110 protein-coding genes, 1 rRNA gene and 3 pseudogenes (1 of these 114 running past the window's edge) are annotated in these 115,343 nt (G+C 42.0%); 65 read left to right on the plus strand and 49 right to left on the minus strand.

Annotation, left to right across the window (positions count from 1 at the left end):
* The 5 genes and pseudogenes from rrf to FTU22_RS01520 all read left to right on the plus strand — a co-directional run.
* Positions 1-105, plus strand: a 5S ribosomal RNA gene (gene rrf, locus FTU22_RS01500); the annotation flags it as partial.
* A gap of 211 nt (positions 106-316) precedes the next feature.
* Positions 317-868, plus strand: a pseudogene (locus tag FTU22_RS01505) (DUF4256 domain-containing protein).
* 405 nt (positions 869-1,273) lie between these two features.
* Positions 1,274-2,623, plus strand: a complete 1,350-nt coding sequence (locus FTU22_RS01510; RefSeq protein ID WP_180092598.1) for an MFS transporter — start codon at positions 1,274-1,276, stop codon at positions 2,621-2,623.
* Between the two features lie 147 nt (positions 2,624-2,770).
* On the plus strand, positions 2,771-3,259 hold the full coding sequence (locus tag FTU22_RS01515) for a hypothetical protein (protein WP_180092601.1): 489 nt from the start codon (positions 2,771-2,773) through the stop codon (positions 3,257-3,259).
* A 342-nt stretch (positions 3,260-3,601) separates the two neighbouring features.
* Complete coding sequence (locus tag FTU22_RS01520; protein ID WP_180092604.1) at positions 3,602-3,913, plus strand: ankyrin repeat domain-containing protein; 312 nt, start codon at positions 3,602-3,604, stop codon at positions 3,911-3,913.
* Between the two features lie 68 nt (positions 3,914-3,981).
* On the opposite strand, the gene FTU22_RS01525 is transcribed toward FTU22_RS01520, so the two are convergent.
* On the minus strand, positions 3,982-4,569 hold the full coding sequence (locus FTU22_RS01525; protein WP_180092607.1) for a type 1 glutamine amidotransferase domain-containing protein: 588 nt from the start codon (positions 4,567-4,569) through the stop codon (positions 3,982-3,984).
* A gap of 443 nt (positions 4,570-5,012) precedes the next feature.
* Between FTU22_RS01525 and FTU22_RS01530 the strand changes: the two genes are divergently transcribed.
* On the plus strand, positions 5,013-6,188 hold the full coding sequence (locus tag FTU22_RS01530; protein ID WP_180092610.1) for a PQQ-dependent sugar dehydrogenase: 1,176 nt from the start codon (positions 5,013-5,015) through the stop codon (positions 6,186-6,188).
* 92 nt (positions 6,189-6,280) lie between these two features.
* Here FTU22_RS01530 and FTU22_RS01535 read toward each other — a convergent pair whose 3' ends face one another.
* Positions 6,281-7,321, minus strand: a complete 1,041-nt coding sequence (locus FTU22_RS01535; RefSeq protein WP_180092613.1) for a TauD/TfdA family dioxygenase — start codon at positions 7,319-7,321, stop codon at positions 6,281-6,283.
* Positions 7,322-7,792: 471 nt separating this feature from the next.
* Here FTU22_RS01535 and FTU22_RS01540 point away from each other — a divergent pair.
* From FTU22_RS01540 to FTU22_RS01550, 3 genes and pseudogenes are all read left to right on the plus strand, one after another.
* A pseudogene (locus FTU22_RS01540) lies at positions 7,793-8,189 on the plus strand (tautomerase family protein).
* Between the two features lie 489 nt (positions 8,190-8,678).
* The gene (locus tag FTU22_RS01545; protein ID WP_180092616.1) at positions 8,679-9,968 is read left to right on the plus strand and encodes a glutamate carboxypeptidase; all 1,290 of its coding nucleotides are present in this window, start codon (positions 8,679-8,681) and stop codon (positions 9,966-9,968) included.
* Between the two features lie 537 nt (positions 9,969-10,505).
* Positions 10,506-11,798 (plus strand): glutamate carboxypeptidase, encoded by a 1,293-nt coding sequence (locus FTU22_RS01550; protein WP_180092619.1) that lies wholly within the window; start codon positions 10,506-10,508, stop codon positions 11,796-11,798.
* A 299-nt stretch (positions 11,799-12,097) separates the two neighbouring features.
* Here the strand turns inward: FTU22_RS01550 and FTU22_RS01555 are convergent, their stop codons facing one another.
* The 5 genes from FTU22_RS01555 to ribF all read right to left on the minus strand — a co-directional run bounded on the left by FTU22_RS01555 (position 12,098) and on the right by ribF (position 17,704).
* Positions 12,098-12,640: an NADPH-dependent FMN reductase gene (locus tag FTU22_RS01555; protein ID WP_078193285.1), complete on the minus strand. Its 543-nt coding sequence runs from the start codon at positions 12,638-12,640 to the stop codon at positions 12,098-12,100.
* A 145-nt stretch (positions 12,641-12,785) separates the two neighbouring features.
* Positions 12,786-13,268, minus strand: coding sequence for a peptidylprolyl isomerase (locus tag FTU22_RS01560; RefSeq protein WP_078190656.1), 483 nt, complete (start codon positions 13,266-13,268; stop codon positions 12,786-12,788).
* Entirely contained in the window at positions 13,261-13,800 is a 540-nt protein-coding gene (lspA, locus tag FTU22_RS01565; protein ID WP_078190655.1) for a signal peptidase II, read from the minus strand. The genes FTU22_RS01560 and lspA overlap by 8 nt, the downstream gene beginning before the upstream one ends.
* Positions 13,793-16,639, minus strand: a complete 2,847-nt coding sequence (gene ileS / locus FTU22_RS01570; RefSeq protein ID WP_180092621.1) for an isoleucine--tRNA ligase — start codon at positions 16,637-16,639, stop codon at positions 13,793-13,795. Before ileS ends, lspA begins: the two co-directional genes overlap by 8 nt.
* Positions 16,640-16,702: 63 nt before the next feature.
* Positions 16,703-17,704 (minus strand): riboflavin biosynthesis protein RibF, encoded by a 1,002-nt coding sequence (ribF, locus tag FTU22_RS01575; protein ID WP_168379800.1) that lies wholly within the window; start codon positions 17,702-17,704, stop codon positions 16,703-16,705.
* 208 nt (positions 17,705-17,912) lie between these two features.
* Here ribF and FTU22_RS01580 point away from each other — a divergent pair.
* From FTU22_RS01580 to FTU22_RS01590, 3 genes and pseudogenes are all read left to right on the plus strand, one after another.
* Positions 17,913-19,052: pseudogene (locus tag FTU22_RS01580) on the plus strand (TDT family transporter).
* Between the two features lie 260 nt (positions 19,053-19,312).
* Positions 19,313-20,389: an aromatic ring-hydroxylating dioxygenase subunit alpha gene (locus FTU22_RS01585; RefSeq protein WP_180092623.1), complete on the plus strand. Its 1,077-nt coding sequence runs from the start codon at positions 19,313-19,315 to the stop codon at positions 20,387-20,389.
* Between the two features lie 117 nt (positions 20,390-20,506).
* On the plus strand, positions 20,507-21,073 hold the full coding sequence (locus FTU22_RS01590) for a 5'-nucleosidase (protein WP_111886021.1): 567 nt from the start codon (positions 20,507-20,509) through the stop codon (positions 21,071-21,073).
* 69 nt (positions 21,074-21,142) lie between these two features.
* Here the strand turns inward: FTU22_RS01590 and FTU22_RS01595 are convergent, their stop codons facing one another.
* The 14 genes from FTU22_RS01595 to ubiG all read right to left on the minus strand — a co-directional run bounded on the left by FTU22_RS01595 (position 21,143) and on the right by ubiG (position 33,295).
* Positions 21,143-21,763, minus strand: a complete 621-nt coding sequence (locus FTU22_RS01595) for a TetR family transcriptional regulator C-terminal domain-containing protein (RefSeq protein WP_180088650.1) — start codon at positions 21,761-21,763, stop codon at positions 21,143-21,145.
* A 346-nt stretch (positions 21,764-22,109) separates the two neighbouring features.
* Positions 22,110-22,916 (minus strand): ABC transporter ATP-binding protein, encoded by an 807-nt coding sequence (locus tag FTU22_RS01600; RefSeq protein ID WP_180088652.1) that lies wholly within the window; start codon positions 22,914-22,916, stop codon positions 22,110-22,112.
* 10 nt (positions 22,917-22,926) lie between these two features.
* The gene (gene ssuC, locus FTU22_RS01605; protein WP_078190647.1) at positions 22,927-23,742 is read right to left on the minus strand and encodes an aliphatic sulfonate ABC transporter permease SsuC; all 816 of its coding nucleotides are present in this window, start codon (positions 23,740-23,742) and stop codon (positions 22,927-22,929) included.
* Positions 23,742-24,917, minus strand: a complete 1,176-nt coding sequence (gene ssuD, locus FTU22_RS01610) for an FMNH2-dependent alkanesulfonate monooxygenase (RefSeq protein WP_180051181.1) — start codon at positions 24,915-24,917, stop codon at positions 23,742-23,744. Before ssuD ends, ssuC begins: the two co-directional genes overlap by 1 nt.
* 33 nt (positions 24,918-24,950) lie before the next feature.
* Positions 24,951-25,940: an aliphatic sulfonate ABC transporter substrate-binding protein gene (locus FTU22_RS01615; RefSeq protein ID WP_180092626.1), complete on the minus strand. Its 990-nt coding sequence runs from the start codon at positions 25,938-25,940 to the stop codon at positions 24,951-24,953.
* 26 nt (positions 25,941-25,966) lie between these two features.
* Positions 25,967-26,929, minus strand: a complete 963-nt coding sequence (locus FTU22_RS01620) for a sulfonate ABC transporter substrate-binding protein (RefSeq protein ID WP_180092629.1) — start codon at positions 26,927-26,929, stop codon at positions 25,967-25,969.
* 337 nt (positions 26,930-27,266) lie between these two features.
* Positions 27,267-28,619 (minus strand): amino-acid N-acetyltransferase, encoded by a 1,353-nt coding sequence (gene argA, locus FTU22_RS01625; protein WP_180092631.1) that lies wholly within the window; start codon positions 28,617-28,619, stop codon positions 27,267-27,269.
* Positions 28,620-28,750: 131 nt separating this feature from the next.
* Positions 28,751-29,161, minus strand: coding sequence for an RcnB family protein (locus tag FTU22_RS01630; protein WP_180092634.1), 411 nt, complete (start codon positions 29,159-29,161; stop codon positions 28,751-28,753).
* A 241-nt stretch (positions 29,162-29,402) separates the two neighbouring features.
* Positions 29,403-29,813 (minus strand): RcnB family protein, encoded by a 411-nt coding sequence (locus FTU22_RS01635; RefSeq protein WP_078193274.1) that lies wholly within the window; start codon positions 29,811-29,813, stop codon positions 29,403-29,405.
* Between the two features lie 311 nt (positions 29,814-30,124).
* The gene (locus FTU22_RS01640) at positions 30,125-30,280 is read right to left on the minus strand and encodes a hypothetical protein (protein ID WP_180073336.1); all 156 of its coding nucleotides are present in this window, start codon (positions 30,278-30,280) and stop codon (positions 30,125-30,127) included.
* Between the two features lie 232 nt (positions 30,281-30,512).
* On the minus strand, positions 30,513-30,932 hold the full coding sequence (locus tag FTU22_RS01645; protein WP_111885093.1) for a hypothetical protein: 420 nt from the start codon (positions 30,930-30,932) through the stop codon (positions 30,513-30,515).
* Between the two features lie 168 nt (positions 30,933-31,100).
* Positions 31,101-31,850 carry a YciK family oxidoreductase gene (locus tag FTU22_RS01650; RefSeq protein WP_180022987.1) on the minus strand — a complete coding sequence of 250 codons (750 nt, stop codon included), beginning with the start codon at positions 31,848-31,850 and terminating at the stop codon, positions 31,101-31,103.
* Positions 31,851-31,886: 36 nt separating this feature from the next.
* Entirely contained in the window at positions 31,887-32,585 is a 699-nt protein-coding gene (locus FTU22_RS01655) for an HAD family hydrolase (protein ID WP_180092637.1), read from the minus strand.
* Positions 32,585-33,295 (minus strand): bifunctional 2-polyprenyl-6-hydroxyphenol methylase/3-demethylubiquinol 3-O-methyltransferase UbiG, encoded by a 711-nt coding sequence (ubiG, locus tag FTU22_RS01660; protein WP_078190637.1) that lies wholly within the window; start codon positions 33,293-33,295, stop codon positions 32,585-32,587. The genes FTU22_RS01655 and ubiG overlap by 1 nt, the downstream gene beginning before the upstream one ends.
* 182 nt (positions 33,296-33,477) lie before the next feature.
* Between ubiG and FTU22_RS01665 the strand changes: the two genes are divergently transcribed.
* Positions 33,478-34,095, plus strand: coding sequence for a thiol:disulfide interchange protein DsbA/DsbL (locus FTU22_RS01665; RefSeq protein ID WP_111885097.1), 618 nt, complete (start codon positions 33,478-33,480; stop codon positions 34,093-34,095).
* A gap of 60 nt (positions 34,096-34,155) precedes the next feature.
* On the opposite strand, the gene FTU22_RS01670 is transcribed toward FTU22_RS01665, so the two are convergent.
* Complete coding sequence (locus tag FTU22_RS01670) at positions 34,156-34,833, minus strand: TetR family transcriptional regulator (RefSeq protein WP_180022311.1); 678 nt, start codon at positions 34,831-34,833, stop codon at positions 34,156-34,158.
* A 176-nt stretch (positions 34,834-35,009) separates the two neighbouring features.
* Between FTU22_RS01670 and rph the strand changes: the two genes are divergently transcribed.
* Positions 35,010-35,726, plus strand: coding sequence for a ribonuclease PH (rph, locus tag FTU22_RS01675; RefSeq protein ID WP_078193269.1), 717 nt, complete (start codon positions 35,010-35,012; stop codon positions 35,724-35,726).
* A 158-nt stretch (positions 35,727-35,884) separates the two neighbouring features.
* Positions 35,885-36,067 carry a hypothetical protein gene (locus tag FTU22_RS01680; RefSeq protein WP_180092640.1) on the plus strand — a complete coding sequence of 61 codons (183 nt, stop codon included), beginning with the start codon at positions 35,885-35,887 and terminating at the stop codon, positions 36,065-36,067.
* A 99-nt stretch (positions 36,068-36,166) separates the two neighbouring features.
* Here FTU22_RS01680 and nadC read toward each other — a convergent pair whose 3' ends face one another.
* Positions 36,167-37,012: a carboxylating nicotinate-nucleotide diphosphorylase gene (gene nadC, locus FTU22_RS01685; RefSeq protein ID WP_180092643.1), complete on the minus strand. Its 846-nt coding sequence runs from the start codon at positions 37,010-37,012 to the stop codon at positions 36,167-36,169.
* Positions 37,013-37,196: 184 nt separating this feature from the next.
* On the opposite strand from nadC, the gene ampD reads away from it, so the two are divergent.
* Positions 37,197-37,769 (plus strand): 1,6-anhydro-N-acetylmuramyl-L-alanine amidase AmpD, encoded by a 573-nt coding sequence (gene ampD, locus FTU22_RS01690; RefSeq protein WP_180092646.1) that lies wholly within the window; start codon positions 37,197-37,199, stop codon positions 37,767-37,769.
* An 86-nt stretch (positions 37,770-37,855) separates the two neighbouring features.
* Positions 37,856-39,397, plus strand: coding sequence for a murein biosynthesis integral membrane protein MurJ (gene murJ / locus FTU22_RS01695; protein WP_180092649.1), 1,542 nt, complete (start codon positions 37,856-37,858; stop codon positions 39,395-39,397).
* 163 nt (positions 39,398-39,560) lie between these two features.
* On the opposite strand, the gene FTU22_RS01700 is transcribed toward murJ, so the two are convergent.
* Positions 39,561-39,719 carry a DUF1328 domain-containing protein gene (locus tag FTU22_RS01700; RefSeq protein ID WP_005006601.1) on the minus strand — a complete coding sequence of 53 codons (159 nt, stop codon included), beginning with the start codon at positions 39,717-39,719 and terminating at the stop codon, positions 39,561-39,563.
* 167 nt (positions 39,720-39,886) lie between these two features.
* Here FTU22_RS01700 and FTU22_RS01705 point away from each other — a divergent pair, with 167 nt between their 5' ends.
* Complete coding sequence (locus FTU22_RS01705; protein ID WP_180036044.1) at positions 39,887-40,339, plus strand: YcgN family cysteine cluster protein; 453 nt, start codon at positions 39,887-39,889, stop codon at positions 40,337-40,339.
* A gap of 27 nt (positions 40,340-40,366) precedes the next feature.
* Here FTU22_RS01705 and FTU22_RS01710 read toward each other — a convergent pair whose 3' ends face one another.
* Together FTU22_RS01710 and FTU22_RS01715 are read right to left on the minus strand one after the other, a co-directional pair.
* Complete coding sequence (locus FTU22_RS01710; RefSeq protein WP_078193265.1) at positions 40,367-40,843, minus strand: DUF523 domain-containing protein; 477 nt, start codon at positions 40,841-40,843, stop codon at positions 40,367-40,369.
* 20 nt (positions 40,844-40,863) lie between these two features.
* The gene (locus FTU22_RS01715) at positions 40,864-42,660 is read right to left on the minus strand and encodes an EAL domain-containing protein (protein ID WP_180092652.1); all 1,797 of its coding nucleotides are present in this window, start codon (positions 42,658-42,660) and stop codon (positions 40,864-40,866) included.
* A 252-nt stretch (positions 42,661-42,912) separates the two neighbouring features.
* On the opposite strand from FTU22_RS01715, the gene FTU22_RS01720 reads away from it, so the two are divergent.
* Positions 42,913-44,187 (plus strand): replication-associated recombination protein A, encoded by a 1,275-nt coding sequence (locus FTU22_RS01720; RefSeq protein WP_180008611.1) that lies wholly within the window; start codon positions 42,913-42,915, stop codon positions 44,185-44,187.
* A gap of 334 nt (positions 44,188-44,521) precedes the next feature.
* Here FTU22_RS01720 and purC read toward each other — a convergent pair whose 3' ends face one another.
* Genes purC through dapA form a run of 3 tightly spaced genes read right to left on the minus strand, consistent with a single transcriptional unit; the run spans position 44,522 to position 46,798 of the window.
* Entirely contained in the window at positions 44,522-45,241 is a 720-nt protein-coding gene (gene purC, locus FTU22_RS01725; RefSeq protein ID WP_078190626.1) for a phosphoribosylaminoimidazolesuccinocarboxamide synthase, read from the minus strand.
* A gap of 36 nt (positions 45,242-45,277) precedes the next feature.
* Complete coding sequence (locus FTU22_RS01730; protein WP_078193263.1) at positions 45,278-45,883, minus strand: lipoprotein-34 precursor (NlpB); 606 nt, start codon at positions 45,881-45,883, stop codon at positions 45,278-45,280.
* Positions 45,884-45,898: 15 nt separating this feature from the next.
* A complete protein-coding gene (gene dapA, locus FTU22_RS01735) occupies positions 45,899-46,798 on the minus strand; it encodes a 4-hydroxy-tetrahydrodipicolinate synthase (RefSeq protein WP_180092655.1) in 900 nt (299 codons plus the stop codon).
* 723 nt (positions 46,799-47,521) lie between these two features.
* Here dapA and mhpT point away from each other — a divergent pair.
* From mhpT to ppk1, 5 genes are all read left to right on the plus strand, one after another.
* Positions 47,522-48,733 carry a 3-(3-hydroxy-phenyl)propionate transporter MhpT gene (gene mhpT, locus FTU22_RS01740; RefSeq protein ID WP_078193261.1) on the plus strand — a complete coding sequence of 404 codons (1,212 nt, stop codon included), beginning with the start codon at positions 47,522-47,524 and terminating at the stop codon, positions 48,731-48,733.
* Between the two features lie 151 nt (positions 48,734-48,884).
* Positions 48,885-49,274 carry a hypothetical protein gene (locus FTU22_RS01745; protein WP_180092659.1) on the plus strand — a complete coding sequence of 130 codons (390 nt, stop codon included), beginning with the start codon at positions 48,885-48,887 and terminating at the stop codon, positions 49,272-49,274.
* Positions 49,275-49,344: 70 nt separating this feature from the next.
* Positions 49,345-49,995, plus strand: coding sequence for a bifunctional nicotinamidase/pyrazinamidase (pncA, locus tag FTU22_RS01750; protein WP_180092924.1), 651 nt, complete (start codon positions 49,345-49,347; stop codon positions 49,993-49,995).
* Between the two features lie 73 nt (positions 49,996-50,068).
* Positions 50,069-51,037 carry a bile acid:sodium symporter family protein gene (locus FTU22_RS01755; protein ID WP_180092662.1) on the plus strand — a complete coding sequence of 323 codons (969 nt, stop codon included), beginning with the start codon at positions 50,069-50,071 and terminating at the stop codon, positions 51,035-51,037.
* A 203-nt stretch (positions 51,038-51,240) separates the two neighbouring features.
* Positions 51,241-53,304 carry a polyphosphate kinase 1 gene (gene ppk1, locus FTU22_RS01760; RefSeq protein WP_180092665.1) on the plus strand — a complete coding sequence of 688 codons (2,064 nt, stop codon included), beginning with the start codon at positions 51,241-51,243 and terminating at the stop codon, positions 53,302-53,304.
* Between the two features lie 48 nt (positions 53,305-53,352).
* On the opposite strand, the gene FTU22_RS01765 is transcribed toward ppk1, so the two are convergent.
* Positions 53,353-54,609 (minus strand): hypothetical protein, encoded by a 1,257-nt coding sequence (locus FTU22_RS01765; RefSeq protein WP_078190618.1) that lies wholly within the window; start codon positions 54,607-54,609, stop codon positions 53,353-53,355.
* A gap of 77 nt (positions 54,610-54,686) precedes the next feature.
* Here FTU22_RS01765 and serB point away from each other — a divergent pair, with 77 nt between their 5' ends.
* The 3 genes from serB to FTU22_RS01780 all read left to right on the plus strand — a co-directional run bounded on the left by serB (position 54,687) and on the right by FTU22_RS01780 (position 57,290).
* Entirely contained in the window at positions 54,687-55,907 is a 1,221-nt protein-coding gene (gene serB / locus FTU22_RS01770; RefSeq protein ID WP_078193257.1) for a phosphoserine phosphatase SerB, read from the plus strand.
* Between the two features lie 414 nt (positions 55,908-56,321).
* Positions 56,322-56,654: an AciT family ciprofloxacin tolerance protein gene (aciT, locus tag FTU22_RS01775; protein WP_078190616.1), complete on the plus strand. Its 333-nt coding sequence runs from the start codon at positions 56,322-56,324 to the stop codon at positions 56,652-56,654.
* A gap of 156 nt (positions 56,655-56,810) precedes the next feature.
* Positions 56,811-57,290: an SCP2 sterol-binding domain-containing protein gene (locus FTU22_RS01780; protein WP_078190615.1), complete on the plus strand. Its 480-nt coding sequence runs from the start codon at positions 56,811-56,813 to the stop codon at positions 57,288-57,290.
* An 82-nt stretch (positions 57,291-57,372) separates the two neighbouring features.
* Here FTU22_RS01780 and dtd read toward each other — a convergent pair whose 3' ends face one another.
* Positions 57,373-57,813 (minus strand): D-aminoacyl-tRNA deacylase, encoded by a 441-nt coding sequence (dtd, locus tag FTU22_RS01785; RefSeq protein ID WP_180036027.1) that lies wholly within the window; start codon positions 57,811-57,813, stop codon positions 57,373-57,375.
* Between the two features lie 229 nt (positions 57,814-58,042).
* Here dtd and FTU22_RS01790 point away from each other — a divergent pair, with 229 nt between their 5' ends.
* The 5 genes from FTU22_RS01790 to asd all read left to right on the plus strand — a co-directional run bounded on the left by FTU22_RS01790 (position 58,043) and on the right by asd (position 63,453).
* Positions 58,043-59,566: a catalase gene (locus FTU22_RS01790; RefSeq protein ID WP_180092668.1), complete on the plus strand. Its 1,524-nt coding sequence runs from the start codon at positions 58,043-58,045 to the stop codon at positions 59,564-59,566.
* A 181-nt stretch (positions 59,567-59,747) separates the two neighbouring features.
* Complete coding sequence (locus FTU22_RS01795) at positions 59,748-60,248, plus strand: ankyrin repeat domain-containing protein (RefSeq protein ID WP_180092670.1); 501 nt, start codon at positions 59,748-59,750, stop codon at positions 60,246-60,248.
* A 146-nt stretch (positions 60,249-60,394) separates the two neighbouring features.
* A complete protein-coding gene (gene pncB / locus FTU22_RS01800; RefSeq protein ID WP_111885113.1) occupies positions 60,395-61,603 on the plus strand; it encodes a nicotinate phosphoribosyltransferase in 1,209 nt (402 codons plus the stop codon).
* Between the two features lie 153 nt (positions 61,604-61,756).
* Positions 61,757-62,605: a sulfurtransferase gene (locus FTU22_RS01805; protein ID WP_180008663.1), complete on the plus strand. Its 849-nt coding sequence runs from the start codon at positions 61,757-61,759 to the stop codon at positions 62,603-62,605.
* A complete protein-coding gene (gene asd, locus FTU22_RS01810; RefSeq protein WP_180092672.1) occupies positions 62,602-63,453 on the plus strand; it encodes an archaetidylserine decarboxylase in 852 nt (283 codons plus the stop codon). The genes FTU22_RS01805 and asd overlap by 4 nt, the downstream gene beginning before the upstream one ends.
* A gap of 145 nt (positions 63,454-63,598) precedes the next feature.
* Here asd and FTU22_RS01815 read toward each other — a convergent pair whose 3' ends face one another.
* Together FTU22_RS01815 and argS are read right to left on the minus strand one after the other, a co-directional pair.
* Positions 63,599-64,198 (minus strand): SPOR domain-containing protein, encoded by a 600-nt coding sequence (locus FTU22_RS01815; RefSeq protein WP_180041413.1) that lies wholly within the window; start codon positions 64,196-64,198, stop codon positions 63,599-63,601.
* A 245-nt stretch (positions 64,199-64,443) separates the two neighbouring features.
* Positions 64,444-66,234, minus strand: a complete 1,791-nt coding sequence (gene argS / locus FTU22_RS01820) for an arginine--tRNA ligase (RefSeq protein ID WP_180092675.1) — start codon at positions 66,232-66,234, stop codon at positions 64,444-64,446.
* Positions 66,235-66,411: 177 nt separating this feature from the next.
* Here argS and FTU22_RS01825 point away from each other — a divergent pair, with 177 nt between their 5' ends.
* Positions 66,412-66,699 (plus strand): DUF2798 domain-containing protein, encoded by a 288-nt coding sequence (locus FTU22_RS01825; RefSeq protein ID WP_372491143.1) that lies wholly within the window; start codon positions 66,412-66,414, stop codon positions 66,697-66,699.
* 59 nt (positions 66,700-66,758) lie between these two features.
* On the opposite strand, the gene FTU22_RS01830 is transcribed toward FTU22_RS01825, so the two are convergent.
* The 4 genes from FTU22_RS01830 to FTU22_RS01845 all read right to left on the minus strand — a co-directional run bounded on the left by FTU22_RS01830 (position 66,759) and on the right by FTU22_RS01845 (position 69,952).
* A complete protein-coding gene (locus FTU22_RS01830; RefSeq protein ID WP_180073348.1) occupies positions 66,759-67,352 on the minus strand; it encodes a hypothetical protein in 594 nt (197 codons plus the stop codon).
* Between the two features lie 106 nt (positions 67,353-67,458).
* A complete protein-coding gene (locus FTU22_RS01835) occupies positions 67,459-68,769 on the minus strand; it encodes a DUF445 domain-containing protein (RefSeq protein ID WP_180092927.1) in 1,311 nt (436 codons plus the stop codon).
* Positions 68,770-68,795: 26 nt separating this feature from the next.
* Positions 68,796-69,353, minus strand: a complete 558-nt coding sequence (locus FTU22_RS01840) for a hypothetical protein (RefSeq protein ID WP_180092677.1) — start codon at positions 69,351-69,353, stop codon at positions 68,796-68,798.
* A 59-nt stretch (positions 69,354-69,412) separates the two neighbouring features.
* Positions 69,413-69,952 carry a DUF924 family protein gene (locus FTU22_RS01845; protein ID WP_078190604.1) on the minus strand — a complete coding sequence of 180 codons (540 nt, stop codon included), beginning with the start codon at positions 69,950-69,952 and terminating at the stop codon, positions 69,413-69,415.
* A gap of 210 nt (positions 69,953-70,162) precedes the next feature.
* Here FTU22_RS01845 and gshA point away from each other — a divergent pair, with 210 nt between their 5' ends.
* Both gshA and FTU22_RS01855 read left to right on the plus strand, forming a co-directional pair.
* Positions 70,163-71,740: a glutamate--cysteine ligase gene (gshA, locus tag FTU22_RS01850; protein WP_180092679.1), complete on the plus strand. Its 1,578-nt coding sequence runs from the start codon at positions 70,163-70,165 to the stop codon at positions 71,738-71,740.
* 21 nt (positions 71,741-71,761) lie between these two features.
* Positions 71,762-72,289: a disulfide bond formation protein B gene (locus FTU22_RS01855; protein ID WP_180073350.1), complete on the plus strand. Its 528-nt coding sequence runs from the start codon at positions 71,762-71,764 to the stop codon at positions 72,287-72,289.
* 65 nt (positions 72,290-72,354) lie between these two features.
* On the opposite strand, the gene FTU22_RS01860 is transcribed toward FTU22_RS01855, so the two are convergent.
* Positions 72,355-73,686: an alpha/beta hydrolase gene (locus FTU22_RS01860; protein WP_078193243.1), complete on the minus strand. Its 1,332-nt coding sequence runs from the start codon at positions 73,684-73,686 to the stop codon at positions 72,355-72,357.
* A gap of 243 nt (positions 73,687-73,929) precedes the next feature.
* Here FTU22_RS01860 and FTU22_RS01865 point away from each other — a divergent pair, with 243 nt between their 5' ends.
* From FTU22_RS01865 to urtE, 7 genes are all read left to right on the plus strand, one after another.
* On the plus strand, positions 73,930-74,529 hold the full coding sequence (locus FTU22_RS01865; RefSeq protein ID WP_180092930.1) for a YqiA/YcfP family alpha/beta fold hydrolase: 600 nt from the start codon (positions 73,930-73,932) through the stop codon (positions 74,527-74,529).
* Positions 74,530-74,715: 186 nt separating this feature from the next.
* Complete coding sequence (gene parE / locus FTU22_RS01870; protein WP_180084453.1) at positions 74,716-76,596, plus strand: DNA topoisomerase IV subunit B; 1,881 nt, start codon at positions 74,716-74,718, stop codon at positions 76,594-76,596.
* Between the two features lie 375 nt (positions 76,597-76,971).
* Positions 76,972-78,258 (plus strand): urea ABC transporter substrate-binding protein, encoded by a 1,287-nt coding sequence (gene urtA, locus FTU22_RS01875; protein WP_180092682.1) that lies wholly within the window; start codon positions 76,972-76,974, stop codon positions 78,256-78,258.
* A gap of 95 nt (positions 78,259-78,353) precedes the next feature.
* Positions 78,354-79,988: an urea ABC transporter permease subunit UrtB gene (urtB, locus tag FTU22_RS01880; RefSeq protein ID WP_180092685.1), complete on the plus strand. Its 1,635-nt coding sequence runs from the start codon at positions 78,354-78,356 to the stop codon at positions 79,986-79,988.
* Positions 79,989-79,992: 4 nt separating this feature from the next.
* Positions 79,993-81,066 (plus strand): urea ABC transporter permease subunit UrtC, encoded by a 1,074-nt coding sequence (gene urtC / locus FTU22_RS01885; RefSeq protein WP_180092688.1) that lies wholly within the window; start codon positions 79,993-79,995, stop codon positions 81,064-81,066.
* Positions 81,063-81,884 (plus strand): urea ABC transporter ATP-binding protein UrtD, encoded by an 822-nt coding sequence (urtD, locus tag FTU22_RS01890; RefSeq protein WP_111885123.1) that lies wholly within the window; start codon positions 81,063-81,065, stop codon positions 81,882-81,884. The genes urtC and urtD overlap by 4 nt, the downstream gene beginning before the upstream one ends.
* A gap of 10 nt (positions 81,885-81,894) precedes the next feature.
* Entirely contained in the window at positions 81,895-82,593 is a 699-nt protein-coding gene (gene urtE / locus FTU22_RS01895; RefSeq protein WP_180092691.1) for an urea ABC transporter ATP-binding subunit UrtE, read from the plus strand.
* 20 nt (positions 82,594-82,613) lie between these two features.
* Here the strand turns inward: urtE and FTU22_RS01900 are convergent, their stop codons facing one another.
* On the minus strand, positions 82,614-82,823 hold the full coding sequence (locus FTU22_RS01900) for a hypothetical protein (RefSeq protein WP_180092694.1): 210 nt from the start codon (positions 82,821-82,823) through the stop codon (positions 82,614-82,616).
* A gap of 1 nt (position 82,824) precedes the next feature.
* Entirely contained in the window at positions 82,825-83,379 is a 555-nt protein-coding gene (locus FTU22_RS01905; RefSeq protein WP_257225864.1) for a hypothetical protein, read from the minus strand.
* 348 nt (positions 83,380-83,727) lie between these two features.
* Here FTU22_RS01905 and FTU22_RS01910 point away from each other — a divergent pair, with 348 nt between their 5' ends.
* Complete coding sequence (locus tag FTU22_RS01910; RefSeq protein WP_180092696.1) at positions 83,728-84,210, plus strand: DUF1877 family protein; 483 nt, start codon at positions 83,728-83,730, stop codon at positions 84,208-84,210.
* Positions 84,211-84,227: 17 nt separating this feature from the next.
* On the opposite strand, the gene FTU22_RS01915 is transcribed toward FTU22_RS01910, so the two are convergent.
* Both FTU22_RS01915 and FTU22_RS01920 read right to left on the minus strand, forming a co-directional pair.
* Positions 84,228-84,728 (minus strand): GNAT family N-acetyltransferase, encoded by a 501-nt coding sequence (locus FTU22_RS01915; RefSeq protein WP_111885126.1) that lies wholly within the window; start codon positions 84,726-84,728, stop codon positions 84,228-84,230.
* A gap of 100 nt (positions 84,729-84,828) precedes the next feature.
* Positions 84,829-85,566: an outer membrane protein OmpK gene (locus tag FTU22_RS01920; protein WP_078190594.1), complete on the minus strand. Its 738-nt coding sequence runs from the start codon at positions 85,564-85,566 to the stop codon at positions 84,829-84,831.
* Between the two features lie 496 nt (positions 85,567-86,062).
* Between FTU22_RS01920 and FTU22_RS01925 the strand changes: the two genes are divergently transcribed.
* The 5 genes from FTU22_RS01925 to FTU22_RS01945 all read left to right on the plus strand — a co-directional run bounded on the left by FTU22_RS01925 (position 86,063) and on the right by FTU22_RS01945 (position 90,406).
* Positions 86,063-86,428: an HPF/RaiA family ribosome-associated protein gene (locus FTU22_RS01925; RefSeq protein WP_078190593.1), complete on the plus strand. Its 366-nt coding sequence runs from the start codon at positions 86,063-86,065 to the stop codon at positions 86,426-86,428.
* A 128-nt stretch (positions 86,429-86,556) separates the two neighbouring features.
* On the plus strand, positions 86,557-87,099 hold the full coding sequence (locus tag FTU22_RS01930) for an ankyrin repeat domain-containing protein (RefSeq protein ID WP_078193233.1): 543 nt from the start codon (positions 86,557-86,559) through the stop codon (positions 87,097-87,099).
* A 14-nt stretch (positions 87,100-87,113) separates the two neighbouring features.
* Positions 87,114-87,884: a transporter gene (locus FTU22_RS01935; RefSeq protein WP_180092699.1), complete on the plus strand. Its 771-nt coding sequence runs from the start codon at positions 87,114-87,116 to the stop codon at positions 87,882-87,884.
* A gap of 54 nt (positions 87,885-87,938) precedes the next feature.
* The gene (gene dsbD, locus FTU22_RS01940) at positions 87,939-89,735 is read left to right on the plus strand and encodes a protein-disulfide reductase DsbD (protein WP_180092702.1); all 1,797 of its coding nucleotides are present in this window, start codon (positions 87,939-87,941) and stop codon (positions 89,733-89,735) included.
* 2 nt (positions 89,736-89,737) lie between these two features.
* Positions 89,738-90,406, plus strand: a complete 669-nt coding sequence (locus FTU22_RS01945; RefSeq protein ID WP_180092705.1) for a glutathione S-transferase family protein — start codon at positions 89,738-89,740, stop codon at positions 90,404-90,406.
* Between the two features lie 34 nt (positions 90,407-90,440).
* Here FTU22_RS01945 and FTU22_RS01950 read toward each other — a convergent pair whose 3' ends face one another.
* Complete coding sequence (locus tag FTU22_RS01950) at positions 90,441-91,607, minus strand: GGDEF domain-containing protein (RefSeq protein ID WP_373886233.1); 1,167 nt, start codon at positions 91,605-91,607, stop codon at positions 90,441-90,443.
* 282 nt (positions 91,608-91,889) lie between these two features.
* Between FTU22_RS01950 and FTU22_RS01955 the strand changes: the two genes are divergently transcribed.
* On the plus strand, positions 91,890-92,459 hold the full coding sequence (locus tag FTU22_RS01955; protein WP_180092709.1) for an FMN-dependent NADH-azoreductase: 570 nt from the start codon (positions 91,890-91,892) through the stop codon (positions 92,457-92,459).
* An 88-nt stretch (positions 92,460-92,547) separates the two neighbouring features.
* On the opposite strand, the gene FTU22_RS01960 is transcribed toward FTU22_RS01955, so the two are convergent.
* Complete coding sequence (locus FTU22_RS01960) at positions 92,548-93,459, minus strand: alpha/beta hydrolase (RefSeq protein ID WP_078193228.1); 912 nt, start codon at positions 93,457-93,459, stop codon at positions 92,548-92,550.
* Between the two features lie 155 nt (positions 93,460-93,614).
* Here FTU22_RS01960 and FTU22_RS01965 point away from each other — a divergent pair, with 155 nt between their 5' ends.
* Positions 93,615-94,052, plus strand: coding sequence for a DUF2147 domain-containing protein (locus FTU22_RS01965; RefSeq protein WP_078193227.1), 438 nt, complete (start codon positions 93,615-93,617; stop codon positions 94,050-94,052).
* A 104-nt stretch (positions 94,053-94,156) separates the two neighbouring features.
* Here the strand turns inward: FTU22_RS01965 and FTU22_RS01970 are convergent, their stop codons facing one another.
* Positions 94,157-94,504 (minus strand): Spx/MgsR family RNA polymerase-binding regulatory protein, encoded by a 348-nt coding sequence (locus FTU22_RS01970; protein ID WP_180092711.1) that lies wholly within the window; start codon positions 94,502-94,504, stop codon positions 94,157-94,159.
* Between the two features lie 629 nt (positions 94,505-95,133).
* Complete coding sequence (locus tag FTU22_RS01975; RefSeq protein WP_180092713.1) at positions 95,134-95,952, minus strand: exodeoxyribonuclease III; 819 nt, start codon at positions 95,950-95,952, stop codon at positions 95,134-95,136.
* 40 nt (positions 95,953-95,992) lie between these two features.
* On the opposite strand from FTU22_RS01975, the gene pyrE reads away from it, so the two are divergent.
* From pyrE to FTU22_RS01995, 4 genes are all read left to right on the plus strand, one after another.
* Complete coding sequence (gene pyrE / locus FTU22_RS01980) at positions 95,993-96,643, plus strand: orotate phosphoribosyltransferase (RefSeq protein ID WP_180041430.1); 651 nt, start codon at positions 95,993-95,995, stop codon at positions 96,641-96,643.
* A gap of 275 nt (positions 96,644-96,918) precedes the next feature.
* Positions 96,919-97,650 carry a Hint domain-containing protein gene (locus tag FTU22_RS01985; protein ID WP_180092715.1) on the plus strand — a complete coding sequence of 244 codons (732 nt, stop codon included), beginning with the start codon at positions 96,919-96,921 and terminating at the stop codon, positions 97,648-97,650.
* A gap of 339 nt (positions 97,651-97,989) precedes the next feature.
* The gene (locus FTU22_RS01990) at positions 97,990-98,712 is read left to right on the plus strand and encodes a hypothetical protein (RefSeq protein ID WP_180084441.1); all 723 of its coding nucleotides are present in this window, start codon (positions 97,990-97,992) and stop codon (positions 98,710-98,712) included.
* Positions 98,713-98,797: 85 nt separating this feature from the next.
* Positions 98,798-99,262: an SMI1/KNR4 family protein gene (locus FTU22_RS01995; protein WP_076753373.1), complete on the plus strand. Its 465-nt coding sequence runs from the start codon at positions 98,798-98,800 to the stop codon at positions 99,260-99,262.
* Between the two features lie 41 nt (positions 99,263-99,303).
* Here the strand turns inward: FTU22_RS01995 and FTU22_RS02000 are convergent, their stop codons facing one another.
* Both FTU22_RS02000 and FTU22_RS02005 read right to left on the minus strand, forming a co-directional pair.
* A complete protein-coding gene (locus FTU22_RS02000) occupies positions 99,304-99,501 on the minus strand; it encodes a DUF3565 domain-containing protein (protein WP_180024624.1) in 198 nt (65 codons plus the stop codon).
* Positions 99,502-99,626: 125 nt separating this feature from the next.
* Positions 99,627-100,529 (minus strand): sensor domain-containing diguanylate cyclase, encoded by a 903-nt coding sequence (locus FTU22_RS02005; protein WP_180024623.1) that lies wholly within the window; start codon positions 100,527-100,529, stop codon positions 99,627-99,629.
* 327 nt (positions 100,530-100,856) lie between these two features.
* Between FTU22_RS02005 and gshB the strand changes: the two genes are divergently transcribed.
* From gshB to lpxC, 8 genes are all read left to right on the plus strand, one after another.
* Positions 100,857-101,801, plus strand: coding sequence for a glutathione synthase (gshB, locus tag FTU22_RS02010; protein WP_078190578.1), 945 nt, complete (start codon positions 100,857-100,859; stop codon positions 101,799-101,801).
* A 302-nt stretch (positions 101,802-102,103) separates the two neighbouring features.
* Entirely contained in the window at positions 102,104-103,201 is a 1,098-nt protein-coding gene (murG, locus tag FTU22_RS02015; protein ID WP_180092716.1) for an undecaprenyldiphospho-muramoylpentapeptide beta-N-acetylglucosaminyltransferase, read from the plus strand.
* Positions 103,202-103,215: 14 nt separating this feature from the next.
* On the plus strand, positions 103,216-104,664 hold the full coding sequence (gene murC, locus FTU22_RS02020; protein WP_078190576.1) for a UDP-N-acetylmuramate--L-alanine ligase: 1,449 nt from the start codon (positions 103,216-103,218) through the stop codon (positions 104,662-104,664).
* A gap of 59 nt (positions 104,665-104,723) precedes the next feature.
* Entirely contained in the window at positions 104,724-105,653 is a 930-nt protein-coding gene (locus FTU22_RS02025; RefSeq protein WP_078193219.1) for a D-alanine--D-alanine ligase, read from the plus strand.
* A gap of 3 nt (positions 105,654-105,656) precedes the next feature.
* Complete coding sequence (locus tag FTU22_RS02030; RefSeq protein WP_180092718.1) at positions 105,657-106,511, plus strand: cell division protein FtsQ/DivIB; 855 nt, start codon at positions 105,657-105,659, stop codon at positions 106,509-106,511.
* A 68-nt stretch (positions 106,512-106,579) separates the two neighbouring features.
* A complete protein-coding gene (ftsA, locus tag FTU22_RS02035; RefSeq protein WP_111884462.1) occupies positions 106,580-107,842 on the plus strand; it encodes a cell division protein FtsA in 1,263 nt (420 codons plus the stop codon).
* Between the two features lie 159 nt (positions 107,843-108,001).
* A complete protein-coding gene (gene ftsZ, locus FTU22_RS02040) occupies positions 108,002-109,183 on the plus strand; it encodes a cell division protein FtsZ (protein ID WP_180092720.1) in 1,182 nt (393 codons plus the stop codon).
* A 125-nt stretch (positions 109,184-109,308) separates the two neighbouring features.
* Entirely contained in the window at positions 109,309-110,211 is a 903-nt protein-coding gene (gene lpxC / locus FTU22_RS02045; protein ID WP_078193215.1) for a UDP-3-O-acyl-N-acetylglucosamine deacetylase, read from the plus strand.
* 97 nt (positions 110,212-110,308) lie between these two features.
* Here the strand turns inward: lpxC and FTU22_RS02050 are convergent, their stop codons facing one another.
* The gene (locus FTU22_RS02050; RefSeq protein ID WP_180092722.1) at positions 110,309-110,749 is read right to left on the minus strand and encodes a DciA family protein; all 441 of its coding nucleotides are present in this window, start codon (positions 110,747-110,749) and stop codon (positions 110,309-110,311) included.
* 106 nt (positions 110,750-110,855) lie between these two features.
* Here FTU22_RS02050 and FTU22_RS02055 point away from each other — a divergent pair, with 106 nt between their 5' ends.
* From FTU22_RS02055 to FTU22_RS02065, 3 genes are all read left to right on the plus strand, one after another.
* A complete protein-coding gene (locus tag FTU22_RS02055) occupies positions 110,856-111,551 on the plus strand; it encodes a M23 family metallopeptidase (RefSeq protein WP_078193213.1) in 696 nt (231 codons plus the stop codon).
* Positions 111,552-111,832: 281 nt separating this feature from the next.
* Positions 111,833-114,535 (plus strand): pyruvate dehydrogenase (acetyl-transferring), homodimeric type, encoded by a 2,703-nt coding sequence (gene aceE, locus FTU22_RS02060; RefSeq protein WP_180024620.1) that lies wholly within the window; start codon positions 111,833-111,835, stop codon positions 114,533-114,535.
* Between the two features lie 2 nt (positions 114,536-114,537).
* Positions 114,538-115,343, plus strand: the 5' end (the start) of a protein-coding gene (locus tag FTU22_RS02065) for a 2-oxo acid dehydrogenase subunit E2 (protein WP_180092724.1). 1,180 nt of this gene lie beyond the right edge of the window; only the first 806 of its 1,986 coding nucleotides appear in the window; its start codon is at positions 114,538-114,540; the stop codon falls past the right edge of the window.

The following is a 115,343-nucleotide window of genomic DNA, read 5'->3' on the forward strand; positions in this document are numbered from 1 at the left end:
ATAGCAAGAGTGAACCACCTGATCCCTTCCCGAACTCAGAAGTGAAACCTCTTAGCGCTGATGGTAGTGTGGGGTTACCCATGTGAGAGTAAGTCATCGCCAGCTCATTATTCGAAACACCCCCTGATATGTCAGGGGGTGTTTTTTTATGTGCGGAGAAAAGGGGGGAAAGAAGAAAAGCAAAAGCACAAAATAGGAAAACGAGAGATATTTAAAAAGAAGAAAGCTAAACAGCGCAAAAAATTTACATCAAGGTGAGCTTATATTCTTTATAGTGAAGTAGGGTCTCAATGTATAAAAAGAATAGGATGTACATATGCTCCAAAATCTCGATGAAGTCTCTATTTTAGAGATATTGCAGCAACGCTTTGAGGCAAATATGCAGCGTCATCCAGGATTGCTTTGGGATGATGTTAAAAAGCAATTGATTGCATAGCCCTCAAAACTAAAAATTTTAATCGAAATGGAAAAAACAGGCGGTGAGCCAGATATTGTGATACTGAATCGGCAATCTAATGACCTAATATTTTATGATTGCAGCTTAGAGTCACCAAAGCTTAGACGAAGCTTGTGTTATGACCGTGATGCCTTGGAGAACCGGAAGGATCATCCTCCCCAAAATAACGTAATAGATATGGTGCGAGACATCGGTGCTGAGCTACTGACAGAAGAGGAATATCGAGCGATACAGCAAGTTTTTCATTTCGATTTAAAGACTTCGAGCTGGATTTTGACGCCAGTTGATATTCGGCAAAAGGGCGGGGCACTGTTTTGTGATCGACGTTATGATCATGTATTTAGCTATCATAATAGCGCGCAGTCATATTATGCGTCTCGTGGATTTCGCTGTAAGCTAGTGATTGCTTAATCTCAGTGCTATCAAGGTATTTAAAACAATCAAGAGCGTTAAAGTGAGCTTTTCTATATATGGTTACGTTCGTTTTTTAGACATTTAAAATTTTTCTAAACTAAAGATACAAATAAATGATGGTGTGTCGTTCTGAAGTTGAATGAAAGAATAGAAGAATTAAACCTAAAGACAAGGACATTATGATTTAAAAAAAGAAGTTAAATAATCATATACTGATAATGTTTAATAATTAAACTAAAGCATGAAAAATAACACAATTAACATGTACTTATAAGTGATTCGATTTATTAAACATACGTCTAATATCCCTAGAAAACACTGTTCCGTATATTCCGTGGCTGTTGAATTTTACTTAAAAATTCAATGAATGTTATGGACAAGTACTCATGGGAGATGAGAACGATGACAACGGAAAAAATAGACATAAATTCTGTAGTCGATAAGGCTAAATTTACCCCGTTCCACTTCAATGTAGTGGCTTGGTGCTTATTGATTATTTTATTTGATGGCTACGATTTAGCGATTAATGGCGTGGTTTTACCTTTACTCATGCAAGACTGGGGCTTAAGTGCAATGCAAGCGGGGATGCTTGCTAGTACTGCGCTCGCAGGGATGATGTTTGGTGCCATGTTCTTTGGTTCTTTAGCAGATAAGATTGGCCGTAAAAAAGTCATCATGATCTGTATCGTTTTATTTAGTGGTTTGACCTTTGCTGGTGGTTTTGCGTCGAATCCAACAGAATTTGGTATTTTGCGTTTCTTGGCTGGTTTAGGGATTGGCGGTGTAATGCCTAACCTTGTGGCTTTAACGTCTGAATACGCACCGCAGAAGATGCGTAGCACACTGGTAACGACGATGTTTAGTGGTTATGCAGTCGGTGGTGTGATGGCGGCACTTTTAGGTTCATGGTTCACCCCTGACTTTGGTTGGCAAATCATGTTCTTTATTGCGGGTATTCCACTTTTCCTTTTACCGGTCATTTGGAAATTCTTACCTGAATCATTGGCATTTATGGTGAAAGAAAACAAACAGGAAAAAGCCCGCAGTATCGTGAAGCGCTTAGCGCCTGAAGTGAAAGTAACCGAAAATACAGTGTTCACTTTACCACAGGAAAATGTACCAGAAGCAGCAAACGTGGTGAGCTTGTTCCGCCGTGGTCGTGCCGTAAATACATTGCTGTTTTGGGTGGCGTTCTTTACGTGCCTATTGACTATGTATGCGCTAAGCAGCTGGTTACCAAAACTGATGATGGCAGCCGGTTATTCTATGGATAACAGCTTAATGTTCATGATGGTCATGAACGTGGGCGCAGTTGTGGGTATTGTTGGCGGTGGTATTTTGGCTGACCGTTTCCATTTAAAACCTGTGTTGATGGTTTTGGGTATGATGGGCGCGATTGTGATGAGCTTGATGGGCTTCCAATCGAATCAGTTCTTGCTATACATTTTGGTATTCTTGGCAGGTGCTGCATCTATTGGTTCGCAAATGCTGCTATACAGCTATGTGGCGCAGTATTACCCACTTGCTGTACGTTCGACGGGTATTGGTTGGTCTTCTGCGATTGGTCGTATGGGCGCGATTGTAGGGCCAATTTTGATTGGTGGTTTGCTCGGTATGAACTTACCTGCGCATTTCAACTTTATGGCGGTAGGTTTACCTGTACTGATTACTGCAATAGCGGTTGCATTGATCATGCATGAAAATGACAGTGATAAAATTGATGTTAAAGATGCATCTACAGCCAATGCTTAAGTCGTGATTCTTTAAATAGAAAAGCCTCCGTAAGGGGGCTTTTTTTGAGTTATTTAAAATGCTAATAAAATAATTATTTTATATTTTCTAATATTCTATATTTATAAGTTTTTAAAAAAGATATAAAAACTTAACTATGACTATTTTATGGGGGGAGAGATGGTGTTTATTGAGCAAATTAAAGAAGTAATGAAGGAATCGCGAAAAGAAATGCATGTTGATCAAATAGCAGAAGCAATCGTAGCGAAATATCCTCATACTCAGCAGCATCTAGATGTTTTATCTAAGAAAATCTCTTCGATACTTTCAAAGGATATTGACAAATATAAAACAAAATCAGAGTTCACAAAACCAAAAAATTCTAAAGGTGCTCCAAGACGGGGAATTTACAGATTAAAAATCAAAAAAGTTGTACCTGATATTGTTCCACCGCCACCTACAGTTAATGCACTGTATACGGGCAAGGCTGGTGAATTTGCAGTGATGGCTGAATTATTATTTTTGGATTTAATACATCATATATGGCTGTTGATGATGGTATTGATCTTGTCGCAGCAAAAGATAATAAATACTTTCATATACAGGTTAAAACAGCCAATATATCTGAATCAAATAATCAGTATAGATTCACGATAAATCAGAGATCTTATGATTCAAATGATGCATCATCTACTTTCTATATTTTTGTATTACGATCATGTAATGGTCCATCTTATGTAAATAATTATATTATTCTTCCAAATAGTGATATCAGTCGATTACTGGAATCTGGAACTATTACACAAGCGGCTAAATTATCCATTCGTATTGAACGCGATAAAAATGGAAAATATTTATTAAATTCAAAGGAAGCTGTGAATTACGCTTTAAATAGATTTGATAAAATTCGTTAAAATAAACTGATTTATATGACCAATTCTGCCATGGTTATTAATTGACAAGCGATATTTATAGAAATTACAAATAGGTATTATGATCATGCAATTTAATTCCATCTCCCCAATCCCTGAAGATGATGAAGAACTGCATCTGCCTGAACTGGTGTACTGGGCATCTTTAGGTGAACTCGCAGAAGTCGAAAAATCTTTGGCAAAAGGCACAGACGTAAACACTGCCGATGAAGAAGGCTACAGCGCACTGCATGCAGCCGCAGAAAACGGCTATTTAGACGTCGTAAAGCTTTTGGTAGAGAAAGGTGCAAATGTACAGCATAAGACCCAATACACAGCATTAGAGCTTGCAGAAATGGCAGGCAATGATGATGTGGTAGCTTACTTAAAAAATTTGTAAGCCATACATCTTATAAAGTAGATTCATAAAATACCCGCATGCAATATGCGGGTATTTTCATTTTAGAATTATTGTTGCTGTTGCTGTTGCTGTTGCTGTTGCTGTTGCTGTTGCTGTTGCTCAAGCTCCTGCTGAATCGTTTGATTAAACGCAGGCAAGTCATCTGGACAACGAGAAGTAATGAGCACCCAACCACTCGTATTACAGCGGTGCACCTGCTCATCGACCCAATGTGCACCCGCATTTTCCAAATCCAAACGAATACTTTTATAAGACGTCAGAGTTTTATCACGAATTCGTTCAGCATTAATGAGCGCCCAAGGACCATGACAAATTGCAGCAATAGGTTTTTGATGGTCAGCAAAGTTTTGAATAAGTCGCAGTGCATCTTCATCGATCCGTAGATGATCTGCATTGACAGTTCCGCCTGGAATTACTAAGACATCATAGTCTTCAGCATTTACGCTGCTCAATTGGGCATTGGGTTGAACTTCAGCTTCGACCTTTTTGTCGGCTTTTACTGTTTGGACAACCGCATGTTTAATAGCGGCATGAATGGCTTCAATTCCCTTTTCATTTAAATAATTTAATGGTTGGATCAGCTCGTCATGTTCAACACCGACATTTGACGTTATCACTAAAGCTTTTAAAGTCATGATTGACTCCTTGCAATGAGGATTGTCTACCACGCTAACAAGCTGACGGATTTGGGTATGTAATAATTTCGCAGGAAACTGTAAGAAGTTTTGACAGAGATGTTATGCGAAAGTTCTAGATTAGAGCGAACTTTTAAAAATCAGCTAGAAAAAGAAAACCCCAACATCCTGTTGGGGTTTTCTTCGTATTTCGTATTTTAGATACAACTCCATGTCATATCTCACGTCCTGATGCAGAAACTATTCTTATTGTTTTGGTGTTTCGGAAACTTCCTGTTTCCTGATAACTGTAGATTAGGCCTGTTTGAATAAATTGAATAGCAGCAATTTTCTGCATGCCATGTAAGCCAAAACGTACAAAATTATTCTGTTACCTTTCCAAAGAAAAATCATCTGATTAATTGATTAGAATCAAATGATTATAAAAGGGAAGGGAACAGTAAATGAAACAATGTATACAATATTTTCGAACGCCTAGCCTCATCGTCGGTATCTTGATGACAGCCGTATGCCATGCGGAAAACACCACAACTACAGCACAAGATCAAACACCAAGCCAAGCTCAAAAATCGGCACAAATCCAGCAAGAACAACGCTTTAATATACAAAAAATCGCTCAATTTAATGAACCTTGGGCGTTTCAACAACTCCCAGATGGACGCTTATTGCTAACTCAAAGAAAAGGTCAACTGATCATCTTTAACCCGCAAAATCAGCAGAAAATACAGGTGAAAAACCTTCCCAAAGTTGCCTATGGCGGACAAGGCGGATTAGGTGATATTGCACTTGATCCGCAGTTTGAAAAAAATCATCAGATATACTTGAGCTATGCAGAAGCGGGACAGGGCGGTTATGGCGCTGTCATCGAAAAAGCCACATTAAACCTCAATGAAGCTGCGCCAAGTTTAAAACAGCGGAAAATCATTTGGAGGCAAATTCCAAAAGTAGAAGGTCAAGGCCATTATTCACACCGTATGCAGTTTGGTGCAGATGGAAAATTATGGGTGAGTTCGGGCGAACGTCAGAAGTTTGATCCTGCACAAGATCTGCAGTCAAATTTGGGTAAAGTACTGCGCTTAAATAGTGATGGAACACCTGCTGCGGATAATCCATTTCAGACCCAAGGCGAAGTTGCAAAGCAAGTGTGGAGCTTCGGGCACCGTAACCCTTTAGGCATGGCATTTGATGCAAAACAGCAGCTTTGGGTGGCTGAGATGGGCCCGAAAGGCGGTGATGAGTTAAATCTCGTGCAGCGTGCGAAAAACTATGGCTATCCGCATGTGTCGAATGGCGATCATTATGATGATCAACCGATTCCTGATCATCATACACGGCCTGAATTTGAAGCGCCGCTCATCAGTTGGACACCTGTGATTTCACCATCCAGTCTGATGTTTTATCAGGGCGATCGTTTCCCACAGTGGAAAAATAAGGCCCTGATTGGTGGCTTATCTTCACAAGCGATTGTAATTGTTGATACAGAGCTTAAACCTGTCCAAGAAACACAACGAATTGCCATGCCACAGCGTATCCGTGGACTCATTGAAGCCAAAGATGGCAGTATTTGGGGCATTGAAGATGGAGAAAAGGCATGGTTATTCAAAATTGAGCCGAAATAGCGACTAAAAAATAAACAAAAAATTCAAAAAATAAAAAAAAGCCCCTACGGGGCTTCTCACATACAGGCCTACACGAATTTTAAATACGTCAGCTAAGCCGCATAGTGCTCATCGGCATTAAATGCATTGGCTTGAATTTGAATCAATTTACGATTTCCCTGTTCTCCATTCATCCGCCAATGCGCAATTTTAATATTATCCACAATAGCAACATCGCCTTTATGCCATTGTAAAAGCAGAGCATCTTTATACATCGCATCAAAAAATTGCTGCTTTTCGGCATCGTTCCATTCAATTTGTTGACCTTCTAGCGTGTAAATTTCCCATGTCAGTTGCATGCCGTCCGCCGTTGAATCGATTTCAATCTCCCCTCGATTTTCAAAGCAATTTTTCGCGGCCTGATGGGTAAATGGATTGGTATTATTGGCAAAAGCCCACGGCTGAATCACATGCTTTTTTGTATCGGGGTGATGAATCACCAGTGGCGAACGCTGCAAGGTTAGTTTGGCTTTTTTATCTTGTCGAATCTCTAAACTAAACGGGCTCTTTTTCAGCAATAATCGGTCAAATAGTCCCACCTCACGTGCCGAAACATAAGAAAAATGGTTCCATGCGCCGAGATATTTTTCTTGTAGATATTTCGGAAAATTCTCCCAAATTTGCTCTAAGTTATTGAACCCAGTTTCTGCCAAATACGTCGAAGGTTCCTGACAGAATAAGGCGATATAACGCGAGCGTTCTGAGCGCACGCCACCTTCAACATGCGGGCCTTGTACCGAGTTTTCGACTGGACCCAATTGCACTGTGTTGCGGTCGATATAACGACGGTAGTCACCTGCGCCGAGCAATTTCTCGCTGTATTTTCGCATCCATGATGCAACCCAGCTGGGCATATTGGGGTTAAATGCATTCCATGGGGTAAACTGGAAATATTGTTCAATCAGTTGGTTAAATTGTTCGGGTTGCTCGATGTTAAAACCACGAAACAGTAAGATGCCATTTTCATGGATTTGTTGTAAAAGCTCTTGTCGATGCGCGCCAATATATTGTGCAAGATCTTGCGGGCTATTGTGTTCTGGAGCGGCATGAAAAATTCGGGTAAAACTATTCAGTTGTTGCTGTTGCAATTGCATAGGTCATTCTCTAATTTTTTAATTCAATTTTTATTGTTGTCGCCTAATCCCTAAGCGCTGACAGTTCGAGCTGCTGAACTCGCAGCTGTTATTCTGTCTAAATTCTCTGCCGATTATAAGTACAGTTTTACTGTTGCGATGTAAGTATTGTTGATAAATTGCGATTTTTCGACGAATAGAGCGCGATCGTTGAATGAATGACGACATGAAAAAAGCCCTCGACATCCTATCGAGGGCTTTTTAGATTCATTCTAAAGATATGACTCCTGTCATACCGATCAGCGTTCCTGCTGCATGTGCATTATTTATTTTTATTGCAAGACATCCTGTCTCTGTATGTTCTTACTATAGGCGCGTTGCTGTTGAGGCTACAGGCGTAAATACTGCAAGTGCTGTAGGTAAATGCCTACAGCAGAACGTCGCTAAATCCTGCTAGTGTAGTGATCTAAATAACAACAATGAGTTTCGCGCATGCCTGCAACACAAATCGATATACGGATGCAATACAGCATAGAACAAGAGCAACAGCTGATAAATGCTGTCTTTGACGCCATACAACAGAGTTTTCAATTGCCTCGATATGAACGCAATATACGTTTGCAAGTGCATGCGCCACATCGGTTTCAGGTGTTTGATCATTTGACGCAGCCTGAGCGCTTTACGCATATCACCATTGATTGTTTTGCGGGACGAACCTTAGCAACCAAGCGTAAGTTATATCAATTACTGGTGCAAAATTTGGTGGAATTTGGTATTCCAGCAGACCATATCATCATTACCTTACGTGAAAGCCCTCTAGAAAATTGGGGGGATTCGAGGTGGTCAAGCCGCCTGTGATGTTGATTTAGGTTTTCAGGTGGATGTTTAGTCTGTGCAAATACATGGATTGTTGCTTTCATGAAGCCTAAACGAAAAAGCCCCGACATCCTGTCGGGGCTTTTTCGGATTCATTCTAGCGGTATAACTCCTGTCCTACCGTTAAGCTTCCTGCTCATTGTCTTATCATTGTTGTTTTATGTTCAGTGACATCCTGTCGCTGTATGACCTTAATATAAAAGTAATCCAATAACGTGAATAGTGTCTATTATCCGCATCTGATGTAAGCCAAAACGTACAACACCTAAATTATCATTTTGTTCGTCGCGTCAATGTATTGCACAGCATTAAGGCTATCGACCGATAGAACTATTGACCCAAATCGATCTAAACCTGTTTTAAAACAGCGGGAAGCTGGTTTTGATGAGATTAAAATCTTCATCAGCGGTGTTACATATTTTTGCGATTAATTTGTTGAATGGTGAACTAATTTATCAGACATTAAAAATTCATAATGAAAAATATACAGGGAATAAGATCGATGCTAAGAACACTTACACAACAACGGACGACATCAAAACTTCAGCTCGCATTAGGCTGCGTCATTGCGCTTAGTGCTTCAGCAAGTTGGGCAGCATCTCCACAAGAGATTAAGCAAATTGCGGAAAGTCAAAAGCAAAGTTATTTAGAGACCTTGAAAACCTTGGTCAATATTGAATCCGGCAGTAAAGATATTGAGGGTTTGAATCAAATTGCTAAGGTGGTCGCAGAGCAATTAAAAGCCACAGGGGCTGAGGTGAACGTGATTCAGCCCAAAGACATCATGAAACTCGATGGTGCGCCAGATCAGACAGGGCCGATTGTAAAAGCGGTACTGAAAGGCAAAGGTAAAACGAACATTATGTTGTTGGCACATAATGATACGGTGTATCAAAAGGGCCAATTACAAGGTCAACCGTTTCGTATAGATGGTAATAAAGCCTATGGTTTAGGTATTTTGGACGACAAGCAAGGTGTTGCTGCAGTGATTCATGTCTTGGATATGCTGAAACAGCTGAAGTACCAAGATTACGGCACCATTACGGTGTTAATTAATTCAGATGAAGAAATCAGTTCACCCGGTTCGCGCCAATTGATTATGGATACAGCTCAAAATCAGGACGTTGTCCTCTCCTTTGAAACCGGTGGTTTAGAGGGAAGTTTGATGTTAGCCACTAGTGGGATTGGTGCGGCTTATTTAGATATTAAAGGGCGGGGTTCGCATGCGGGGGTAAAACCTGAAGCAGGGGTCAATGCCTTGACAGAACTGGCTTTTCAGATTCAACAATTAGAAAATCTATCCAATCCGAAAACGGGTTTAAAGCTGAATTGGACTGTTGCGACGGCTGGAAAAACCCGAAATGTGATTCCTGACCATGCGACAGCGCAGGCAGATGCTCGTTCCTTAAAACCACAAGATTTTGCTGAGTTGGAAAAAACCTTGAAGCAAAAAGTCAAAACCAAAAAATTGGCGGAAAGTCAGGTCGAGGTCAAATTTGAAGTCCGTCGACCACCTTTAGAAGCCAGTCCACAAGCCAAAAAATTGGCCGCGACAGCCCAGCAGATTTACACAAACGAATTAAAGCTGCCGATGAAAGTTGAAACGACCGCTTGGGGTGGTGGTACTGATGCCGCTTTTGCTGGGGTTAGTTCGAGAGCCGCGATCATTGAGGGACTAGGCATGTCAGGTGATGGATTACATTCAGATAAAGCTGAATATATTTTGACAGATTCTATCGTACCGCGTTTGTACTTGGTGACGCGTTTAATTGTGGAGAGTTCTAAAAAGTAATCGTATCCGATTGGGTGAGATCTAATGAGCCATTGCCCTGAGTTTGGTTGTGGCTCATGTTAGAGCTATTCTTATGTAGCATTTGAAATGAAAAAAGCCCCGACATCCTGTCGGGGCTTTTTCGGATTCATTCTAGCGGTATAACTCCTGTCCTACCGTTAAGCTTCCTGCTCATTGTCTTATCATAGTTGTTTTATGTTCAGTGACATCCTGTCGCTGTATGACCTTAATATAAAAGTAATCCAATAACGTGAATAGTGTCTATTATCCGCATCTGATGTAAGCCAAAACGTACAACACCTAAATTATCATTTTGTCCGTCGCGTCAATGTATTGCACAGCATTAAGGCTATCGACCGATAAAACTATTGACCCAAATCGATCTAAACCTGTTTTAAAACAGCGGGAAGCTGGTTTTGATGAGATTAAAATCTTCATCAGCGGTGTTACATATTTTTGCGATTAATTGGTTGAATGGTGAACTAATTTATCAGACATTAAAAATTCATAATGAAAAATATACAGGGAATAAGATCGATGCTAAGAACACTTACACAACAACGGACGACATCAAAACTTCAGCTCGCATTAGGCTGCGTCATTGCGCTTAGTGCTTCAGCAAGTTGGGCAGCATCTCCACAAGAGATTATGCAAATTGCGGAAAGTCAAAAGCAAAGTTATTTAGAGACCTTGAAAACCTTGGTCAATATTGAATCCGGCAGTAAGGATCTTGAAGGCCTGAATCAAATGGCCAAAGTGGTGGCAGATCAGTTGAAGAATGTCGGTGCTGAAGTGAGTGTGATCGAAAGTACAGATATTTATCGCATGGACGATACACCTGAGAAAATGGGACCAATAGTTAAAGGGGTATTGAAAGGTCAAGGTAAAAGTAAAATCATGATGATCGCGCATATGGATACGGTTTATGAACGGGGAATGCTTAAAAACCAACCGTTTAAAATTGACGGTAATCAGGTCTATGGCTTAGGTATCATTGATGATAAACAAGGGGTAGCTGCAATTTTGCATGTTTTGAATACCCTTAAAAAATTGAATTATAAAGACTATGGCACGATCACTGTTTTGATGAATTCAGATGAGGAAATCAGCTCACCTGCCTCACGTAAGTTGATTACAGAAACAGCACAAGATCAGGATGTGGTGTTGTCTTTTGAAGGGGGCGGTAAAGATGGTAACTTACGTCTGGCAACCAGTGGCATTGGCGCAGCCTATTTAGAAATTAAAGGAAAATCTTCACATGCCGGTGTGAAACCTGAGGCAGGGGTGAATGCACTCACTGAGCTCTCTCACCAAATCGCACAAATGCAAAATCTATCTGATCCTAACACTGGGTTAAAGCTGAATTGGACTGTGGCGGAAGCGGGTAAAACACGCAATGTCATTCCAGAACATGCTGCTGCACAGGCGGATGTCAGAGCACTACGTGTCCAAGACTTTGAGGCCGTGGAAAAAACGTTAAATGAGAAAATCAAAAATAAAAAGTTATCAGATAGCCAAGTCAGTGTGAAATTTGAAGTCCGCCGTCCACCGTTGGCTGTAAATGATGCCTCTAAAAAGTTGGCTGAAAAAGCGCAAGATATCTATAAAAATGAGTTAAACATTCCATTGACTGTTTCTTTGACTCCAACAGGAGGCGGTACTGATGCTGCTTTTGCTGGAGTAAAGTCGAAAGCTGCTGTAATTGAGGGAATGGGATTATCAGGAGATGGGGCTCACTCAAGCAATGCAGAATATATTTTAAAAGACAGTATTATTCCGCGTTTGTATTTGGCAACACGATTAATTGTGGATGTGTCGAAAGCAAGATAATATTCTATATCGCAATGATTAGAAGGAGCCTACCTAGGTGGGCTTCATTATGATTAAGCATACAGAACGAAATGAAAAAGCCCCAACGTCCTGTTGGGGCTTTTTCGTATATTGCTAAGATTCAACTCCTGTCAAATCAATCGCTTCCTGCATGTTCCATTCTTTTTATTCTAGAAACTTCCTGTCTCTGTATGGTTTAACTTTATCGTGGATGATGCATGGCGTATAGCTGCCATCTGCTGAAAATAATCTAAGCCTGAACCTACAAAAGGCGGCATCTATCACGCGAACGGCAAGAATTAAGCACTCACATATTGCAGTAATTTTTTGAAAATCGCTTTAACTGCTTTGTTGTCAAAATCATTCGGTTCGAATTTATCTGTTTGATTGCGCGTGAAAATATCACGAATTTCGACCACAGCATTACTGTCAATTAAGCCCAATTGGGTTGCCACTTGGCGAATTTGATCAATCGAACGTGAACCATTGGTGCCACCATAGCTAACGTATGCCGCAGGTTTTCCGGCCCATTCTTTACCGAGGTAATCCAATGCATTTTTGAGCGCAGGGCTGTAGCCGTGGTTGTATTCAGGGCTAATGAAAATAAATGCGTCACCTTGTGCGATTTTATCTGCCCATGCTTGTTGTTTGGGTTGGTCATAAATCCCAGTTAATGGTGGATGTGCGCCTGCAAAAATAGGCAGATCCCATTCTTTTAAATCGACAATTTCAGTTTCTACGGTACTGTAGTCATAGCTTTCGATTTCTGAAAGTAGCCAGTTCGCAATCTTAATTGCCGTACGGCCTTCGCGGACACTGCCGACAATAATATGAAGTTTCATCGTATTTCCCGTCTTGTTTTAAAGTCTTGCATTAAATTAATATGAAAACGGTCCGTTGCATATACAGAAAATGTATCGAGTCGATTGATAGTTATAAAAATAGTGATAAAAAAAGCTCCCGAAGGAGCTTTTTATTTGCTGAAACTTAGATCAGTTTCACGCCTTGTTGACCGGCAGGGGTCACTTTGAAAATTTCAACTTCAAAGGTGATATTTTTACCAGCTAGAGGGTGGTTGAAATCCACTTCGGTAATGTCTTCACCGACGGTTTTGATTACTCCATATAGACTTTGTTTGGCTTTATCTTCAAACTCAATCATATGGCCTTCAACAGGACGTTGCTCAAATTTGACGGTATCAAATTTTTGTACGTTTTCTGGGTTCCATGGACCAAAAGCATCTTCTGGAGGAAGGCTTACGGTACGGCGGTCACCTGCACGTAAACCGAATAAAGCTTTCTCAAAACCCGGTAATAAGCTGCCATCACCCATGACAAGGCTGACAGGTTCAGCACGGCTACGGGTATTGTCAATTTCTACGCCATTTTCAATAGCAACAGAAAAGTGAAGGTCTACTTTAGAGCCTTCTTCAATACGAGTTTCCTCGTTAGGATTGATAAAATCAGTCATTTTGCGCTTCCGCACGTTGAATTCGGTGTTTTTCTAAGAAAAACGTATCGATAAGAAGCAGAATCGTGCCTAAAGTAATGGCACTGTCTGCAATATTAAATGCAGGAAAGTGGCTGTTGTTGTAATACACGTGAATGAAATCCACCACATAGCCTAAAGATACACGGTCAATTAAGTTGCCGATTGCGCCGCCTAAAATCAGGGCAATGGCAATCGGAAGGACTTTCACGTTTTTTGGCATACGCATGAGCCAAAATACAAAAATGACAGACACAAGTCCTGCGAGTGAAGTAAAGAAATAACGTTGCCATCCACCGGCATCGGACAAGAAACTAAAGGCAGCGCCATAGTTATGTAGCAATGTCCAATTTAAAAAGGGCATGACAGGTACAGGATCTGCGTAGTTCAGATGTGTACTTGCAATCCATTTGGTCCATTGATCCAAAATAATGGCAACAATGGATAAGCCCACCCATACTAAATTGTGTGGGTAGAATTGAAAGAAGCCCTTTTTTTCTTGTGGATTAGGCATATTTTCTCTCTTCGCCTTGACCTGTAGGAAGGTTAATAATACAACGAGAACAAAGACCTGGATGTTCGTGATGTGTATTCACATCTGGCAGTACATGCCAGCAGCGTGCACATTTTTCACCGTCAGCAGCAGAGACTTTGACATTTAAACCGTCAATGTCAGAGGCTTCACCTTGTGCTGCGTCAAACTCATTGACAATCACTTGAGAAGTGATGAGAACAAAACGCAGCTCTTCACCGAATTTGTCTAAAACAGCTTTCAGCTCAGCATTGGCCCAAAGTTCAACTTTTGCAGACAAGTTTGAACCCACAGTTTTTGCAGTACGTGCAGCTTCAATAAACTTGTTCACTGCAGATTTAACGGTGATCAAGGTTTGCCATTCAGCTTCAGTCACCAGATTTGCAGTAGAGGCTACAGGAATGTCATACCACTCCGCAGTAAATACATATTTCTCAGATTGCTCTGGAATCAGCGGCCAAGCTTCTTGTGCGGTAAAGCTCAAGATTGGAGACATCCAACGAACAAATGCTTGAACCAAGTGATACAACGCAGTTTGTGCAGAATGACGCGCCGCAGAGTCGGCTTTGGTGGTGTACTGACGGTCTTTGATGATGTCGAGGTAGAAACCACCCAAGTCATTAATACAGAAGTTGGTCAATGCGCTGGTCACGATATGGAAGTTCATATCTTCATAGGCTTGCTGAATGGTTTTCTGTACTTCCGCAGCACGTTGCAAGATGTATTGATCCAGTGCGATCAATTGATCGACAGGCAAAGCATCAGTCGATGGTTTGAAGCCATTCAAGTTCGCCAACAAGAAACGCAACGTATTACGGATACGGCGGTAACCATCTGATGCACGGCTAAAGATTTCTTTACCTGCAGTCATTTCATAACGGTAGTCTGCAGACGCAATCCAGAAACGTAGGCCATCTGCACCCATGTCTTTAATGATGTCTTGCGGAGTGATCACGTTACCGATCGACTTCGACATTTTGCGGCCTTTTTCGTCCACAACGAAGCCGTGAGTCAATAAGCCTTTGTACGGTGCGCGGTTATTAATCGCCATAGATGTTAACAATGAAGATTGGAACCAGCCACGATGTTGGTCAGAACCTTCAAGGTACAAGTCAGCAGGGTCTTGCAATTCTTCACGTTCACGAAGTACTGCAAAGTGTGTTGTTCCAGAGTCGAACCATACGTCTAAAGTGTCACGTACAGCATTGTACTGCTCTGCATCTGCACCGATAAACTCAGACGCATCACGGTTATACCAACCATCAATACCTTCTTGTTCAATCAGCTTCGCGACTTCTTCGATTAGCTCAGGGGTACGCGGGTGAAGTTCGTTGGTATCTTTATGCACGAAGAATGGAATTGGCACGCCCCATGTACGTTGACGTGAGATACACCAATCTGGACGACCTTCAATCATCGATTGGATACGGTTTTTACCCCAATCCGGTACGAAGCTGATGTCATTTTCAATCGCGTTCAATGCACCTTGGCGTAAACCTTTTGCATCCATGCTGATGAACCATTGCGGTGTTGCACGGAAGATAATCGGTGTTTTATGGCGCCAGCAATGTGGGTAGCTATGTTTGATCACCACATGTGCCCAAAGTTTGCCTGCTTCGGTTAAAGCAGCAATGATTTTTGGATTGGCTTTGTAGATGTGTTCGCCTGCAAAAATTGGCGCAGTCGGTAAATATACACCGTTGCCGCCAACTGGATTGTCGACTTTCAGGTTGTACTGTAAGCCAACTTTATAATCGTCCACACCATGGCCTGGCGCGGTATGCACAGCACCTGTACCACTGCCGTCTGTGACATGCTCACCCAAAATCACTGGCACTTGGCGTTCAGCAATTAACGGATGTTGTAGTACTAGATTTTCAAGTTTTGCACCAGCAAATTCAGCAATCACTTCTACTGCGTTAAAACCATAACGCTGAGTTGCAGATTCAACTAATGATTTTGCAAGGATGAAGTTTTGCGCTGCTTTGTCTTCGCCAGTTGCTTTCACCAATTGGTATTCAAGCTCAGCGTGTAGAGCAACCGCTTGGTTGGCAGGCATGGTCCAAGGCGTAGTTGTCCAGATCACGATATCTGTAGAATCGCTAACTGTAACACCTAGGCGTGCAGATAAATCAGCTAAATCAACAACGCTAAAACCAACGTCAATCGCATCTGATTTTTTGTCTTCGTATTCCACTTCAGCTTCAGCTAAGGCAGAACCACAGTCCAAACACCAGTTCACAGGTTTAAGACCCGGCTCAATATGGCCTGCTTTGGCAATCTCACCGAGCGAACGAACGATGTCGGCTTCTTGTTTGAAGTTCATGGTGAGGTAAGGGTTGTCCCAATCACCAAACACACCCATACGCACGAAGTCTTTTTTCTGTAATTCAACTTGGGTGTAGGCATATTCACGGCAGGCTTTACGGAAAGTTGAGGCATCTACTTTCACGCCGACTTTACCGACTTTTTCTTCAACTTTCAGTTCGATTGGAAGACCGTGACAGTCCCAACCTGGTACATACGGTGCGTCAAAACCGTCCATTACACGGCTTTTGATGATGATGTCTTTCAGGACTTTATTCACCGCATGGCCTAAGTGAATTTGGCCATTTGCGTATGGAGGGCCGTCATGAAGCACATATTTTTTCTTGCCAATACGCGATGCACGAATCTGCTGATAAATGTTGTCGGCATACCACTCTTCTAACCATTTCGCTTCACGTACTGCGAGATTTGCTTTCATCGCAAATTCAGTACCTGGGAGGTTTAGCGTGGCTTTATAATCCACTGCATTTTCAGGAGTTTGCTTATCGCTCATGCAAGTTGTCTTCCAAATTTATCAGCCCGTTGACTGACGCGTTTTACAATAAATAATCGGGGTTTAAAAGGGGAAATGAGGGTGCTGACCTCGAAACTCAAGGAGCTTTTCGACGTCGTCATCAATTCCGGCTTTCAGTGCTTCAAGCGAAGGGTAGTCCTTTTCGCCATGTAAAAAGTTCAAGAACGTCACCCGCATTAACAGGCCATACAGATTAGCAGAAACATCAGGAAAATGTACTTCTAATCGCCATTCAGGATGTTCCTGTTTAATCGCGGGACGCGTACCAACATGCCCTGCACCAAACAGGGCAGAGGGTGCATAACCTGCAACCCCTAATTTGTCAGCATTTTCGTTTTTTACTTTATCTGTTAAAGATTCGGTTTCACAAATGACATCGACTGCATAAATGCCATTTAAACAAGGTTTATGACGGTTTAAACGCACATTAATGGTAGGAAAATTAATCGTGCGACCGATTTGATCGCCGTACTGCACACGACCGGTGATGCTATAAGGACGACCTAAAAGTTTTGCGGCATGGGCAAGGTCACCTGCTTGTAATGTCTGACGAACCAGTGTTGAACTGACACGTTCACCATCGACTTCGACATTTTGCAGGGCTGTGACTTGGAAGCCGTATTGGCGTAAAAATTCGCTATTGCCTTGGCGGTTTTTGCCAAAGTGATGATCTTCGCCCAAAACTAAACTTTGTGTATTGAGTTTATTTTTTAAAATATCGGCAAATTCTTCGGCGCTGAGATTACGAAAGGCATTGTCAAATTTCGCCACCACAATATAGTCGACGCCCAGTTCAGTTAAATATTCGACTTTTTCACGTAGTGAACTGATTCGAGGCGGTGCATCATAAGCTTTAAAGAATTCAAGCGGTTGTGGCTCAAAAATCATCACAGCTGTTTTTAAGTTTTGTTGCTGTGCTATGTCTTTGAGCTGGCTGACCATCGCTTGATGACCCAAATGTACACCATCAAAATTGCCAATGGTCACGGCAGTTTTGGGGAGTTCTAAGTGGGGCGCTAAAGCATTCAGACGGAGCAGCTTCATGGGCGAATCAATTGTTGAAAATGTTTGAGGGCTATATATTGCCATAATCTTCTGCGTTCGTCTTGTTGTTGTGTTTTTACTCAAGTTTTTTTATGCAGAGATGAATTTACTATCAATAAAATAAATTATAAAAATAAATATTAATCAATTTTTCTTGTTTAATGGTGTGCTTAAACTATAGACATTCCATTTTGATGAGCATCATGCGATGAAAATGCCATTTTATCAACTCCAGCATAAACAAGACTTGATTCGTCATTTCACCCCAAACTGGTTTACGGTGGTGATGGGCACAGGTGTGGTGGCCCTCATTTTACCATCTATAGCGGTGGCGCCGCAGTGGATGTGGTCCTTCGGAGCAGCGCTGTGGCAGATCAGCATCGTGTTGTTCATATTGTTTAGTGGGATGTATCTCAGCCGATGGATATTGTACCCACAAGCAGATTTTCCAGCATCCAGTGATGAGTTTATTTCTTGGGGCGATCCCCATGGCACTGGCAACCCTGATCAATGGCGCATTGAAATTTGGCACCACGCTATACACAGAGTTTTTGGGCATGAGCATCATCACATGGGCTGAATATTTATGGTATGTCGATGTGTTGATGTCAATAGCGATTGCATGGTGTGTTCCATTTCTGATGTTTAGTCGTCAGCAACATGCGCTGCAAGGCATGACCGCAGTATGGTTATTGCCGATAGTGGCTTGCGAGGTGGTTGCCAGTTCAGGCGGTTTATTGTTGGCGCATTTACCTGCACAGGCCCATTCTGTCCATATTTTGCTGGGGAGTTATCTGCTTTGGGGGATCTCAGTATTTCCTGCATTTGCCATCTTAAGCATCTTGTTGCTGCGTCTGGCTTTACATCAATTGCCAAGTAAGGAAATGGCGATCAGCAGTTGGTTGGCCTTAGGACCGATTGGGACAGGGGCTTTAGCGCTGTTACTTTTGGGAGAGCAAGCCCCGCGTATTTTGACAGTAGTAAATTTGGTTGATTTAGGACAGGTGTTGCTTCAAGGCGGCGTATTCGCAGCCCTTGTTCTACTTGGATTTGGTGTATGGTGGTTTGGAATCGCTATACTCATCACGCTAAAACATTTGCGAGATTTACCCTTTAATCTCGGGTGGTGGGCGATGACGTTTCCATTCGGCGTTTTTAGTTTGGCGGTCATCCATTTGGCGGAACAGACGCAATTACACGCTATTCAACAGTTCGGTACTTTTTTTGCAGTATTGCTCTGTACGCTTTGGTTATTGGTGATGCTGAAAACCATACAAGGGTTTTATCGCGGTAGCTTATTTTTTCTCCGTGTTTAAAAGCGTATTGTGATGCTCAGAGCGCATCTTAAATGATGTCGGGTGAATGTAAATCCGTTGAAGAAAACTATAGCGCGTTGGCTTTGACGGATTTCAGCAAACAAATATAGAGCTTGTGCAAGCGTGTGATGCAGTTACGTTATTTTGCTATCCAAGCAAAACATTCATGTATAAAATTTGCGCGTATTTTCAAGAGATCAATTGGCTTCGAGATATAAACTTGCTTGTAGTAGTAGGTGCTAGAGCAAGGCTTATGGATTAAAACAAAAAAGATAAAAATAAGGATCGAATTATGTGTAATCAAACCCGTTTTTGGGATGATGCCAAAGGATTATTAGAAGAATGGTACGTTGCTTGTACCTCTAAAGAACTCAAAAAAGATCAACCTTTTTCAGCCACCCTGTATGGTAAAAAAATTGTCCTGTTCCGACAAAAAGATGGAACAGCCGCTGCATTGCTTGATCAATGTGTGCATCGTGGCGTACCTTTGTCTAAGGGTAAAATGACTGATGGCTGCGTGACATGTCCATATCATGGTTGGTCGTATCAGGGTGATGGGCATGTGGCGCATATTCCTAGTGTCAATGGACAATTTTTTCCAGAAAAACCGCATCCATTTAAACAGCGTAGTTTTGATGTGTGTGAGCAAGATGGGGTGGTATGGATTTATCTCGGTGAAAAGCCCAAACAGGAACGCCCGGAAATATTTAAATTATCGTTTTATGATCAAGCCGGCTGGGTCAGCTATTACATGGTCGGCAGTTATGATGGCGAGATGGGCGCTGTTGCACAGAATATAATGGATGTAACCCATACCATATTTGTCCATGAAGGCTGGTTTCGTTCAGAGTCGGGAAAAGCCGTGGATGCCACCATAGATGTCGGGCCGCGCAAAGTAGTCGTTGACTATCATGACCATGATGCAGATGTCGGCATGATGCCATGGCTGACCAATCCGCATGGTGCTGAACAGGTCCACCGCGACAGTTTTATCGCGCCGAATATTACCTTGGTGGAATACCATTGGGGAGAGCCATCGGGCATGGTGTTTAATAGTCTGATTAGCCCTGTGGGGCCGTATGAGTCACGGGTTTATACCTGTGTCAGTTATAAATTTCCGATTCCAAAATTGTTGTCTAAGGCATTGATGCCGGCTGTGAATGCCTATACTTGGGTGGTCAACAAACAAGACATTAAAATTTTGTCAGCGCGAAGAGCTGGCATCGAGCATATGCCGATGACCCATTCGCATAGTGTACGAGGGGATATGGCGCATATTGCCTTAGAAAAGATTTTAGATGCCTTACGTCATGACCAACAATTGGCACCATCTTTTATTGGCAAGCGGCCGATGCAATTTCAAATTTGATAGCATTCAAATCTGTGTGAGGAATTTATTTTCTGAGCAATGTGATTTTTGAAGATGATTTTTTCTGCGCACGTGCAAATGTATGCTATATGAAGGCATCAATTTGAGGAGACCGCTATGCGTCAGCAAATCGCTTTAATTATGGCACTGCCGAGTGAATCTAAAGGCTTGTTTGAAGCCGCAGGCATTGAAGTACATTACAGTGGTATTGGTAAAGTCAATGCCGCATTTAAAGCCTTTGATGTGATTCAAAAAACCGGATGTCATACTTTGCTGAATTTGGGCACTGCGGGAAGTTCACATTTTGATGCACATGCTTTGGTTGAAGTAGCTCAATTTGTACAACGGGATATGGATGTATCGCCTTTGGGTTTTGATGTGGGGGTGACGCCGATGGATACCGATCATCCTGCTGAAATTCAGCCAGAGAGCATGTTTAGCCATTTGCCTAAAGGAATTTGTGGTACAGGCGACAGCTTTGAAACTGGGCTGCCGAAAGTACCGTGTAATCTTGTCGATATGGAAGGCTACGCAATCGCTAAAGTATGTAAAAAACTGGGTGTTCGCTTTGTATCGGTAAAATATATTACCGATGGTGCGAATGACACAGCGCATCTGGATTGGGAAGAAAATTTATTATTCGGCGCAAAGAAATTATTGAAATTATATCAAACAGTCAAATAAGGCATTTAGCTAATTTCGGTCGGCGACCATAGAATGCTATGGTCGTATGCCAATTCGACCCAATTCAATTTACTTTTCTGGGCGTGGAATTACACCGTAAAGCATCATATGAACGGTATGTTGAATAATCCGTTGTTGCATACTGCGATTACGTAAGGTTTTTCCAGTGACCATTTCCATTTGGGTTGCAAAGTCAGCATAGTTTTGCGTAATTGCCCAAATGTTCAGAATTAAAAGTTCTGGATCAATATCTTTTGAAATTTTACCTTGCTCTTGCCAGTTGCTAATGACTTTGGCTTTGCGTTTCACTAATTTTTTTAGTGGGCCTTTTAAAATTTCAAGAATGTGTGGTGCGCCCTGAATGACTTCAAGTGCGAACAAACGTGAGGCTTTCGGTTGCGTACGAGATACTTCAATTTTCTGCAATAGATAATTGGTGATCGCTTCTTCAGGCTCAAGGTCTGCTTCCAACATTTGTAGCGGAGCAAGCCACTTTTGTAGAACCGTTGTCAGAACTTCAACATAAAGCGCTTCTTTATTTTCATAGTAATAGAAAATATTCGATTTATGCATTTCTGCAATCTGTGCGATCTCATCCAAGCTGGCGCCATTGAAGCCATACAGGGAAAAGACATCCAGTGCTGCACTGAGCAACTGGTGGCGTTTCTGGGTACTCTTTTTTTGTTCCATTAGCTCTTTTAAGAAAATGAAAAGGGAATATTGAATTGTACGGCAAATCAACAGATTTGTGCACAATCATCGTTTTTAATTTTATGAATTTTGGCAGTTTATTCTGTTCAACGGTCAAATAAATACGACGAATGCCATAATATTTCAAATAATCATTTTAGGGTGAAATCTAAATAAATCATTATTTTTAGTCATGGATTTATATGATTTGTCGTAATTTTTGTGATGTATTTGTCAACAGACGATAAATCGCCCTCAATGCTATACATGGTTTTATTGTGATATTGCTTTGGAACAGAACAGGAAGTCATACGGTTTAAGTGATGATTTCCTGCACATGTATAGCTTAAGTGGCCAAGACTGCTTGTAAGACTTGTTGTTCAAGTTCAGTAAATTCAATGCCTTTTTTTCGTGGGCGGGCCAAATCGACACGAAATTCTTGGGCAATATGGCCTTTATCGAGCAAGATTATACGGTCTGCCAACTGCACGGCTTCCCTTACATCATGTGTGACCAAAATTGCGGTAAAACCTTGTTCAGTCCAGAGTTTTTCAATCAAATTCTGCATATCTAAACGTGTTAAGGCATCGAGCGCACCCAGTGGTTCATCTAGCAGCAAAATGCGTGGTTTATGTGACAAAGCACGTGCCAGTGCAGTACGTTGACGTTGCCCCCCTGATAGCTGTGTTGGCCAAAGCCCCGCTTTGTCTTTTAAACCGACTTTTTCGAGGAGTGCTGTAGCATTGGCGTGTTGGTCTTTGCTTAAACCAAGTTGTACATTTTTCTCAATGCTACGCCAAGGCAGGAGGCGAGGGTCTTGGAACATCACACGAATATCATCACTTGTGATGCCTTCACGAATATGACGAGCAGACTTAAATTTAATTTCGCCATAACTCGGTTTTTCTAAGTCGGCGATGAGGCGAAGCAGGGTACTTTTACCACAGCCACTACGACCGACAATTGCCAAGAATTCACCGGGTTGAATATGTAGGTCAAGGTCCTCAAGGACTTTAACATCGCCATAAAATTTGTGTAGTTGTTCAATCAGGATCTCTGCGCCCAACACCGCATGGGGGTTGATATCCTCGACAGAAGAACGCTGAGGTTGGGTTGAGTCGTCTGCATGACGGCTTATGCTTAAATCGGTCATCACATGCTCCTTATTTTTGGTAACCCGAGTGCCAACGGAGTAAATATTTTTCTAAGGCAACAGCCAGTACATCGGCCAATTTACCGAGTAGGGCATACAATAAAATCCCGACCAAGACGATGTCGGTTTGCAGAAATTCACGTGCGTTCATGGTCATATAACCGATGCCGGCTTGTGCTGAAATGGTTTCTGCCACAATCAACAAAACCCAAACGAGACCGAGTGAAAAACGCAGACCAACTAAAATAGATGGCATCGCCCCTGGCAGAATAATTTCTTTATACAGTTGCCAGCCACTCAAACCGTAGCTTTTGCCCATTTCAATCAGTTGAGGATCTACAGAGCGAATACCATGATAGGTGTTGATATAAATGGGAAAGAATACGCCGATAGCGACTAAAAAAAGCTTGGCCGATTCATCGATCCCAAACCATAAAATCACCAAGGGAATCAGGGCAAGAGCAGGAATGTTGCGGATCATTTGCAGTGTGGTGTCGAGTAACGTCGATGCTGTTTTGGATGAACCATTTAGCAGCCCTAAAAAAAGACCTAAACCACCACCGACTAGAAGTCCAACCAAAGCACGACCCGCACTGATTTGAACATGCTTCCACAGTTCACCACTGATCAGTAAGTTCCAAAAGGCCACCACCACCGCACTTGGCGCAGGCAAAATACGACTTTCTAACAGCCCTGTAACAGAGGCAATTTGCCACACAATAATTAATGCAATAGGAAACAACCAAGGCAGCAAACGCTGCCCGAGTTGTGTTCCACGTGAAACCTTCGGTGCTTTGAAGGTTTCAACAGAAACAGTTTTGGACATTAGGCCGGCTCCTGAATCTTTTCAGCTTTTTTATTTTCATCTGGTGTATAATTGTTCGCGACAATCTCACCAAATGGGCCGGTTAAGTTAGGTTGAACCAATTTCTGACGTGTTTCCAATGGCAGTAGTGGGAACACCAATTCTGCAAAACGGATAGACTCTTCAAGGTGTGGGTAACCAGAGAAAATGAAGGTGCTAATTCCTAGATCGGCATATTCTTGGATACGTGCGGCTACCGTTTCAGGATCACCAACGAGTGCCGTACCTGCACCACCACGAACCAGGCCAACACCCGCCCATAAGTTTGGCGATACTTCTAATTTGCTACGGTCGCCGTTGTGCAGTTCAGCCATACGGCGTTGACCAACAGAGTCCATGGTTTTGAACTTGGCTTGCGCAGCTGCAATGGTGTCATCGTCGACATATTGGATCAGCTCTTCAGCTGCTTTCCATGCCTCTTCATTGGTTTCGCGCACAATGACATGTAAACGAATGCCATAATTCAGTTCACGTCCTTTGGCTTTGGCTTTTTCACGCACCACTGCAATTTTTTCTTTTACCGCAGCAGGTGGCTCACCCCAAGTCAAATAGGTGTCAACTTGATCCGTTGCCAGATCAACAGCTGCCTCTGAAGAACCGCCAAACCATAGTGGTGGATACGGTTTTTGTACCGGTGGATAAAGTAATTTTGCGTCGTCCACACTCAGGCGTTCGCCATGGAAGGTATAGCTTTCACCAGTATGTGAACGGGTTAAAATTTCACGCCAAATCGTGGTGTATTCCGCGGCAGTTTGGTAACGCGTCGCATGATCTTCATAGACACCATCACCCTTGAGTTCTTGCTCATCACCGCCTGTGACTAAGTTTAGTAAGATACGACCGCCAGATAAACGGTCAAATGTTGCTGCCATACGTGCAGTCAGTGCAGGCGTTGTCACCCCCGGACGTAGAGCGACTAGAAATTTTAGATTTTTAGTGGCATCAATCAAGCTTGCAGCTGTAAGCCATGGATCTTCACATGAACGACCTGTCGGAATCAGAACGCCTTCATAGCCAAGATTATCCACCGCTACTGCAATTTGCTTCATGTAGGCATGATCGACTTGGCGTGCACCTTTACTTGTTCCTAAGTAGCGACTGTCACCGTGGGTAGGGATAAACCAGAAAATTTTCATGTTCAGTTCCTTGTATTTTTGATGGCTCGGGTATCAATGTGATGAAGGTATCCAAACTTGCTTTTGGACTTGAATGTTGTTTGGAATCAGTTGGACTTGTTTAAATAAGTCCGCAATATTTTGCTGTGCTTGTATGACCTCGGGTGTCAGCGAGCGCACAGGAGATGGTTTGGATCGGCGTGAAAAGGCTTGCGCAGCAATATTCTTTTGCAGCCCAGTGCTGTTTTGATAAATCTCTAAAGCCACATTTTGGTTCTTCACAATCCACTGATCGGAAGCGTCTAGGGCCTTTAAAAATTTAGCTGGGGCATCAGGGTGTGCTTGAACGACTTTTGGATTTGCCACATAAAATGAATAGGTCTTTGGAAAATCACCAGATTGAATCAGCACTTTAGCTTGAGCATCCAACTCCGCTGCAGATAAAAACGGGTCCCAAATGGCCCATGCATCAATTGATTTTTTATCAAATGCGGCTCGTGCATCTGCTGGTGGAATCCAAATTGGTTGGATGTCGCTCCACGTCAAACCGGCTTTTTCTAAAGTCTTGGCTAATAACTCATGCGCACTCGAGCCTTTTTGTACAGCAACGCGTTTACCACGTAATTCTTGAATGGTTTTGATTGAGCTGTCCGCTGGAATCACGACAGCAAGCGACTGTTCAGGCACCACTTCATAGCCAATATAATTCAGGTCTTTATTGGCAGCTTGGGCAAAAATAGGCGGGGTGTTGCCGACATAGCCATAATCCACCGCACCGACCGCAAGGGCTTCTAACATTTGTGGGCCAGCAGGGAACTCCTTCCACTCAATGTGAGCGCCGGGAAATTGTTGTTCAAAGAGCTTTTGTTCACGGGCAACCAGCAAATTTAAGGCTGATTTTTGGAAACCGATAACCAAGGTTTTTACGGCTGTTTCAGCTGGTTTTTCACGATCCTGCTGTGCTGTTTCTTGTTTTTGGCAGGCACTGAGTCCAAGGCCAAAAGTGGCTAAAGTCAGTATGGAAAATGTTCTTAGAATACGCATGGCATCGCCCTTATGCTGTGGTCGGCTTATTTGATAATGGCCGACTCAATATTTAATTTATTGGGAATTAATTTTTCGTTATAAAACGCATCAGCGACTTGCTGCTGCTCTTGCGCCACTTGTGTAGTAATCGGCGTCACTTGATTGCCTAAGCGTGAAATAGATGTTTTAAGTACATCTAGACCTAAGCCGGTTTTGCCTTCGAGTAACTTGGCCGCTTCATCTTGATTTTTTGAGACCCATTGCGTTGTCAAATTCAACTCATTCACCATAGCTTGCAGGACTTTTGGATTTTCCTGAGCAAATTTACGATCGGCCAAATAGAACTGGTAGTTCTTCACCAAGTTTTCGCCATTGGCAATGGTGCGAGCATTAAGTTGATGCTCAGCGGCAGAAAGGAACGGGTCCCAAATTACCCATGCATCAACGGCACCTTTTTCAAAAGCAGCTCGTGCATCGGCAGGCGGTAAATACACGACATTGAGGTCGCTAAATTTAAGCTGATTGGCTTCCAACAACTTGAGCAACAGGTAATGCACGTTTGAGCCTTTGTTTAAGGCCACACGTTTACCTTTTAAGTCCTGAATACTGTGAATAGCCGAATCTTTTTGCACAATTAACGCTTCAGCTTTTGGAACAGCAGGTTGGTTGGCAATGTAAACCAAATCGGTTTGAGCGGCTTGAGCAAAGATAGGCGGTGCTTCACCGACTTCACCAAATGACACGCTGCCCACATTGAGGCCTTCAAGCAGCTGTGGACCCGCAGGAAATTCCACCCATTTGATATTTACACCTTGGCTTTTTAAGGCTGTTTCTAAAGTTCCGCGTTCTTTTAAAATTGGCAATAAGCCATATTTTTGGAAGCCGATATTTAAGGTGACATTTTCTTCAGCCTCTTTTTTGCCACAGCCCGACATCATCATGGCACCCACAACCGCTGTAGACAGTACAAGTGTTTTTGTCCAAAGTTTTGCTTTGTGCGTACGCATGTGTTGCTCCTATAAAGGCCTAAAGTTGAGAACTGTTGATTTATGAACACATAAGCTAAAGAGTTTTCTTTTTCGAAAAAAATAAGAAAACTTAAATTTAAAATCAGGAAAAAAGATAAATAAAAATCAGCAAAAGTTATGAAAAAATATGATTTTATAAAAACATATAATGTTTCAATGTATTGTTTTAAGTTGTTGAAATTATTTTATTTATTTGGGTTATTTGAATGGCAGATATGGTTATTCTGTGGCTTGCAAAGTGATTTGAGGGTGTAGCCAATGGATTCGGCATAACCTTATGCAAAATAATGCTATTCAGCACATAAAAAAAGCCACTTTAAAGTGACTTTTTACAAACCAATGAGTTTCGTTGGTAGTTGTATAAGGCCTGACGGGCATTCGGTAAGTCATCGACACTGACTTGTTCAAAACCTTGTTCAAGGAACCAATGCGCTGTTCGTGTGGTCAAAATAAACAATTGTTCAATACCTAAATCTCGCGCTTTTTCTTCTAAATAATGCAAAATTTGGCTACCGCGATTCGATTTTCGATACCCCGGATGCACAGCCACACATGCGATTTCAGCAGAGCGTTTTTCATCCCCTGTGATAGGAATCGGGTACAACGCAGCACAGGCCAAAATCGTACCGTCACGTTCAATCACTGCAAATTGTCCAATTTCATTTTCCAAACGCTCGCGTGAGCGATAAACCAAGATACCTTCTTGTTCGAGAGGGCGTAACAGATTGATTAAGCCACCCACATCTTGAATATCGGCAGTACGCACTTCTTCATAATGCGCATCAGTGATCATGGTGCCAGAACCGTCACGCGTGAACAATTCTTCGATCAATGCGCCATCATAAGCATAGGAAATAAGATGAACACGGTGCACGCCTTGTAGGGAGGCATCTTTGGCAACGCTTAAATGCAGGGCAATATCGGGATTAGAATCTTGATATTGCAAAATATGCTGATCAAGTTGATGAGGTGTAATTTCGCGTTGTAGCTGCCCATGTTCATTGTGCAAACCGTGTTGTTTGCCCAAGAAAATCAACTTATCCGCTTTTAAACTGATCGCGGTTTTGGTCGCAACTTCTTCAGCCAATAAATTAAACACTTCTCCTGTAGTGGAATAACCTGTCGGCCCAAGCACCACAATATTTTGGCTCTCTAAATGACGTTGAATTGCATCGATATCGACGGAACGAACTTCACCAGACAGTTGAAAATCGATACCGTCACGAATGCCATACGGTTTTGCCGTGACTAAATTACCTGAGACCACATCAATGCGCGCGCCGTACATCGGTGAGTTGGCTAAACCCATAGATAGGAGTGCTTCAATTTGCAGACGAATGGAGCCGACGGCATTCATCACCGCAGGTAAGGATTCGCGCGTGGTGATGCGACGGTGATGATGAAATGGTGTCTTGATGCCGCTGCTTTGTAAATTATGATTGATTTGCGGACGGGCACCATGTACTAAAATTAGACGAATACCAAGCGAGTGTAATAAGGCAATATCGTGAATAATGTGTTGAAAATTTTCATGTTGCAGCGCTTCACCATCAAACATGATGACAAAGGTTTTGTTGCGATGCGCATTAATATAGGGTGCAGAATGACGGAACCAATGCACATACTGTAAGGTTGTGCTGGAAGATGGTTCAGTGATATTCGTTTGCATGCCTATGCCTGTTTATTCGCTCTGTTATGGATGATTCTAAACAAAAACATATGACAGCGGAAAGCAAATATAAAAAAACACCTGAACAGTGTTCAGGTGTTGGGAAAGGGATTTAAGAGATCGTCGAATGATTAGCCATTCTTAATGCGAATGATGCGATTGGTACGATCATTGACTAGCACGTAGTCACCATTGATTTTGTACCATTGTTGATAACGACCGGTGTTCGGTAAGCGGCGCGCTTCACGATCACTCACTTTGTAGCGGCTTGAATCGAAATAACGAGGAAAGCTTTGACCAACACGCCAATCGCGGCTTGGATTTACACGACGAAAGTCATTACGGTCGTAGCGATTATTGTCATAACGGTTGTTGTTATTCCAATTGCTCGGACGGTGATCTTTGTCCCAACGGTTGTCTTGATGTTGGTATGACGGATGGTAACGGCGGTCATCTTGACGATGGTCTGGCGCAGCAATGGCTGCTGTTGTTGCCATCAAAGCCGATACGGAAAGAACTAAACTCGATACGATTTTGTTCATGGGACACCTCTATACATTTCTAATCTGTTTTTCGATGATTCAAAATTAGCGAGAAAGTTCAGAGAAAGCGTGGGGGCAATATAGTTGAATTGTGAAATGTATGGAGGAAATTTGAAGGTGTGTAAATGATTTGAACGTTAGGCAGCATCAGCTTTTGCGGTTAAACATTAAAAAAACCTCATAAAAAAGCCCAGAGTTGATCTGGGCTTTAAAAATATGGCGAAATTAAATTCAAAACGGCTTACATACCTAAAATTTTCAGAATACTGTTACTATCTGAGTTGACCAATATGTAGTCATTATTGATTTTATACCATTGCTGATTACGCGATGGTTTAGGTAAGTTGTGGTCTTTATAATCGACTTTATAACCATTACCACGATAATGCTGTGGCATCACATAGCCCGTTTGCCATTTATGTTGTTGCAAACGTTTGACTCCACGTTGTTCACGCATACGGCGTCGATCTTCAAGATCGTCATCGTCCTGATAACCACGGAAATCACGATCTTTTTTCATTTGACCATATGCATTGCCGCGTGGGCCATCAAAGCCACGTTCATCGTTCTTGAAGTGAGGCGCTGCAGACGTGATGCTGCTTGCTATTAAAGCACTGAAAGAAATAGCCAAAATTGGCAAAATCTTTTTCATGTTCAACCCTCATGAGTAATTTATCTTCAATATCACTACTGTACGCATTAAATGCAGAGAAACTGTGAAGAAAGATGAATATTTCTTTAAATAAAACGAAGAGATTGCGGATATTATGCGATAAATTTGGCGCCGAGAACAATCTTTCTATTTTGAAAACGAAGGTCCGATAATGCGTTCTTTTTATCCTTGCAATTCAGCTTTGATTAAATTTGAGGTCTATTGTAAGCACGATCAAAACAGCCCATCAAGTCTTGACAGGCAAATGAGGGGAGAGATGAAAGACTGAAAATGTTGAGTAACTTCGGGTTTTAGTACCACTGCTCGTTTAGGCATTGGAGTGAATAAATTGCTTGAGCCACATATTCAGCTTGCTCGGCATCGTCCATTGCAGAGATCAAATTTTCAGTCAGTTGTAAGGTTTTAATTGAACGAATGGTTTCAATTTTGCGTTTTTGATCAGCCATTTGGGTCTCCTTGCCGTCGGTCTATGTCATGGCCAGCAGTCTATGCTTTTATACTTAATTTGAAAAACCGAATATTATTATAAAAATAATTTAAAAATACGATCAATGGCAAGTTGGGTAATGAAGCTGTCTATTGATCAAAGCTTGTTGAATTTCAAATGCTAATCTAAGGGTTTAAAAAAAGGGCATCAAATGGCCCTTTTTAGTTCTAAATGTGTCACTTGGAACGTAATTAGTATGCGTATTTCAGGTCGGTATAATCCGTTAATGATTTTTGAATATGAGCTTGAATAAATTCATTAATATCTTCAGGTGTCATTGCTGCACCTTGTTTGGTAATCACATGCTCAAACGGTGCTTGATCTTGCGCAATGATGCGATAAACAAAGTTAGTGATCACTTGAAAGCCTGCTTCTTGCTTTTGAATGCAAGTGACATAGAAATAGGCATGCTCAAAGTTTAAGTCAGTATGCGAAAAAATAAATTGTTCAAATAATTTTGCATTTTGACCGACATCTAAGCCCTTTAAATCGTCCACGATACTCGGGTCGAATTTCATGCCATATTTTGCTGAAATCGGTTGACCATCGACCAGTAGGTTAACCATGCCATCCTCAGTTGGAGTCACTGTAATATTGCTAAAGTCAGACATGTATCAATCCAATGTTTTTAAAGAATGCCCCAAGTATCGGCAAATTTGCTAAAAACTCAAGTCGACTTTCGCGTGGACACCGCGAAATCAGTCGGTTAATGATGTCTTGTAGGCATTCAATACATAAAAAAGGAAGCTCGCGCTTCCTTTTTAAATTGGGTTTTCACCCTATTCATCTTGGGCATCTATGCTGGCACCGGTTAAATGCAAGCTGTCGTCACCCATTAAATATAAATATGCAGGCATAATGCTTTCAGGCGTAGGCAAAGTTTTTGGATCTTCGTCTGGATACGCCTTTGCACGCATGGCAGTACGTGTTGCCCCTGGGTTAATGCAGTTGAAGCGAATATTCGGATGTACATTTTCTTTTGCGAATAAAGTGCTGACCGCTTCAATGGCAATTTTTGAAACCGAGTACGCGCCCCAACGTTCACGGGCTTCACGCCCCACACCTGAACTGGCAAAGACCACTGAGGCATGCTCAGATTTTTGCAGTAGGGGCATCAGCTCTTGAGTCAGTACAAAGGGCGCACGAAGGTTCACCGCCATGACATCATCCCAAACATCCACAGGATAATGTTCTAGTTCAGTTCGCTCACCCAAAATCCCTGCATTATGCAAAATGCCGTCTAGGCGACCAAATTGCTTTTCTAAGGTGTCGACCAATAGCTCATAGTCACGAGGAGAGGCACTAGACAGTTGTAGCGGTAAAATCGCCGGTTGGGGGGCACCCAATCCTTCAATTTCATCGTAAATCACTTCTAGTTTATTCAGTGTGCGTCCATGTAAAACCACGGTAGCGCCATGTAAGGCATAGCTGAGGGCAGCCGCACGCCCAATACCATCGCCCGCACCTGTAATCAGGATAATGCGATCTTTGAGCAGATCGGGGCGAGGTTGATATTCTGAATATTTCATCCGTACCTCCTCGTTTTATTGTGTTGTGTTCTATCGTTATAAAGTCGCTGTGTTGAGCGTTTTCGGTTTGATGACCAAATCATGAATGACTTCATGCAATTCAGCAACAGCCTTCACTATACAATCTGCATGCCAAGCTGTTAAGTCATCTTTGTGCTGTAAAGGTAAATAGCCATAAGCCGCAAGAATTGTGTACATCTGCGCATTACGACCGGCATCGATATCACGTGGATGATCACCGACATAGATACAGTCTTGAGCATCTAGATGAATGTGCTTGGCTGCTAAATACATCGGCTCTGGGTCTGGCTTGGTTTTACTGACATCGTCTGGGCAAACCAATACCGAGCAGCGTTCAGTTAAATTCAACGCTTTGAGCAACGCTTCACTGAGTGAACGCGGCTTATTGGTGACGATACCCCACGGAATTTGATGTTGTTCTAACTCTGCGAGTAGTGGATACATGCCTTCAAACAGATCGGTATCAACTGCAATATCAGCACCATACAGATCTAAAAAGCGTTGACGATGTGCCAGAAAGACAGGATCTTCAACGTCTAACTCTGGATAGACCAGTTTGACCATGGCACGCGCGCCTTCAGATACCTGTACACGAATGTCGTCAGCACTGACCACCGCAATGCCTTTGTCACGGCACATGTCTTGAATAATACGAATAAAATCAGCCGCGGTATCAATCAGTGTACCGTCAAGATCAAAGAGTACAGCTTTCATTAGGCTTCTTTCACCGTATGAACCATGTAGTTCACATCCACATTCGGTGCGAGCCAATAGCGTTTGGTAATCGGGTTATAATGTAAACCTGTCATATCTTTGAGTTTTAACTCGGCTTGACGAATATCATGAGCTAATTCTGAAGGTTTAATAAACTTGGAATAATCATGAGTGCCTTTCGCCAACATGCGTAAAACATATTCCGCACCAATAATCGCAAACAAATAGGCTTTAGGATTACGGTTAATGGTCGAGAAGAACACATGACCACCCGGTTTTACCAGCTTTTGACAGGCTAAAATGATCGAAGCTGGATCGGGTACGTGTTCGAGCATTTCCATACAGGTGACGACGTCATATTGACCTGCTTGCTCTTCTGCCAATTGCTCTACAGGTACTTGGCGATATTCAATATTTTGTACATTTTCTTGTTCGGCATGTAAGCGTGCAACATTCAACGGCGCTTCGCCCATGTCGATACCCAATACTTGCGCACCGCGACGTGCCATGCTTTCAGCTAAAATACCGCCGCCACAGCCCACATCTAATACTTTCTTGCCAGTGATACCATTTGAATGCTCATCAATCCAGTTCAAACGCAGGGGATTAATCATGTGCAAAGGGCGGAACTCAGAATGCTGATCCCACCATATGGCTGCGAAAGCTTCAAATTTGGCAATTTCTTGTGGATCAACATTCAATTGCGACATCGGTTGCACCTCAATCAAGTCTTTATATTTTAGAAAAAAGTTTATGGGAGTTAGTGTAGCGCGTCCTGAAAAAAAAGCGATAAAAGCCTTAAAAAAGTTCACAGAATGAAAACGAAATCGACAGATTTGATTTATAGTGTTGCCATAAACTAATCATAATGATTTTGAGGACGATAAGTTCAATGAAAAAATTCCTTTTAGGCACGATTACAACAGCTATTTTGGCTTTTTCTGGCAGTGCGATGGCAGCGCAATTTGTCGCGGGGACTGATTACACAGTTATTCCAAAACCGATTAAAGTCGAACGTCCGGGTAAAATCGAAGTCCGTGAGTTCTTTTGGTATGGCTGCCCACATTGTTTTACATTAGAACCGCATATGCAAACGTGGTTAAAGCAATTGCCTAAAGATGTACGTTTTGTCCGTACACCTGCAGCAATGAATCCACTTTGGGAACAAGGCGCGCGTGCTTACTATGCATCGGAAGCACTGGGTGTTCGTCAAAAAGCACATTTACAATTGTTCCATGACATTCATGTGGGTCAAAAAAATATCTTAGAACAAGGCGCATTTGCTAAGTTCTACACCCGTTATGGTGTTCCTGAAGCGAAATTTAACAGCACATTTAAATCATTTGCTGTGTCTTCAAAAATTGCTCAAGCGAAAAGCTTAGCGGCTCAATATCAATTGAGCGGCGTGCCTGCGATTACCGTCAATGGTAAATACATCGTACAAGGTGAAGATGCACGTACCGTTGAAATCGTGAAATTCCTTGTTGATAAAGAACGCAAAGCGAAATAACAGATGTCATAAAAAAGCCGCACTCGATGCGGCTTTTTTTATGACGGTACATTTTGCGTTTTAGGTCGATAAATTTTGCGGATCAGCGATTTGAGCCAAAGATCGATCCCAATGTAAGATGCCACGAAATAAGAGCTGAACTTGAGTCTGAGCTTGGCGGCGAAATTGTTGTAGCGCATCCGTACGTTGTGGAAGGTCAATATGTCGATGTAAGTCAATCCACTGCATTGCCCAACTTAAGGCCAATTCAAACAAAATTTGTCCCAATACTTTGAGGTCTTGTTCGGATTGAATGTGTTGAGTCGCTTCAACTTGAGCCAGTGCATGGGCCAAATCAGTACTGAGAAAATTAAATTCACGTGTAATGGCTTGTCTTAAGGAAGCTGAACCACCCCAACGCTCTGCAATGAGAAACATCCATGCCTCAGGAAATTGCTCAACGGCATGAAATAAATAATCCAGACTCTGTCGTGTACGTGCATCGGGTGCTTGAAAGCATTGCTGACTCAGTTGATTGAGTACATTACGAAGGTGCAGGGCCATTTGGTCGACCAGTTCCAAACCGAGTTCGTCCATGTCCTGAAAATGACGATAAAATGCAGCGGGGACCAAGCCAACATGACGGGAAATTTCGCGTAAGCTCAGACTGCTAAAAGAACGGCCTGTGGTACTCAATGCAAGCGCTGCATCAAGGATAGCTTTACGACTTTGTTGCTTACGTTCTTCCCGTATCGACATGCAATTCGTCCTGAATATTGCGTGGCTTCAGTCTAACAAATTTCCTGATGACGTACGACGGTCCTATCAAAACTTGGTTGAATGGATTTTGTAAATGCACACGAATGCGTCCCGAATCTGGCTGTACCTTCTGTTATAATGTACCGCAATCAATTTTGTCAGATTAAGGACTCATTATGCGTATCGACCAACGAGCATTAGATCAATTACGTGAAGTAAAAATTACCCGTAACTACACACGTTATGCGGAAGGTTCTGTATTGGTTGAATTTGGTCATACAAAAGTTCTTTGTACTGCAAGTGTCGACAACTCAGTGCCGCGTTTCCTTAAAGGAAAAGGTCAGGGTTGGGTGACTGCTGAATATGGCATGTTACCTCGTTCAACACATACACGTACTGACCGTGAAGCGGCACGTGGTAAACAAAGCGGTCGTACTCAAGAAATTCAACGTCTGATTGGTCGTAGCTTACGCGCGATGGTCGATTTGAAAAAATTGGGTGAAAATACCATCAGCATCGACTGTGATGTGATTCAGGCAGATGGCGGTACACGTACAGCATCAATTACAGGTGCAGCAGTTGCCTTGGTTGATGCAATGAATGTCTTGCTTGAAAATAAAAAAATCAAACAAGATCCGCTTAAAGGCTTAGTTGCAGCTGTTTCTGTAGGTATGTATCAAGATGAAGCATTACTTGATCTTTGCTATGAAGAAGATTCAAACTGCCAAACTGACTTAAATGTGGTCATGACACAAGCAGGTGAGTTCATTGAACTTCAAGGCACAGCTGAAGACAAACCATTTACGCGTGCACAGTGTAATGAAATGCTTGAATTGGCTGAAAAAGGTATTCAAGAGTTGATTAAGAAACAACAAGAAGCTTTGGGTTGGTAAGATTTACTCAAGCTTAAGTTGATAAAAGCACCTTTGGGTGCTTTTTTTATTTTTAAGTTAGATAAGTAATATCAACTGACGAATTAAAACTAAAAAGCGCTATTGTTGGCAGCAAAGTTTCAGCACAGTGTGAAGAACACAATAACAAGGAGAAAATAATGAAAGCGTTATTGATCGGGTTTTCATTATTGGGATTTTTAGCGATAAGCGCTTGTGATGGTTCTAATTCAAAGGATGAGGATAAAGAGCGCTCTGTTTTTTCATCAGATCGTGATCATGATAATGAGCAAAATGATGATGATCGTGATGCCAAAGCTGATCAGGATCAGGATGAAGACTGAGAAGAGGATTCAAAAGACAAAGATGATGATTAAAAGGAATCGTATTAAAAAGGGTGCTGATGAGCACCCTTTTTTAAATGGATTGAATTTTGGTAACGTTTAAGCATTAAAGCGCATAGACAGGTCAATTGCTTTCACATCTTTGGTTAAAACACCCATCGAGATATAATCGACCCCAGTTGTTGCCACTTCACGTAAATTTGCAATAGTGATATTGCCTGAGGCTTCAAGTTTGCAGCGACCATTCACATGTTTGACGGCATCAATCATTTGTTGCTGACTAAAGTTATCCAACATCACAATATCCGCACCTGCTTCTAACGCTTGGTTGAGTTCATCCCAAGTTTCGACTTCAACTTCCACAGGTTTACCCGGAGCAATGGTATGCGCTTTAGCAATAGCTTGGCTAATGCCACCTGCTGCCATGATGTGATTTTCTTTAATTAAAAACGCATCAAATAAACCTAAGCGATGGTTTTGACCACCTCCGACAGCAACTGCATATTTTTGTGCAATACGTAGGCCTGGTAAGGTTTTACGGGTATCGAGTAAACGAGTATTCAAACCTTCAAGCTGCTGGACATAGGCAGCAGTTTTAGTCGCTACTGCAGATAATGTTTGTATAAAATTTAAGGCTGGACGCTCAACCGTGAGTAAACTACGCGCAGAACCTGCTAATTTTAAGAAAGCCTCACCTGCTGAGACACGTTCCCCATCATTTTTTAACCATGTGACTTGTACACTTGCATCAAAAGTTTGAATGAGCGCATTGACCCACGGTTGCCCTGCTAGCACCATATCTTCACGACTAATAATTGTTGCGGTCGCTTGTTCATCTTCTGGAGTTAAAAGGGCAGTGATATCGCCTTCGCCAATATCTTCTTGTAGTGCGTGTTGAATATTGATTTGGATAGATTGTTCAAGCAAAGATTGCGATATGCTCATAAGAAATTCCGTATCTTTTTAACCCGAGAAAATGTGCGCGCTATATTAGCATTGTTCATGAAAAATGAGCGATTTTTAACAGCAATCACAAACATGAATTGAGAAATATCAGTGAAAGTTTTAGCATGAATGCCTTTAGGCTCTGATCTAAAATTCACGAGCAATTCAGACTCAGGATCACTTTATGTCACAGGTAACTACATTTCGGGTTCAGGATGGGCAACTTATCGGTGCACGGCAAGTTCCATCACCGAACTTTAATCAGCGTCCCGCAGATACCGAAATTCAGCTTGTTGTCATTCATAATATTAGTTTGCCACCTTCTCAGTTCGGCGGTGGTTATATCGAACAATTTTTCCAAAATCAGTTGGATTGGTCGAAACATCCCTATTTTCAAACTATTGAAGGGATGCAAGTATCGACACATTTATTGATCCTGCGCACAGGCGAAGTTCTACAGTTTGTCAATTTTAATGATCGAGCTTGGCATGCAGGTCGCTCAACCTATTTAGCACAAAAAGAATGCAATGATTATTCGATAGGCATCGAACTCGAAGGAAGTGATGATTTACCTTTTGAAGCTGCACAATATGCCGTGCTGACCGAGGTCGTGGCGTGTTTACAACAGGCTTATCCTAAAATTCAACAACATATTGCAGGGCATTCAGATATTGCACCGGGACGTAAAACTGATCCAGGTCCATTTTTTGAGTGGAACACTTTTCGTCAACAGCTGCATCATTTTAAAAACAAATAAACAATACATACTGCGTTTAATAAACCAATGAAATTCCTTGACGAGTTTCATTACAATAGGCGCACTTTCAAAAGTGAGAAATACCGATGGCGCTTTGGCGTTCGACAGTCATTGTCAGTGCAATGACTATGTTGTCCCGTGTATTGGGACTGGTACGGGATATTGTCCTGTTAAATGTATTTGGTGCAGGTAAAGACTTCGATACCTTCGTGGTTGCCTTTCGTATTCCTAACTTTTTTAGGCGCTTATTCGCAGAAGGGGCATTTTCACAAGCCTTTATTCCTGTATTGACTGAATATAAAACCAGTCGAACCCATGCCGAAGTCCAGATTCTGATTAGCCGTGTTTTTGGCTGTTTAGGTCTGGTGATGACTAGTTTGACGTTCATCGCGATGGTGGCGGCACCCGCGATTATTTATATCTATGCACCGGGTTTCCATGGTGATGCAGACAAGTTTGCGTTAGCTACCGATATGTTCCGCCTAACGATTCCTTACTTACTGTTTATGTCTTTAACGGCATTTGCCAGCAGTATTTTGAATAGTTATGGCTCATTCAGTACACCTGCGTTCGCTCCAGTGTTACTCAATGTCGCGATGATTGCCGGTGCGCTGTGGTTAACCCCTTATATGGCTGAGCCAATTATGGCTTTGGGTTGGTCTGTTGTCGCGGCAGGATTCTTGCAATTGGCGATTCAGATTCCAGAGCTGTGGCGTAAAAAATTACTGATTCCACCGAAAGTTGACTTCAAACACGAAGGTGTTGATCGCATCATGAAGTTGATGCTGCCAGCACTGTTTGGTGTCTCAGTGACGCAGATTAACCTACTGTTGAACACCATTTGGGCGTCTTTCATGCAAGATGGTTCAGTATCATGGCTATATAGTGCTGAACGTATGACCGAGCTACCTTTAGGTTTGATTGGGGTAGCTATTGGTACCGTGATTTTACCGTCATTGTCTGCACGCCACGCTGAACAAGATCAGGACAAATTCCGTCGTATGATTGATTGGGCAGCTAAGGTCATTATCTTGGTGGGTGTGCCTGCCAGTATTGCGCTTTTCATGCTCTCTACACCTATTATTCAGGCCTTATTTGAACGTGGTCAATTTAGCTTTGAAGATACACAGATGACCGCATTGGCATTGCAATGTATGAGTGCCGGTGTGATTTCATTCATGCTCATTAAAGTGTTTGCACCAGGGTTTTATGCGCAACAAGATACCAAAACTCCAGTACGTGTAGGTTTAATGGCGGTCGCAGCCAATGCCATTCTTAATGTGGTGTTTATTGGATTCTTTAAACTGATTGATTGGCATGCTGAGCATATGGCTTTGGCATTGGCATCATCGGGTTCCGCATTAGTGAATGCAGGGATGCTGTATTTCTATTTACATAAGCGCAATATTTTCCGTTTTGGGGCGCATTGGAAAAAATTGGTGATTCAGTTTGCGATTGCCAATGCTGTGATGATTGCTGCACTGTGGTACGGCTTAACATGGTACAACGGTGATGTGTCTGCGTGGATGCGTGTCGCGGAAGTGATCATCTTATGTGTGATTGGTGTTGCTGCTTATGGTATCGCCTTAATTGCAACAGGCTTTAGACCACGTCATTTAAAACCATAAAGCTAAAACCATATAACGTAGTAAGTTTACGTGGATGTAAAAAAATAAGAGCTCATAGGCTCTTATTTTTTTCATTGACACTCAAGATGATAAAAACGTACGTTTCTTATCCATGAGTCTAAGGGGGGGAATTTGTAGTTTAAAACGACATACAATCCGTCGCCTAAACTTTTCCTCGAGAGAGGAAACCAACAATTGCAAGGATAACTGCAATAACCAAAAGAATAACAGCAAAGTCTTTGGATAAGCCTGCCACACCACCAAAACCTAGCAGACTCGCAATCAATGCAATTACAGCGAAAATAATAGCCCAGCGGAACATAGTTTTATCTCCATGTGATTTTTTATTCTGTATGCCCATTATAAGAGGCTAAAAAAACCTACTATGTAGTCTTTTGTTTATTTAATGTTCAATATTCGGTAACTTAAACAAAGAATTAATGTGCAGGTTCAGTTAATATGCCTGCCACCTTTGTTGCGAGCGAGAAGATGACCGATACTCTACGCCCACATTTTTGGAAAAAGCATGCTTTGACTGAACTCACCCATTTGGAGTGGGAGTCACTCTGTGATGGTTGCGGGCTTTGCTGTTTAATTAAGCTTGAAGATGAAGATACTCATGAGGTTGCCTACACCAAAGTGGCATGCAAACTTTTAGATTGTGAAAAGGCATCTTGCTCCGATTATCCAAATCGTCAATCACATGTTCCAGACTGTATACAGCTGACGCCACATCAGATTCACCAATTTCATTGGCTACCACCGAGCTGTGCTTATCGTAGAATTTCTGAAGGTAAAGATTTACCACGTTGGCATCATCTAGTGACGGGAAATCGTGACAGTATTTTGAAAGCACGAAAGTCTGCCGCAGGGCGTTGCATCAGTGAAGAAGACGTCAACCCTGATGATATTGAAGATTATATTGTACGTTGGGTACGCTAAAGGACACAGATACGCTCAATTTTGGATCTAGAGTTGATCTTGTATCATAGCCAGAAAGTCTTGTTCTGACAGAACCTGAAAACCGTGCTGTTTGAGGAGTGCTGTGGTTACCCCATAGCCTTCAATTTTCGTACGGGTAAAGCTGCCGTCATAAATATAATGGCTGCCGCAAGACGGGCTGCGATCTTTCAAGACAACAACATCAACTTTGTGTAATTGGGCCAATTCTAACATTCGTTGAGCACCTGCAATAAATTCAGCACTAACGTCTGTCCCCAAAACATCTTTAACTTGAGCTGTACCATTGAGCACATCAGTGGCTTGACCATTTTGAATTTCTGCAGGAAAACGTGGACAGCTAAGGCCGCCCATCATTTCTGGGCAGGCCGTAATGACTTGGTGAGTCTGCATCAGTTGGCAAATCGCTTGTTGTGTATTTGATTTGGCATCATAACGAACGGGTTGGCCTGCCAGACAGGCACTGACTAAATACTTCAGTGTCATCGTGTCTTGCTCCACAAGTTTTAGTGACTCAAAAGTTCCATCGCATGGTCATAACTGAGCGGACGATAAAAGTAAAAACCTTGTCCAGTATGACAATTACATTCTTTTAAGGTATCGACCTGTTCCGGTTTCTCTATACCTTCGACTAATATATTCAGGGAAACACTCGCACCAATTTGTGTAATCGCTTTGACAATGGCAAGTGCTGAACAGTCGGTATGCATGCGTTCCACAAAATTACGGTCTATCTTAATACAGTCGACAGGGTAATTACTCAAACGTGTTAATGATGAATGACCTGTACCAAAATCATCTAGAGAAATGTGTATGCCATGCTCTTTTAATAAATGGAGAGCGCGAATCACATAATTTGAGCCACGTTCTGACAGGCTTTGCTCGGTAATTTCGACCTCAATAATGTCTGGTGATATACCAAACTGCTTTAAGCGATTCAGTAGTTTTTCCGCATAATCATCACGTAAAAATTCGACAGGTGCAGCATTTATTGAAATCGGTAGCGGTTGCAGTCCAAGTTCAATCCATTTTTGAATATCTTGAAAGATTTTAATTTGCATTGTTTCACTAATGCGTGAAGCCAATTCATAATCTTGAAATGCAGCAAAAATTTGAGAAGGTAATTGTAATTGTTGGTCTTTATCATACCAACGTAACAACGCTTCAAAGCCGATAACTTGACTGTCAGACAGACGAACTTTGGGTTGATAAAACGGAATAATTTGATTGGACTTAATCAAGCTGCGTGCAAGCGTTAATTGGCGAGTAGTATTTTCAAGGGTTTTGAACATAGTATGGTTGAACATTCGTACACCACCACGACCACTGCTTTTTAAATCATTTAGCGCAATATCAGCACATTTAAGTAAATTGGAGGTATTTTGTGCATCGCGAGGGTAGATCGCACAGCCAATACTCATACCAATATTGATAATTTGCCCATTATAGAAAATGGGCATGTCCATTTGCTGACAGGCGATGCTGGCAAAATTCTGTAATTGTTGTTGCGATTTTAAATTTGGAATAGAAATGGCAAATTCATCGCCACCTAAACGTGAAACTACAATATTTGTATCAAAACATTGCTGAAAACGCTGCCCAAGGGTATGCAGTAAATGGTCTCCTGCACTATGACCTAAGGTGTCGTTAATATGCTTAAAATAATCTAGATCGATTAATAACAAACCCAGTTGTTGCTGATGTTCTCGCGCCACTTTTAATTGGCTTTTAAATACTCGACTAAACGCACGGCGGTTTAATAAACCTGTTAAATCATCTCGTTCAATGATGCGTTGAAGTTTATTTTCTGCAAGTCGCTGTATCGTAATATCACGTGATACACAGAGGATTTCTTTGACTTGGCCATATTCGTTGAATACTGGGCTGAGCATATTATCCCAATAAGCCAAGGGTTCATCTGCTACTTGGCTCATGCCGACAAAGCGAGATATTTTACCTTCTTTGGCTTCGGCAAAAGCATTCAAACACGCGTCACGGACTTCTTCAGGCAGTAATTTATGCCAAGACATACCAAACTCAGTTTCAGTTGGAGATACGCCCAGAGCTAAACATCCCGCGCGGTTCATATGCAGAACATGACCGTCTAGACTTAATAATTTTATACAGTCGACACTGGCATCTAACATTTGATTACGACTATTCAGTTTTTCTCGTAATTCAGCGAATTGATTATCTTGTAATTGTATATTCTTGGCTTGGGGCATTTTTTGAAATAAATTTATAGGTAGATCAATGCCTTGTTGAACTTGAACGATTCGCTTTTGCTTTGTTGATTGCTTCATACAATCTGTCCAATTGGGTCAGGCAAGTCTAAAATGGGATATCTTGCCGATGATACTTTAATTTGATCAATAAGGGCTAGGATGTCTTGTTACATTATAGTTAACATTCGCCTAAGCTTTTTTACATGCAAGATACTTAAATAACGACATTAAACCACCCTCCTAAATTGAATACCGAATAAAGCAAAGATTCTGCCAAGGCAGTGTTAGAATAGAAAAAACGTCCCCAATTGCCGGAAACGAAATAATAAGATGTCAGACAGCCAAATTCCTCTTCCTGAACGCATGCGTCCACATGATTTATCTCAAATTATTGGACAAGATCACCTTCTGGGTGAAGATGCACCGTTACGCCAGATGATTGACCAAGGGCATTTGCCATCGATTATTTTTTGGGGACCCCCGGGTGTAGGTAAAACCACAATTGCATTGTTGTTAGCGCAGGCCGTTGACCGACCATTTATTAGTTTATCTGCGCTCAATACTGGGGTGAAAGAGTTACGTGAAATCATCGCCGATGGTGGAGATTTATTGACACCTGTGGTGTTTATTGATGAAATTCATCGTTTTAATAAGTCACAACAAGATGCCTTACTGAATGCAGTTGAAAAGGGCAAAATTACCCTGATTGGTGCAACCACAGAAAACCCTTCATTTGAAGTTAATAATGCCTTATTGTCGCGTTGTCAGGTGTATACCTTAAATGCTCTGGATAATGATGCAATTCAGCGCTTATTGGATCAAGCCATTCAGCAAGATTCGTTTTTAAAAGAGCGTTATATTCAAATCGAAGAATATGAAGCTTTATTTCAATTTGCCGCAGGTGATGCTCGTAAAGCATTAAATCTTTTAGATTTAATCGCCAGTACGTTTGAGCCAGACTTAGAAAATATCATTAACAATGCGGTGGTAGTCAAAGTTGCGCAGCAAAATATTGCACGCTATGACAAATCGGGCGAACAGCATTATGATCTAGTTTCGGCTTTTATTAAGTCGATTCGAGGCAGTGATCCAGATGCCGCTTTGTATTGGATGGCTCGAATGCTCAAAGGTGGTGAAGATCCTGTTTTTATTGCCCGTCGTATGTTGATTGCGGCATCTGAAGATATTGGCAACTCAAATCCAAATGCTTTACTGTTGGCTGGAGAATGTTTCCGATCTGTGCAGGCAATTGGTATGCCTGAATGTCGAATCATTTTGGGGCAATGTGCGGTGTATTTGGCAACCAGTGCTAAAAGTAACAGTACTTATTTGGCCATCAACAAAGCCTTAGATTTGGCAGAAAAAACCTCGAATCTACCTGTGCCACTACATTTGAGAAATGCACCAACCAAATTGATGAAAGAGCAAGGCTATGGCGTGGACTATTTATATCCACATAATTATCCTGAACATTTTGTCATGCAAGACTATATGCCGCCTGAACTGAAAGGCACTAAGCTGTATGAGTCTGCACGCAATAAACGTGAAGTCGAAGGTGAGCGTTTGCAGCAACGCCGTTGGATGCAACAACAACAGCAACAATGATTTGAATGATTATAGTGGAAAGGCGCTTCGGTGCCTTTTTTATGTCTATTTCATGCAAAAAAAAGCCCAACTCAAGGCGAGCTGGGCTGAAAAAATAGGATGTCTTTGGGAAGATACATCCTAGAGGGTAGATGGAAAATCTGGTCGGCATACACATTGGAAACTTATAGATCCTCGTGCTGCCTAGTATGTAGCTATCTTAGTGTGAACGTAGGTAAATGTGAAACAGAGGATTTTTATGGTTAACATTTGTTTTTTCGATCATGGATTAATCGAGTAATATTTAATTAAAAAACCGAGCTAAAGAGCTCGGTTTTTTAAATCGATGAACGATTTAGATATCAGAAAGGTCGATACCTAAACGTGCAGCAACTTCTTCATAAGCTTCAACCACACCGCCTAAACCTTGACGGAAACGGTCTTTATCGAGTTTTTTCTTAGTGTCTTTGTCCCATAGACGGCAGCCATCTGGAGAGAATTCGTCACCCAGTACGATACGGTCGTGGAACACACCAAATTCAAGTTTAAAGTCAACAAGCAGCATGTTGCCTGCATCGAATAGACCTTTAAGTACTTCGTTTACTTTGTAAGTCAATTCTTTCATTTGAGCGAGTTGTTCTGCAGTCGCCCAACCTAATGCAATCGCTTGTGATTCATTCACCATTGGGTCGCCTAACGCATCGTCTTTGAAGAACAATTCGAAAGTTGGCGGAGTAAGTTCTTTACCTTCTTCAACGCCTAATCGACGGCAAAGTGAACCTGCTGCATAGTTACGAATTACGCACTCTACAGGAACCATAGTCAATTTTTTCACTAAAACTTCAGTTGGAGAAAGAAGTTTTTCGAAATGAGTTTCGATACCAGCCGCAGCCAATTTTTCCATGATAAAGGCGTTAAAACGGTTGTTCACCTTACCTTTGCGATCCAGTTGTTCAATTTTTTCACCGTTGAATGCAGAAGCATCGTCACGGAAAACTAGGATGAGGTGGTCAGAACTATCTGTTTCATAAACAGATTTCGCTTTACCAGTATAGAGCAAGGTTTGTTTTAACATGAGGGAACCTTTTTCGAGAAAAAATGCCTAGTACGACTAGGCTGGCCAATTTTGGTAAATCTGAGCTAACAGATCTGCAGCTTTTTCTTTGTCTGCAAAACTGTTATCGGCATTGAACACAGCGATGTTATTGCTTGAACCTACAGAAGAAAGTCTTAAGACATAGGTCTGCTGATCGACCTTGACGGTTACTTCGTAACGGTTTTTGCTCTGACCAACAATGGTATGGTTAAGGCTGCTGAGGGTAGCAAGTGTGTATTGCCAAATTGTAGCAGAATTTCCTTCAACTTTGATCAGTGGATTTTGATTTCCATCCACCAATAGTTGAGGGCGGCTAATATTTGTACTGTCTGTTGAGGAATCTGCAACGACATTATTTTTTTCCGCGGCTGGACGCGGAAGGGCATAGCGATTGCCGCGCTTATTTTCAAGCTTTGGTGCATGCTCAATTGCTAGTGGGTCAACAGATGGAGCAGGATACAAAGGCGTTGCAGGACGAACCATCGACCCTTCAGGGTATTTCAGCGGTTCAACATCTGTGGTTTGTTTATAGTCCAGTGTGCCATTATTAAAGGCAAGTGAACTACAACCGGCTAATGTAAATACTGAAAGTGCCAGGCTAAGTCCTAAACGTAATTGCATGATGTTTGCTCTTCTTTATTTGATAACGCCCGCAGTGATGAGTGCTTCACGAAGCGGAGTACGATATTGTTCTGCAAGGGGTGTTAATGGTAAGCGAATGCCTGTTTCAATCAGGTTCATCTCATGAAGTGCCCATTTCACAGGAATTGGGTTCGATTCGCAAAATAAAATTTGATGTAAATTTGCAACAGTATTGTTTTGTTGCTCGGCTTGGACTGCGTCACCCGCCAAAGCGCTTGCACACACTTCGCTCATTTCTTTTGGCGCCACGTTCGCAGTAACCGAAATGTTGCCTTTAGCACCTAAACCCATTAACTGATAAGCCGTTGCATCATCACCTGAGTACACCACCATATCTTTGCCTTTAAGGCCTTCAATGAGTTCTTGACCACGAGAAACATCGCCAGTGGCGTCTTTAATGCCCACGATTTGTGGAATATCAGCAAGACGGATCACGGTGTCGTTGTGCATGTCTACACCGGTGCGGCCAGGTACATTGTACAAAATTTGAGGTAAATCAACAGCTTCAGCAATCGCTTTGTAGTGTTGATACAGGCCTTCTTGGGTAGGTTTGTTATAGTATGGTGTAACTAATAATGCCGCATCTGCACCTAATTCTTTGGCTTCTTTGGTGAGTTCAATTGCTTCATGGGTTGAGTTTGCACCTGTGCCGGCAATAATTGGAATGCGTTTGTTCGCCACACGGATGATTTCTTTGATCACCTGAGTGTGTTCGGCCATGCTTAAGGTAGAAGCTTCACCTGTAGTCCCTACAGCAACAATACTGTTAGTGCCTTGCTTTATATGCCACTCAACCAGCTTCTCGAGGCTCTTCCAATCTACGCTGCCATCTTCAAACATTGGGGTGACGATTGCGACAATTGAACCTTGAATGGTCTGAGCTTGCTGAGTCATTTTGAAAAGCTATCCTATTTGTCCATCCGACAAGATGAAATATTGGTTTCTGGATGGTTTCGAATTTTGATTTGTAGCATGTTCATTGGGCTATACCCAAATTGAATAATGCTTACGCAAATTATGACTGATCAAACGCATAAGAACAATATGCTTTGGTCAAAGCCATAAAATTCTTTATACAAATCAAACTTAAAACAATCAAGTGTAAAATAGCGGTTTTTTTACAGCCTGAAAATTGTTCAGCAAGGGCTGAATCTTGAAAATGTGTTATTCAATCGAGAGGGTTGGCATGGTTGATGGGATTGATTAAATCATCAGCAAAAGGTTGATCTATGTGTATTCCGTGCTTTTTAATCAGAATTTAAGATTAAATAACAATGACTAAAGATTTAAAAACTATATCAATTCGCTCGGGTTTTATTACAAATGATTGTTAAAAACTTGGGTAATAATCTTTTTTATATCTAATAGAAATAGACATGTTTTTATGAGTGTTTAAAAAGATCGCTTGATTTGACTGTTCATTGCACGATTCATATTTTTTTATTTTAAATTTTTAATTGTTTTTACGACTTTGTGACTTAAAGCACAAAAACTATTACACCATGCACGTAATCCAATTTTGGACGAAAGGCTTCAACTTATTGGTAGTTATATCCTTTATAAGGCTCAGCGATGATGCGACTTAATTTGAACGCTGATGACAACAAGGATTCTCCAATGGAAAAGTCAGATAACAAGCATGCTATTGTCACGGTAGCAATCTGCTTCCTTATTGCCGTAATCGAAGGTCTGGATATTCAGGCTGCAGGTATTGCAGCAGCAGGGATTCGTGAATATTTCGGGCTGGATAGCTCGCAGCTAGGGGTGTTTTTTAGTGCCGGTATTTTAGGATTATTACCTGGTGCTTTGTTGGGTGGTCGGATTGCAGACCGAATGGGCCGTAAAAAAGTATTAATTTGGTCTACGGGGATGTTCGCCATCTTTACCTTATGTACGGTATGGGTAAATAGCTTCCATAGCTTACTCGCTGTACGTTTTCTTGCAGGTGCAGGTTTAGGTGCAGCAATGCCAATTTTAATTACCTTGGCATCTGAAGCGGTAACGCCACAAAATCGTGGCCGTGCAGTCGGTTTGATGTACTGTGGTATGCCTGTGGGTGCGGCAATCTTGTCATTAGTTGCAATGACGGACTTCGGTGCAAACTGGAAAAATATTTTCTATTTAGGCGGTTTATTACCGATTGTTGTGATTCCATTGATGATTTGGTTCCTGCCCGAATCGCGTGAATTCTTGAAAGCCAAAGATCAAGCGGTTCAAGCGACCGCCAATGGCGAAGTGCAACAAGGTGCTTTCAAAAACCTCTTTAACACAGAAAACCGTTTACGTACTTTCTCAATTTGGGTGAGCTACTTCTTCACCTTGATGGTGGTGTACATCATGTTGAGCTGGTTACCGTCGTTGTTCACCGAACTCGGTTTCACTCGTAAAGATGGTGCAACTGCGCAGTTCTACTTCATGGTGAGTGCAACCATTGGTACGATCATTTTAGGTATGTTGACTGATCGTTGGAAGAAAGCTTATGTGATCATTTTGATGTACGGCGGTATTTTGGCAGGTCTATTTGCGCTGAATGGTGCAGGTTCATTGACTCAAATGTACATGGCGTCAGCTTTAGTCGGTGCATTCGTGATTGGTTGTCAAGGTGTATTGTATGCCTTCGGTGGTATCGTGTATCCGACACAGTTACGTGGTACGGGTGTTGGTGTAGCTTCAGCCGTTGGTCGTGTCGGTGCAATGTTAGGCCCTGCAATTGCGGGTCAGTTATTGGCAGCAGGTTTTGGTGCTGCAGGGGTGATTACCGCGGCAATTCCATGTATCGCAATCTCTGCAATATTTATGTTGTTATTGGTACGTCGTATTCCATCTTAAGGAACATGTCATATCAAAAAAAGCCCGCATATTGCGGGCTTTTTTATGGCGACAATAGAAGTCGCACTAATGCTCTAAACCAATATAAATAAATGTATTTTATGTAAAAATACAGCAGAATGAGAAAATAAAAAATCAACGTAGAGGGGCTATGTCAGCAAGAAAACTGGTCGCAATTTTTAAAGTTGATCAACGTGAATTCAGTTTGTATCTACATCAATACGAACTGATCTTAGAACTCAAACCTGTATTTCAAAGAAATCGCCAACAGCCGAGAAAAAATGCGTGGTTAGCCTTTGCCGATGAACCTACCCTAGAAGATGTTGCTGAAAATATTAATGCATTTGAGGTCATGCAACAGACACGCAGCCATTTATTAAAATATATCTTTCAACATCAACCGCGATATTTTTATTTTCATGCTTCGACTCGGCGAAAAGCCCGTATTTACCCACGCTTTGCACAACGTTTGGTTGAGCATTTGCCCAAGTATCGGTATTGTCAGGAAGGACAGTCATTTTATTTTTACGCACAGGACTGAATACTAAGGCTTTTAAAATATGAGCGAATCAGTAGAGTCGCCGAAAATGCATGACAACGGATGGAGAGATATGCAAAAAAATACAGCGCTGATTGTGGTTGATGTACAAAATGGTTTTACCCCGGGTGGTCAGTTGGCTGTTGCCAATGCCGATCAAATTATTCCAGGGATTAATCAACTGGGGCAATACTTTACGAATATTGTGCTGACTCAAGATTGGCATCCAGCCGACCATATCTCTTTTGCTGAAAATCATCCTGAGCATGCACCTTATGACAGCATAGAGCTGAATTATGGAACGCAAGTATTGTGGCCGACGCATTGTGTACAAGGTACACAGGATGCCGAATTGCATCCTGATTTAAATTTACCAACGGCGCAGCTGATTATCCGTAAAGGTTTTCATCAGCATATCGACAGCTACTCTGCTTTTATGGAAGCGGATCAGAAAACCTCAACAGGTTTGGCGGGCTATTTGCGCGAACGCGGTATTGATACAGTCTTTGTGGTGGGGATCGCCACGGATTTTTGTGTTGCATGGACGGCAATGGATGCGCGTAAGCTTGGTTTTGAAACTTTTGTGATTGCTGATTTGACCAAAGGGATCGATTTACAGGGTTCCTTACAGCATGCATGGCAAGACATGTTGGCGAATGGGGTGAAGCGTATTTACCTGAAAGATATTGTGCAGCAGCATGCACAGGCATTATCTTTGGAATGACCCAGTGGGCTCAGTTGAGAAAAGGCACAAGGGTGTGCCTTTTTTTGTCCCTGTTTTTAAATGGAAGATGCCTATGTCGGCTTTCTTAAAATTCACTCAATTTGTGCAGAAAACATTTGCGATTTGGGTGGTGCTGTTTGCAGCGCTCGCCATGTTTTTTCCCGATGTATTTGTTTGGTTAAAAGCATATATTCCATGGATGCTAGGCATCATTATGTTGGGTATGGGCATGACCATGACACTGCAAGATTTTAAAAGTGTATTGCAAAGCCCTAAAGCTGTGATGATCGGGGTTTTGGCACAGTTTATTGTGATGCCGGGATTGGCTTTTTTCTTGTGTAAATTATTACAACTGCCGACAGAGATCGCGATCGGGGTCATTCTTGTCGGTTGCTGTCCGGGTGGAACGGCTTCTAATGTCATCACCTATATGGCAAAAGGTAATACCGCATTATCTGTTGCCTGTACCTCTGTTTCGACATTACTCGCACCGGTTTTAACCCCTGCGATTTTCTATTTGTTAGCAAGCCAATGGATCGAAATTAATGCGGCATCGATGTTGGTTTCAATTTTACAAGTGGTTTTATTTCCGATCATTGTGGGGTTAATGATTCGAACTGTCTTTAAGCACCGAGTGGATGCCTATATACAGGTCATGCCATTGGTTTCTGTTGTGGCAATTGTAGCGATTGTGGCAGCAATCATTGCGGGTAGTCGAACACAGATTTTGCAATCAGGTTTACTGATTCTTGGGGTAGTGGCCTTACATAATGGCTTGGGCTATCTATTGGGTTTTTGGGCCAGCCGAATATTTAAATTGCCCTATGCAGACTGTAAAGCAGTATCAATTGAAGTCGGGATGCAAAACTCAGGTTTGGGTGTGGCATTGGCGGCGACCCATTTTGCTGCTTCACCTTTGACCGCTGTGCCGAGTGCGATTTTTAGTTTGTGGCACAATATCTCGGGTCCTGCACTGGCAACCTATTGGGCAGCACAGACGAGTGAGGCCAAAGCATCGGAACAAGACAAGCCTGTTCAATAAACAAAAAAATTCAGTAAAATAAAGGGTAATCTCCCTCTTTTTTGATGTCTAAAATAAATTTTACGATTTGATGAACACGGTTTTAGGGAGTTGCATGCTTTTTTAATTGATTAATGCTATTTGTAACATAAGTGTCATCTCCGCTGCCTAACATGCCGGCAACCACTTTAGATATAGACTGTTTCAAACAGCATTGAGAGGGTATGCCACATTTTCAGCATTCATCAGAGACCTATTATAATCGTGAATTGTCGCTTTTAGATTTTAATCGGCGGGTCTTGGCTCAGGCACTCGATTCAAGTTTACCGTTACTTGAACGCTTGAATTTTCTCATCATTTTTTCACGCAATTTAGATGAATTCTTTGAAATTCGCATTGCGGGGCTAATGAAACAACGAGATTTGAATGCAATTGCACGGACGCCTGATGCCATTCCGACTGAAGTGGTCTTAGATGAACTTTCCCAAGTGATTCATGACACGGTTGCACAGCAATACCAGACCCTCAATCATGCTGTATTGCCTGCATTACAAAGTGAAGGTATTCGCTTTATTCAATTTAAAGATATTTTAGAAAAACATCGGGCGTGGATTAGCCATTATTTTAGTAAAGAAGTTCAACCAGTCTTAACACCGATTAGCTTAGATCCATCGCATCCGTTTCCACGCTTGGTCAATAAAAGCCTCAACTTTATTGTGAGTCTAGAAGGCAAAGATGCCTTTGGTCGTGCCATTGAAATGGCAATTGTGCCTGCGCCACGCTCATTGCCGCGTTTAATCAAAATGCCCGCCGAGGTTGAAGGCAGTGCAGAGACACAAATTTTCCTGACCGCCATTATTCAGCAACACATCAATGACCTATTTCCGGGGATGAAAGCGACGGGCTGTTATGCCTTTCGAGTGACACGCAATGCAGATTTAGTTCTGGCTGAAGATGTGGATGACTTGGCGGTGGCATTAAAAGATGAATTGTCTTCACGGCGTTTTGGTCGGGCAGTTCGCTTAGAAATTGAAGCTGATTGTCCGCAAAGCATTATTGATTATTTGTTAGATGAATTTGATTTGAGTGAGCAGGAGCTCTATCGCATTGACGGCCCGATCAATTTATCGCGTCTCAGTACCAGTTTTAATCGACCTGAACTGAAATATCCGGTCTATACACCGATTATTCCTAAAGTTTTTCGTAAACAAACCGCGATTTTTGATGTATTAAAAACACAAGATGTGTTGTTACATCATCCGTTTGACTCCTTTCAACCGGTCATCAACTTATTACGTGAAGCTGCAAAAGACCCTCAGGTATTAGCCATTAAGCAAACGCTCTATCGTAGTGGGCCAGATTCGGACATCGTACAAGTTTTAGCGGAGGCGGCACGCAACGGCAAGGAAGTAACCGCCGTCATCGAACTTCGGGCGCGGTTTGATGAAGAATCCAATATTACCGTGGCCAATATATTGCAAGAAGCTGGGGCTGTCGTGGTGTATGGCATTGTGGGCTATAAAACCCATGCCAAGATGATTTTGATTGTGCGCCGTGAAAATAATCAGCTGTTACGCTACGCCCATTTGGGAACAGGTAATTACCACGCAGGCAATGCGCGGATGTATACCGATTATGGCCTGATGACGACGCATCCCGATATTTGCGAAGATGTGCATCGTATGTTTCAGGAATTGACCGGTATGGGCAAGATGGCAAAGTTGAAAGCCTTACTGCATGCACCATTTACCCTGCATACTGAATTACTGAAACTGATTGAACAGGAAATTGTTGCTGCACAAGCGGGAAAATACGCAAGAATTATTGTGAAGGTCAATGCACTCACGGAACCGCAACTGATTGCTGCTTTGTATCGTGCATCGCAAGCAGGGGTATGTGTAGATTTAATTATCCGTTCGATTTGTTGTTTGATTCCTCAGGTCAAAGGTATGTCTGAGAATATTCATGTGAGATCTATCGTTGGACGCTTCTTAGAGCATACTCGAGTGTATTATTTTGAGCATGCAGGCGAAAAACGATTGTACTGTGCCAGTGCCGATTGGATGGGACGTAACTTATTTTCACGGGTCGAAACCTGTTTTCCCATTTTGGAAAGCCGTTTGAAAAAACGCATTATGAAAGATTGTTTACTTAACTATTTGGAAGATAATCAAAATGCATGGGAAATGCAGTCGAATGGGCAATGGGAGAAAGTCGCGGTTGAAGCAGGTACCGAACCGCATAACGCGCAAAAATATTTGATTGCACAGAAAATTTCGACTGTTTAAGACAAAAAATCCCGACTTAAGTCGGGATTTTTGATTTCGCTCAAACCTTTACGAGGCTTTTGACTGTTTGGATTTTAAAATTTCAGTTCTGAAGTTTTGAGCCAATTCAGCGGCATCACTGTCCATCCCATTGAGCATAAATGCATGACGAGTGAGCACATTGGTCGGATTTGGCAAACTGACCAATTGGAAATGATCTGAAATCTCTTTGAGCAAAGTTGTCGGCACATGAATGGCACTTTCTTTAGCAACCAATTGTTGGACTAAACGTTCAGCCGCTTGCACAGAAGACAATTGCATGGCTTCGACAGAGCTTGAAATCGCGCTACGGGTTTGTAAAACGAAACGTTTTTCTTCACGGTAGCGTTTATATAAAACATCTGAAAGCAATTGGAATACTGAGCTGATCATGGTGAGGCAACGCAGCGCATCTGGAGTATCAGCGGTCATGCTGATGGTTGCGCCATGTTCATCAAACTTATGTACCGTACTGATGTCAGAACTGTTCAATTTATAATGTTGAACACAGAGTTCTGTGGTTTTATTCAAGAAAATTTGGCAGAGATTAAAATACGGCACAGACACGGTTTTGTTGACGCTATCGAGCAGCTGTTTCGGATCATAAAATTGAATATTTAATGCCAAGCTGTTGCTGTCGAGAACCACTGGTTTCATGTCTTTATGCTGTTTTGCTTTGGCTTGCGCATTTTGCTGCGCTTGAGCAATCGCCACAGCGGCATTATGTTTTTCTTGTTCTAAAGCCTGCGCTAGCGTTTGAATTTCGTGTTTTAGACGTGATTCATTGTTGATTCGCGCTAAATATTCAGTACGACTTGGACGTGCAATAGCGCGATACGCCAACCATAACAAGCCATGTAAGAATAATGAAAATAGAATCGCGGCCCATTGCGTACGTAAGATTTCACCAATACTTGGTTTAATTAAAGTGATTTCAACCGTTCCGACTTTCTTTTCGTTTTGCAACGCATCACGAACAAAGATTTCACCGTCACGGGTTTTGGTCAAACCGCCTGTGGCCAAAACTTGATTATTGGCATTTAAGATGCGGATGGAAGCCACGCTCGGGTTGGTTGCATAGCGGTCAGCAAGTAAGGCTAATGATACGGTATTGGCCGGCTCAAGCTCAGATAGGCTGTCTGTAACCAATTGACTGGTCATCAGTTGTCCCTGACTGGCACGGTTTTCGTTCAGTTGGTGGGTTGTTGCCAATACCAATAAAAAGGTATGCAAAGCAAAACAAACTACTAATAGGCTAGCAAATAGCCCTTGTCTAGGCGCATTCAACGTAAACTTCCAAGGCAATTCTATTCAATTTAGATTATGATTCTTACATTAGTTGTAGCTCAGACCCGAGTCAATTCATGCGAGAAATCATTCTTATATCACTTTTAGGACCTGACCAACCTAATCAATTTACACGATTAATGCAGGTTTTGTCCGCACATTCCTTACAGATTTTAGATGTCGGACAAGCAGTCATCCACAATCAGCTGACTTTAGGTATTGTTGTTTCGTCGGAAGACCAGACTGCGACAGCATTAGCCATGAAGGAGATGTTGATTTTAGCACATGATATTGGCTTAACTGTGCGCTTTAAACCAATCTCTACAACAGAATATCAACAATGGGTAAATGAGGGAGGCCGCACACGCTATATCGTTACGGCACTTGCGCCAGAATTACAGGCGTCTCATTTACAGGCAGTTACAAATATTGTGTCGAGCCAAGGCTTCAATATTGAAACTGTGACTCGTTTATCTGGCCGTCCAGAGTTAGATGGATCAAGTGAAGGTCCGCGCCGTGCCTGCGTTCAATTTGGTCTAAAAGGCCAGATGTTGGATGCCACTGCGATGCGTGCAGCATGTTTACGTTTATCTACTGAACTAGGGGTAGATGTTGCCGTTCAAGAAGACAATGCTTACCGTCGTAATCGTCGTTTAGTCTGCTTTGATATGGACTCAACGCTGATTGAGCAAGAAGTGATTGACGAATTGGCGATTGAAGCGGGTGTCGGCGCTCAAGTGGCTGAAATCACTGAACGTGCTATGCAAGGGGAACTCGATTTCCAACAAAGTTTCCGTGCACGTGTGGCACTGCTCAAAGGTATGGATGCTTCGGTATTACCTAAAATTGCAGAACGTCTGACTGTCACAGAAGGTGCGGAACGTCTGATTTCAACGCTGAAATCACTGGGATATCGCACAGCTATTTTGTCAGGTGGTTTTCAGTATTTTGCCGAATATCTACAAGCAAAACTGGGTATCGATGAAGTGCATGCCAATGTACTGGACGTCCAAGATGGCGCGGTAACAGGTGAAGTGAAAGGCCATATTGTGGATGGTGCTCGCAAAGCCTTCTTATTGACACAAATCGCTGAAGAAATGGGGATTTCATTAGAACAAGCCATTGCAGTCGGTGATGGTGCGAATGATTTGCCAATGTTGTCTTTAGCCGGCTTAGGCGTTGCTTTCCGTGCGAAACCTTTAGTGCGTCAAAATGCCAATCAAGCCATTTCAAGCGTGGGTCTAGATGGTGTTCTTTACCTGCTTGGTGTGCATGATAAAGATTTAAATCGTGCTTAAAACTATTTAAGGCACAGTCAAAAACGTAGCCAAAAGGCTGCGTTTTTTTATGCCAAGAATTCAGCTCATCCGATGAACGGTAGAAGAAAATTGTCGATAAAAACAACGATTAACAGCATTCGAAAAATTAATTTTTTTAGCCTAAAACCAGCTGTTTTTTTTGTAATGACACTCGAAACGAGATGCCATCATTGTTCTAGAAATTCTTTAAAAAGAAAAAATGTAATGACAAAATAATGTTGCGACAAGGTGTGTCGCATTAACAAAAAACGAGACTTTTTTTATGCAAAAAACTCAGCATAATGCTTGCAAGAGATTGAGATCGACCAAATCTATTTACTGAAGATACAGTAGTGAGACGGCTCAGCATCCTGTAAGACAAGAGATGTCAGTTGTCAAATGACGGAGGTTTTTATGTTAACAGCGAATTTAGCAACAATCGTTGGCCTGAGCTTGGTATCGGCGGCTGTGATTGCTGTTTTCTTCTCGCCTTATCGTCGCTGGTTAAGTTTTATGCTGGCGGGGATGCTGGTGTGGGGACTCATTGAAGTAATTCGATTTGGTACACAAACCATGTTTGAATTATCAGTGACTTATAGTTATTTAACGGCATTAATGGCCGCAATGGTGGTATTCACTTTAGTATTGTTACGTGAAGACCGCCGTGCAGAGCGTGCGATGGCAAAGCGCCAATGTATAGAGCACACGCCTGTATATGATGAAGAACAGCAATGTTCGAGCCGATAAATGCCAGAACAAAATTTCAATGAAAATGCGCCTAAGGGCGCATTTTTTTATGAACGCATTAGTCCGATTTGAGATACAAAGCCTTACTTCTCAAAAGCCAAGTTATGGTAGGATGAAACCAGTCAATTTTCCAACAATTACAATAGGCTTTAAGTCATGAAACTATCATCAATTCCTGTCGTAAAACTACCTTTAGTTGATGTCAGTACGGATCCACTTGATTTACTCGTGGCAGGTTTAGCGCTTCGTATGAAACAGCTTGCACGTACTAGCCCTAAATTCATTGAATTGGTTCATGAACGTCAATTCCGCATTCAAATCGGCACGGATTTAGGTGTTGCACGTCAAATTATTGTAAATAACGGACAGATTGATACTGTTTCAGGCGATGCTGAAAAAGCAGACTTTATTTTGCAATTTGCGGACAGTGAACAGGGCGTGAAAACCCTAATGAAAGGTGACCCAACTGCATTCATGACGGGTATGCAAAATGGCAGTATTAAAATGGAAGGTGATTTTGGTCTACTGGTTTGGTTTAACCAAGTGGCGAAGTTAATTCCACCTAAACTTCCAAAACCGGTTAAAGAAAAAATCAAAATCGCACGTGCGTTTATTAAAGAAAAAACAGGTAAGTAAGATTTACGCCTTGTTCTCCTCCTTTAGGGGGGAGAATTTAAAAAAAGCCCTCTTGTGAGGGCTTTTTTTAATGCTTCAGTGGTTATTCAACTTCTAAATTAAAGGTCACTGGACCGTCATTGACCAAATGCACTTTCATGTCGGCAGCAAAGATACCTGTTTGTACATGGTCATATTGGCGCTTGGTGTAATCGACCAACTGTTCATACAGTGCTTTGGCATCGCTTGGCGGCATGGCAGGGCCAAAATCAGGGCGCAGGCCTTTTTGCGTTTGTGCCATCAGAGTAAATTGAGACACCAAGAGGATACCGCCGCCAGCTTGACTGACATTCCAGCCCATCTTGCCTTGTTCATCATCAAAAAAACGGTATTTCAAGATCTTATCGATCAGTTTTTTGCCCTTTTCTAAATCGTCAGCTTTACCAAGTCCTAAAAACACTAAAATACCGTGATTGATTTCACCCGTGATCTCACCATCGACCACCACTTTGGCTTCCAAAACACGTTGTAACAAGGCCCGCATAAATTCTTCCGAGTAGAAAATTGAACATAGGGCAGGGATTGTAGCAAAGACAGCATTCTTTCGAAGCGATGTTTAGAAAATTTTGGGCTCAAACATTTGAAAATGAAATGTATATTTTTTATAAATCTAATAATACGATTGAATTTATAAAAATAATCTGTTTTATCTATTTATTAAGTATCAGTATCTTTGCGGGGCAGGAAAGGTATTTAACAGAGAGATTAAGACGATGTTTAAGCGTTCTTTATTGGTTGCGATGTTAGCAACAGCAACAGCAACAGTGGCGACTCAAGCAGCGCCATTAACAAAAGACAATGGTGCACCAGTAGGCGATAACCAAAACTCGATTACTGCGGGTCCAAATGGTTCAGTTCTACTTCAAGACGTACAATTGGTTCAAAAATTACAACGTTTTGGTCGTGAGCGTATTCCTGAGCGTGTGGTACATGCCCGTGGTACAGGTGCGTATGGTGAATTCGTTGCAACTAAAGATTTATCTGATCTCACCATTGCTTCATTGTTCAAAGCAGGTACTAAGACTCCAGTTTTCTTACGTTTCTCGACTGTAATTCATGGTAAACATTCTCCAGAAACTCTACGTGACCCGCACGGTTTCGCGATCAAGTTCTATACGCAAGAAGGCAACTGGGATTTAGTGGGTAACCAAACTCCAGTCTTCTTCATTCGTGATGCAATTAAATTCCCTGACTTCATTCACGCAATGAAGCCAAGCCCAATTGACAACGTTCAAGACGCGAACCGCGTATTTGACTTCTTGTCTAGCCAACCATGGGCAACCAACATGTTGACTTATGTGTATGGTAACCAAGGTGTTCCAACTAGCTACCGTGAGCAAGATGGTTTCGGTGTACACGCATTCAAACTGTACAACGACAAAGGCGAATATAAATACGTGAAGTTCAACTTCCGCTCTAAACAAGGCGTGAAAGGTCTGAACGTTAAAGAAGCGATGGAGCTGCAAGGTAAAGACTTCAACCACTTAACCAACGATCTTTACAAAAACATCAACGCGGGCAACTTCCCGAAATGGGATCTTTACATCCAAGTGTTAGATCCTAAAGATCTCAACAGCTTTGATTTTGATCCGCTAGATCCAACTAAAATCTGGCCAACGAACTTAGTTCCAGAAACTAAAGTGGGTACATTGACGCTGAACCGTATGCCGAAAAACTTCTTCCAGGAAACGGAACAAGTGGCATTGGCTCCAGGTAACTTAGTCCCAGGTATCGAGCCATCAGAAGACCGTCTGCTACAAGGCCGTATCTTTTCTTACTCAGATACACAAATGTACCGTTTAGGTGCGAACCACCAACAAATTCCAGTCAACCGTCCATTAGTTGCTGTAAACAACAACAATCAAGATGGTTACATGAATGTTGGTGGCACTTCATCAAATGTGAACTACGAGCCAAGCCGTATTGAGCCAAAACCAGCGACTGCGAAAGCGCGTGCGGTTGAAACGCCGCTTTCTGGCACAGTTCAGCAAAAAGGCGTGAAAGAGCAAAACTTCAAGCAGGCGGGTGAACTTTATCGTTCATACTCTGCGAAAGAGAAAGAAAACTTAATCATGAACTTGGCGGCTGACCTTGGCAACGTGAAAGATTCGGAAACGAAACACATCATGTTGTCTTACTTTTATAAAGCAGATGCAGACTACGGTACACGTATGACTAAAGCAGTAAACGGTAACCTTGCAACTGTAAAAGCTAAAGCAGCACAACTGAAAGACTAATTTCGATCAGTCTGAAGGATTGGTAACTAGGGTCTAGAACGTTACCTCAAAAAAGTCCTATGAAGCTCCATACCTTTCCTGCACCCTAGGGGGAGTTTCATAGGCACTCCTTAAATATTCATTTTTATGAAATGAATTATTTCTAATTCAATTCTACATTCGATTTCTGTTGGAGTTCATCATGAAAGTTATGCAACATTTGACTTTAGCCAGTCTTCTAGCGTTTGGTTCCGCATTCGCAAACGTGGCAATCGCGGAAGATATCTCCCCCGCTAAAGCAACTGCAAGCGATCAGATGACCTCACAACAGGAATTGATCGCAATTTTCTTTGCTGCAGCCAAAACTGGCAATGAAGAAGTCATCAATGAATTTCTTAAGCACGGTTTTCCGGTCGATGTGCGCAATGCTTCGGGTTTTACGCCACTGATGGTGGCGACCTATTATGGTCATCAAAATATTGTGACTCGTTTGCTGGAACACGGTGCAGACCGCTGCGCACGTGACAATAAAGGCAACACTGCATTGATGGGTGCCATGTTTAAATTAGAATGGGCGATTGCAAAGCAATTACGCCAAGTGGATTGCGATGCAAATGCCAAAAAAACGGGGCAAAAGACTGCAGAACAGTTTGCGCGTGAATTTGGTCAAGAAGAAAAATATCGACAGTTACTCAAAAAATAGTGAGCTTGATCGCGCTCAGCTTCAGCAAAAAAATTGAAAAAAGTCGATGAATCGCGGTGATTTATAAGTTATTCCACTAAATCAATCGGCTTTTTATCAATAAAGTATGCTTTAATGCAAAGAGTTGATAAAAACTGAAAGTCTTTATGTCTCCAATCATCCAATCCTTATTAGACACAGATCTGTATAAATTCACCATGCTTCAGGTGGTGTTACACAAATTTCCGCAAACCCATAGTGTGTATCACTTTCGCTGCCGTAACTTGGACGATACAGCCTATCCACTGGTTGAAATTTTGGATGATTTAAACATGCAGCTCGACATGCTTTGTCAGTTGAAGTTTAAAGAAGATGAATTGCAGTATTTACGCAGTTTACGTTTTATTAAAAGCGATTTTGTTGATTATCTTGAATTATTTCAGCTTAAACGCCGTTTTATTAAAGCGGGTATTGATGATGAAGGTCGACTCGACATTTGGGTAGAAGGCCCAATGGTTCAAGCGATGATGTTTGAAATCTTTGTTTTAGCCATCGTCAATGAATTATATTTCCAACGTATTCGTACACCCGAAGTTTTAGCCGAAGGTGAGCGCCGTTTGCAACATAAGATTGCCTTGCTGAAGCAGTATGAAGCACGGCAAAATCCAAATGATCCACCATTCTTGGTCTCTGATTTTGGCACGCGTCGTCGTTATAGTTATGCATGGCAAAAGCATGTAATTGAAGAATTAAATCAGGCTTCACCGTATATTTTCCGCGGTACAAGTAATGTTCTGATTGCCAAAGACTTGAATATTACTCCAATTGGTACGATGGCGCATGAGTTCCTACAAGCATTCCAAGCGCTTGATGTTCGTCTACGTAACTTCCAGAAGTCTGCGCTAGAAACATGGGTGCAGGAATACCGCGGTGACTTAGGAATAGCCTTAACGGACGTTGTTGGTATGGATGCGTTCCTACGTGACTTCGATTTGTACTTTGCCAAACTATTCGACGGTTTACGTCATGACAGTGGCGACCCGTATGAATGGGGCGATAAAGCCTATGCGCATTACAAAAAACTCAAAGTCGATAGCAAAAGTAAAATGTTGACCTTTAGTGATGGTCTAAATATCGAAAAAGCCTGGGATTTACATAACTACTTTAAAGACCGTTTCCAAGTCAGCTTTGGTATTGGTACCAACTTAACCAATGATATGGGGCAAACTGCGCTGAATATCGTACTGAAACTGGTTGAATGTAATGGTCAATCTGTGGCAAAAATTTCAGATAGTCCGGGTAAAACCATGACGGATAATGATACTTTCTTAGCGTATCTACGTCAGGTGTTTGACATCTCTGAAGTTAGCGCTTAAACACAGCATTAGATAAAACTAAAAAAGCCGAATCAATGATTCGGCTTTTTTATATCTAAAATATTGCTAAAGGAATGCAAAAATTCAGAATAATAGTGAAAATGACTTATGCTAAGATCGAATTTAATCGCACAAAATACAACACGAACAACGATGACAGCATCTACACTGAATTTTGGTCTGCTGATTGAAGCGGAAGAATTGGTTCCACATCTTGGTAATGAAAAACTACGGATCGTCGATTTGAGTCGTCGTTCGGTTTATGACCAATTGCATATTCCACATGCACTGCATGTGCAGCCGAAACTGTTAGTGCGCCAAGAAGAACAAGCGATGGGGCTTTTACCTGACCAAGCCGGTTTAGAACAGCTCATCAGCTATCTGAATATCAGTCCAGAACATCATGTAGTAGTGTATGACGATGAAGGTGGGGCATGGGCTGGTCGACTGATTTGGAACTTACATTGCCTCGGTTTTGAAAATACCAGTCTCCTCAATGGTGGCATCCATGCTTGGCTTGGGGCAGGCTTACCGACCTCGTCTGAAATTGAGCAATTTGAACCCGTGAGCCCATTGGTTGAAGTAAGTGCGGAGGCGCGTGCTCAGTATCAAACAGATTATGATGAGCTATTGGCTCGTGTGCAGCAGGAGCAGATCCAAGTATGGGACTGCCGTACCGAAGATGAATATACAGGCTTACGTTTAGCAGCGCGACGCGGCGGTCACATTCCGGGGGCACGACATTTCGAATGGAGTACTGCCCTTAACCGAGAAAATCATTTAAAATTGCATCCTTTAGAACGCACACAACAACGCTTAGAACAATTGGGATTCAATTTAAACGAACCTGTGGTGGTATATTGTCAGTCCCATCATCGGTCGGGCCTAGCTTATATACTAGGACGTTTACTCGGTTGGAATATTCGAGCTTACGATGGTGCGTGGAGCGAGTGGGGCAACCGACTCGATAGTCCTGTGATCACCGGAGAGTTGCCGTCTTGAGCCTTACATCTCAGTTAAAAAAACAAATTTTTATTCAAGCTCAGCGTGTTGTTCCACAGCACAAATTATCACGTATCGTCGGTAAATTGGCTGCAAGCGAAAACCCTGTGGTGAAAAATGCTGTGATTACCGCATTTAAAGCACAGTATGGCATCGACATGTCGATTGCTGAGCAAAGTAATGCCCTGAAATTTAAATCATTCAATGAATTTTTCACTCGTTCTTTAAAAGAAGGCGTACGTGTAGTTGATGCAAATGCCAACAGTGTTGTTTCACCCGCAGATGGTGCGATTTCACAACTAGGTAAAATTGAAAATGGTGACGTATTTCAGGCCAAAGGGCAGAAGTTCACCGTTGAAAACCTGATTGCCGATCCACAATTGGCAGAGCCGTTTAAAAATGGGCAGTTTGCTACGGTTTATTTGTCACCAAAAGACTACCACCGTGTACATATGCCATTTGCAGGAACATTGACAGAAACCCTGTATGTACCGGGTGAATTGTTCTCAGTAAACCAGACCACTGCTGAAAATATTCCGGGTTTATTTGCCCGTAATGAACGTATGGTCTGCTTATTTGATACAGAAGTCGGTCGTATGGCGGTTGTATTAGTGGGCGCAATGATCGTGGCAGGTATTGAAACCGTGGCTACAGGTAAAGTTAAACCTACAGGGCGTTTGGAACTGAATCAACACGATTTATTTTTAGAAAAAGGTGCAGAATTGGGCCGTTTCTATTTAGGTTCAACAGCGGTAGTGTTGTTTGAAGAAAACAAAATGCAATGGGATGCGACCTTTAAAGCCAACTCGTCTGTGGTGATGGGCGAAGCTATAGGGCATACCATTTAAGCAATTCCCTCTCCTTTTAGGAGAGGGTTAGGGAGAGGTTTTTGAGCTAAGCTGATGTATTCAAAAAAGAATCCCTTCTAACCTCCCTTTATTGAAGGAATGAATAAAAAAAAGCGCCATCAGGCGCTTTTTTTAATTGCAAAATTTAGCGTTTTACGACAATCGAGTCGATACTGCTATGACGTAAAGTTTGCTGTGCAATCACAGCAGCTTCTTGTGAATCATAGGGGCCAGACACGACGCGATACCAAACTTTGCCATTTTCATTACTTTGGATCACATCGGCAGATAAGCCATTTAAAATAATTTCTGCACGACGGGCATCGGCTTGGTCAGGGTCATCATAGCTACGCACTTGCAAAATATAGCTTGCAGGGGCAGGTGTTGTTTCTGTGGCTTCAATACCCGGCTCAGTCGGTGCAGTGGTAGCCGTTTCAGGTGCTTCAACGATCACCACGGTTTCTTTGGTATCTGTTTCAGGCACAGCTTGATCTGGAATCGGGGTGACTTGTTGCTGAGGCAACAGATCATAAAAACGGTAATCTTTATTGGTTTCTTCTTGGTAGTGTTCAGAGGTAATTTGACCTTTCGGTTTTACCGGCTCCCATGGTTTCCATAACATCAAGGCCACCAAGAAACTCAACACGATTAAAATGATCACAAGTGTACCTAACCATGCAGGAATCAATGGTTTTTTAGGCTGATTTGGCCGCTCTGATACACCGCGTTGCGTTTTTCCAAACACGAGGAAACCTCTTTAATTGTAATTGTTACGAACCTAGTGGGAACTGACCCAAAACCAAGTTCTGATTATTATATATTACATGACTGTCATGCTGTTTATGTTTAATTTTCACAATTTCAATATCTTCAAGTTTTCATTAAAAGATGACTGAATATCCATGAAAATACAGGCTCATAAAGAGCCTGTATAGGCGTCAATGTATATGGTTCATACATGGACGGATTCTAACGTATACTAAGAATGGCTTACATTGATTCAGGCGCACTCACACCCAATAATTCAAGACCATTGCGTAAAACTTGCTGTACGTTTACAGACAGTAATAAGCGCGCTTGAGTCAGTTCTGCATCATCACCCAAGACTTTATTTTCGTTGTACCAACCATGGAACAACGCCGCTAATTCTTTCAAGTAGTTACCCACTTGGTGTGGTTCATAGCTGTTTGCTGCACGAACCACAATTTCAGGGTAAGCCGCAAGTTTAGCAAGAACTTCAGTTTCAGCTTCTAACTCAAGTTTAGCTGCAAATTGACGTGCAGCTTCAGCAGAGAATTGAACGTCTGTCGCAGCGGCTTTTTCGAGCATACGGCAGATACGTGCGTGTGCGTATTGGATGTAGTACACCGCATTGTCTTTGCTTTGAGACACAGCAAGGTCTAAGTCGAAGTCAATGTGTTGTTCTGATTTACGCATGACATAGTAGAAACGAGCAGCATCGTTGCCTACTTCTTTACGTAAGTCGCGTAAAGTCACGAATTGACCTGAACGAGATGACATTTGAACCATCTCGCCGCCACGCCATAGGCTCACAAATTGAACCAAAAGCACCGTCAATTTTTTAGAATCATAGCCAAGCGCATCAATCGCTGCTTTCACACGTGCAATATAACCGTGGTGGTCTGAACCCCAAATATCAATGATATCGGTATAGCCGCGTTGTAGTTTATTTAAGTGATAAGCAATGTCGGATGCGAAGTATGTAGTTTGACCATTACGACGTTTCACAACACGGTCTTTTTCATCACCAAAATCAGTTGATTTGAACCAGATGTTGCCATCTTTTTCGTATAAGAAACCACGTTGATCGAGCATTTGTAATGCTTCATCAATTTTTTCAGTCAAGGTTGCTTCGCTGAACCATTGATTGAAAGTCACGCCAAATTCACCGAGGTCATCTTTAATGTCATCAAGAATGGCTTTCAGCGCAGCTTGATGGAACACACGGTAACCCACAGCCAAATGGTTTTGTGAATTATGAATCAAACCATCAATGTGTTTTTCTTTATCGCCTGAAACAACGACTTTATTGCCTTCGCTATCGAGTTCAGCAGCATATTGCACATCTTCAGGAACATCTTTGTAGATGTCGGCAACAGGGCGTACATAAGCATCGCCATCTTTGTCGATAATGCTTTGTGCGATTTCTTTAACGTAGTCGCCTTGGTATGCATTTTTAGGGAAGACCAGTTGTTGACCGGTCAACTCTAAATAACGCAAGTAAGTTGATGTTGCCAAGATATCCATTTGACGGCCAGCATCGTTGACATAGTATTCACGGTCAACTTTGGCACCTGTTGCCTCAAGAAGATTGGCAACGGTCATACCGTAAGCTGCACCACGACCATGGCCAACGTGTAGGCTAGATGTCGGGTTGGCTGAAACGAATTCCACTTGAACACGTTTTTCAGCATTGGCCTGTGTGCGACCGAACTGATCTTTCTGAGCTTGAATTTGGTCTAAGACAGCAAAACGTTGGTCAGCATTTAAAAAGAAGTTAATAAAGCCAGGACCTGCAATTTCTGCTTTGCTGATATCTGCGACTTCTGGAAGATTTGCCAGAATTTTTTCGGCTAAATCACGCGGCTTCATACCTGCAGCTTTAGAGGCAATCATGGCAATGTTTGACGCAAAGTCACCGTGGCTTCGGTCTTTGGTTCGGGTCAAATTGCTAGTATTGTTCCAGTCAGTTGGGAGTACACCTTCAGCTTGAAGGGATTGCACTGCATGATCGAGCGCTGCTTGTATTGCCGTATTCATAATCAGTCGAAAAATAAATGTCGCAGAAAAACGGTAAATATAGCAAATTTCAGGCTCTTTAGGTGAACCCATTTGTTGCGAATAAAAAATATTCGATAAAAGTGAAGCATTGCTTATATCGAAGTAAAACGATATAAGTAGTTTAGCGATTCAGGATCACTGCTTGAGTATATGGACATGTCACAACCCACCCCTAAAATTTTTGGCAATGTGCCGAAGTTAGCTGCACGCTGGGCGCTGATTATCGTGCCGTTTATTTTATCCTGTCTCATGAGCGGTATTATTTCGTTTATTAATATGCTCAGAAATTTAGGGTGGTTTGAGGGATTTCTGACTCTATGGCTGCATAATTGGATGATTTCTTGGGCTATTGCTTTTCCCATTGTGCTGATTTTATTGCCGTTTGTTCGAAAATTTACAGGCCTGTTGGTCGATATGTCAGGGCCACAGCCACCTGCAAAATAAGCCTGCATGTAAGTCACAGTTGAGTAAAACGGTGACTTACTGCATTTCGCTTTAAATATTTATAGGCTATCGCGACAACTTACTGCTTTAGAGAGTAATTCGGCTTTGTTGTTTTGAAAGGTATAGAGTTTTGAGGAATTAAACACTTTAATGACTTTGGCCTGAGCGACAGCGGTTTTAAAGCTTTGGAACTTTTGCTGATGGGCTGTCTCAAACGGATTTCCAAAGTTTTTATTGTCGAGCAGAATTTGAATTTGCCCCACATTTGTATCATGTGCTTTTAGGATCTCTTGGCCATCCGCGTTGCTTATACTGAAAGTTGGGCGCTGAGTGCTGATTTTGCAATTTAATTTGAAGCTCAAAGTGAAATTATCTGCCGATTTATTTTTGAGGGTAGATGTGCCTTGTTGATCATTTTCAATATAGATCCACTGATTTTTCGGCATATTGGTCAGTAGGGTTTCTAACTGTTGTTGGGTACTTTTGCTGATATCGACAGTGCCTTTTTTATCGATTTCAGGGGCTTTTTCTTTACCGAGCATGCCCATCACTTTGTCGCTGACTGTGCTACTGGTTTTGGAAATGGTCTGGCAAGCGCTTAAGCTACTGATGATTAGAATGAATGGTAGTGTATAGATGGCAGGTAAATGCATAGATTTTATTGTTCTATTAAATTTTCGGATCGGCAAAGTTTAACGGTTCTACGCATAAAGCTCAAACCTGCGGCCAATCTCCTTTGAGGAGGACTGCTGCAGGCGGCTAAAGCAGCCATTCTACACAGGCACGAATAATCCCCAGTGCGAGGCCAATAAAACCACCGACCACGACACCATTGACTCGAATCATATGCAAGTCGCCACCGACTTCGTTTTCGATCTTATCGATCATTTCACGTGAATCCCATTCATGTATACGTTCACTGATAAACCGAATGACTTTTTCGCTATATTGATCGGAGAGATTGATGGCAATATCACTCATTTTTTCATTCAGCAATTGGCGTACAGCAACGTTAGAGACAATATTTTCGCCCACTTGTTGAATGGCGACGCGTAGGTTTTGTGCAATGCCAGAGTTGGGCTTTTCTAAATCAGAACGAATGGCATCGCATAAAATCACCACTGCGCCACTGATAAAATTCAACATTTGTGGACTATCGAGCATGGCGTCTTTGGTGCTATTCAAACGTTGGCTGGCTACACTTTGATTGTCTGCCAACTCATGCATGAGTTGCTGTGCCATTTCTTCAATTTTTCGACGCCACGGGTGTTCATGGTCGGCAAGCATGGACTCGACACGACTGACCAGTGAATCAATGGTGCGCTGCTGTACATCAATACCAATCCAGCTCGCACCTTTGGCGAGCTTCCAAACCCCAAGTTCTTTAAACAACTGACGCGACAAATCACGGGTTTGTTCAGGGTGTTGTAGCATCCAATCATGGGCTAAATCCAGTCCACGTTGCAGGACATCTTGATGGAAATCATTTTCTAAAACTGCCCGCAGCATTTCACTGGCTAGATGGTTGACTTGCGTATTGCGCACCCATTGCACGCTGTTATTTTGGATAAAGCGTCCAATTTGTTCCTGACCGACAAATTCGAAAATTTTCGGTACCGTTTGCTGAATGACTTGGGTCACTTGAGCATTATTGTGCGGATTGGCCAACCATTTCCCGACGGCAAGAGAGAGATCCGTCTCCGCTAAGCTTTTTTCAACCACTTGTGGTGAAAGAAAATTCTCCTGAACAAAGCGGCCCATCGACTCGGCAATGCGTGCTTTATTACGAGGAATAATTTCTGTGTGGTCACGTAAAAATTTAGGAATCGGAATCCGACCAAAGGGATTGCGAAATAAAACGGTTATCGCATACCAGTCTGCCAAACCACCAACCACTCCCGCTTCTGCTGAAAGCATCAAAATATGAATGAGCCAAACATATTCGGGCAGTAATTTAGCTGCGATCATCAATGCAATCCACGCCAGCACCGCCACGACCAAAGCAATGGTGGCGAAGCGTTTACTGCGTTGCAGATTGGGTGAAACAGCGGGCTGTTCAGTTGGGTTCATCAATGATCGGGTCTCTATGGGTTGACTTATTTGGCGGTAGGCTCAGCGGCTACAGGTAAAGGATTTCCTTGGCTGTCTAAACCATATTTAGCCCCGAGTGATTGCAAAATCAAGCGAGCATCAAAGGCATCCTGAGGGGCTTTGGCACGATCTTTATAGCAAGTAATACTGTAGGAAACTTGAGTTGGATCGAGTGTGACCACCTGTGGAACGTCATAAAACGGGCCTGGCCAAAAACCAGGATGGCGACGGTAATAGCCATATGGATAAGGCATTGGGTCTGGGTAAATCACCGCTTGGCGCGGCGGTTTTTGACTCCGATTACTCGGGTCATCCATGACTTTAAAATATTGAAAGCCATTGTGTAGGGTGGTTTGAGCGGCTTTAACCAAGGTGATTTCTTCGGCAGTACCATAGCTCATATTGGGTCTAGCTTGGAAGCTAATCCGATAGCTTTGAGCATTTAATGGTGTCGCAGAATATTGACCGAGTTGTTCAAAGGTCAAAGGTTTTGATGGGGTTGTGGCACAGCCAGTTAAACCGAGTGCTGCGGTTATGGCTGCTGCGATAATGAGTTTGTTCATGCGCATACTCCTGTTTAATCGGTTCATGGCAAGGGGAGATACTGGCCAATAGCCGTCAATTAAAAGCTAGAATTGGGCTGAGTTAAAAATTCCAATTCCTCTGCTGTAGATGTTCTGCCCAATACCGCATTGCGATGCGGGTAACGTCCAAATCGATCGATAATCACTTTATGCTTTTTCTCAAATTCTAAGTTGATCGGATTGCCCAGTTGCTCAAATAATTTTAACGCGCTTTGATGGATTTTTGTCGATTCGCTATGCATAAAGGGCATATATAAAAATGAGCGCTGTTCAGGGCTTAATTGTAGATCTAAACCCTGCGCGATGGCTTCTTGTGCAAGCGCCAAAGCCAGTGCATCTTGGGCAAAAGCCAAGCCAGAGTCACGGAATAAATTTCTAGAAAATTGATCTAAAACAATAATTTCAGCCAATCGACCTTCGGCAGTAGTACGCCATTGCCACAGTTCTGCTTGACTGGCCGCTTGATGGATGTCTTTAAACTTTTTTTCGATTAAAACATCAAAATTATTGCTTTTAGCGAACCAATTAGGCTGATTTTCTGGGTTAAACCAAAATTCGAGAATATCTTGATAATTCATAAGTTTTAAGCATTATTAGCATATATTTGTTTATAAAATCACAAATTTCAAATGTCATATAGAGTAAGTTTGTGATAAAAAATTGCCAAAATAAAATCACGGTTTGTCTCAAAACTATACAGTGGGTCATATGCCCACTTCAAATCGCGTTATACTGATATAAACTGATGATTTTATTTTAGTAGTTTCTTCCATTTAAGCGAGATAGCAATGAGTCAACCCGAATCGACCTCTCAAGACATTTTACCGACTTGGGTAGATTCTTCGCTGATTAAAGGAATGTTGCGCGGTATTGAGCGTGAAAGCTTACGTATGCAAAGCAACGGTTTCTTGTCTCAGGCCGACCATCCCCAAGCCTTGGGTGCGGCATTGACTCATCCGCATATTACGACAGACTATTCTGAAGCTTTAATGGAATTTATCACGCCACCAAAAGAAACTATTACAGAGGCGTTGAACTATCTGCAAGATATTCATGCTGTTGCGCATACGCATTTGGAACATGGTGAAAAACTTTGGCCGTTGTCGATGCCATGCATGTTGGATAAAGACGAAGACAGTATTCGTTTAGCGCAATATGGCAGCTCGAATATTGGGCGCTTTAAAACCTTGTACCGTCGTGGTTTAGGGGTGCGTTATGGTCGCCGGATGCAGACCATTTCAGGGGTGCATTATAATTTATCCTTCCCAGATCATTTCTTTGAAGCACTTCAACAGCATGAAACTGACGACGCCCTCAAGGCATTGAGCTTACAGGATTATCGCAGTCATCGTTATTTCGGCCTGATCCGTAATTTTATTCGTTTAACGCCATTGGTGATGTTTTTGGTTGGGGCGAGTCCGTCGGTGTGTAAATGTTTTATGACTGGACGTGAACATCAGCTGTTACCGCTCTTAAAAGGCACGCTATTTTTACCCTATGCCACGGCGCTGCGTATGGGAAATTTTGGCTATCAAAATTCAGCACAAAAACAGTTAGGGATTCACTACAACGACATTCAGGCGTATTTGGAAGGTTTGCAAAAAGCGGTGCATACCCCGTATGCTGCATTTAGTCATTTAGGTTTAAATGATGAACAGGGTGAACCGATTCAAATTAATGACCATGTGTTGCAAATTGAAAATGAATACTACAGTTTGGTTCGTCCGAAACAAGTGCCACAGGATGGTGAAACACCGTCTGAAGCCCTGCAAAATCGTGGCGTAGGTTATGTTGAATTACGCGCGGTAGACGTCAATCCTTATAGCCCGATTGGGATCAATGAAGACACGGCAGGCTTGCTCGAAGTGGTGGCTTTGTACTGTTTATTGCAAAACAGTCCAGCGTTGTTAGATGCCGAACAAAATGAAATTGAGAAAAATCAGGCGGAAGTAGTGAACCGTGGTCGTGCCCCAAATGCAGTGATTTTACAGCAAGGGCAAGCGATTCCAATTGAAACATGGTGTCGTACACATGTTGCTGCGATGCAACCGTTGGCTGAATTGCTAGATGATTCTTACAATACAAATATTTACACTCAGGCAATGGCTGTGATGCAATCACGCATTGATGAAGTCGATGAAACATTGTCGGCACGTATGATTAGCGATACTTTAGAACAAGGTGGAACTTGGGGCTTTGGTAGCTTTATGGCCTTACAACATGCTGAAGTGTATGAACAGCATGTCTTGAGCCCTGAAGCTGCTGCATATTTTGCACAAGCTGCTGAGCAGTCTTTAGAAAAACAGGCTGAACTTGAGCAAGACTGTACCTTGAGTTTTGAAGAATATTTGAAAAACTTTAGATAAAAAATTTTAAGAGGATTTACCATGAAATGGAGTTTCCGCTTCGTGAGTGGTTTGTTGTTTTTAGCCAGCGTGATCGGTATGTCTTTTGCGCTGTTTTTAGAACATGTACAAGGCTTAGAACCTTGTCCGTTGTGCGTATTCCAACGTATTGGTTTGATTGGACTCGGCATCATTTCATTGATTGCATTGATTCACAATCCAGCATCGAATTGGGGTAAACGCATTTACGCATTGTTGGGGACACTATCAATTCTTTGGTCTGCTGGGGTGGCTGCGCGTCATATTTGGCTGCAAAACTTACCGCCAGACAAAGTACCGAGCTGTGGCCCAGGACTGGATTATTGGGTAGAAACGCTGCCGTTAAAATCGGTCTTTGAGCAAGTGCTGACAGGCTCTGGTGAGTGTGCCAAAGTGGATTGGACCTTCTTGGGACAATCTTTACCGGTTTGGTCATTGGTGTTTTTTGCGGTCTTAACTTTGCTTAGCCTTTGGCAGTTATTACGTAAATACCCAAGCAGACCAGTGCCACGTTTACGTGATAAATTTTAATTTAGTGATACATAAAAAAGCCCTCAGTTGAGGGCTTTTTTTTATGAGTCTCAATGGGGGGTACGTTAGGTTAGGGCAATGCCTTCCACACTTTCCAAGTCCATCATAAATTCATAGATATGATCACAAGCTTTATCGTCATTATTTGGATAGAACCAATGCACGATTTGCTCAGCCACTTGCGGATGATGCTGAATTTCAAAATGGTTCAAGCCATAAAAAATTGCTTTATGTGAATCTGGCACTTTCAGTTGATACCGTGCATTTGGGTGTTCTCCTAACGCACTTTTCACACTGACCAAGTAATCTCCAATCACATGTCGCGTTTTATTGCGACGATGTTCATATTCGATGGTCCCTGCCACGAGGTAAGTATTGATATGCGATGGAATCGGGGCAGGTTTACGGTTGTCATCCATGAGCCCAATACGAACATCATTATGTTCCCAATCGTCATCACGCACGCTGCCATAGCGCAAATCTAAAATGCCGTTACTGCGAATATTCACCACGTGGCCCACGATTTTGACCAAGGGGAAACGCCCCAATTGATCTTGCAGATGAAATCCGATACGTTCAAGCACAGCACCATGATGTGGTGAGCCCAAGCAGACTAGATTTTCGACTTGATGAATCCATTGATACATATTTTGTTTGCCATAAAAAATGGCACTACGGGACACTAAGCCCCCCATACTATGACCAATTAAGTCGATACTGGTAATACCCGGGTTGCGACGGACCAAATCTTCTAATGTATTGGCAAGGCTGCGACCATTGGTCGAGATACGACGACCCGTGTTGTAATTTAAATACAGCATGGTGTTGTGGTCACGTTGTGACAGTAATTTTTCACCAATGCCGCCATATTTGGCTGTCGACCATGACAGATGATTCATGCACAGCCCATGAATTAACAGGGTAATACGACCGTTTAATTCGCCTTTTTGTACCGCACCATAATGGTCGTAAACCACCATCGGTAAGGCCATCGGGTTGTGATATTTCAGTAAATAGTCGCCCAAGACCCCATTCAGTGCGCCCACTAAAAAATGTAAAGACGGGGTGAGGGGTTTGTCGTGTAAGCGTGGGAATTTTTCAATAATGCTACGCAGCGTTGGTGCAAGTAAATAATTGCCATAATTGAAAAAAGTGTTGTAAGAAAATTCGTAAATCCGTGCAATGGTCGGCTGCTTATGAAAGGCTTTCGAGCCTTGTTCGCTCATTCCAAAAATACTGATTAAAATTTCACGTTGAATGTTTTTGATCAAGTCATGCACGACATCACTAAAACGCATTGTCACGAGTTGTGCCAAACCTTCCAGCACATCTGCTTGACTGGGTGGCGTGCGGTCCCATTTACAATAGGTTTCATGCAATGGTGTTAAGCTAGGCATAATGTTCCTATCCTTACATTCAATGCTATCCCTCGATTGTATTTATTACTGGAATAGCCTGAAGTTTCATTGTTTATTTTATAAAATCCTCACGAACAGCTTTTACAATACCGATAACAGACCTGTCGGTGAATGCCTTTTGTCTGACAATTTTACTAAAAATTCAAATTTAGAAAATGTGACGCAGTTAGCACTTATATGCCACTTTTAAAGCAATTTAAAGATCAATTTGGAATCAAAATGATGAATATTGTGTATTTGCATGGTTTTCAAAGTAACTCAAATTCAGTGAAAGGACAGATACTGCGGCGCCATTGCGCAGACTTAAATGGGGTGCACGTGCATTTGCCAGATTTGAATATGCCACCGCTACAGGTAATGCAGCAGATGTCAGAGCTGATTGAAGGTTTGGATAATGTGGTTTTGGTCGGTAGCAGTTTAGGTGGCTTTTATGCGACGCAGTTGATGGCACGCCATCACATTCCTGCGGTACTCATCAATCCTGCGGTCTATCCATGGCAATTATTTCGTGATTTATTTGGCGACACGGCATTGCCTTATCAGGTGACTGAAACGTGGTGCTTGGATGATGCACAGCTCAATCAAATGCAGGCTTTGGCTGTATCTAAGGTTGAAAATGCAGATCAACTGTTGGTCTTGCTCCAACAAGGTGATGAAACCTTGGATTATCGTGATGCCACTAGTTTTTATAGTGCGGTTCAAGCCGGCACGGCTATGCTGATCACTGAGGTGGGTGGAACGCATGGCATGGATGATTTTGCAGAAAAAATACCGATGCTCTTGCAGTTTTTATCTGATGCTGTCAAAAATATGCCTAAATAAAATGATCCAATACAAATGCTGAAAAGCTAGATTCAACATACAAAAATAGGCAGTTACGACATCATTTGACGTTTAAATTGTTTAAGAAAATGGCGGCTGATCGCAAGAGATATGCATTTTAATAAAAAAGCATATACTGTAGCGCTTGAAGAAATGTTTTAACCAAAAAGCAGGGAATTTTGCAACGTGACGCAATATACGGCTCAATCACTTGAAGTTTTATCTGGCCTAGATCCGGTACGTCGTCGTCCGGGTATGTATACAGACACTACACGACCAAACCATTTGGCACAGGAAGTGATAGATAACTCCGTCGATGAAGCGCTTGCAGGTCATGCAAACAAAATTACTGTGACGGTTTATAAAGATGGTTCTTTGTCGGTAGAAGACAATGGACGCGGTATGCCTGTTGATATTCATCCTGAGTATGGCCAAAGCGGGATTGAAATTATTCTGACCAAATTACATGCCGGTGGTAAGTTCAGTACCGATAACTACCAATTTTCAGGTGGTTTACACGGTGTGGGTATTTCGGTGGTGAACGCACTGTCAGATCGTGTTGAAGTGGAAGTTCAGCGTCAAGGCAATCTATATAAAATGGCCTTTGAACATGGCGTTCCTGTGGCACCGCTTGAGGTGTTGGAAGGTAAATGCGCTAAACGTGCAACGGGTACTACCGTGCATTTTTGGCCTGAAGCCAAATATTTTGATTCGCCTAAATTTGCGCTGAAAGCCTTAAAGCACAACTTAAAAGCCAAGGCTGTTTTGGCTGCAGGCTTGCAGATTATTTATATCGATCAAATCAACAACGAAAAGATCGAATGGCAATTTGAAAATGGTCTGGTCGACTATTTGATGGATGAGCTACAAGACCGTGACATCGTTCCTGTTCCTGCATTTGTGGCGACTGGTGAAGCTGAACGTGCTAGTGCTGAATTTGCCATTTGCTGGAACGTTGAAGGCGGCGAACAGATTCAAGAAAGTTATGTCAATTTGATTCCAACTGCGCAAGGCGGTACTCATGTCAACGGTTTACGTTCAGGTGTGACAGATGCGATTCGTGAGTTCTGTGAATTACGTAACTTGTTGCCGCGTAATATGAAGCTGTCTGCCGAAGATGTGTGGGATGGTGTCAACTTTATTCTGTCTTTAAAATTCCAAGAGCCACAATTTTCGGGTCAGACCAAAGAACGACTTTCAAGCCGTGAAGCCTCTAGTGTGGTGTTAAATATTGCTAAAGATGCCTTTGCACTGTGGCTGAATCAAAATTCCGATATTGCTATGCAACTGGCAGAAATGGTGATTGCCAAGGCCGGTCGCCGTTTAAAAGCTGCGAAAAAAGTTGAACGTAAGAAAATCGTTTCAGGTCCAGCTTTGCCGGGTAAACTGGCTGACTGTGTGGGGCATACCCTCGAAGAATCAGAACTGTTTATTGTGGAAGGGGATTCTGCAGGTGGTTCTGCTAAGCAAGCACGTGATAAGAACTTCCAAGCGATCATGCCGATCCGCGGTAAGATTTTAAATACTTGGGAAGTGTCTTCTGATGAAGTTTTAGCATCGCAAGAAGTACATGATATTGCGATTGCGATTGGTGTAGATCCGGGCAGTGATGATTTGTCAGAACTACGTTATGGCAAGATTTGCATCTTGGCCGATGCCGATTCAGACGGTCTACATATTGCGACGTTGCTTTGTGCTTTGTTCGTTAAACACTTCCCAACTTTGGTGGAAGAAGGGCATTTGTTTGTGGCAATGCCACCACTGTTCCGTATTGATGATAATAAAGACGTTCATTACGCGCTGGATGAGGAAGAATTAAATAGCATTTTGAAAAAATGCAAAACCAAAAATCCACAAATTACTCGATTCAAAGGTTTGGGTGAGATGAACGCGAGTCAGTTGCGTGAAACGACTATGGATCCCGATACACGTCGTTTAGTGCAACTGGACTTGGATGACGTACAGTTTACTTCAGGTTTACTCGACAAATTATTGGCGAAAAAACGCTCTTCAGACCGTAAGCATTGGTTGGAACAGAAGGGTAATTTGGCCGATTTGGCGGTTTAAAATGGCAATAAGGAAAAAAACCACGCAAGTGGTTTTTTTTTGCTTCAAATGTAGGAAAAGCTGCATGATTTGTGTGCTAAAACACCGTATTTTTTGAAAAACGTAGCAAAATTGTTCAATTATAGGTCAAATGTTGGATACAAGTTTGTATGCATCTTTGTGGTGATTTTACGGTGTTTGGATCGAACCATAAAAAATTACAAGCAAGTTTTTTGAATATAACCATATGAAAAATAATGTTTAAAAATTAATAAAAGCACTCAATGCAAATAAAAAATAAGGCTTGGCACAGTTATTGAATTGCTCTGTTGTGATGAAAGACAACAAATGCATTTTAAAAATGTGACTTACAAGCTTAGGTTGGGAGTGTGAATAATGTTTCAACGCAATGTATTTGGTAAAAGTATTTTAGCGGCAACGATGACTGGGGCGATTGCTTTAACGGGCTGTTCAAAACCTGCAGAAGAAAAAACAGAAAGTGCTGCATCTGAACCAAAAGCGGCTGCAGCAAGTGGCGATACTATTAAAGTCGGGATCTTACATTCGCTGTCAGGCACGATGGCGATCTCAGAAACTTCTCTTAAAGATACGGCCTTGATGGCGATTAATGAAATTAATGCCAATGGCGGGGTATTGGGCAAAAAACTAGAACCTGTGGTGGTTGATCCGGCATCGGACTGGCCATTATTTGCGGAAAAAACCCGTCAGTTGATTACCCAAGACAAAGTAGCCGTGATTTTTGGTTGCTGGACGTCGGTATCTCGTAAGTCGGTTTTACCCGTGGTTGAAGAATTAAATGGCTTATTGTTCTACCCTGTTCAGTATGAAGGTCAGGAACAGTCTAAAAATATTTTCTACACAGGCGCTGCACCGAATCAGCAAGCGATTCCTGCTATTGAATACCTGATGAGTGAAGAGGGCGGTAAGGCAGAACGCTTTGTACTGTTGGGCACGGACTATGTTTACCCACGCACTACCAACAAAATCTTACGTGCATTCTTGAAGTCGAAAGGCATTGCCGATGCAGACATCATGGAAGAATATACCCCATTTGGTCATAGCAACTATCAAACCATTGTGGGCAATGTGAAGAAGTTTGCGGCAGGGAAAAAGACGGCTGTGATCTCGACCATTAACGGCGATTCAAATGTGCCGTTCTATCGTGAATTGGGTAACCAAGGCATCAAAGCTGCGGATATTCCAGTGATGGCGTTCTCTGTAGGTGAAGAGGAATTACGCGGTATCGACACCAAGCCGCTGGTCGGACACTTGGCATCGTGGAACTACTTCATGTCAGTGAAAAATCCAGTGAATACTGAATTCACCAACAAAATGAAGCAGTATGCCGTGGAATACAAACTGCCAAATGCCGATAAATTTGTGACCAATGACCCGATGGAAGCTACCTATGTCGGCATCAATATGTGGAAACAAGCGGTAGAAAAAGCAGGAAGCACAGATGTCGATAAAGTGCGTGAAGCTATGGCCGGCCAAGAATTTAAAGCGCCATCGGGCTATACCTTGCAAATGGATGCGTCGAACCATCATTTGCATAAACCAGTCATGATTGGTCAGATCCGTGCCGATGGTCAGTTTGATGTGGTACACAAAACGGCAAAAACCATTGCTGCAGAGCCATGGAGTCCGTACATCCCTAAATAATTCAATTCGAATGCCTGTTGCTATTGTGTAGCAGGCCTTTTTTGATGTGATCCCTGTATGGGGTTGTTCTATTACTCAATAGGGATGCTTATAAGATGAAAAAATTACGCAATTTCCCGATCCTTTTTCTATTCCTAAGCCAATTATTCTGTCTGCAAATCGTGCATGCAGAAACTACAGCGGATGTGGTGTCTATGGTGCAATCTGTGCAGCAAGGTGACGCCATTCAGCAATTTGTTCGCGGGAGTTTTACCGAGCGACGTAGTTTACTGAATCAATGGCCGGGCGATCTTGAATCCTTAGATCAGTTGGCCGCATTGGTCGAAAAAGACCAGTTATATAGTGGTCAAAGCGGTCAAACCTATATTTTAGAAACTGACGAAAAATTATTGAGCTATCCTGATTTGCAAACCGTGACGGATTGGCCTGCCGATTTATCTCAAGTGACTTTGGTGAATACCCTTCGTAAAGCCTTAACGTTTGCTCAAGCGAAAGAAAAGCTGCAATCGGATGATCTAAACCAGCGTTTAGATGCGATCGATATTTTAGAAAATAACTTGGCTGAGTTGGATGTTAAAAATATTAATCAATTGTATTTAAATGAAAAAAATAACAAAGTTAAAGCCCGTTTAGCGCAGCTCAAAGCACGCTTGGACTATCGAAACCCTGATGTTTTACAAAAAATACAGGCGGCTAAAGTGCTGCAAGATTCTAACCGTCCCGATGTGTTGGCAATGGTGGAGCAGGAATTACAACAAGCCAATCTGCATCCCGAGTTAAAAGCCGCACTGACAGAAGCCAAGAGCAATATTAAAACCCGTATTCAGGCCAGTGAATGGACTGGACATGTCTTTTCCGGACTGAGCACGGCCAGTATTTTACTGCTGGCGGCGTTGGGCTTAGCCATTACGTATGGCCTGCTAGGCGTGATTAATATGGCGCATGGTGAACTGATCATGATCGGGGCCTACACCACTTATGTGGTGCAAAGCCTGTTTAAGAGTTATCTCAGTAGCTATGTCGATTGGTACTTGATTGCCGCGATTCCTGCTGCGTTTTTTGTTAGCGCTTTGATTGGCATGTTGATTGAACGTGCCGTTATTCGTCCCTTGTATGGCCGTCAATTGGAAACACTATTAGCCACCTTTGGTGTGAGCTTAATTTTGATGCAATTGGTGCGCATGGTTTTTGGTGCGCAGAACGTCGAGGTGTCAAATATTTCATGGCTGTCAGGGGGCATTGCTGTGACACCCAGTCTGATGCTGCCTTATAACCGTATTGCCATTATTGGCTTTACCGCTGCGGTACTGTTGTTGCTGGTTTACTTGCTGAATAAAACTCGCTTTGGTTTATTTGTTCGTGCCGTGACGCAAAACCGTCAAATGGCACAGGCCGTAGGTATCCGTTCTAGCCGCATTGACATGATGGCTTTTGGCCTAGGTTCGGGGCTTGCAGGTCTGGCAGGTTGTGCCTTAGCACAAGTCGGCAATGTCGGTCCTGATCTAGGTCAAAACTATATTATTGATGCGTTCTTGGTGGTTGTGGTGGGTGGTGTGGGCCAAGTATGGGGCGCAGTACTGGCTGCCTTAGGTCTAGGTGTCAGTGGCACTGTGCTGGAAATCGGCATGGGTGCGGTCTTAGCGAAAATTATTCTACTGGTTCTTGTGATTTTGTTTATTCGAAAACGTCCACAAGGTTTGTTTGCCATCAAAGGCCGTTTTGTGGAGTAAGCGCATGAAAATCACTTCGTTATTATCGGATAAACCCTATAGCGGTATGGCGATTGCCGTGTGCTTTGCCATTTTGCTGATTTTGCCTTGGTTACATGTATTGCCAGCCGATTCAGCACTGCATTTATCAGCGTATTGGGTCACGCTCATTGGCAAGATTATGTGTCTCGCCTTGGTGGCATTGGCCTTAGATTTGGTTTGGGGCTATGCCGGCATTTTAAGTTTGGGACATGGTCTGTACTTTGCCTTGGGCGGCTATGCCTTCGGTATGTATCTCATGCGTGAGGCGGCAGGCGATGGCTTACCCGACTTTATGCGCTTTTTGAGTTGGACTGAGCTACCGTGGTACTGGATGGGTACTGAACATATCGTGTGGGCATTGGCTTTGGTGGTTTTAGTTCCGGGATTGATTGCCTTCATTTTTGGCTTCTTTGCCTTCCGCTCAAAAATTAAAGGCGTGTATTTTTCAATTATTACCCAAGCCATGACTTTTGCCGCTGCGCTACTATTTTTCCGCAATGAAACCGGCTTTGGCGGTAACAACGGCTTTACCGGTTTTAAAACCATCTTAGGTCTAGATATTACCTCTGCACCAATGCGTGCAACCTTGTGTTTCCTCACGGCACTGACTTTGCTTATCTGTTTTGTCGGTTTACGTCACCTGATGAATAAACCCTATGGTCGCGTACTTGGTGCAATTCGTGACAGTGAAAACCGTTTGCAATATTTAGGTTACCGCACCTTATGGTACAAGCTCTCTGCATGGGTGTTGTCAGCAGTGATCGCAGGGATTGCTGGTGCTCTGTATGTCCCTCAAGTCGGCATTATTAACCCGAGTGAAATGAACCCTGTCAATTCGATTGAAATGGCAGTGTGGGTGGCTGCAGGGGGGCGCGGTACGCTGATTGGCCCGATTTTGGGAGCAGGTTTAATCAATGGGGTGAAGACCTATTTCACGGTGGCTTATCCAGAGGCATGGCTATTGATTTTAGGTGCACTGTTTATTGTGGTAACGATATTCCTGCCAAAAGGTGTGATTGGGTTATTAGAGCGGTTTAAAAAGGAGCGCAGCGAATGAATGATCAATGGGTTCAACCGCATGGCGGTCACGCTGTTGAAGGTTATGGACGACCGAAAGAGCAGGGTGCGGACTTCAGTCACGGGATTGCCCTGTATTTGGAAAAAGTCAGCGTTTGGTTTGATTCTTTCCGCGCATTAAATGATTTGTCGTTATATATCAAAGAAGGTGAGCTGCGTTGCATCATTGGTCCCAATGGTGCAGGCAAAACCACGCTGATGGATGTGATTACAGGGAAAACTCGCCCAACAGAAGGTTCGGCTTTTTTTGGGCAAACCTATGATTTGGCAAAAATGAGCACGGAGCAAATTGCAGAAGCTGGAATTGGTCGTAAGTTTCAAAAGCCTACTGTATTTGAAAATTTTACCGTGATGGAAAACCTGTTATTGGCAGCACCGAAAGATAAACGGGTGAAAAAGAGTTTTTTCAGCAAGCTTGATCCAGATGCGCAAAATGCCTTGGACGAATCTTTAGCACAAATCCGCTTAGAAGAATTAATCCATAAACCGGCAGGGCTGTTGTCACATGGTCAAAAGCAGTGGTTAGAAATAGGCATGCTACTGATGCAGCGTCCAAAGTTGATTTTGCTGGATGAACCCGTAGCAGGGATGACCGATGCTGAAACAGAGCGTACCGCAGAGCTGTGTTTAGAGTTGAAAAAGAACCATACCCTTGTTGTGGTTGAACATGACATGAGCTTTATTGACACCATCAGTGAAAAAGTCACCGTATTGGCGCAAGGTGCGATTTTGGCCGAGGGTACATTGGCCGAAGTCCAAGCCAATGAAGATGTCATTGAAAAATATCTTGGACGTTAAGGAGCAGACCATGTTAAAAGTCAAAGACGTCAATCAGTTTTATGGCGGCAGTCATATTTTAAGAGATGTGACATTTGCCGCTCCTGTGGGCACATGTTCGGTGGTGCTCGGGCGAAATGGTGTGGGTAAAACCACCCTCTTAAAATGCTTAATGGGTATGTTACCGATCAAGTCAGGGCAGATCTTACTGGATGGCAAAGATATTTCTAAACTGAGTCCAGAGCAACGTGTACGCGAAGGATTGGCTTATGTACCGCAAGGACGAGACATTTTTTCAACCTTGACCGTTGAAGAAAATATTTTGATTGGGATGGCAAAATTTAAAGGCGCTAAGACCCGAAAAGTGCCAGAACATCTCTATGAGATTTTCCCCGTATTGGATGAAATGAAACATCGTCGAGGTGGAGATTTATCTGGTGGTCAGCAGCAACAATTGGCGATTGCCCGTGCGCTCGCTTCCGAACCGCGGGTATTGATTTTAGATGAACCGACCGAAGGCATTCAGCCCTCGATTATTAAAGATATTGGCCGTGTGATTCGTCAGTTAGCTGATGGCGGAGAAATGGCGATTGTTTTGGTTGAGCAGTTTTACGATTTTGCAGAAGAACTGGCAGATGAATATACCGTGATGGCGCGGGGGCAAGTGATTGCACAAGGTGTCGGTAGTGAAATGCCTGAAAAAGGCATTCGGGAATTGGTGGCGATTTAGATCGCCACTTTGTTTAAAAACTATTTTTTAGGCTCAAAATCTTTAATTGGTTTTGATCCTTTATCTTCAGGGTCTGGCGAAAATTCAAAATTATTATCTGGTAGATTAAGCTGAAAGCCTAAATATTGACCTGGTTTGGATCGTGTAATTCTTCTTCGTCGTACGTCGGTCTTTGTCTTTTTATTATAGCTTGCTTGTTTAATATTTTTTTGTTCGCCATCATTGGTCATATTAAGCACCTCTAGTTAAAAAAATAAATAATTGGACGAAGAAAATTAAATTCAAAAGAAATATAAAGGAAATTGCCGCAGCTTTAATAAGTTTTTGTGATTTATTGATAAGAAGTAAACGTTCTCCTAAAGCTTCTTTATTTTCCGTAATACAATTAACGTATGTTAAATATATATGCCAATAGGTTGCTGCAGGAATATCAGTTTTTTCTAGAACTTTATTTTTTAGGGAAGTTTCACTAATCGGGAATTTTGAAGAGTTATGTAAATTACTTGCTAAATAGAGTTGATACCATGCACTCGATAAAAAGCAACCTAATAAAAAAATATTAATTAGAATTAAGGGACTTATAAAAACCGGAGCTTTGGTTAATATAGATGAAAAAAAAGCTGAAACAATCATCGTTGTAAAAGCTACTATAATTACGCTCAACAAGGTAATTTGTCGTCCAATTTTTTCATCGAATTTCGAAGAACGATTTAGTTCAAAATTATATTCATTTTGAGCTATTTCGGCTAAAAATTTATATTTTGCGTTAAAGTCTTCTTTTTCCATTTAATTTTCTTTAAAGGTTAAGTTCTTATAAGTTAATTAATTTTATATGTAATAGTTAAGTTTTTAAACTGAAAAATATAACTATTGAGTCTATTACTAATCAGATCAACCACAGCAAAATTACTTGGACTTTTAAAAGCAAAGTGTATGAGATCTGATCTAAGGTTTATAAAAAATGAATCTCTATATTTACTTAAACCTTAAATTTTTGAATTGCACTTTTCATTGGAAAAATAACGTTTAATCAATATTTTTGTAAAAATCAAGCTAAAGTGGATACAAAAAAATGCATTTTTTTTGTAAGGTAAAAGTTAATCTTAACTAAATACATAACAAGAAGATAAGAATATGGACGCGATATTATATTTGATCCCACCAAATGATTTGGAAACACTGATTTTAGAAGCAGAAACCCCTCAAGATGTCTTGGATTCACCCTTTGTACAACACTCCTTATTTTTAGGGGAAGCATGGCAAGAGTTGAATCCATTATTAAGCGTGAACAGTGATTCATCTGCGGCACTGAGTTATGCCATTCAGGCAGAACATCCTTTGTCAGAGCGACGACCGGGACTGAGCCTTGCAGTGCATTACAATACCGTAGTTCGCGTTGCAGAAATCCATCAGGCATTACAGCAGTTAAGCGTGGATGAAATCAAAAAACGTTATTTGGTCACGATTGCTGAAACCGCACCTGAGCAAGAGCTTAAATTGGCCGAATTAAAACTGCTTTTTTTACAGTTACAAGATCTTTATCGTGATGCGGTGCGTCATAACCTATCGGTGCTGAGTGTGATACAAGATGGTATTCGTTTGGATAAATTACCATAAACACAGCTCAACACGGGCTATAACTGAAGTTGCATCAGGACGAGATCACGCCATTCACCAAACTTTTGTCCCACTTCAGGCATATAACCTGTTTGCTTAAAGCCTAATTTTTTGTGCAGGGCAATCGAGGCGCTATTGCCGTGATCAATGCCAGCGATCATGACATGCATATTTTGGCTTTTGGCATGCTGAATTAGGTGCTCTAATAATTGCTGACCGAGACCCAGTCGAGCATAGTTTGGGTCAATATAGACAGAATGCTCCACAGTATGTCGATAGCCAGCAAAATGACGGAAAGAACCATAGTCAGCATAACCTGCGATTTGCTGTTGATCCTGATCTTCAATCACCACAAATGGAAAATTTTGCTTTTGGAATTCCAGCAATTTCTGTTGAAAAGAGTCGAGGCTGTAGGCTTGATCATTCCATGTCGCAAAGCCGTTGAGAACTTCATGATTATAGATTGCGAGAATGGCCGCTAAGTCTTGTGGAATTGCAGGTCGAATGAGAAAAGACATGCGCAAATTTCTGATAAAAATAAAGTCAATTTAAAAACTTAGGCATAAAAAAAGCAAGGTGATGAACCTTGCTTTTTCTTCATCGCGTTCTGAGTCGAACTTAGAAGTGGTATTTCACCAAAGCACTGACATCGTTTTGGTCTACGCCTTTAATACCAAATTTGTTGTTCCAAACTGAATGTTCGATACCAACATATAATTTAGTTTTTGGTGAAATGTGTTTACCCACATTCCATTTGTACTGAGATGTCCAGTTTAATTCACTTGCATGGTCTGCTTCAGCAGTAGACCAGTCTAGGAAGGCATCTGCTAAAAACTCTTCTGAACCTAATTTGAACGGCACTGCATAAGTGATTGTCATTTGATAATCATCTTTAGTTTTGTCGTTAGCCGCTTTATAGAAGTTCACATTCGCATATTGTGTATATGGAATATCGAGAGAGAAACCTACACCGTACAAGAAGTTGTTAAATTCAGAGTTGTGGTGATCGTAACCGGCATTATGTTCCCAAGTCGTTGCAATAAGAACATCTTTGATTGGACCCATAGAAAGGTCTTTACCAGAAACTTCACCTAAGCTTAAACGTGGCGCTAATTCTGCATAAGTTGATTGATCATCGTTACCATCCAATTGTTGGTCAACGAAGAAGAATACATCTGAATATTTCAGTTTAGCTGCATATTCGGCTGTGATCGTTGTACGGTCTTCAGTACCAACTTCATAGTTTTCACCATATAAGCCAGTTAAGCTGAAATCTTGCCATACGATAGGTGAAGCTTGAGTGAAAGCAGCAGCAGATGCTAATGCACATGATGCAACGATTTGTGTAAGTTTCATTAAAAAAATATCTCCCCCGAGAAGCACTGAAAGCATACAGATTATTAAGCAAAAATAAAGCCAAATTTTACTCAACGGCAAAATTGTTTTGTAATTTGAAGGGGAAATATGCCGTGAATGATCGATGACGGTAAAAGCGAGATTTTGAGTTGGAATGGAATTGTACAAATAGAAGGTGGGCGTCGAGGAAATGCACAAAAATATGACCCAAATCAATTAAAATAATGCAAATCTACAATAAAGTCTTACTTTTTGTATGGATATTAAAAAAATATCAAAATAGCACTTGCAAAATTCTAACTTAAGACCGATATTCGAAGTATAAGGACACGGATCTGCAGACTCTAAAGTGTTCATCATTCAATGTGGAGGACGACGTTCCATACAAAGTTGAAGATGGTCATTGCTGTAACATTTACAGCAAATGTAACGTGCCAAGATAATAAGTTTTGCACAAATATTTATAGATATTACAGATAGATATGAGGATGATATTATGAACATTGAAATCCGTACAGATAAAAACATTATAAACAGTGATCGACTAATTACATACGTTCGTGCAGAACTTAATGAAGAATTTCAGCGCCATAGTGAACGCATTACTCACTTTTCGGTGCATTTAAGTGATGAAAATGGGGACAAGGGTGGTAGCGACGACATTAAATGTATGATTGAAGCGCGTCCTGCTGGTTTGAAGCCTGTCGTGGTCAACCATCGTGGTCATAATGTAGATACAGCTATTCACGGTGCAATTGATCGACTTAAACGTAGTCTTGAACATGTGTTCGAAAAGAAAGAGAACCCACGCAGTACACAACCTGCTTTTGCTGAAGCAGATGACAGCGTAGACGACGAATAAGTCTCAAAATTTAAAAAAGCCCTGCGGGGCTTTTTTTGTGTGTTTTGTATTTTGTTTTACATGAAATTCAAACAAACGCAGCTTTATTCGGCATAATAGATCAAAATAAATTGAAGTGAGCTTTCCAGATGTTAACAGCGCAACAACAGCTTTTTGTGCAAGCGTTAGAAGAACAAGATCTTGCACAGGTGCAACGCCTGTTGGCAGATGGTCTTAATCCAAATTTTATCGACTTTGAAAAAGGACCTGCGGTTTCTGTATGGTCTGATGGTTTGTTTAAATGGTGGGAAATGGTTTGCGAAGCATATGAAGCAGGTCAACCCTTAACAGCAGAACAGAAAGCACAACATTTAGACGTACATATGCAAATCTTGGAAGCGCTGATTCAAGCCAAAGCCAATGTGCATTTATGGGATGCTGAAGAAATTTATGGTCCATTATGGGACGCCGCGAGTGCAGCATGTGTCCCTGCGGTACAGCGCTTATTGGATGAAAAAGTGAATCCAAATATGATTGATAGCGATGGTTTAACCATTTTATCGTCGATTAGTGAATTATTTTTTGACTGTGATTTTGACGCGGTAAATTGGTCAGAAGCATTGGAAGAAGAAAAACAAACCTTGGAGCTTTTGCGTAGCCATGGCGCAAAAATGACCAAAGAATTAGCATAATTGTGAGTAAAAACATGACTGTATTTAAAGTTTTAAGCATTGCAACATTATCCAGTTTGAGCCTGTCTGCATTTGCGGCGGATTTTTCATTTGACCGTCCGGGCGCGGGTATGGGCACAGGCATTACCCCTGTCGGTCGTTTGGCGTGGGAACAAAGTTTGCCAGCAGCGAGCTATAGTGAAAGTCGTGATGACAATGGTGAAAAAGTAAAAAACACCACTTTAAATGCAGACATGTTGTTCCGTACGGGTTTGGCAAAAGATTTGGAATTGCAATTGGGTTGGCAAGGTCCTGCATGGTCTAAAACCAAAGTTGCGGGTCGCTCAGTTGAAGAAGATGGTTTGGGTGATGTCAGCATTGGCCTGAAAAAAGCCATTGATTTGAATGATGAGAAATTATCGATGGCCATTCTTGCTGAAGCCATTATTGCAACAGGCAATCAAGGCTTTAGTGCTGAAGATGACATTTATAGTCTGACTTCAGCCGTGGCTTATGATTATAGCGATATGATTGGTACGTCAATAACCATGCGTTATGAAGTTCAAGATGGTGATTGGGCTGTGAGTGCTATTCCTGGATTGGAATATCAAATAGCGGGTAATTTATCGGGTTTTTCTGAGCTGGTTTATCGCAAAGCAGAGAGTACCGATCAGGAAGTGTCTTTGGCTTCAGGCCTGACATATGCCGTTTCGGATCGTATGCAGTTGGATGCGAGCGTTGGTCTAGAACTCACTGGCGGTCATAAAAATTATCAGTCAGGTTTAGGTGTATCTTACCTGTTCTAAAAGAATCCTAAATTTTAAAACGTATAAATACAGACTGAGGATGAATTCAGCTGAATGAAACAATGGACTTATGTTGCGGCAGCGGCTGTGCTGTCGTTCAGTATGGGCGTCTCTGCTCAGGATGCATTACTTTCAGCTGAAGATGCTTTTCCTTTCTCGGTCGTCTCTGATCGTACAGATCAGGCGGAGCTGAGTTGGGATATTCCAGCGCATTATTATCTGTATCAGCACAAAATAGAGGTGAAGCAGGGCAATCAAGTTTTAGCTTTGGATTTGCCTGCTGCTGAGGATTTAAAAGATGATAACTATGGTCATACGCAGGTGTATTACCAACAGTTGAGTTTTAAAATTCCGACTCAAAAACTGCAGACCTATCAAGTCAGTTGGCAAGGCTGTGCCAAGGATCGGGTGTGTTATCCACCACAGAGCATCAGCTTTGAAACGGATGCTTCTGGCTTGGTCACACAGCAAAATCTAGCCACTCCAAGTAAACGCTTACTCGACTTTGCAGCAGAAAATAATGCCGAACAGCCTACGGCGAATCGTTTAGATCAGCAGCGGGCAGAGAATGCTGCACTGGCTTCTGATCGCTATACAGCAAGTGACCAAATGTGGTCTGAAAAATTAGCGCAAAGCTCCATATTTTATGGACTTTTGCTGTTTTTTGGACTGGGTTTTTTGCTGGCTTTTACCCCTTGTTCATTGCCAATGCTGCCGATTTTAACCTCACTGATTGTCCGCGACAGCCGAGGTTTAAAAGCATGGATGATTGCACTGACTTTTGTCACCAGTATGGCGATGGTGTATGCCATTCTCGGCTTGGTGGCATCGTCTGCAGGTTTGAATTTCCAACGTCGGTTGCAACAACCCTCGACTTTAATTGCCTTTAGCGTGCTCTTTGTAGTTTTTGCCCTGAATTTATTTGGTTTATTTGAACTGAAATTGCCACGCAGTTGGGTCAATCGCTTAGACCAAGCGCAGGCGATGCAAAAGGGCGGTAGTCTCGTTGGCGCTGGAGTCATGGGGATGATTTCAGCATTGCTAGTCGGTCCTTGTATGACAGCACCGTTGGCAGGTGCATTATTATTCATTTCCCAAACCCAAAGTCAGTGGCAAGGTGCATTATTGTTATTCACCCTCGGCTTTGGCATGGGGACCCCGCTATTGTTGGCCAGTGTCCTTGGCTCACGGGTATTGCCTAAAGCGGGTATGTGGATGAATCAAATCAAGGTGCTCTTTGCTTTCATCATGTTGGCATTGGCTTTGTATTTTATTCGACCATTGATCAGTGAAGCTTGGTTACAGTGGTTATCCCTTGCTCTGGGGCTGGTGTTTAGCGCTTATGTGCTTTGGCGCATTTTATGGCGCAGTACTCAGCTCAAATGGTTATATATCTTGGTGTTCTGTGCAGCCGTACCTTATATTCTGTACAGTCAATATCAACACAGCCAACGTTTTTTAGTCGAAGAAAATCAAAAACAAAGTGCTTGGCATGTGGCACATACAGCTGAAGAGTTTCAACGTTTATTAAGTGAAATTCCCCAAGGTCAATCCGCGATTATTGATGTCTATGCCGATTGGTGTGTGGCCTGTCAGCCGATTGAACATAAAGTTTTAAAATCGGCTGCGGTACAACAGGCTTTAGCACCGTATTACTTAATTAAGTTAGATTTGAGTCAGTATGATGCAACCCATCAAGTACTGCTCAATCAATGGGATATTTTAGGGCCACCGACCTATTTATTTTTAGATACAGCACATCAAGAGATACGTGGACTGCGTTTGACAGGTGCTTTTAGTGAGGAAGAATTGCTAGCGCAATTGGAAAAATTTAAATCGCGTGGAGAATAACAATGATGCAATTATATATTGCCAATAAAAACTATTCGACGTGGTCTATGCGACCGTGGTTGGTGTTACACGCGTTTAATTTACCCTTTCAAGAGATCTTGATTCCTTTTTCTGAAGAAGCAGATGGCGGAGCATTCAAGCAGCAAATGTTAGCCCTACATGCCAATGGTAAAGTGCCCCTACTGCAACATGACGGTGTGATGATTTGGGACTCATTGGCAATTTGTGAATATTTGGCAGAGCAGTTTCAAGATCTTCCACTGTGGCCTAAAGATCCCGCGCAACGCGCATGGGCACGTAGTATTTGCGCGGAAATGCACAGTAGTTTTATGCAATTGCGTAGCTTATGTAGTATGAATCTGCAGGCGGATTATGGTCGTCATGGTCAGAGATTATGGTTTGAACATGCCGAATTACGTGCTGAAGTAGCGCGAATCGAGCAGATTTGGTCGAGTCGTGCTGCGGTGGATGGCTTTCTATGCGGTGAATTTAGTATTGCCGATGCATTTTTTGCACCCGTGGTGACACGTTTACAGACCTTCCAGCTACCTGTGAGTGACAACACACAGCGTTATATGCAAAAGATTTTGCAGCATCCTTCTGTGGTGGAATGGATCACGGCTGCTCAACTGGAACAGCCAGTCCGTCGTATGGAACAGTATCCACGTTAAAAGCTCAACGCCACGTCTGACCTAGATAAAAGTTTTAAACCAAATGGCTAAAGCTTTGTTGTTCTGTGTACGCCATGACCATGTTACGACCACCAGCTTTAGCTGCATATAGCGCTTGATCTGCATGGGTCAGTAATTGTTGTGGTACTAATTCAGGCGTAGAAATTGCAATGCCAAAACTAGCTGTCACATGAATTGACTGACCGTCATGCCCCCAAATTTCAAGCTGTTCAATGGCTTTTCGACAGCGCTCTGCAATGAAAATCGCTTGTTCTAAGTTAGAATTTTTTAACACCAAAATAAACTCTTCCCCGCCAAAACGCCCAACTACATCACTACCGCGTAAATGTTGGTTTAATACTTGGCTGACGAGAATCAAGGTTTCATCGCCTTTATCGTGTCCATATTCATCATTGATACGTTTGAAATGGTCTAAGTCCAACAAGACCAGTGCATATGTATCTGTTTTAGCACTATCGAGCTGTTCCAAACACTGATTGATACTGCGTCGATTAAATAAATTGGTCAGTGGGTCGACTTGACTGAGTTTTTGTATCAAATGCTCACGGTGACGCCATTGGCTCAGTAAGATTTCAAATAAAGCCAGACAGGTTAATAAAATAGGAACAATGAAAAAGATCATTGAGAAGAGCCAAAAACTATTTTGATAGCCATAGGCATGAGGTTGAAAAATCGGGGCATAGGGAATAATGCCGCGAATACTTAAGTACATGCAAATAGATAAAAAAATCGTGGCTGGAATCAGCATGCTATAGACGATTTTTCGTGTAAATAGCACTAATCCAACGGTCACCAGGCTCACATAGGAGATCATGGTGGCTGGGCTCATGACACCAATTAAGTAGCCGTCACGACATAAAGAAATGACGAATAAGCCGACCGAAAGATAAGGTAAAACAAGCTGAATTTTTGGGTTTTCTTTTCCAGCATAGCAAGGCCAAATCAATAGCACCATTAAGCCAAAAAAGACGATGTTGGTCCACAATTGAGAATGGATTAGATCAAGGTTAACCCACTGCCAAAGTTCAGGTGTAAAAGAAATATATAATTTCCAAATAATCCAAAGCAGATGAATGGCTGAGCCAAGCATCAGCATGAGCATACACTTTTTCAGGATGCTCCAATTCATGACCACTTCATCTTCCAGTAAATACTGGGCGATTCTATTGCGAAGGATCATGTCACGTATGCTTGATTTCACCGTCATCCTGTGTCATTGCCCTGTTCGAGTTATCAGTTTTTTTCTTAAAGTTTATATAGATATCATTTTATAGGCTTACATTAGCATGAAAATTTACACTTGATAACGGTCAAGAACCGCTCAGTAATTTTAAATTTTTTTACGAGTTTAAAAAGATTGTTCTAAAAATAAAACATAGTGTCATAAGGATCGGGATTATTCTATTTATGAAAAGTGATTACACTAGGCTCAAGTTAATAACAACAGCTTTAGGTTTTAGTCATGAAAATTTTGCATATTGATTCAAGCATCATGGGCGACGCTTCAGTTTCGCGTCAACTTAGCGCTGAAATTGTACAACAGCTACAGCAAAAACATGGGGATGCTGCACAGGTTCAATATCTCGATTTAGCAGTACAGCAGATTCCACATCTCAGCAGTGAAATTTTGATGGGTCAAAATGCAGAACAATCGGCTTTAGGCGAGCACCTGTTACAACAGTATTTAGATGCCGATGTGGTTGTGGTTGGTGCTGCTATGTATAACTTCGGTTTGCCATCAACTTTGAAAGCATGGATTGACCGTATCAGTGTTGCAGGTCGTACCTTTAAATATACAGAACAAGGTCCAGTGGGTTTGGCAGGTGACAAAAAAGTCTATATTGCCAGCAGTCGTGGCGGTGTGTATGGCGATAACAGCCCTGTAGATTATCAAGAAGGTTTATTAAAAGCCGTGTTTAATTTCACAGGTGTCAGCGATATTGATGTGATTCGTGCCGAAGGTGTCAATATGGGACCAGATATGAAAGCACAAGCAATGGCAACAGCTCAGGCTCAAATTCAAGCCATTTAATAGATTGACATTTCCCTCTTAGGTCAGCATCTGCTGACCTTTTTTTGTGGTGACTTTGATCTGTTCTTAGGGAATTAGTTTTCAGGGATTAGTCCTGATCTAGTCGGTGTGCAAAATCGGCTAAATCACTCAGCGCACGCTGTCCTTCTTCAAACCATGGGCTAAACATTTGGAAGTTATGCCACATGCCAGTGTATAACTTGAATTCGACATCTAGGCCGGCTTCTTCTGCTTTGACTTTAAAACGCTGCGCATCATCCAATAAAATTTCTTTAGAACCCACTTGAATATGAATCGGAGGTAGTCCTTTGAGCTCTGCAAAAAAAGGCGAGACCAATGGATCAGCTCGATCGACCGAGCGGGGTACATAATAATCAATACCTGTTTCGAGGGCTTCTATGCTTAACAGCGCATCATGCTTACGGTTATAGCGTAGGGATTCACTGCTCAGCGTCAAGTCTAAAAACGGTGACATTAACACCAAACCACTGACTTGTGGAAGTTGGTCCTGTTGAATTTTAAGGGCTAAGGCAAGCGCCAAGTTTGCACCACAAGAGTCGCCTGACAAAATAATGTCTTTGGCTTGAACCCCTTGATCTAATAACACCGCATACACATCAAAAAGGGCATCGAGTGCTTCAGGGAACTGTGCTTCTGGGGATAAAGGATAATCCAAATGTAACACTTGCATTTGCGTGCGTGCCGCAACTTGAGTCAGAAACGCCCGATGCGTGTTCATCGAACCCAAGAAAAATGCGCCCCCATGAATATGAAAAATGAGTTGGGTCGATGCCTGTTGTGGTTTGATTTCTTCGGCTTTTAAGCCGGCTAAGCGAATAGGACGAATTTGTACATCCGGGTTTTGGGGAAATGCACGACACATTTGTTCCAAAGCAAACCTTAAAGTATTGGGCGGTAAATTGAATTGGCTCGGCCCACGAATTGTGGTTTTTAAAATGCTTTCTGTAATCAGTTGTTTCGTCAGTGGCGATATCTTCATTGTCTTTCCATCTTTTTCTATTTTTGGAATCGTGTGAGCATATTTACCAACACAAATTACAAGGTTACACTAAACGGTCACATACAAAAATTGATAAATTGTTGTGACTTTTGGATACTAATGTCGTCTATATCAGACCAGGGAAATAAACAAAAATGAAAAAAATTGCACTAGCATTAGGATTGATGAGTTTAGCCGCATTTGCAAATGCTGCAGATCCGCTAAATGGTACAACTTGGAAAACCATTGATGATAAAACCAAGCAGCCAAAAGCGATTGTAAAATTCACTGAGCAAAAAAATGGTACGCTTTCTGCGAGCATTCAGTCAGTTTTGACACCAGGTGAAGAGAACGCTTGTAAAAAATGTGAAGGCCCATATCACAACAAATCATTAAAAGGCTTACGTATTGTGACAGGTCTTAAAAATGTAGGTGGTACAAGCTATGAAGACGGTTCAATTTTGGATCCTCAATCAGGTAAAACTTACAAGTTAAAAGGTCAATTGGCTGATGGTGGCAAAAAGCTAGAGCTTCGCGGCTTTATTGGCGTTGCTGCTTTAGGTCGTAATCAAACATGGATTCGTGCCAACTAATTTGACATGATTCAAACAAAAAAAGCCTGACAATGTCAGGCTTTTTTATAGCCTATTTTCAGCCACAATTGAACTAGAGCCGTGCATGAGTGTGATAAAAAAATTTATTTCAATGCACGGTAAGCGCTTTCATCAAAGCCAACCAATAAATCGCTACCTGTATCGAGTACAGGACGTTTAATCATGCTGCTATGCGCTATTAAACATTGAATCAAATTTTCTTCACTGGCTAAGGCTGTCTGTTGCTCTTCTTCACTGAGTTTTTTCCATGTTGTGCCTTTTTTGTTGAGAATCACATCAGCGCCTTTGGCATTAAGCCATTTTTTTACGGTTTTAGCATCAATCGCTTCTTTTTTATAGTCATGAAATTCGTAGCTTAGGCCTAATTCGTTGAGCAAGTCGAAAGCTTTTTTCATGGTATTACAGTTTTTGATGCCATAAATTTTAAGCATGAACAGGTGTCCTCAATTATTCAAACAATAAGATAAAAATACAATTCAGCATTATCCTACAGGCTAATTCATCAATGCTCAAAGCTCGATCTGGATGTGGATTGAGAAATAAATGTTTTGCTGTAAAAGTCGCATGTAATAAATATTGGGTATTGTCATCAAAACGACATTTTGGTCTTTTAGAATAGCCTACAGAACAAAACGATGCTCAGAAAAGAAAGCGATGCAATAACAAGAAAATTCAGCTTAAGGTTGCACAGTCAAAAGTAGAAAGAAAGCGAGAATAAGAAAATGCTGTGCAGATCGAATTTTTAGCTGTTTTATTTGGGGGATGTTTGAGTCTATAGATGTGGGGACTAGATAAGAGAAAACCCGCATTTAATCATCCTGATCATGCGGGTCTCAATCCAACGTCCATTGTCACATCCTTGAAAACAAGCTAAATGATTTAGTTTGTTTTTATACTTCCTTCGGCGTCCAATCCTTTTATGTCATCCTGACATGTCCCTTTGCCGTGCGACCATAATGCTATGTTCAAGTTATGAGATAAATCCACAAATTCGTCATGTAATGTGAGAAATAAGCTCTAATTGAGTAAACAATCGTTCACTCAATTAATTGTTGGAAGCTTAAATTTTATAATCAATAATGACAGGGGCGTGGTCGCTAAACCATTCATCTTTAAATATCCAAGCATTGACTGTACGTTCTTTCCAGTCTGGTGAACATGCATGGTAGTCGATACGCCAACCCACATTTTTGGCACGCGCTTGTCCTCGGTTAGACCACCAAGAGTAAAGCTCGGCTTCTTTACGTACCTCACGGAAGGTGTCGACATAGCCAAGCTCATCATAAATATGATCGAGCCATGCACGTTCATGTGGTAAGCAGCCTGAAGCCTTTTGGTTCCCAGACCAATTTTTAATATCAATACGTTTATGCACGATGTTGTAGTCACCGCAAACAATCACTGACTTATTTTCAGCACGCCATTGCTTCAAAATTTGTTGATATTTGCCTAAAAATAGGTCTTTGCGCGCCTGAGCTTCTTCACCCGATGAACCAGAAGGCAGGTAGAGCGAGCAAATATGTGCAGTTTGTCCAAGTCCTAAATCGAACTCAGCAGAAATAAAGCGGCCTTGAGTGTCTGCCAATTCAAAACCTAAACCATCTGTCACTGAAACAAAAGGTAGGCGGCTATAAATCGCAGTACCGGCATAGCCTGGGCGTTCTGCAGGGAAAAGGTGTGTAAACCAACCTTCGGGTTTAAATTTATCGGTCCATTGTTCATGGGTAATGCGGCTTTCTTGCATGCAGATGACATCGGCATCTGAAGTTGCCATCCAGTCAAAAATACCTTTTTTTTCAGCGGAACGCAGGCCATTCACATTAATTGAAACGACACGTAAAATTTTTTGATCACTTGGATAGCTACTCTTTGGTATCATGCTCAGGTTTAACCTCAAACTTAAAAAAATGGAGCACCTCATGACAGCGCAAGCGGCATTTAATCCACAAGCTTTTATCGAACTCGCATTATCACGTGGTGTGCTTAAATTTGGTGAGTTTACTTTAAAATCGGGTCGTGTGAGTCCTTATTTTTTTAATGCAGGTCTACTAAACGATGGCGAAGCCTTATCATTATTGGCTTCTGGCTATGCAGCTAAATTAACACAATGCGATAATGTGGAAGTGGTCTTTGGCCCAGCTTATAAAGGTATTCCATTTGTAGCAGCAACGGCTGTCGCACTGTCACAGAACCATGGTGTGAGCGTACCTTGGGGCTTTAACCGTAAAGAAGCGAAAGACCATGGCGAAGGCGGTGTATTGGTTGGTGCGTCTGTTGAAGGTAAAAAAGTCTGGATTATTGATGATGTGATCACTGCGGGTACAGCGATTCGTGAAGTAGTGACTATTCTGAAAAATGCCGGTGCACAAATTGCGGGCGTATTGGTGGCGCTAGACCGTCAAGAAAAAGGTCAGGGCGATTTGTCTGCGATTCAAGAAGTACAAAAAGAGTTAGAAATTCCTGTACATGCTTTAATCACTATGAAAGATTTAATGACTTTCTTAGATGCAAAAGGCGAAACTGAAGCCTTGGCGAAAATGGAAGCGTACCGTGTTAAATACGGCATCTAATTTTTCGGGATTTCAAAAGGCAGCTGAAGCTGCCTTTTTTACGTCTTTAAATGATGATTGTTGCATCTAAATAATAAAAAACGTGAAATATTGCTTAAAAAGTAGGCGTTAAACGTGAAGAATCAATAAAAAGCCGTCTCAGTGCGCTATTTACTGAAACGGCTTTAGTTAAAGTATTGATGCTTATAGAAAATTTAAAGAATTTCGTATAACGTGTATTATGTTAATTTTAGGAAAGCTCACTAATCATCAAATTAAAAATATAAGAGAGACTTATGGACTCATATCTTAATTCAGAAGCTGGTTTTCCTGCTGGAACACGTATAAATACGGATAAAGGTTTAATCTCCATTCAGGATATTAACATTGGAGACTTAGTACTGTGTAAACCCCAAAATGAACAAGGGAAACTATGTTACAAACCTATTTTAAGAATGGTGGCTTATGAAAATAAAGGATTGTGGAAATTACATTATTTTGAAATTAAAGCTAATACTGACATATCCAAGCTGCATAAAGGTAAGTTATTACAGCTCTCTCATAAAGGTAAGTTAAGCGGTGTAAGTGTTACAGCGAATTATCTATTCAGGGTTAAAGATAGTGGTTGGACACGTGCAGATGAATTACAAAAGGGTCAGATTATCGAAACGATGAATCCTGATGTAGTCGCTCTAGTTTTCATGGTTAATCCATTACGAAAAACTAGTATGCCCAATATTGCAGGTGGTTATCATGTTCGTAATGTATTTGATGCTGAGCGTAAAGGTTTTGATATTAAAGATGTTGATTATTTTGATTTGTTTGAATATGACAAAACAGGATTATGTGGAATTCCGGATCAGAATGCACCTAGCCCATTAAAAATGAATGGTCAAAACGTTTATGTTTTAGAAGAAACGTTTAGGCAGAAAGTTTATAACTTTGAATTGGCAGATTGTGATACCTACTTTATTTTTAATGATGGTTTATGGGTTCTCAACCCTAACTGTACTAAAGCTAATAGTTGATTATAAACAATATGAGAAATCTATTAACCAATTTTCCCATTTAACATAATGGCTGTTATACAAAATTAAAAAAATACATAAAAATTAATACTATATACTCAATTTTTCAATTTCCTATAACATGTGTTATGTTAATTTTAGGAAAACTTACAGAATGTATAATTTAAAGATTATGGTTTGGGTGATCCTTATCTTAGTAATCTTATGGGGAATACAATGGATGTTTCATGGCTTTCCAACAGGAAATTAAAGCTATACATTGATGATTTCGTATAATCCGTATTATGTTAATTTTAGGAAAGCTCACTAATCATCAAATTAAAAATATAAGAGAGACTTATGGACTCATATCTTAATTCAGGGGCTGGTTTTCCTGCTGGAACACGTATAAATACAGACAAAGGTTTAATCGCCATTCAGAACATTAAAGTCGGAGATTTAGTACTGTCAAAGCCAAAAAATGGTGACGGAGAGTTATGCTATAAACCTGTTATAAGAATATCTACTTGTGAGAATAGTGAGATTTGGGAGCTAACCTATTTCCAAATTAAAGCAAATACAGATTTATCAAAATTAAATAAAAGCAAATTATTGCAACTTTCTCGCAAAGGAAAAATGGTCAGTAATATGCTGAGGTCTAATCAGACATTCTGGGTTAAGAATATTGGATGGACGCGCTTGGATGAGTTGAAGAACGGTCAAGCTATAGAAACATCTGATCAAGAAATCATTGGTCTTGTTTTTATGGTGAATCCATTACGAAAAACAAGTATGGAAAATGTGGCTGGAAGTTACCATCCTAGCAATATATTTAATGCGGATAAAAAAGGTTTTGATATTGAAAATGTTGAATATTTTACTTTTATCAAATATGGCTTAGAAGGACCTATCGAATGTATAGGTGATGATAATGTACCTAGTCCAATATGTGTTAATGGTGAAAGTGTTCACGTTCTCTCAGAGGCATTCCGATTAAAAACTTACAGCTTTGACGTTGAGGATGATTATACTTGCTTTATTACGAAGCTAGGATTGTGGGTTAATAATACTGCCTATAAATAATATAAGAAATAAATTACTAATTTTCTTATTTAACATAATGGCGATTATACGAAATTTCGTTATTCCTAGCAGGTAAAACAATCATATGCCTTATCAGAACTTAAATATTATGTATGACTTCGGACCAATCGACGTAAAGGTCATAGAAATTTTTGAGCAAGATAATAAAATTAATTTTCCTTTAAGTTATAAAAAGCTGATTGCTTCCCACAATGGGGTGCAATTTATTGAGAATAGCTTTGAATATTCTGATTCTAACAATGAAGTTGGAGAATCTAGCATAGCCTTTTGTTGTTTTGGACAAGGGGTAGGAGGTGATCATATTGAAAACTGTCAAGATCAGGATATATATGGCCATGATAAGATAGTCGTCTTTGGACTAAATGGTTGTGGTGACTATATCGGATTTGACTACAGATCTGACGTTAATAATCCGAAAGTAGTTCTTATGTACCATGATCAATATATCAAGGATCAACATGGACAGCCTAAATTAGAATTGATAGAAGTATGTGATAGTTTTGATAATTTTTTGAACTTACTAAGATAGCTTAAATTATTAGCCTGAGACTATATTTAACATAAAATCTCTTATACGAAACTCTCTTCATCACACTTCTTACATTCCAACATTACCCCTAACTTTTCTTTCCGTCCTTGCTCAGTGATAACCCAAGGACGGTTTTGCCATGGAGGATCATGGCGGACATGCTGTGTATGACCACAAGCTAAAATGGCATACCAATGATTTTCATCATCCAAGGCAAAATCAACAATGGCTTGCTGCATATTAAACACCTATCTAAATTAAAATGATGCTGAAAAGGGAAAAGATTTCATGTTGAGCAATCACAACGGCTTGAATATCGAATTGCAAAATAGACTGTGAAATTTGGTTTATTTCTGGCGCACACTTAGGCCGCGACAATTCTATTTTTCCCGCCATGTTTAGCTTTATACAGCGCTAGATCAGCACGTTGAATTGTATCTTCGTAGGTGCAATCTTCAGGCATGATGGTTGTCACTCCTATGCTCACGGTGACATGCGCGTTATCTATTGAAAACCGACTTAATTCTTTTCTGGAATGTTCATGAATCCGTTTGGCAAACTGGATGGCCTGCTCGCAGCCCGTGTTGGGCAAGGCGACCACAAACTCATCTCCACCTAAGCGGCAGGCGCAATCGGTCTTACGCAGCGTTAAACGAAGAATATCTGCGACTGCTCGGATTGCCTCATCACCAACATGATGGCCTTTGCTGTCGTTGATCTTTTTGAGGTTATCAAGATCGAACATCAAGATCGAGGTCTGTATGGAATGCCGTAGGTATGATTCATAATGTAATGCTAAGTCATGTTCTAATTTTCTTCGGTTGAAAAGACCGGTTAACTGATCTGTATGGCTGAGTTCTTTCAGCTTGATTTCCAGGTTGTGACGCGCTGAAATATTACTTGCGACCCAAAGTACAACGTCTTCTTCATCTACCGAAAAACTGAGAGCTTGGATGCGCACCTCAAACCAAATGGACTCTTCAGGACCATAATCGGGCAGACCTTTTACATCCCTATTGCTCAATTCGTACTCTTCGATGAGTAGATTTCCTGACGCTAGAGCTTGGTCGATCAGTTGCATAAACAAGTTGGCTTTATCTGGCTTGATCACATCTGAAATATAGGTACCAACAAGACCGGAACCATCGTGGTAATAGCGATTATCGCGCCCACCAAAAACCGCAACGTATTTTCCACTACGCGATATGACAAAAGCAGGGTCTGGCAAAGCATCAAGAATGATAGCCATCTGCTCAATGTTAATCATTAATTAATTCTATTTCTTTATTTACAATAATTAACACAATAGCTAAAAAAAATAAAAAGCACGTGTTTTTTCACCAAAAATAGTGATGAGTGAGATGTAGGTGTGATGAATATCTGTCTCAATTGTTTGGCATCTATTTACGCAGGCCTAACACCATAATGCTTTCACGGCTTATTTCCGTTATAGAGATAAGGCAGATGATAGAAATGTTTTGAATTATCGTCTGCATCACACGAATCCATACATACACATGCAAAATCAGAATAAACAAAAGAAAAATCTCGGCTATACTCGTTCATAAATTGATAATGAACAGAGCACTGAATAATGCGTGTACTTGTTGTGATGGATCCCATCGAAAATGTAAACCTAAAAAAAGATACCTCAATGGCGATGCTATGGGCAGCAGCACGTCGTGGACATGAGCTAGGCTATGCATTACAGCAAGATTTATATATCGATCAAGGCAAAGCCTTTGGTTTGATTTCTCCGCTAAAAGTTTTTGAAGACTACAACCACTATTACGAACTCGGCGAAAAACAAAAAGAATCGATTGCTGCTTATGATGTGGTTTTGATGCGTAAAGATCCGCCGTTTGACATGAACTTTGTCTACACCACCTATATTTTGGAACAGGCTGAACGCGAAGGTGCATGGATTATTAACAAGCCACAAAGCCTACGTGACTGCAATGAAAAATTGTTTGCGACACAATTCCCTGAACTTCAAGTACCAACCTTGGTGACTTCACAGCAAAGTCTGATTCGTGAATTTTTACAAGAACATGGTGATGTGATCGTGAAACCATTAGACGGCATGGGTGGTATGGGCATTTTTCGTTTATACCAAGATGGCGTAAACATTGGTTCAACCATTGAAATCCTGACCAATAACGGCACACAGCCGATTATGGCGCAGCGATACATCCCCGAAATTGTGGATGGTGACAAACGCATTTTGATGATCAATGGAGAGCCAGTGCCGTATTGTTTGGCGCGTATTCCGCAAAATGGTGAAGTGCGTGGTAACTTGGCGGCAGGTGGTTTGGGCGAGGCGCGTCCATTGACCGAAAATGATAAAGCCATTGCAGCCAAAGTCGGGCCATTCCTTCGTGAAAAAGGCTTAGTCTTTGTTGGTTTGGATGTGATTGGTAATTACGTGACTGAAATCAATGTCACCAGTCCAACCTGCGTACGTGAAATTGATGCGCAATTTGGTACCTCGATTGCCGATGATTTATTTGATGTCCTTGAGGCAGGTTTAAAAGCTTAATTTTGCACTAGATTTAAAAGAGTCCTCCACGGGCTCTTTTTTTGTCCTGCCCTCAGGGGAGGGGAGCTTAAAAAGCAAAAAAATGTAAGTGAATGCAATTAAAGTGAAAAATTGTCTGATTTTTTTTCAATTCTCATAGATTAATAATAAAACTAGTTTAAACTTTTAAAATAGTAGAAAAAAACAATCATACGCCTGTTGAAAAAAAGTAAATTACCTTTCACGGTCATGCGTTTGTGATTACAATTGTTTGCTTAAAATCGAATATCATTAGCCTCTTTTTAGAATTGAAGAATTAGACAGTGACCGAAGTAACGCAAGTAAAGCCGAAACATGTCATGATGATGGCTGCCGGAACCGGTGGTCATGTCTTTCCAGCGCTCGCTGTTGCCAAAGAGTTGCAACAACAAGGCTGTGAAGTTTCTTGGCTCGCAACGCCAACAGGCATGGAAAATCGCCTGCTTAAAAATCATAATATTCCAATTTATCAAATCGATATCCAGGGCGTACGCGGCAATGGAGTCGTGCGTAAGCTGATGGCACCGTTTAAAATTCTCAAAGCCACTTTGAGTGCCATGCGTTATATGAAACAACTCAAAGTCGATGCTGTTGCAGGCTTTGGGGGTTACGTGGCTGGGCCAGGTGGCTTGGCAGCTCGTGCATTGGGCATACCAGTCATTATCCATGAACAAAATGCTGTAGCAGGTTTTACCAATACGCAGTTGTCACGTGTGGCTAAAATTGTCTGTCAGGCATTTCCAAATACCTTTCCTGCACAAGATAAAATCGTAACCACAGGTAATCCTGTACGTAAGGAAATTACAGAAATTTTAAATCCGTCATGGCGTTACCAAGAGCGTGAAAAAGCTGGGTTGCCATTACGGGTTTTAATTGTAGGGGGCTCACTGGGGGCACGTGCCTTAAATGAATGTGTGCCGGCTGCTTTGCAACAATTAGAACAGCCCCTGAGTGTATATCATCAGTGTGGTCAAAATAATGCTGAAAGCACATTGGCTCGTTATGCAAACGCACCTGAACATATAAAAGTTGAAGTTCAGCCGTTTATTGAGGATATGGCAGCAGCCTATTCTGCAGCGGATTTGATTATCTGCCGTGCTGGTGCACTAACCGTCACTGAAATTGCGACAGCGGGTGTAGCAGCCGTCTTTGTTCCTCTGCCAAGTGCAGTGGATGACCATCAAACTGCAAATGCAGGGTTCTTGGCCAATATCAATGCTGCAAAAATTTGCCCACAAGCGGACATGACCGCAGAAAGTTTAACAGCGTTGTTGAAGCCGCTGATGAATCGCCAACGACTTATGGAAATGGCGGTTAAGGCTCGACAACAGGCACAACCCAATGCGACACAGCACGTGGTTGGTTTAATTCAAAATTTGTAAAATTCGAGTAATCTATGTCTCCATCAACGCCTGCCGATCAAGCGAAAAAACTCATTAAAGTGCCAGAAATGCGCCGTATTAAACACATCCATTTTATTGGGATTGGTGGTGCGGGCATGTGCGGTATTGCAGAAGTATTGAAAAACCAAGGCTATAAAGTTTCAGGTTCAGATATTAAAGCGTCGAAAACCACGGCTCAGCTTGAAGAAAATGGCATTCAAGTTTTCATCGGTCATGCTGCTGAAAATATTCAAGGTGCCAATGTAATCGTGGTATCAACAGCCATTGATTCTGAAAACCCGGAAGTGAAAGCGGCGATTGAAACCCGTACACCTGTCGTGCGTCGTGCAGAAATGTTGGGTGAATTAATGCGTTACCGTCATGGTATTGCCGTTGCGGGGACGCATGGTAAAACCACGACAACCAGTCTTGTGACATGCATGTTGGCAGAAGAAAATCTGGACCCAACTTATGTCATTGGTGGTTTGTTAAATCGTACTGGTGTGAATGCTGCATTGGGTGCAAGTCGTTATATCGTGGCCGAAGCGGATGAATCAGATGCATCTTTCCTGCATTTACAGCCGATGGCAACGATTGTCACCAATATCGATGCTGACCATATGGATACTTATGGCGGTAGTTTCGATGTATTGAAAGATACCTTCGTACAATTCTTACAGCGTCTTCCATTTTACGGTTTAGCCGTGATGTGTGGTGATGATGCCAACATCCGTGAAATTATGCCGCGTATTGGTCGTCCTGTCGTGACTTATGGTTTCAATGAAGACAACGACATTCGTGCTGTTGATGTGGCTCAAGAAGGCATGCAATCACACTTTACCGTTTTGCGTAAAGACCGTGAGCCGTTACGTTTAACCATTAACTTGCCGGGTCTTCATAACATCTTAAATGCCTTGGCAGCGATTGGTATTGCAACGGATGAAGGTGTTTCTGATGCTGCGATTGCGCGTGCCTTAGAAAGCTTCAGTGGTGTAGGTCGTCGTTTCCAAGTACAAGGCGAATTTGAAGTTGAAGATGGCTTGGTGAAATTGGTCGATGATTATGGTCACCATCCAAAAGAAGTCGAAGCGACCATTAAAGCGGCACGTGCAAGTCATCCAGATCGTCGTTTGGTGATGATGTTCCAACCGCACCGTTTTAGCCGTACGCGTGACTGTTTTGATGACTTCGTCGATGTCTTGTCACAAGTCGATCAACTGTTGTTATTAGAAGTTTATCCTGCGGGTGAAAAACCAATTGTGGGTGCGGATAGTCGTGCATTGGCTCGAAGCATTCGTCTACGTGGTGAAGTTGAGCCGATTCTCATCGATCCAGTAGAAGGCAACTTACAAGCAGTAATGAAAAAAGTGTTACAAGCAAATGACTTGTTATTAACACAGGGCGCAGGTAATGTTGGAGCAATCTCAATCGAACTTGCTCAAAACAATCTCTATGTAAAATGATCATCGCTTGGTGATCCAAAGTTTGTTTAGACCGTAGATAAAAGTTTAAGGATATAAACGTGTCAAATGCTTCAAAATTCGGCAAAGTTGCCGTGTTATTAGGTGGGAAATCTGCCGAACGTGAGGTTTCTCTCGATAGTGGTAAAGCTGTACTTGAAGCATTGGTGCGTTCGGGTGTAAATGCCGAAGCATTCGATCCGCAGCAACGCAGTGTGACTGAGTTGGTGGCTTATGACCGTGCATTTATCGTACTTCATGGCCGTGGTGGTGAAGATGGTCAAATTCAGGGTACTTTGGAATGGTTAAACATTCCGTACACTGGAACGGGCGTTCAAGGCTCGGCGATTGGTATGGATAAAGTCAAAACTAAACAAGTTTGGCAAGGTTCAGAACTACCGACAGCACCATATCGTATTGTCAGTAAAGATTCAGATTTACAAGAAATTGTAGATTCAATTGGTTTGCCATTTATCATCAAGCCCGTGCATGAAGGTTCGAGCATTGGTATGAGCAAAGTTGAAAAAATTGAAGACTTTGCAACCGCAATTGCAAAAGCGACCCAGCATGATGCAGTCGTGATGGCAGAAAAATGGATTACCGGACGTGAATTTACCATTGTGATTTTAAATGGTCAGGCTTTACCGGTGATTCGTTTAGAACCGCCTGCAGATGTGGCTTTTTACGATTACGAAGCGAAATATAACCGTAACGATGTGCAATATGGTATTCCATGTGGCTTGACTGAAGATGAAGAAAAGCGTTTACAAGCTTTATCTTTACGCGCTTTCCAAGCGGTAGGTGCGAGTGGTTGGGGTCGTATTGACGCGATGCAAGATGCAGAAGGAAACTTTTGGTTACTTGAGGTAAATACCGTTCCGGGTATGACCAGTCATTCTCTAGTACCAAAAGCAGCCAATGCCGTAGGTTATAGTTTTGATGATCTTTGTGTCGCAATTTTGGAACAAACCCTAACAGGTGCGGCACACTAAATTATGGCTCAACTTCCTGCGTCAATGCGCCGTAAACGTGCAGCAACGACATCGATACATGACAAACCACCGACACGTAAGGAAAAGCTTACCAATGTGGGTGGATGGCTGTTGTTGTTTATTGCATGTGTGGTCTTGATTGCCGGAATTTGGGGGCTATATAAAGTCATGACGGATGCACGTGTGGCTGAACTTGATGTGGTGGGTGTGCGGAGCGCCCAAGAAAAACAACAAGTCATATCATACGTTTCACCGATGATGACTGAAAACTATTTTACCTCTGATTTACGTGTCATTCGTGACCGTACTTTAGAAATCTCTTGGGTCGATCGCGTGGTGGTATCGCGTGCTTGGCCAAATGCAATTCGTGTACGGGTGATGCCGCGTCAAGCGATTGCACGTTGGGGAACTGGGCGACTGTTAAGCGACAGTGGTGATGTATTTGCCGAATTAACCCCGACCAATCATCAGAATTTGCCGTTATTGCATGGGCCGACGAGTCAGTCCAAAATGATGATGCGTCGCTATAATGAAATTAATCAATTATTTATGCCTGTTGGCATTCGTTTAAAAGAATTATATTTAACCGAACGAATGACTTGGTTTATGCAGTTTGATTCAGGCTTACGCGTGATTGTCGATCAAGATCAGACCATGAGTAAGTTGCAGCGTTTAAGTTATCTCGCACATAGTGACTTAAAACCTGTTTGGCCACGAATTTCTGCCATCGATTTGCGCTACCGAAATGGTTTAGCGATTCAATGGAAAAACTCTGTGCCAGCAAAGTCGGTAAATGGTCAGTTTGTTGTAACCAGTGATGACATAGGCATTGCGAATGCAGCGCCTGTAAAGCCATAATGATCGGCTTTATAAGTAGAGGCTTTAAGCCATAAATTAAACAAACATGTGAATGGTAGTAGTAAATAATGAATGAAGCTGTTCCCTCGGTTGTTGCGATTGACATTGGGACACACAAAGTTTCAGTTTTGATTGGTAAGGTACACGCGCCAGACAATATCCAAGTGGTAGGGATGGCGACCGCTCGTAACCGCGGCATGAATAAAGGGAAAATTGTCAGTCTCGATAAAGTTGTTACCGCAATTAAAAATGCAGTGCAGGAAGCGGAAGATATGGCGGAATGTCGTGTACATTCTGCGTGGATTTCCATTCCCAGTGCTGAACTAAAAAGTTTTTATGCCTCTGGTCGTACTCCAATTGAAAATAATGACCATGCGATTACCACCAATGAAGTGGTGCGTGCTTTAGAACTGGCCAAAGCCAGTCATTTAACATCTGACCATTATTTGGTGAGTGCTGTACCTTTAGGTTTTGAACTAGATGATGAACCTGAATGGGTGTTAAACCCGATTCGCATGTCAGCACGGAGTATGACAGGACATTATCATTTGATGATGTTGCCCATCAGCACCATGCAGAATTTGGATCGCGCATTAAAAGGTGCCAATATTGGTGTTGAACGCATGGTCATTTCATCATTAGCAACAGCTGAAGCCAGTTTGCTTAAAGATGAAAAAGAATATGGTGTGTGCTTGGTTGATATTGGTGCTGGTACGACCAACATTGCGGTGTATTTAGATGGTCGCTTGGCGATGACACACACCTTGCAACGTGGCGGTGAGCATGTAACACGTGATATTGCTGCTGTATTGCAAACCACAACAGAAGAAGCTGAACGCATTAAGCTGTTGTATGGTTGTGTTGATCTGAAAGTGGTTAAACCTGAAAGTATGATTCAGTTCCAAGGTATTGATGGTCCACAAACCATTAGCCGTATTGAACTGACCGAAATCATTATTGCGCGCTATGAAGAAATCTTTAATCAAGTGCGTAATGAGTTGGTCGATCATGGTGCGATTCATGGGTTATACCATGGTGTTGTACTCACAGGTGATGCCTGCCAAATTGAAGGGATGGTGACATTTGCGCGTCGGATGTTAGGTGTTTCTGCACATTTAGGTAACCCACCTATGCAAGTGTATGCTGATGATCAACAGCAAGCCGCTTTACGTCGTTCACAATACGCGACTGCCGCAGGTCTGTTAATTTTCAGTCAAAGTGAAACACAAGATACGATCGTTGAGCCAGAAGATACGGAAAAACTTTCAGTATTGAATCGGGTAAAACGTGCATGGTCGGGCTTCAATGACACCTTGAAGTCGATCTTTTAAGTTGAAATATTTGGGAATATTGTTGGGAAGTTGTACGGATTATTGCTTGTACTTGACAAGCTGGAACTTGGACAGCATTCTAAAAAACAATTTTTATTAAGATCAAGGCAGTATACGGGCTGAAGTGTCTGCCAATTATGGATTAGGAATTTTTTAGGCATGGCCTCATTTGAATTTTTAGAAGATGATCAAAGCGACAGCAACGGTCAAGCCCGTTTCACAGTATTCGGTGTAGGTGGTGCTGGCGGTAACGCTGTGCAACATATGTTGGAATCAGATATTGAAGGTGTAAAATTTGTTTGTGCCAATACAGACAAACAAGCACTCGACCGCATGAATGCACAATTTAAAATCCAACTCGGCGAGCAAAGTACTCGTGGTTTGGGTGCAGGTGCAAATCCACAAGTGGGTCAAACTGCTGCTGAAGAAAGCCGTGAGTTGATTCGCCAACACCTTGAAGGTACGGACATGGTGTTTGTGACTGCAGGTATGGGTGGTGGTACAGGTACAGGTGCTGCGCCAGTTGTTGCTGAAATTGCCAAAGAAATGGGTATCTTAACTGTAGGTGTGGTGACGACTCCGTTTAACTTTGAAGGTAAACGTCGTCAGCAGTCTGCTGAGAAAGGTATTGAAGCACTTGAGCAACATGTTGATTCTCTGATTATTATTCCGAACCAACGTCTACTTAAAGTATTCCGCGATATTTCAATGAAAGATGCCTATAAAAAGGCAGACGATGTATTGTTAAATGCGGTGCGTAGTATCTTTGATCTTGTCGTGCGTCCGGGTCATATCAACCTTGACTTCGCCGATTTGAAAACTGCCATGAGTACACGTGGTTATGCAATGATGGGTGCAGGTTCTGGTCGTGGTGAAAACCGTGCGCGTCAAGCTGCTGAACAAGCGATCCGTAGCCCATTGTTAGATAACGTGACCATCATGAATGCAAAAGGCATTTTGATTAACGTTACAGGTGGCGATGACGTAACCTTCGGTGAAATTGAAGAAATCACTGATGTGGTGAACCAAATTGTGGATCTTGATGAAGGTCAAGTATTCTACGGTACGGTATTTGATCCAGATGCACGTGATGAAATTAGTGTAACGGTGATCGCAACGGGTTTAACTCGTAATTCTGCCGATTCTGCTGAGCCAGTGAAACGCCCTGTCGCACAAGCAACGCGTACAGTCGCTTCTGCACAAGTACCTGTAGATGAAGATGATGTGCCAGCGATTCAACGTCAGCACAATGAAGCAGCAGCTCCAGCTGCAGCAGCATCCAATTCACGCCCTACGCCAATGAGTATTCAAGACTATTTGAAAAATCAGCAGCGTAAATAACATAAATTCAATGACTTAAATGTCTGTTGATTACAAAAGGTAGCTGATCAGCTACCTTTTTGTTTTTTATCAATGGCTAAATATGCTAACGTATAGCGGTTTTGTGAACTGATGATAGAAGACACATGTTGAAACAACGTACCCTGAAACGCATCGTGAAAGCGAGTGGCATCGGACTGCATAGTGGGCAAAAAGTGATGATAAACTTTGTGCCACATCATGCCGATGGGGGGATTGTGTTTCGTCGTATCGACTTAAATCCACCGATTGATATTCCAGCCGATGCTATGCTGATTCAAGAAGCATTCATGTGTTCTAACTTGGTGCAAGAAAATGCCAAGGTGGGCACAATTGAGCACATTATGAGTGCGATTGCTGGTTTAGGGATTGATAACCTGATCGTGGAAGTGTCGGCGTCTGAAGTGCCCATTATGGATGGGAGTGCCGGCCCGTTCATTTATTTGCTTATGCAAGGTGAACTACAAGAACAAAATGCACCTAAAAAATTCATAAAAATACGCAAACCTGTCGAAGCACTGATCGATGATAAACGTGCTGCCTTCCAACCCCATGACGGTTTCCAATTAAATTTTACGATTGATTTTGACCATCCTGCATTTAAGAAAGAATTTCAGTCGGCAACCATCGACTTTTCAACCGAAACATTTGTCTATGAAGTTAGTGAAGCGCGGACTTTTGGCTTTATGAAAGATTTGGACTACCTAAAAGCTAATAATTTGGCTTTAGGGGCGAGTCTCGAAAATGCCATTGGTGTAGATGACAATGGTGTGGTCAATGAAGAAGGCTTACGCTTTTCGGATGAGTTCGTTCGTCACAAAATATTAGATGCTGTGGGTGATTTATATTTGCTCGGTCATCAAATTATTGCGAAATATGATGCCTATAAGTCAGGTCATGCATTAAATAATCAGTTATTACGCAATGTCAAAAGTGATCCAGACAGCTATGAAATTGTAACATTTGATGACATTAAAGATTGCCCAATTAGTTATGTGAATGTGACATAAGTCATTGTCTTATAATAGTGATGTTATATTGTATCATTTATAAGTGTTAAGTCTGTCACATTCTGAATATTCAAATTTATCTGTTACAACTCGGTGGTTACTTTTTATTGCTTGCCAAACGCAGCATTGCTTGGCTAAGCTTAGGGTCGCTCACAAAGTCAGCAGCATTACGGAGTAAATCCTGAGTTTCTGTACTGAGGGTTCTTGAAATTTTTTCAGGGGAATGGGGCGTTGGAGACGGAGTTCTCAGACGAACTTGAATCTTGTGTAAATCCTTGAATTCGTATATTTGTGATAACTGTGCAATATATTGCTTTTGTAAATAGGCCAACTGACTTATCAGTGCCTGATTTTCACCAGTTAATATAAGTACACCGTTTATATAACAAACGACTTGCCATTGATCCGGTTGGGGTAATAGCGGTTGGACAATTTTCGTAAGCTTCTGCCATACAGCAACTTGCGTTGAGAGAAACGAAAAGTTTCCTGTTTTTATGTGTTTTCTTGTTGGTTGAAAGACGTTGACAGGTTCTGACATACATATTTCCTACATGTTTATGTCTTAATCTTATGCGCTCCTTTTGGCTGATATCAAGGACGAAATCACACAAGGAACAAAAGAGAACAGTTTATAGAGGTTTTTTATGCATTTACGACGTATTTTATTGGCGTTTTCATTGGCTGCTTCGGCCGCTTCAGTCGCTTTTGCAGATTTAGTTGAATTAAATCAAGCAGATTCATCATCAGATCGTATTGAACAGTTAACTCGCACTTTGTCTCAAGGTGCTTACTCTGAAAGCAATGATATTGATATTCCAGCAGAAACTAAGTTGAATGTTAAAATTCGTGAAAAATCAATTGAGCTCAACAATGCGACAATCGCAAAAAAATACGGTTCAAGCAATTCCTCTAAAAACTATTCAGCAAGTTCAAATAATCCATATTCATGGTTAATTGCCCACCCACTTCCAGACATGAAGCGTGTAAGTTCAAACTATGGTGGTCGTACCATGGGTGGCCGTGCAGAAAATCATTCAGGTTTAGATCTTTCTGCGGCTAGTGGCACACCTATTTATGCAACGGGTCCAGGCATTGTAACAAAGTCAGGTTGGGGCACAGGTTATGGTCAATATGTTGAAATTAACCATGGTAATGGTTACCTGACACGTTATGCACATGCATCACGCTTAATTGCACGTGTAGGCGACCGTGTTGCTGCGGGTGAGCATATTGCTAACGTTGGTTGTACTGGTCGTTGTACTGGCCCACATTTACATTACGAAGTAGTGAAAGATGGTCAACGTAAAAATCCATCAACGTATTTAGCGATGTTACCATAAGCACATATAACATCTATATACGAAGCCATTGTCTGAACCTCTACAGACAATGGCTTTTTTATTTATCGCTAATAACTATAAAATTATCATTTTAAAAAATATTGTCTGTATGAAAAATGGCGAAAATTGACCCAAAAATGTAAATTTGTGTAATTGTTAATCAATGAGTATTTAGTAAATAAATAACAGAGCTATTTCGTATTCATTTGTGGCGATAACTGAGCCTAGCCAAAATATGGTACTAATAGAGCCATATATTTAGCACATAGGATAGGTGAAGTATGGCGTTTTATGGCGATACAGATGCGCAAGAAACCCAAGAATGGCAGGACGCATTTGATTCAGTTTTACAGCACATGGGAACTGACCGCGCTGCATTTTTGCTTGAAAAACTCTATCAACAAGCGATTGCTAAGCACGTTCCCATTCAGCGACTAAATACTCCTTACTTAAATACCATTTCAGTTGAAGAACAGCCACCTATGCCAGGTGATTCGGATATGGAGCGCCGTATTCGTGCGTTGATCCGCTGGAATGCCTTAGCGATGGTACTGCGTGCCAATAAAACAGGTGATGACTTAGGTGGTCACTTGGCAAGTTTTGCATCATCTGCAACTTTATATGACGTGGGCTTTAACCACTTCTTCCGTGCCAATAGCGACAGCTTTGGCGGTGACATGATCTATTATCAAGGTCACTGTGCGCCGGGTATCTATGCACGTTCGTTCTTAGAAGGTCGTTTGACTGAAGAACACTTAAATAATTTCCGTCGTGAAGTCGGCGGTAAAGGTTTGCCTTCATACCCACATCCATATTTGATGCCAGATTATTGGCAATTCCCAACCGTATCGATGGGTCTAGGTCCAATCATGTCGATCTATCAAGCACACATCCAAAAGTACTTGATGAATCGTGGCCTGATCAAAGAAGAAAACCGTAAAGTTTGGGCTTACCTCGGTGATGGTGAAATGGATGAACCTGAAAGTACAGGTGCCATTTCACTTGCAGGTCGTGAAAAGCTCGACAATCTGATTTGGGTTGTGAACTGTAACTTACAGCGTCTAGATGGCCCAGTTCGTGGTAATGGTAAAATTATTCAAGAACTTGAATCATTGTTCCGTGGTGCAGGCTGGCGTGTGATTAAGGTGGTATGGGGTCGTCATTGGGATCCACTACTAGCAAAAGATGATTCAGGTGCCTTAAAAGCGGTGATGGAAGAAGCGGTCGATGGTGACTTCCAACGCTATCAAGTGAAAGGCGGTGCGTATACGCGTGCACATTTCTTTGGTAAGTATCCTGAAGCTGAAGAGTTGGTGCGCAACTTAAGCGATGAAGATATTGATAACCTGAACCGTGGTGGTCATGACCCATTCAAAGTGTATGCGGCTTATGCCGAAGCGATGAAGGAAACGGGTCAGCCAACAGTTATCTTGGCAAAAACAGTCAAAGGTTATGGTTTGTCGGAAGAGATTGAAGCAGTCAATAAGACGCATCAAATCAAGAAAATGCAGCTTGAGTCGTTGAAATACGTGCGTAACCGTTTCAACTTGCCATTTACCGATGAACAGCTTGAAGAAGTGCCATTCTACCGTCCAAGTGAAAATTCACCTGAAATTAAATACATGAAAGCACGTCGTGAGGCATTGGGTGGTTATTTACCTGCACGTCGTAAAGAAAGCGAGCAGCTGGCGATTCCTGAATTGTCTGTGTTTGATGCGGTACTCAAAGGCAGTGGCGGTAAAGAGCAATCGACGACCATGTTGATGGTACGTTTGATTTCATCATTATTGAAAGAAAAAGCCATTAAAGATCGTGTCGTACCAATCGTGCCAGATGAAGCGCGTACTTTCGGTTTGGAAGGTATGTTCCGTCAGTTGGGGATCTATGCTGCGCATGGTCAAAAATATACCCCTGAAGACCAAGAACAGTTGATGCATTACCGTGAAGCCAAAGATGGTCACATGCTACAAGAAGGGATTAACGAAGCGGGTGCGATGAGTGCTTGGGCTGCGTTAGGAACAAGTTATTCAACCAATAACTTGCCAATGATTCCGATGTATATGTACTACTCGATGTTCGGTTTCCAGCGTATTGGCGATATTGCATGGGCGGCAGGTGATGCGCAGGCGCAAGGTTTCTTGCTCGGTGCAACTGCGGGTCGTACAACACTGAACGGTGAAGGTTTACAGCACCAAGATGGTCATTCACATATCTTGGCAAATACGATTCCAAACTGTATTTCTTATGACCCATGTTTTGGTTATGAGTTGGCAGTAATCGTACATGATGGTTTAAAACGCATGTACGTGAACCAAGAGCGCGTGTTCTATTACTTAACAGTAATGAATGAAAACTACGAACACCCTGCTATTCCTGAAGGTGCTGAAGAAGGCATTAAACGTGGTATGTATCTCTTCGAAGAAGATGAGAAAGCAACGGTTCAGTTGATGGGTTCAGGTGTGATTCTGCGTGAAGTGATTAAAGCAGCGAAAATACTTCGTGATGAATATCAAATTCATTCAAATGTGTGGAGCGTCACTAGCTTTAACGAATTAGCTCGTGATGGTATGGCGTGTGAAGAATACAACCGCCTACATCCATTGGCTGAAGATACGAAAGAAGCTTGGATCTCTCAATTACTTCGTGAAAAAGACGGTATTGTGGTATCGGCAACCGATCACATGCGTGCTTATAGCGAACAAATCCGTGCTTATCTTCCAGACAATCGTCCGTTCGTTGCATTAGGCACAGATGGTTATGGTCGTTCAGATACACGTGGCAACTTACGTAGCTATTTTGGTGTTGATGCCGCACATATTGTGGTAGCAACATTGAAAAAACTCGCGGATGAAGGCGAAGTTGATGCGCGTTTAGTCAAAGATGCCATCTCAAGCTTTGAACTAGATACTGACCGTCCAGTGGCATGGGCTCCGCAGGAAACGCCGGAACTGCATGCTGTGGCTGACTACAAAGAGGAGAACTAATCATGCGAATTACGACTCCTGATATTGGTGTAGATAAAGCAACGGTCGCTGAGATTTTAGTGAAAGTCGGCGACACCATTAGCGTTGATGACAGCATTGTGTTGTTAGAGTCTGACAAAGCCTCTGTTGAAGTGCCAAGCACTTCGGCAGGCGTGGTGAAAAGCATTGCAGTTAATCTAGGTGACAGTGTTGCTGAAGGTGCTGTGCTGATCGAGTTGGAAGCAGAAGGTCAAAGTACTGCTACCGCTGAGCCAGTACAAAATGCAACTGAAGACCAAGCAGCAGAACCAACTCCGGTTGTGGAAGCAGAACAAGCTGCAGCAGCACCTGTTGCAGCCAATGCTCCTCAGTCGCAAAGTGTCGATGTGCAAGTCCCTGATATTGGCGTAGAAAAAGCTACGGTAAGTGAGATTTTGGTCTCTGTTGGTGATGAGATTGATGTTGATCAAAGTATTATCGTGGTGGAATCAGACAAAGCGACAGTCGAAGTCCCAAGTACTGTATCAGGCCGTGTTGAATCGATCACGATCAGTGCTGGCGATGTAGTGAAAGAAGGTGTAGTGATTTTAACGGTGAAAACGGCGACTTCATCTGCTGCGGTTGAATCGGCTGCTGTGCAAGAAACTGCACAGCCTGTTGCTGCACCTGTTGTTGCAGAAGCAACACCAGCGCCGTCTACGGCTACAGCGTCTGGACCTGTAGAAATTGCAGTGCCTGACTTAGGTGTTGATAAAGCAGCGGTGGCTGAAATTTTAGTCGCTGTGGGTGATGTGGTTGAAAAAGACCAAAGCATCATCGTGGTGGAATC

Origin of the sequence: Acinetobacter sp. YH12076, assembly GCF_013419525.1 — a bacterium.
In the GTDB taxonomy this organism is placed as follows: Bacteria; Pseudomonadota; Gammaproteobacteria; order Pseudomonadales; family Moraxellaceae; genus Acinetobacter; species Acinetobacter amyesii.

Excerpts from the sequence above, each read along its gene's own strand:
- FTU22_RS01615 (WP_180092626.1), bottom strand. The coding sequence starts at position 25,940 with ATGCGTATTCTAAGAACATTTTCCATACTGACTTTAGCCACTTTTGGC.
- FTU22_RS01755 (WP_180092662.1), top strand. The coding sequence starts at position 50,069 with ATGTCGGCTTTCTTAAAATTCACTCAATTTGTGCAGAAAACATTTGCG.
- aciT (WP_078190616.1), top strand. The coding sequence starts at position 56,322 with ATGTTAACAGCGAATTTAGCAACAATCGTTGGCCTGAGCTTGGTATCG.
- nadC (WP_180092643.1), bottom strand. The coding sequence starts at position 37,012 with ATGAGCATATCGCAATCTTTGCTTGAACAATCTATCCAAATCAATATT.
- FTU22_RS01710 (WP_078193265.1), bottom strand. The coding sequence starts at position 40,843 with ATGACACTGAAGTATTTAGTCAGTGCCTGTCTGGCAGGCCAACCCGTT.
- rph (WP_078193269.1), top strand. The coding sequence starts at position 35,010 with ATGCGTATCGACCAACGAGCATTAGATCAATTACGTGAAGTAAAAATT.
- lpxC (WP_078193215.1), top strand. The coding sequence starts at position 109,309 with ATGTTGAAACAACGTACCCTGAAACGCATCGTGAAAGCGAGTGGCATC.
- FTU22_RS01510 (WP_180092598.1), top strand. The coding sequence starts at position 1,274 with ATGACAACGGAAAAAATAGACATAAATTCTGTAGTCGATAAGGCTAAA.
- FTU22_RS01535 (WP_180092613.1), bottom strand. The coding sequence starts at position 7,321 with ATGCAATTGCAACAGCAACAACTGAATAGTTTTACCCGAATTTTTCAT.
- FTU22_RS01930 (WP_078193233.1), top strand. The coding sequence starts at position 86,557 with ATGTTAACAGCGCAACAACAGCTTTTTGTGCAAGCGTTAGAAGAACAA.
- FTU22_RS01915 (WP_111885126.1), bottom strand. The coding sequence starts at position 84,728 with ATGTCTTTTCTCATTCGACCTGCAATTCCACAAGACTTAGCGGCCATT.
- FTU22_RS01600 (WP_180088652.1), bottom strand. The coding sequence starts at position 22,916 with ATGACCGATTTAAGCATAAGCCGTCATGCAGACGACTCAACCCAACCT.
- argA (WP_180092631.1), bottom strand. The coding sequence starts at position 28,619 with ATGCAAACGAATATCACTGAACCATCTTCCAGCACAACCTTACAGTAT.
- FTU22_RS01730 (WP_078193263.1), bottom strand. The coding sequence starts at position 45,883 with ATGCAATTACGTTTAGGACTTAGCCTGGCACTTTCAGTATTTACATTA.
- dapA (WP_180092655.1), bottom strand. The coding sequence starts at position 46,798 with ATGACTCAGCAAGCTCAGACCATTCAAGGTTCAATTGTCGCAATCGTC.
- FTU22_RS01840 (WP_180092677.1), bottom strand. The coding sequence starts at position 69,353 with ATGAACAAACTCATTATCGCAGCAGCCATAACCGCAGCACTCGGTTTA.
- FTU22_RS01920 (WP_078190594.1), bottom strand. The coding sequence starts at position 85,566 with ATGAAACTTACACAAATCGTTGCATCATGTGCATTAGCATCTGCTGCT.
- FTU22_RS01640 (WP_180073336.1), bottom strand. The coding sequence starts at position 30,280 with ATGGCTGATCAAAAACGCAAAATTGAAACCATTCGTTCAATTAAAACC.
- ileS (WP_180092621.1), bottom strand. The coding sequence starts at position 16,639 with ATGAGCGATAAGCAAACTCCTGAAAATGCAGTGGATTATAAAGCCACG.
- ftsZ (WP_180092720.1), top strand. The coding sequence starts at position 108,002 with ATGGCCTCATTTGAATTTTTAGAAGATGATCAAAGCGACAGCAACGGT.
- FTU22_RS01955 (WP_180092709.1), top strand. The coding sequence starts at position 91,890 with ATGAAAATTTTGCATATTGATTCAAGCATCATGGGCGACGCTTCAGTT.
- FTU22_RS01585 (WP_180092623.1), top strand. The coding sequence starts at position 19,313 with ATGTGTAATCAAACCCGTTTTTGGGATGATGCCAAAGGATTATTAGAA.
- purC (WP_078190626.1), bottom strand. The coding sequence starts at position 45,241 with ATGTTAAAACAAACCTTGCTCTATACTGGTAAAGCGAAATCTGTTTAT.
- urtE (WP_180092691.1), top strand. The coding sequence starts at position 81,895 with ATGTTAAAAGTCAAAGACGTCAATCAGTTTTATGGCGGCAGTCATATT.
- ftsA (WP_111884462.1), top strand. The coding sequence starts at position 106,580 with ATGAATGAAGCTGTTCCCTCGGTTGTTGCGATTGACATTGGGACACAC.
- FTU22_RS01595 (WP_180088650.1), bottom strand. The coding sequence starts at position 21,763 with ATGGAACAAAAAAAGAGTACCCAGAAACGCCACCAGTTGCTCAGTGCA.
- FTU22_RS01745 (WP_180092659.1), top strand. The coding sequence starts at position 48,885 with ATGTCAGCAAGAAAACTGGTCGCAATTTTTAAAGTTGATCAACGTGAA.
- lspA (WP_078190655.1), bottom strand. The coding sequence starts at position 13,800 with ATGCCTAATCCACAAGAAAAAAAGGGCTTCTTTCAATTCTACCCACAC.
- FTU22_RS01960 (WP_078193228.1), bottom strand. The coding sequence starts at position 93,459 with ATGAAGATATCGCCACTGACGAAACAACTGATTACAGAAAGCATTTTA.
- FTU22_RS01970 (WP_180092711.1), bottom strand. The coding sequence starts at position 94,504 with ATGCTTAAAATTTATGGCATCAAAAACTGTAATACCATGAAAAAAGCT.
- FTU22_RS01715 (WP_180092652.1), bottom strand. The coding sequence starts at position 42,660 with ATGAAGCAATCAACAAAGCAAAAGCGAATCGTTCAAGTTCAACAAGGC.
- FTU22_RS01845 (WP_078190604.1), bottom strand. The coding sequence starts at position 69,952 with ATGAATTATCAAGATATTCTCGAATTTTGGTTTAACCCAGAAAATCAG.
- FTU22_RS01665 (WP_111885097.1), top strand. The coding sequence starts at position 33,478 with ATGAAAAAATTCCTTTTAGGCACGATTACAACAGCTATTTTGGCTTTT.
- ampD (WP_180092646.1), top strand. The coding sequence starts at position 37,197 with ATGTCACAGGTAACTACATTTCGGGTTCAGGATGGGCAACTTATCGGT.
- FTU22_RS01795 (WP_180092670.1), top strand. The coding sequence starts at position 59,748 with ATGAAAGTTATGCAACATTTGACTTTAGCCAGTCTTCTAGCGTTTGGT.
- FTU22_RS01790 (WP_180092668.1), top strand. The coding sequence starts at position 58,043 with ATGTTTAAGCGTTCTTTATTGGTTGCGATGTTAGCAACAGCAACAGCA.
- murC (WP_078190576.1), top strand. The coding sequence starts at position 103,216 with ATGTCTCCATCAACGCCTGCCGATCAAGCGAAAAAACTCATTAAAGTG.
- ppk1 (WP_180092665.1), top strand. The coding sequence starts at position 51,241 with ATGCCACATTTTCAGCATTCATCAGAGACCTATTATAATCGTGAATTG.
- gshA (WP_180092679.1), top strand. The coding sequence starts at position 70,163 with ATGAGTCAACCCGAATCGACCTCTCAAGACATTTTACCGACTTGGGTA.
- FTU22_RS01945 (WP_180092705.1), top strand. The coding sequence starts at position 89,738 with ATGATGCAATTATATATTGCCAATAAAAACTATTCGACGTGGTCTATG.
- FTU22_RS01860 (WP_078193243.1), bottom strand. The coding sequence starts at position 73,686 with ATGCCTAGCTTAACACCATTGCATGAAACCTATTGTAAATGGGACCGC.
- FTU22_RS01550 (WP_180092619.1), top strand. The coding sequence starts at position 10,506 with ATGCTAAGAACACTTACACAACAACGGACGACATCAAAACTTCAGCTC.
- FTU22_RS01975 (WP_180092713.1), bottom strand. The coding sequence starts at position 95,952 with ATGATACCAAAGAGTAGCTATCCAAGTGATCAAAAAATTTTACGTGTC.
- FTU22_RS01990 (WP_180084441.1), top strand. The coding sequence starts at position 97,990 with ATGGACTCATATCTTAATTCAGGGGCTGGTTTTCCTGCTGGAACACGT.
- FTU22_RS01590 (WP_111886021.1), top strand. The coding sequence starts at position 20,507 with ATGCGTCAGCAAATCGCTTTAATTATGGCACTGCCGAGTGAATCTAAA.
- FTU22_RS01560 (WP_078190656.1), bottom strand. The coding sequence starts at position 13,268 with ATGACTGATTTTATCAATCCTAACGAGGAAACTCGTATTGAAGAAGGC.
- FTU22_RS01680 (WP_180092640.1), top strand. The coding sequence starts at position 35,885 with ATGAAAGCGTTATTGATCGGGTTTTCATTATTGGGATTTTTAGCGATA.
- FTU22_RS01655 (WP_180092637.1), bottom strand. The coding sequence starts at position 32,585 with ATGAAAGCTGTACTCTTTGATCTTGACGGTACACTGATTGATACCGCG.
- urtD (WP_111885123.1), top strand. The coding sequence starts at position 81,063 with ATGAATGATCAATGGGTTCAACCGCATGGCGGTCACGCTGTTGAAGGT.
- FTU22_RS01995 (WP_076753373.1), top strand. The coding sequence starts at position 98,798 with ATGCCTTATCAGAACTTAAATATTATGTATGACTTCGGACCAATCGAC.
- FTU22_RS01805 (WP_180008663.1), top strand. The coding sequence starts at position 61,757 with ATGACAGCATCTACACTGAATTTTGGTCTGCTGATTGAAGCGGAAGAA.
- ribF (WP_168379800.1), bottom strand. The coding sequence starts at position 17,704 with ATGAAGCTGCTCCGTCTGAATGCTTTAGCGCCCCACTTAGAACTCCCC.
- FTU22_RS01620 (WP_180092629.1), bottom strand. The coding sequence starts at position 26,929 with ATGCGTACGCACAAAGCAAAACTTTGGACAAAAACACTTGTACTGTCT.
- mhpT (WP_078193261.1), top strand. The coding sequence starts at position 47,522 with ATGGAAAAGTCAGATAACAAGCATGCTATTGTCACGGTAGCAATCTGC.
- FTU22_RS01910 (WP_180092696.1), top strand. The coding sequence starts at position 83,728 with ATGGACGCGATATTATATTTGATCCCACCAAATGATTTGGAAACACTG.
- FTU22_RS02000 (WP_180024624.1), bottom strand. The coding sequence starts at position 99,501 with ATGCAGCAAGCCATTGTTGATTTTGCCTTGGATGATGAAAATCATTGG.
- murJ (WP_180092649.1), top strand. The coding sequence starts at position 37,856 with ATGGCGCTTTGGCGTTCGACAGTCATTGTCAGTGCAATGACTATGTTG.
- FTU22_RS01705 (WP_180036044.1), top strand. The coding sequence starts at position 39,887 with ATGACCGATACTCTACGCCCACATTTTTGGAAAAAGCATGCTTTGACT.
- serB (WP_078193257.1), top strand. The coding sequence starts at position 54,687 with ATGCGAGAAATCATTCTTATATCACTTTTAGGACCTGACCAACCTAAT.
- FTU22_RS01515 (WP_180092601.1), top strand. The coding sequence starts at position 2,771 with ATGGGGGGAGAGATGGTGTTTATTGAGCAAATTAAAGAAGTAATGAAG.
- FTU22_RS01635 (WP_078193274.1), bottom strand. The coding sequence starts at position 29,813 with ATGAAAAAGATTTTGCCAATTTTGGCTATTTCTTTCAGTGCTTTAATA.
- FTU22_RS01925 (WP_078190593.1), top strand. The coding sequence starts at position 86,063 with ATGAACATTGAAATCCGTACAGATAAAAACATTATAAACAGTGATCGA.
- argS (WP_180092675.1), bottom strand. The coding sequence starts at position 66,234 with ATGAATACGGCAATACAAGCAGCGCTCGATCATGCAGTGCAATCCCTT.
- FTU22_RS02030 (WP_180092718.1), top strand. The coding sequence starts at position 105,657 with ATGGCTCAACTTCCTGCGTCAATGCGCCGTAAACGTGCAGCAACGACA.
- FTU22_RS01985 (WP_180092715.1), top strand. The coding sequence starts at position 96,919 with ATGGACTCATATCTTAATTCAGAAGCTGGTTTTCCTGCTGGAACACGT.
- FTU22_RS01865 (WP_180092930.1), top strand. The coding sequence starts at position 73,930 with ATGAATATTGTGTATTTGCATGGTTTTCAAAGTAACTCAAATTCAGTG.
- dtd (WP_180036027.1), bottom strand. The coding sequence starts at position 57,813 with ATGCGGGCCTTGTTACAACGTGTTTTGGAAGCCAAAGTGGTGGTCGAT.
- pyrE (WP_180041430.1), top strand. The coding sequence starts at position 95,993 with ATGACAGCGCAAGCGGCATTTAATCCACAAGCTTTTATCGAACTCGCA.
- pncA (WP_180092924.1), top strand. The coding sequence starts at position 49,345 with ATGCAAAAAAATACAGCGCTGATTGTGGTTGATGTACAAAATGGTTTT.
- ssuC (WP_078190647.1), bottom strand. The coding sequence starts at position 23,742 with ATGTCCAAAACTGTTTCTGTTGAAACCTTCAAAGCACCGAAGGTTTCA.
- urtA (WP_180092682.1), top strand. The coding sequence starts at position 76,972 with ATGTTTCAACGCAATGTATTTGGTAAAAGTATTTTAGCGGCAACGATG.
- FTU22_RS01630 (WP_180092634.1), bottom strand. The coding sequence starts at position 29,161 with ATGAACAAAATCGTATCGAGTTTAGTTCTTTCCGTATCGGCTTTGATG.
- FTU22_RS01855 (WP_180073350.1), top strand. The coding sequence starts at position 71,762 with ATGAAATGGAGTTTCCGCTTCGTGAGTGGTTTGTTGTTTTTAGCCAGC.
- FTU22_RS01935 (WP_180092699.1), top strand. The coding sequence starts at position 87,114 with ATGACTGTATTTAAAGTTTTAAGCATTGCAACATTATCCAGTTTGAGC.
- FTU22_RS01950 (WP_373886233.1), bottom strand. The coding sequence starts at position 91,607 with ATGATCCTTCGCAATAGAATCGCCCAGTATTTACTGGAAGATGAAGTG.
- FTU22_RS02050 (WP_180092722.1), bottom strand. The coding sequence starts at position 110,749 with ATGTCAGAACCTGTCAACGTCTTTCAACCAACAAGAAAACACATAAAA.
- FTU22_RS01905 (WP_257225864.1), bottom strand. The coding sequence starts at position 83,379 with ATGGAAAAAGAAGACTTTAACGCAAAATATAAATTTTTAGCCGAAATA.
- urtB (WP_180092685.1), top strand. The coding sequence starts at position 78,354 with ATGAAAAAATTACGCAATTTCCCGATCCTTTTTCTATTCCTAAGCCAA.
- FTU22_RS01530 (WP_180092610.1), top strand. The coding sequence starts at position 5,013 with ATGAAACAATGTATACAATATTTTCGAACGCCTAGCCTCATCGTCGGT.
- FTU22_RS02055 (WP_078193213.1), top strand. The coding sequence starts at position 110,856 with ATGCATTTACGACGTATTTTATTGGCGTTTTCATTGGCTGCTTCGGCC.
- FTU22_RS01545 (WP_180092616.1), top strand. The coding sequence starts at position 8,679 with ATGCTAAGAACACTTACACAACAACGGACGACATCAAAACTTCAGCTC.
- gshB (WP_078190578.1), top strand. The coding sequence starts at position 100,857 with ATGCGTGTACTTGTTGTGATGGATCCCATCGAAAATGTAAACCTAAAA.
- FTU22_RS02005 (WP_180024623.1), bottom strand. The coding sequence starts at position 100,529 with ATGATTAACATTGAGCAGATGGCTATCATTCTTGATGCTTTGCCAGAC.
- aceE (WP_180024620.1), top strand. The coding sequence starts at position 111,833 with ATGGCGTTTTATGGCGATACAGATGCGCAAGAAACCCAAGAATGGCAG.
- urtC (WP_180092688.1), top strand. The coding sequence starts at position 79,993 with ATGAAAATCACTTCGTTATTATCGGATAAACCCTATAGCGGTATGGCG.
- FTU22_RS01830 (WP_180073348.1), bottom strand. The coding sequence starts at position 67,352 with ATGCATTTACCTGCCATCTATACACTACCATTCATTCTAATCATCAGT.
- FTU22_RS01555 (WP_078193285.1), bottom strand. The coding sequence starts at position 12,640 with ATGAAACTTCATATTATTGTCGGCAGTGTCCGCGAAGGCCGTACGGCA.
- FTU22_RS01900 (WP_180092694.1), bottom strand. The coding sequence starts at position 82,823 with ATGACCAATGATGGCGAACAAAAAAATATTAAACAAGCAAGCTATAAT.
- FTU22_RS01700 (WP_005006601.1), bottom strand. The coding sequence starts at position 39,719 with ATGTTCCGCTGGGCTATTATTTTCGCTGTAATTGCATTGATTGCGAGT.
- FTU22_RS01825 (WP_372491143.1), top strand. The coding sequence starts at position 66,412 with ATGTCACAACCCACCCCTAAAATTTTTGGCAATGTGCCGAAGTTAGCT.
- pncB (WP_111885113.1), top strand. The coding sequence starts at position 60,395 with ATGTCTCCAATCATCCAATCCTTATTAGACACAGATCTGTATAAATTC.
- FTU22_RS01520 (WP_180092604.1), top strand. The coding sequence starts at position 3,602 with ATGCAATTTAATTCCATCTCCCCAATCCCTGAAGATGATGAAGAACTG.
- FTU22_RS01965 (WP_078193227.1), top strand. The coding sequence starts at position 93,615 with ATGAAAAAAATTGCACTAGCATTAGGATTGATGAGTTTAGCCGCATTT.
- dsbD (WP_180092702.1), top strand. The coding sequence starts at position 87,939 with ATGAAACAATGGACTTATGTTGCGGCAGCGGCTGTGCTGTCGTTCAGT.
- FTU22_RS01645 (WP_111885093.1), bottom strand. The coding sequence starts at position 30,932 with ATGTCTGACTTTAGCAATATTACAGTGACTCCAACTGAGGATGGCATG.
- FTU22_RS01780 (WP_078190615.1), top strand. The coding sequence starts at position 56,811 with ATGAAACTATCATCAATTCCTGTCGTAAAACTACCTTTAGTTGATGTC.
- FTU22_RS01670 (WP_180022311.1), bottom strand. The coding sequence starts at position 34,833 with ATGTCGATACGGGAAGAACGTAAGCAACAAAGTCGTAAAGCTATCCTT.
- FTU22_RS01525 (WP_180092607.1), bottom strand. The coding sequence starts at position 4,569 with ATGACTTTAAAAGCTTTAGTGATAACGTCAAATGTCGGTGTTGAACAT.
- FTU22_RS01650 (WP_180022987.1), bottom strand. The coding sequence starts at position 31,850 with ATGAAATATTCAGAATATCAACCTCGCCCCGATCTGCTCAAAGATCGC.
- ubiG (WP_078190637.1), bottom strand. The coding sequence starts at position 33,295 with ATGTCGCAATTGAATGTTGATCCACAAGAAATTGCCAAATTTGAAGCT.
- FTU22_RS01835 (WP_180092927.1), bottom strand. The coding sequence starts at position 68,769 with ATGAACCCAACTGAACAGCCCGCTGTTTCACCCAATCTGCAACGCAGT.
- ssuD (WP_180051181.1), bottom strand. The coding sequence starts at position 24,917 with ATGAAAATTTTCTGGTTTATCCCTACCCACGGTGACAGTCGCTACTTA.
- FTU22_RS01720 (WP_180008611.1), top strand. The coding sequence starts at position 42,913 with ATGTCAGACAGCCAAATTCCTCTTCCTGAACGCATGCGTCCACATGAT.